Origin of the sequence: Streptomyces sp. NPDC093094 (assembly GCF_044754345.1) — a bacterium.
In the GTDB taxonomy this organism is placed as follows: Bacteria; Actinomycetota; Actinomycetes; order Streptomycetales; family Streptomycetaceae; genus Streptomyces.
Genome location: NZ_JBIVOX010000010.1, coordinates 92870 through 208212, shown reverse-complemented (window position 1 = coordinate 208212; position 115343 = coordinate 92870). Strand labels below are relative to the sequence as shown.

At 73.7% G+C, this 115343-nt stretch carries 83 protein-coding genes and 1 pseudogene (1 of these 84 cut by a window edge); 44 read left to right on the top strand and 40 right to left on the bottom strand.

Annotated features, from left to right (window positions below):
• A protein-coding gene (locus ACIQGV_RS23090; protein WP_402497132.1) for an FAD-dependent oxidoreductase crosses the window boundary here: on the top strand, positions 1–1211 show its 3' portion. The gene continues 283 nt to the left of window position 1, outside the view; the window shows 1211 of its 1494 coding nt (coding positions 284–1494); the start codon falls outside the window, past its left edge; its stop codon occupies positions 1209–1211.
• Here ACIQGV_RS23090 and ACIQGV_RS23085 read toward each other — a convergent pair.
• Positions 1195–2385, bottom strand: coding sequence for a GDSL-type esterase/lipase family protein (locus ACIQGV_RS23085; RefSeq protein ID WP_402496950.1), 1191 nt, complete (start codon positions 2383–2385; stop codon positions 1195–1197). The genes ACIQGV_RS23090 and ACIQGV_RS23085 overlap by 17 nt on opposite strands.
• A gap of 486 nt (positions 2386–2871) precedes the next feature.
• Between ACIQGV_RS23085 and ACIQGV_RS23080 the strand changes: the two genes are divergently transcribed.
• Positions 2872–3846: a glycoside hydrolase family 11 protein gene (locus ACIQGV_RS23080; RefSeq protein WP_402496948.1), complete on the top strand. Its 975-nt coding sequence runs from the start codon at positions 2872–2874 to the stop codon at positions 3844–3846.
• A 65-nt stretch (positions 3847–3911) separates the two neighbouring features.
• Here the strand turns inward: ACIQGV_RS23080 and ACIQGV_RS23075 are convergent, their stop codons facing one another.
• The 3 genes from ACIQGV_RS23075 to ACIQGV_RS23065 form a co-directional block, all read right to left on the bottom strand.
• A complete protein-coding gene (locus tag ACIQGV_RS23075) occupies positions 3912–5099 on the bottom strand; it encodes a hypothetical protein (RefSeq protein ID WP_402496947.1) in 1188 nt (395 codons plus the stop codon).
• Positions 5100–5301: 202 nt separating this feature from the next.
• Positions 5302–6384, bottom strand: coding sequence for a hypothetical protein (locus ACIQGV_RS23070; RefSeq protein WP_402496946.1), 1083 nt, complete (start codon positions 6382–6384; stop codon positions 5302–5304).
• 13 nt (positions 6385–6397) lie between these two features.
• The gene (locus tag ACIQGV_RS23065; RefSeq protein ID WP_402496945.1) at positions 6398–7417 is read right to left on the bottom strand and encodes a hypothetical protein; all 1020 of its coding nucleotides are present in this window, start codon (positions 7415–7417) and stop codon (positions 6398–6400) included.
• A gap of 138 nt (positions 7418–7555) precedes the next feature.
• Here ACIQGV_RS23065 and ACIQGV_RS23060 point away from each other — a divergent pair.
• Positions 7556–8257 (top strand): annotated as a pseudogene (locus ACIQGV_RS23060) (transposase); the annotation flags it as partial.
• Between the two features lie 445 nt (positions 8258–8702).
• On the opposite strand, the gene ACIQGV_RS23055 reads toward ACIQGV_RS23060, so the two are convergent.
• A complete protein-coding gene (locus ACIQGV_RS23055; protein ID WP_402496944.1) occupies positions 8703–9221 on the bottom strand; it encodes a bifunctional DNA primase/polymerase in 519 nt (172 codons plus the stop codon).
• An 836-nt stretch (positions 9222–10057) separates the two neighbouring features.
• Here ACIQGV_RS23055 and ACIQGV_RS23050 point away from each other — a divergent pair.
• Both ACIQGV_RS23050 and ACIQGV_RS23045 read left to right on the top strand, forming a co-directional pair.
• Positions 10058–14350 (top strand): discoidin domain-containing protein, encoded by a 4293-nt coding sequence (locus ACIQGV_RS23050; protein ID WP_402496943.1) that lies wholly within the window; start codon positions 10058–10060, stop codon positions 14348–14350.
• Positions 14351–14527: 177 nt separating this feature from the next.
• Positions 14528–16075: an MFS transporter gene (locus ACIQGV_RS23045; protein ID WP_402497130.1), complete on the top strand. Its 1548-nt coding sequence runs from the start codon at positions 14528–14530 to the stop codon at positions 16073–16075.
• Positions 16076–16096: 21 nt separating this feature from the next.
• On the opposite strand, the gene ACIQGV_RS23040 is transcribed toward ACIQGV_RS23045, so the two are convergent.
• From ACIQGV_RS23040 to ACIQGV_RS23030, 3 genes are all read right to left on the bottom strand, one after another.
• Positions 16097–18304 carry an FUSC family protein gene (locus tag ACIQGV_RS23040; RefSeq protein ID WP_402496942.1) on the bottom strand — a complete coding sequence of 736 codons (2208 nt, stop codon included), beginning with the start codon at positions 18302–18304 and terminating at the stop codon, positions 16097–16099.
• A gap of 63 nt (positions 18305–18367) precedes the next feature.
• On the bottom strand, positions 18368–18544 hold the full coding sequence (locus ACIQGV_RS23035) for a hypothetical protein (protein WP_402496941.1): 177 nt from the start codon (positions 18542–18544) through the stop codon (positions 18368–18370).
• Between the two features lie 76 nt (positions 18545–18620).
• The gene (locus ACIQGV_RS23030) at positions 18621–19463 is read right to left on the bottom strand and encodes a hypothetical protein (protein WP_402496940.1); all 843 of its coding nucleotides are present in this window, start codon (positions 19461–19463) and stop codon (positions 18621–18623) included.
• Positions 19464–19629: 166 nt separating this feature from the next.
• Here ACIQGV_RS23030 and ACIQGV_RS23025 point away from each other — a divergent pair, with 166 nt between their 5' ends.
• The 11 genes from ACIQGV_RS23025 to ACIQGV_RS22975 all read left to right on the top strand — a co-directional run bounded on the left by ACIQGV_RS23025 (position 19630) and on the right by ACIQGV_RS22975 (position 29675).
• Positions 19630–20070 carry an OsmC family protein gene (locus ACIQGV_RS23025; protein WP_402496939.1) on the top strand — a complete coding sequence of 147 codons (441 nt, stop codon included), beginning with the start codon at positions 19630–19632 and terminating at the stop codon, positions 20068–20070.
• An 861-nt stretch (positions 20071–20931) separates the two neighbouring features.
• Positions 20932–22593, top strand: a complete 1662-nt coding sequence (locus ACIQGV_RS23020; RefSeq protein WP_402496938.1) for an FAD-dependent oxidoreductase — start codon at positions 20932–20934, stop codon at positions 22591–22593.
• 163 nt (positions 22594–22756) lie between these two features.
• Complete coding sequence (locus tag ACIQGV_RS23015; RefSeq protein WP_402496937.1) at positions 22757–23389, top strand: hypothetical protein; 633 nt, start codon at positions 22757–22759, stop codon at positions 23387–23389.
• A 115-nt stretch (positions 23390–23504) separates the two neighbouring features.
• Positions 23505–24227, top strand: coding sequence for a class F sortase (locus ACIQGV_RS23010; RefSeq protein ID WP_402496936.1), 723 nt, complete (start codon positions 23505–23507; stop codon positions 24225–24227).
• Positions 24228–24372: 145 nt separating this feature from the next.
• Positions 24373–25530 (top strand): SchA/CurD-like domain-containing protein, encoded by a 1158-nt coding sequence (locus tag ACIQGV_RS23005; protein WP_402496935.1) that lies wholly within the window; start codon positions 24373–24375, stop codon positions 25528–25530.
• A 141-nt stretch (positions 25531–25671) separates the two neighbouring features.
• Complete coding sequence (locus tag ACIQGV_RS23000) at positions 25672–26061, top strand: cupin domain-containing protein (protein ID WP_402497128.1); 390 nt, start codon at positions 25672–25674, stop codon at positions 26059–26061.
• Positions 26058–27326, top strand: a complete 1269-nt coding sequence (locus ACIQGV_RS22995; protein WP_402496934.1) for a beta-ketoacyl-[acyl-carrier-protein] synthase family protein — start codon at positions 26058–26060, stop codon at positions 27324–27326. The genes ACIQGV_RS23000 and ACIQGV_RS22995 overlap by 4 nt, the downstream gene beginning before the upstream one ends.
• On the top strand, positions 27323–28585 hold the full coding sequence (locus tag ACIQGV_RS22990; protein ID WP_402496933.1) for a ketosynthase chain-length factor: 1263 nt from the start codon (positions 27323–27325) through the stop codon (positions 28583–28585). The genes ACIQGV_RS22995 and ACIQGV_RS22990 overlap by 4 nt, the downstream gene beginning before the upstream one ends.
• A complete protein-coding gene (locus tag ACIQGV_RS22985; protein WP_402496932.1) occupies positions 28582–28839 on the top strand; it encodes an acyl carrier protein in 258 nt (85 codons plus the stop codon). The genes ACIQGV_RS22990 and ACIQGV_RS22985 overlap by 4 nt, the downstream gene beginning before the upstream one ends.
• A gap of 1 nt (position 28840) precedes the next feature.
• Positions 28841–29320: an SRPBCC family protein gene (locus tag ACIQGV_RS22980; RefSeq protein ID WP_402496931.1), complete on the top strand. Its 480-nt coding sequence runs from the start codon at positions 28841–28843 to the stop codon at positions 29318–29320.
• A 22-nt stretch (positions 29321–29342) separates the two neighbouring features.
• A complete protein-coding gene (locus tag ACIQGV_RS22975; protein WP_402496930.1) occupies positions 29343–29675 on the top strand; it encodes a TcmI family type II polyketide cyclase in 333 nt (110 codons plus the stop codon).
• 282 nt (positions 29676–29957) lie between these two features.
• Here the strand turns inward: ACIQGV_RS22975 and ACIQGV_RS22970 are convergent, their stop codons facing one another.
• The 4 genes from ACIQGV_RS22970 to ACIQGV_RS22955 form a co-directional block, all read right to left on the bottom strand.
• Complete coding sequence (locus ACIQGV_RS22970; protein ID WP_402496929.1) at positions 29958–30986, bottom strand: methyltransferase; 1029 nt, start codon at positions 30984–30986, stop codon at positions 29958–29960.
• 41 nt (positions 30987–31027) lie between these two features.
• The gene (locus tag ACIQGV_RS22965) at positions 31028–32089 is read right to left on the bottom strand and encodes a nitrous oxide reductase family maturation protein NosD (RefSeq protein WP_402496928.1); all 1062 of its coding nucleotides are present in this window, start codon (positions 32087–32089) and stop codon (positions 31028–31030) included.
• An 86-nt stretch (positions 32090–32175) separates the two neighbouring features.
• The gene (locus tag ACIQGV_RS22960) at positions 32176–32655 is read right to left on the bottom strand and encodes a hypothetical protein (RefSeq protein ID WP_402496927.1); all 480 of its coding nucleotides are present in this window, start codon (positions 32653–32655) and stop codon (positions 32176–32178) included.
• Positions 32656–32950: 295 nt separating this feature from the next.
• Positions 32951–33871 carry an NADP-dependent oxidoreductase gene (locus tag ACIQGV_RS22955; protein WP_402496926.1) on the bottom strand — a complete coding sequence of 307 codons (921 nt, stop codon included), beginning with the start codon at positions 33869–33871 and terminating at the stop codon, positions 32951–32953.
• Between the two features lie 196 nt (positions 33872–34067).
• Here ACIQGV_RS22955 and ACIQGV_RS22950 point away from each other — a divergent pair, with 196 nt between their 5' ends.
• Positions 34068–37163 carry a CHAT domain-containing protein gene (locus ACIQGV_RS22950; protein WP_402496925.1) on the top strand — a complete coding sequence of 1032 codons (3096 nt, stop codon included), beginning with the start codon at positions 34068–34070 and terminating at the stop codon, positions 37161–37163.
• A 3-nt stretch (positions 37164–37166) separates the two neighbouring features.
• Here the strand turns inward: ACIQGV_RS22950 and ACIQGV_RS22945 are convergent, their stop codons facing one another.
• The 6 genes from ACIQGV_RS22945 to ACIQGV_RS22920 all read right to left on the bottom strand — a co-directional run bounded on the left by ACIQGV_RS22945 (position 37167) and on the right by ACIQGV_RS22920 (position 46937).
• Entirely contained in the window at positions 37167–38288 is a 1122-nt protein-coding gene (locus ACIQGV_RS22945; RefSeq protein WP_402496924.1) for an MBL fold metallo-hydrolase, read from the bottom strand.
• The gene (locus ACIQGV_RS22940; protein ID WP_402496923.1) at positions 38285–41371 is read right to left on the bottom strand and encodes a hypothetical protein; all 3087 of its coding nucleotides are present in this window, start codon (positions 41369–41371) and stop codon (positions 38285–38287) included. The genes ACIQGV_RS22945 and ACIQGV_RS22940 overlap by 4 nt, the downstream gene beginning before the upstream one ends.
• A gap of 217 nt (positions 41372–41588) precedes the next feature.
• A complete protein-coding gene (locus ACIQGV_RS22935) occupies positions 41589–43433 on the bottom strand; it encodes a GMC family oxidoreductase N-terminal domain-containing protein (RefSeq protein WP_402496922.1) in 1845 nt (614 codons plus the stop codon).
• Positions 43430–44863: a hypothetical protein gene (locus ACIQGV_RS22930; RefSeq protein WP_402496921.1), complete on the bottom strand. Its 1434-nt coding sequence runs from the start codon at positions 44861–44863 to the stop codon at positions 43430–43432. Before ACIQGV_RS22930 ends, ACIQGV_RS22935 begins: the two co-directional genes overlap by 4 nt.
• A complete protein-coding gene (locus tag ACIQGV_RS22925) occupies positions 44860–45546 on the bottom strand; it encodes a FadR/GntR family transcriptional regulator (protein WP_402496920.1) in 687 nt (228 codons plus the stop codon). Before ACIQGV_RS22925 ends, ACIQGV_RS22930 begins: the two co-directional genes overlap by 4 nt.
• Positions 45547–46091: 545 nt before the next feature.
• Complete coding sequence (locus ACIQGV_RS22920) at positions 46092–46937, bottom strand: GntR family transcriptional regulator (protein WP_402497126.1); 846 nt, start codon at positions 46935–46937, stop codon at positions 46092–46094.
• Positions 46938–47196: 259 nt separating this feature from the next.
• Between ACIQGV_RS22920 and ACIQGV_RS22915 the strand changes: the two genes are divergently transcribed.
• The 5 genes from ACIQGV_RS22915 (at position 47197) to ACIQGV_RS22895 (ending at position 53343) form a co-directional block, all read left to right on the top strand.
• Positions 47197–48465 (top strand): extracellular solute-binding protein, encoded by a 1269-nt coding sequence (locus ACIQGV_RS22915; RefSeq protein ID WP_402496919.1) that lies wholly within the window; start codon positions 47197–47199, stop codon positions 48463–48465.
• A 3-nt stretch (positions 48466–48468) separates the two neighbouring features.
• Positions 48469–49386, top strand: coding sequence for a carbohydrate ABC transporter permease (locus tag ACIQGV_RS22910; RefSeq protein WP_402496918.1), 918 nt, complete (start codon positions 48469–48471; stop codon positions 49384–49386).
• Complete coding sequence (locus tag ACIQGV_RS22905; protein ID WP_402496917.1) at positions 49383–50237, top strand: carbohydrate ABC transporter permease; 855 nt, start codon at positions 49383–49385, stop codon at positions 50235–50237. Before ACIQGV_RS22910 ends, ACIQGV_RS22905 begins: the two co-directional genes overlap by 4 nt.
• 86 nt (positions 50238–50323) lie before the next feature.
• Positions 50324–51907, top strand: coding sequence for a beta-N-acetylhexosaminidase (locus ACIQGV_RS22900; RefSeq protein ID WP_402496916.1), 1584 nt, complete (start codon positions 50324–50326; stop codon positions 51905–51907).
• On the top strand, positions 51904–53343 hold the full coding sequence (locus ACIQGV_RS22895; protein ID WP_402496915.1) for a cellulose binding domain-containing protein: 1440 nt from the start codon (positions 51904–51906) through the stop codon (positions 53341–53343). Before ACIQGV_RS22900 ends, ACIQGV_RS22895 begins: the two co-directional genes overlap by 4 nt.
• Before the next feature lie 339 nt (positions 53344–53682).
• Here ACIQGV_RS22895 and ACIQGV_RS22890 read toward each other — a convergent pair whose 3' ends face one another.
• Together ACIQGV_RS22890 and ACIQGV_RS22885 are read right to left on the bottom strand one after the other, a co-directional pair.
• The gene (locus ACIQGV_RS22890; protein WP_402496914.1) at positions 53683–53877 is read right to left on the bottom strand and encodes a hypothetical protein; all 195 of its coding nucleotides are present in this window, start codon (positions 53875–53877) and stop codon (positions 53683–53685) included.
• 106 nt (positions 53878–53983) lie between these two features.
• Positions 53984–55027, bottom strand: a complete 1044-nt coding sequence (locus ACIQGV_RS22885; protein WP_402496913.1) for a saccharopine dehydrogenase family protein — start codon at positions 55025–55027, stop codon at positions 53984–53986.
• A 101-nt stretch (positions 55028–55128) separates the two neighbouring features.
• On the opposite strand from ACIQGV_RS22885, the gene ACIQGV_RS22880 reads away from it, so the two are divergent.
• A complete protein-coding gene (locus ACIQGV_RS22880; protein ID WP_402496912.1) occupies positions 55129–56190 on the top strand; it encodes a helix-turn-helix domain-containing protein in 1062 nt (353 codons plus the stop codon).
• On the opposite strand, the gene katG is transcribed toward ACIQGV_RS22880, so the two are convergent.
• Positions 56159–58348 carry a catalase/peroxidase HPI gene (gene katG, locus ACIQGV_RS22875; protein ID WP_402496911.1) on the bottom strand — a complete coding sequence of 730 codons (2190 nt, stop codon included), beginning with the start codon at positions 58346–58348 and terminating at the stop codon, positions 56159–56161. The two genes, ACIQGV_RS22880 and katG, sit on opposite strands and share 32 nt — an antisense overlap.
• A 133-nt stretch (positions 58349–58481) precedes the next feature.
• On the opposite strand from katG, the gene ACIQGV_RS22870 reads away from it, so the two are divergent.
• Both ACIQGV_RS22870 and ACIQGV_RS22865 read left to right on the top strand, forming a co-directional pair.
• Positions 58482–58961: a MarR family winged helix-turn-helix transcriptional regulator gene (locus ACIQGV_RS22870; protein ID WP_402496910.1), complete on the top strand. Its 480-nt coding sequence runs from the start codon at positions 58482–58484 to the stop codon at positions 58959–58961.
• Between the two features lie 135 nt (positions 58962–59096).
• A complete protein-coding gene (locus tag ACIQGV_RS22865; protein WP_402496909.1) occupies positions 59097–61172 on the top strand; it encodes an MMPL family transporter in 2076 nt (691 codons plus the stop codon).
• Positions 61173–61178: 6 nt separating this feature from the next.
• Here the strand turns inward: ACIQGV_RS22865 and ACIQGV_RS22860 are convergent, their stop codons facing one another.
• Genes ACIQGV_RS22860 through ACIQGV_RS22845 form a run of 4 tightly spaced genes read right to left on the bottom strand, consistent with a single transcriptional unit; the run spans position 61179 to position 65975 of the window.
• A complete protein-coding gene (locus ACIQGV_RS22860) occupies positions 61179–62177 on the bottom strand; it encodes a DUF5914 domain-containing protein (RefSeq protein WP_402496908.1) in 999 nt (332 codons plus the stop codon).
• A complete protein-coding gene (locus tag ACIQGV_RS22855; protein ID WP_402496907.1) occupies positions 62174–63172 on the bottom strand; it encodes a phytoene/squalene synthase family protein in 999 nt (332 codons plus the stop codon). Before ACIQGV_RS22855 ends, ACIQGV_RS22860 begins: the two co-directional genes overlap by 4 nt.
• On the bottom strand, positions 63169–64704 hold the full coding sequence (gene crtI, locus ACIQGV_RS22850; protein WP_402496906.1) for a phytoene desaturase family protein: 1536 nt from the start codon (positions 64702–64704) through the stop codon (positions 63169–63171). Before crtI ends, ACIQGV_RS22855 begins: the two co-directional genes overlap by 4 nt.
• Positions 64701–65975, bottom strand: coding sequence for a polyprenyl synthetase family protein (locus ACIQGV_RS22845; protein WP_402496905.1), 1275 nt, complete (start codon positions 65973–65975; stop codon positions 64701–64703). Before ACIQGV_RS22845 ends, crtI begins: the two co-directional genes overlap by 4 nt.
• A gap of 233 nt (positions 65976–66208) precedes the next feature.
• Here ACIQGV_RS22845 and ACIQGV_RS22840 point away from each other — a divergent pair, with 233 nt between their 5' ends.
• From ACIQGV_RS22840 to ACIQGV_RS22820, 5 genes are all read left to right on the top strand, one after another.
• On the top strand, positions 66209–67396 hold the full coding sequence (locus tag ACIQGV_RS22840; protein ID WP_402496904.1) for a lycopene cyclase family protein: 1188 nt from the start codon (positions 66209–66211) through the stop codon (positions 67394–67396).
• 29 nt (positions 67397–67425) lie between these two features.
• Positions 67426–68145: a class I SAM-dependent methyltransferase gene (locus ACIQGV_RS22835; protein ID WP_402496903.1), complete on the top strand. Its 720-nt coding sequence runs from the start codon at positions 67426–67428 to the stop codon at positions 68143–68145.
• Positions 68142–69689 (top strand): FAD-dependent oxidoreductase, encoded by a 1548-nt coding sequence (locus tag ACIQGV_RS22830; RefSeq protein ID WP_402496902.1) that lies wholly within the window; start codon positions 68142–68144, stop codon positions 69687–69689. The genes ACIQGV_RS22835 and ACIQGV_RS22830 overlap by 4 nt, the downstream gene beginning before the upstream one ends.
• Entirely contained in the window at positions 69686–70570 is an 885-nt protein-coding gene (locus ACIQGV_RS22825) for an oxygenase MpaB family protein (RefSeq protein WP_402496901.1), read from the top strand. Before ACIQGV_RS22830 ends, ACIQGV_RS22825 begins: the two co-directional genes overlap by 4 nt.
• Positions 70571–70679: 109 nt before the next feature.
• Positions 70680–71921, top strand: coding sequence for an NAD(P)/FAD-dependent oxidoreductase (locus ACIQGV_RS22820; RefSeq protein WP_402496900.1), 1242 nt, complete (start codon positions 70680–70682; stop codon positions 71919–71921).
• A gap of 229 nt (positions 71922–72150) precedes the next feature.
• Here the strand turns inward: ACIQGV_RS22820 and ACIQGV_RS22815 are convergent, their stop codons facing one another.
• The gene (locus tag ACIQGV_RS22815) at positions 72151–72765 is read right to left on the bottom strand and encodes a sigma-70 family RNA polymerase sigma factor (protein WP_402496899.1); all 615 of its coding nucleotides are present in this window, start codon (positions 72763–72765) and stop codon (positions 72151–72153) included.
• A gap of 241 nt (positions 72766–73006) precedes the next feature.
• Here ACIQGV_RS22815 and msrA point away from each other — a divergent pair, with 241 nt between their 5' ends.
• Positions 73007–73528 carry a peptide-methionine (S)-S-oxide reductase MsrA gene (gene msrA / locus ACIQGV_RS22810; protein WP_402496898.1) on the top strand — a complete coding sequence of 174 codons (522 nt, stop codon included), beginning with the start codon at positions 73007–73009 and terminating at the stop codon, positions 73526–73528.
• Between the two features lie 45 nt (positions 73529–73573).
• Here msrA and ACIQGV_RS22805 read toward each other — a convergent pair whose 3' ends face one another.
• Positions 73574–74332 (bottom strand): DeoR/GlpR family DNA-binding transcription regulator, encoded by a 759-nt coding sequence (locus tag ACIQGV_RS22805; protein WP_402496897.1) that lies wholly within the window; start codon positions 74330–74332, stop codon positions 73574–73576.
• 49 nt (positions 74333–74381) lie between these two features.
• Here ACIQGV_RS22805 and ACIQGV_RS22800 point away from each other — a divergent pair, with 49 nt between their 5' ends.
• A complete protein-coding gene (locus ACIQGV_RS22800) occupies positions 74382–75119 on the top strand; it encodes an NUDIX domain-containing protein (protein WP_402496896.1) in 738 nt (245 codons plus the stop codon).
• Positions 75120–75141: 22 nt separating this feature from the next.
• Here the strand turns inward: ACIQGV_RS22800 and ACIQGV_RS22795 are convergent, their stop codons facing one another.
• Complete coding sequence (locus tag ACIQGV_RS22795) at positions 75142–77628, bottom strand: SpoIIE family protein phosphatase (protein ID WP_402497125.1); 2487 nt, start codon at positions 77626–77628, stop codon at positions 75142–75144.
• A gap of 124 nt (positions 77629–77752) precedes the next feature.
• The gene (locus ACIQGV_RS22790) at positions 77753–81976 is read right to left on the bottom strand and encodes a HAMP domain-containing protein (RefSeq protein ID WP_402497124.1); all 4224 of its coding nucleotides are present in this window, start codon (positions 81974–81976) and stop codon (positions 77753–77755) included.
• Positions 81977–82407: 431 nt separating this feature from the next.
• On the opposite strand from ACIQGV_RS22790, the gene ACIQGV_RS22785 reads away from it, so the two are divergent.
• A complete protein-coding gene (locus tag ACIQGV_RS22785; RefSeq protein WP_402496895.1) occupies positions 82408–83106 on the top strand; it encodes a DJ-1/PfpI family protein in 699 nt (232 codons plus the stop codon).
• An 89-nt stretch (positions 83107–83195) separates the two neighbouring features.
• On the top strand, positions 83196–83537 hold the full coding sequence (locus tag ACIQGV_RS22780) for a hypothetical protein (protein WP_402496894.1): 342 nt from the start codon (positions 83196–83198) through the stop codon (positions 83535–83537).
• A 162-nt stretch (positions 83538–83699) separates the two neighbouring features.
• On the opposite strand, the gene ACIQGV_RS22775 is transcribed toward ACIQGV_RS22780, so the two are convergent.
• Positions 83700–84389, bottom strand: coding sequence for a GAF and ANTAR domain-containing protein (locus ACIQGV_RS22775; protein WP_402496893.1), 690 nt, complete (start codon positions 84387–84389; stop codon positions 83700–83702).
• A 377-nt stretch (positions 84390–84766) separates the two neighbouring features.
• Between ACIQGV_RS22775 and ACIQGV_RS22770 the strand changes: the two genes are divergently transcribed.
• Positions 84767–85111 carry a hypothetical protein gene (locus ACIQGV_RS22770; protein WP_402496892.1) on the top strand — a complete coding sequence of 115 codons (345 nt, stop codon included), beginning with the start codon at positions 84767–84769 and terminating at the stop codon, positions 85109–85111.
• Between the two features lie 8 nt (positions 85112–85119).
• Here the strand turns inward: ACIQGV_RS22770 and ACIQGV_RS22765 are convergent, their stop codons facing one another.
• Complete coding sequence (locus ACIQGV_RS22765) at positions 85120–85698, bottom strand: RICIN domain-containing protein (protein WP_402496891.1); 579 nt, start codon at positions 85696–85698, stop codon at positions 85120–85122.
• A gap of 155 nt (positions 85699–85853) precedes the next feature.
• Between ACIQGV_RS22765 and ACIQGV_RS22760 the strand changes: the two genes are divergently transcribed.
• Positions 85854–86510 (top strand): 1,4-alpha-glucan branching protein, encoded by a 657-nt coding sequence (locus ACIQGV_RS22760; RefSeq protein WP_402496890.1) that lies wholly within the window; start codon positions 85854–85856, stop codon positions 86508–86510.
• 24 nt (positions 86511–86534) lie between these two features.
• Here the strand turns inward: ACIQGV_RS22760 and ACIQGV_RS22755 are convergent, their stop codons facing one another.
• From ACIQGV_RS22755 to ACIQGV_RS22745, 3 genes are all read right to left on the bottom strand, one after another.
• A complete protein-coding gene (locus ACIQGV_RS22755) occupies positions 86535–88013 on the bottom strand; it encodes a glutamate--cysteine ligase (RefSeq protein ID WP_402496889.1) in 1479 nt (492 codons plus the stop codon).
• Positions 88014–88127: 114 nt separating this feature from the next.
• Complete coding sequence (locus tag ACIQGV_RS22750) at positions 88128–88958, bottom strand: hypothetical protein (RefSeq protein ID WP_402496888.1); 831 nt, start codon at positions 88956–88958, stop codon at positions 88128–88130.
• Between the two features lie 479 nt (positions 88959–89437).
• Positions 89438–91135 (bottom strand): carbohydrate-binding module family 20 domain-containing protein, encoded by a 1698-nt coding sequence (locus tag ACIQGV_RS22745; protein WP_402496887.1) that lies wholly within the window; start codon positions 91133–91135, stop codon positions 89438–89440.
• 565 nt (positions 91136–91700) lie between these two features.
• Between ACIQGV_RS22745 and ACIQGV_RS22740 the strand changes: the two genes are divergently transcribed.
• Positions 91701–94673: a carbohydrate binding domain-containing protein gene (locus tag ACIQGV_RS22740; protein WP_402496886.1), complete on the top strand. Its 2973-nt coding sequence runs from the start codon at positions 91701–91703 to the stop codon at positions 94671–94673.
• Positions 94674–94706: 33 nt separating this feature from the next.
• Here ACIQGV_RS22740 and ACIQGV_RS22735 read toward each other — a convergent pair whose 3' ends face one another.
• The 4 genes from ACIQGV_RS22735 to ACIQGV_RS22720 form a co-directional block, all read right to left on the bottom strand.
• Positions 94707–94922, bottom strand: coding sequence for a hypothetical protein (locus ACIQGV_RS22735; RefSeq protein WP_402496885.1), 216 nt, complete (start codon positions 94920–94922; stop codon positions 94707–94709).
• 14 nt (positions 94923–94936) lie between these two features.
• Positions 94937–95857 carry a carbohydrate kinase family protein gene (locus ACIQGV_RS22730; protein ID WP_402496884.1) on the bottom strand — a complete coding sequence of 307 codons (921 nt, stop codon included), beginning with the start codon at positions 95855–95857 and terminating at the stop codon, positions 94937–94939.
• Between the two features lie 500 nt (positions 95858–96357).
• Entirely contained in the window at positions 96358–97431 is a 1074-nt protein-coding gene (locus tag ACIQGV_RS22725; protein WP_402496883.1) for a LacI family DNA-binding transcriptional regulator, read from the bottom strand.
• 195 nt (positions 97432–97626) lie between these two features.
• Positions 97627–99912 carry a FlgD immunoglobulin-like domain containing protein gene (locus ACIQGV_RS22720; protein WP_402496882.1) on the bottom strand — a complete coding sequence of 762 codons (2286 nt, stop codon included), beginning with the start codon at positions 99910–99912 and terminating at the stop codon, positions 97627–97629.
• A gap of 245 nt (positions 99913–100157) precedes the next feature.
• Here ACIQGV_RS22720 and ACIQGV_RS22715 point away from each other — a divergent pair, with 245 nt between their 5' ends.
• Positions 100158–100961 (top strand): aminoglycoside phosphotransferase, encoded by an 804-nt coding sequence (locus tag ACIQGV_RS22715; RefSeq protein WP_402496881.1) that lies wholly within the window; start codon positions 100158–100160, stop codon positions 100959–100961.
• Between the two features lie 100 nt (positions 100962–101061).
• Here the strand turns inward: ACIQGV_RS22715 and ACIQGV_RS22710 are convergent, their stop codons facing one another.
• Both ACIQGV_RS22710 and ACIQGV_RS22705 read right to left on the bottom strand, forming a co-directional pair.
• Positions 101062–105045 carry a CHAT domain-containing protein gene (locus ACIQGV_RS22710; protein WP_402496880.1) on the bottom strand — a complete coding sequence of 1328 codons (3984 nt, stop codon included), beginning with the start codon at positions 105043–105045 and terminating at the stop codon, positions 101062–101064.
• 110 nt (positions 105046–105155) lie between these two features.
• Positions 105156–105494, bottom strand: a complete 339-nt coding sequence (locus ACIQGV_RS22705; RefSeq protein WP_402496879.1) for an SCO0607 family lipoprotein — start codon at positions 105492–105494, stop codon at positions 105156–105158.
• Between the two features lie 424 nt (positions 105495–105918).
• On the opposite strand from ACIQGV_RS22705, the gene ACIQGV_RS22700 reads away from it, so the two are divergent.
• The 6 genes from ACIQGV_RS22700 to ACIQGV_RS22675 all read left to right on the top strand — a co-directional run bounded on the left by ACIQGV_RS22700 (position 105919) and on the right by ACIQGV_RS22675 (position 115214).
• Entirely contained in the window at positions 105919–107424 is a 1506-nt protein-coding gene (locus ACIQGV_RS22700; RefSeq protein WP_402496878.1) for a VCBS repeat-containing protein, read from the top strand.
• Between the two features lie 366 nt (positions 107425–107790).
• Positions 107791–109611, top strand: a complete 1821-nt coding sequence (locus tag ACIQGV_RS22695; RefSeq protein ID WP_402496877.1) for a glycoside hydrolase family 15 protein — start codon at positions 107791–107793, stop codon at positions 109609–109611.
• Between the two features lie 179 nt (positions 109612–109790).
• Positions 109791–112505, top strand: coding sequence for a LuxR C-terminal-related transcriptional regulator (locus ACIQGV_RS22690; protein ID WP_402496876.1), 2715 nt, complete (start codon positions 109791–109793; stop codon positions 112503–112505).
• A gap of 240 nt (positions 112506–112745) precedes the next feature.
• Positions 112746–114362, top strand: a complete 1617-nt coding sequence (locus ACIQGV_RS22685; protein WP_402496875.1) for an MFS transporter — start codon at positions 112746–112748, stop codon at positions 114360–114362.
• 37 nt (positions 114363–114399) lie between these two features.
• A complete protein-coding gene (locus tag ACIQGV_RS22680; protein ID WP_402497122.1) occupies positions 114400–114891 on the top strand; it encodes a hypothetical protein in 492 nt (163 codons plus the stop codon).
• Between the two features lie 125 nt (positions 114892–115016).
• Entirely contained in the window at positions 115017–115214 is a 198-nt protein-coding gene (locus tag ACIQGV_RS22675) for a hypothetical protein (RefSeq protein WP_402496874.1), read from the top strand.
• Positions 115215–115343 lie beyond the last annotated feature (129 nt).

The window sequence follows — 115343 nt, the reverse complement described above, 5'->3', positions numbered from 1 at the left end:
CCGTGCCGCTCGACTGCACGGCATGGGACACCGCGCACCCCTACCCGCTCGCCGTCGCCCAGGGGGAGATCGAGGAGGTGCTGGAGGAGCGGGCCGTGGCGCTGGGCGTCCGGGTGCGGCGCGACTGCCCGGTGACGGAAGTGGAGCAGTCGGACGGCGGAGTGGTCGTGACGGCCGGCGGCCGGCGGATCGAGGCCCGCCACCTGGTGGCCTGCGACGGCGGGCACAGCACGGTCAGGAAGCTGCTCGGCGTGCCGTTCCCCGGCAGGCCCGGCACCCACACGGCGGTGCTGGCCGATGTGCGGCTGTCGTCGGTCTCCGGCCTCGTGCCGAAGTCCCTCGGGGAGGTCAGCACGCTCACCCGGGAGGTCGACGGGCGCTGGGTGATGCTGGCGCCCGCCGGCGGCGACCGCTACCGGTTCACCGGCGGGGTGACCGGCAAGGAAGCCGCGGACCGGGACCGGCCGGTGACCTTCGAGGAGGTCGCCGAACTGCTGCGCGTCGTCTACGGCGAGGAGACCGTGCCGGCCGCCGTGGAGAACGCCTCACGCTTCGGTGACGCCACCCGGCAGGTCGACGACTACCGCGTGGGTGACGTCTTCTTCGCCGGCGACGCCGCCCACATCCATCCGCCCTTCGGCGGACAGGGCCTGAACCTGGGCGTGCAGGACGCCTTCAACCTGGGCTGGAAGCTGGCCGCCGTGCTGCGGGACCGGGCCCCGGCGGACCTGCTGGACACCTACCACGCCGAACGCCACCCGGTCGGCGCCGCGGTGCTGCGCAACACCCAGGCACAGCGGGTCTTCGCCGTCCCCCGCCCCGCCGCCGACATCGTCGAACTGCGCACCATATTCACCGAGTTGATGCGCCTGCCCGAGGCCAACCGGCACCTGGCGGGGCTGGTGTCCGGGCTGTCGTACGCCTACGACCTGCCCGGCGGCCGACCGTGGGCCGGCCGCCGGGTCGCGGGTGTCGACCCCGCGCTGTTCCGGTCGGGCCGGCCCGTGCTTCTCGACCTGGCCGGGATCCTGCCGCCCGAACTGGGCGCCGTACGCGCGGAACCGGTGGACGGACTGCCCGGGGCGGTCCTGGTCCGCCCGGACGGCTACGCGGCCTGGGCGGCGGACACGGAGCCCGACCTCGACGCGCTCACCGGCGGTCCGTGCGGGTCCCTTCTCGGGCAGCGGGAATCCGTCACGGCAGCGGCGTGAGATACATCCCGGACGTGCCGGTCCCGGCCGTGTTGCGGCAGGTGTGCCGGCCGCCCGGGGCCGCCGCGAAGGCGAGGGCGAGACAACGGCCCTGGGCGAGCTGGCCGTAGTGGCTGGGGTGCATGGACTCCTGGACGGGCCCCTGTGTGCTGTCGCTGTCGATCCAGCGGGCCCATTCGCTGGAGGCCGCGGACGGCGGCTGCGCCGAGGTGACCTGTCTGCTCGCCCGGGCGCACACCTCACGGCCCTGGAGCATGTCGCGCAGGTCGAGGAACTCCACGCCCTTGGCGGCGGCGACCTGCCGCAGCCGGTCCGCGAGCTGCGGGACGAGTGAGTCGCGCGCCCAGTCGGAGTCCTTGTTCCAGAACGGGCAGCCGCCCGTGGACACACGGGACCAGCCGCTCTCCGCGTAGCGGTTCTCGGCGCCGCGCGGGATGGGCGAGGGGTAGGACTGGAGGATGATCCGGTACGAACCGGAGGCGTATCCGGCCGTGCCCATCACCGCGCGGATCTCGTCGACGCTCCGGCCGACCGCGGCCATCACCGCGTCGATCCTGGAGTCCACGACGGGCTGCTGGTCGTCGTGGCAGTACGAGTACCAGACGATGTAGTCCGTCGCACAGGTCTCGATGATGTCGGCGAAACCGAGGTCGTTGCCGCCGACGGAGAGAGCGATCGCCTTCACGTCGTACGAGCCCGCGACCCCGGCGAGCCGGTCGGCCTGCGGAGCCTCGCCCTTGTACGCCTGGCCGCCCGAGGCGGAGCGCAGGACGTTCGCCGTGGTGGCGCCGGAACAGGCGAGGTTGACGAGGGCCTGGACGCCGGTCCCGCCGGCGCTCTTCACCTCGGCCGAGTCGGAGCGGTGGCAGCCGTTCGCGGCGGTGTCGCCGTACACGAGCGCCGGGTCGTAGGTGCTGCCCGTCCAGGCGCGGTCGCTCCCGTCCCGGCCGCCGGAGTTGTTCAGGCTGTTGCCGCGCCAGCGGCCGGCTTCGCCGGAGATGTAGCTGTCACCGAGGGAGACGATCGCGGTCGGTCCGTTCCCGGGGCCGGCGGAGGCGGGCGGCGCGGCGCCCAGCCCGAGGCACAGCAGGGACGCCGCGGTCACGGCGGTGACGATCCGTCCGTACGGGCGGCCCCGCGCCGCGCGGGTGCGGGGGGTGGTGGATCCGGACATGGCGAACTCCGTCGTTCGGCCACGCCAGAGCGGCGACATCCGGACGCACGGGGACATCGCTCGGTGGCGGGGTGGCAGAGGGTGAGGGTGGACGCCGCCGGCCGGTGGCAGGCAGGAATGTGGCACGCCGACCGTTGTTACCGCTAGGTAGCGGACCGCGGTTTCTCGCCATGTGACCGTTCTGTTTTCCGCGTCGAGGCAGAGCGGAATTCAGCCGCGGGGGTCGGACCGGGGGTCGCGTTTCCATTCCGACCGATGGTCGAAAGTTTCGGTCACGAAAGTGTTCGACATCAATCGATCTTACAGTGCTCGGATTTCTTTCGGAGCCTTCTGGAGCGGCATCCGATGCATTTGACGTGCATGAATGATCGAAGCGCTCTTGGAATTCCCTCTTCGAATGTTTCGAGCTTGATGGCGAAACTATTGACAGTTGACGTGCCCAGACCAACACTGACGCCGACCCTACGAGGACGTGGAGGAACGCGCATGGAACAAGCACGCGCCGGTCGAGCGAGGCTGATCATCAGCGGTCTGTGCAGCCTGCTGCTGATGGCCGTGGCGGCGTTGACGCTCCCGGGGACCGCGCACGCGGACACGGTCGTCACCAGGAACCAGACCGGGACCGACAACGGGTACTACTACTCGTTCTGGACGGACTCCCAGGGCACGGTCTCCATGAACCTGGGATCCGGCGGGAACTACAGCACGTCCTGGAGCAACACGGGCAACTTCGTCGCCGGCAAGGGCTGGAGCAACGGCGGCCGCAGGAGCGTGACGTACTCCGGGACGTTCAACCCGTCCGGCAACGCCTACCTCGCGCTGTACGGGTGGATGTCCAACCCGCTCGTGGAGTACTACATCGTCGACAACTGGGGGACCTACCGGCCCACGGGCACGTTCCTGGGCACGGTCACCAGCGACGGCGGCACCTACGACATCTACCGGACGACCCGTTACAACGCCCCCTCCGTGGAGGGCACGCGCACCTTCGACCAGTACTGGAGCGTCCGGCAGTCCAAGCGGACGGGCGGCACCATCACCACCGGCAACCACTTCGACGCCTGGGCCCGGGCCGGACTGTCCATCGGCAGCTTCAGCTACTACATGATCATGGCGACGGAGGGCTACCAGAGCAGCGGCAACTCCAGCATCACGCTGGGCGGCACCGGAGGCGGCGGGGGTGGCGGTGGCGGTGGCGGGTGCACGGCGACCTTGTCGGCGGGTCAGCAGTGGAGCGACCGTTACAACCTGAATGTGGCGGTGAGCGGTTCGAGCAACTGGACCGTGACGATGAACGTGCCGTCGCCGGCGAAGGCGCTCTCCACCTGGAACGTCAGTGCCGGTTACCCGAGCGCGCAGGTGCTGACGGCGAGGCCGAACGGCAGCGGGAACAACTGGGGCGTGACCGTCCAGCACAACGGCAACCGCACCTGGCCGACCGTCACCTGCACCACCGGCTGACCGTCGGCGAGGGGTGCCGCCGGGCTCGCCGCCCGGCGGCACCCCCCTTCGGGCCGGACCGAGGGTCAGGGCTTCTTCTTGACGTAGCCCTGCAGGGCGGCGGAGAGGGCGCCGATCCTCGCCTCACCGTCGTCGGTCACACCCGCGGACGCGTCGCTGTCGGCCGCGACCGAGAAGCTGTAGTTCAGCGGTTCCCGGTCTCCGGCGGTCAGGTTGAGATGTGGTGCGGCCTCGAACGAGGCGGTCTTCCGGTCCGCCGAGTAGGTGACCGTCAGCTCACCCGACTGACTGCCGTTCGGGTGGTGACCGAAGCCCGCCCAGCCCGTGAAGTGCCAGCCCGAGGGGGCCTTGAAGACGGCGTGCAGCGGCGCCGTCTTGACCTTGTCGTGGCCGGTCCTCGTCTGCATCAGCACCGTGATGGTGCTGTTCGGGTCCTTGGTGTCGGCGGAGGCCATGCCCGTCTGGAGAATGTGCAGCCTGGCCGGGTCGCTGGAGACGTCCGCGTCCGCCACCACCATGACGGTGAGCGGGAAGGTGATCGGCTGCGGCTTCTGGCCGTTCTGCGTGTGGATGATCTCGGCCGTCGCGTGGTGCAGGCCCGGCTTGGTGGTCTCGGGTGCGAACACCTGGAAGGTGCCGTCCAGCAGACCGTTCGGCGGCAGCGCCTGGCCGTCGAACTTCTTCGTCATGACGTGCTTGGAGTGGTCCTCCGAGGACACCAGTTCGGGCGGCAGGGTGACCGTCACCGTCACCTGGCCGCCGTCCACCGAGGCGGGGCCCCGGTTGCCCACCCGGACGCCGAGCGGTGCGTGTCCGTTGACCGGCATGCTGGGGATGCTGACCGGCTCGCCGTAGAGGTCCGCCTTGTCCGCGGTCTTCTTGGCGGTGGAGACGCGGATGACCCGGCGGACCCGGTCGGACGCGCCGCCGCTGTCGGCGATGTACAGGTGTCCGCGGTGGTCCACCAGGACGGCGATCGGGGTGTCCAGCTGGGCGGACGTCCCCTGGCCGCCGTCCCCGTCGAAGCCCTGGAGCGTGAGCTTTCCGGCCACCGTACGCATCTTGGCGTCCTTGACCCGGCGTACGCCGTGGTTGCGGGCGTCGGCGATGCAGAGCGCGTCCTCCGCGTCGAAGATGACGTCGGTCGGGTAGTTGAGCAGCGCGGACTGTGCCTGGAGGCCGTCCCCGGTGGAGCCGGCCACGCGGTTGCTGCTTCCGGCGTAGCCGTGGATGGTGCGTGTCTTGAGGTCCATGTACCGGATGCGGTGGTTCTCGCTGTCCGCGACGAACAGCCGGCCCTTGCTACTGCACGATCGTCCGGCACCGCACCCGTGCGTCGGGCACGCTCGTCGACCTGGTCGCCGCCGACTCGATGCCGTGCCCGGCCGGCGTCGCGCTCTGCCGGACGGGCCCGGGACGCGTCGCGCGCCCGGGCCCGTCCCGTATCGGTGCAGGTCAGCGGACCTGGACGGATGCGACCAGAGTGTTCAGGTCCGGCCAGAGCTTCTTGTTCGTCTCCGGCAGTACGACCCACAGCACCGAGGGGCGGACCCGCCCGGTGTCGACCACGAGGACCGCGTTCAGGTCCATCGTGGACGGCACCCCGCGTTTGTGGAAGTGGATCTCGCTGACCAGCAGCCAGGCGTCGTGTCCGTCGACCTTCAGCGGCTGCGAGGCGACGTCGACCAGGATCGCCTGGTCACGGGGGTACTCGTAGCGCCGCCGCTCGTCCATCACCGCGCCCGCCACGCCCCGCAGCTCCCCGGTGCCGCCGGCTGCGGCCATGATGTCCTCGTCGACCTGCGTGGACTTCACGAGTGCGCGCTGGCGCCCCTCCTGCTTGCGGGTGAAGCCGTCGAAGACCGGATCCAGCGTCTTGCTCCGGTCCCACGTGCCGCCCAGCTCCGCGTACTCCAGGGAGGAGTCCGTGACGGTGCCGATGACCGGCGAGCCCTCGCCCGGGTAGTCCGGCACCTTGACGGTCCCGGTGAGCCGCCGCTCCTCGGGCAGCGGGGAGGCGCCGGGGGTGAGAGTGGGCACGGGGATGCCCCGCTGCGGGGCGTCCGCGGTGCTGCCCGCGCAGGTGGCGGACGAGGAGTCCGGTGTGCTGTGCGCCTGCTGGACCACCTTGCCGCCGACCAGCACGGTGCACGTGAGAGTGCCCCCTTCCTGGTCCTCGCGGCTTCTGACGTCCAGATAGAAGTCGGCGCCCGCCGCCAGCTCGACGGTCTTGCGGTACGGCAGGATGACGACCCCGTGGGGCACGTGGCTGTTCGCCTCCCCGACGGTGAGGTCCACCGAGGGGTGGTCGCCCGTCGCGATGTAGGTGACCTCGACCCGCCGGGACTCCTTGTCCGGGGATGCCCCGTCGTCGCTCGGGTCGCCGACGGCCAGGGCCAGGCCCACCGCGCCGAGCGTGACCACCTCGAAGAGGATCACCAGGGCGCCGACCAGGTAGAACCCGCCCGGGATCCGGTCGAAGGTCTTCCTGCCGCGGCCGGAGTGGAACTCGCGTCTCGGCTGGGATGTCTGCGTCATGTCGTCCTCCCCCTCACGCCCGGCCGCTGCCGCCGGACCGGCGGTCGGCCGGCTCGTCGGCGAACCGTGTGGCCAGCAGCCCCGCCTCCCGCGCCTCGTCCAGCACCCGGTGCAGGTCCTGGAGCCGGGACCGGTCGGCGAGCCCCTCGATCTCGGCGACGGCCAGCTCGTCCCGCACCGTGTTCACCACCAGCTCGTGCATGTCCTCGCCAAGTTGCTCCAGCTCTCGTACGGCCTCCCACTCGCGGTACGCCGCGTCCGCCGCGCGGGTGTTCTCGGCGTACCGCTCCAGCGCCTCCACCCGCTCCTCCAGCGCGCTCGACGACAGCCGCAGCGCCTGCCGCTGAGTCCGCAGCACCTCCTCCACCCGCGAGCCGGAGGCGTCCCCGGCAGCGGTGCGCACCTTCCGCGCCAGCCGGGTCAGCTCGGCCAGGCGCTGGGCGATCTCGTACTGTTGGGCCGGCAGCGTCACGTCGTTGGCGATGTCGTCCAGCAGCCCGTCCCGGTCGACCTGCGACTGGAGTACCGCCGTCACGGCGGCCTGGGCGCGCTCCATCCGGCGCAGCGGCGAGTGGCCCAGCAGCTCGCGCAGGGAGTCGTCGCCGAAGTCCTCGGCCAGGTAGTAGCGGCCGTGGCGCAGCCGGGCCACCCGCTGCCGCTCGTCGGTCCCGCAGCCGAGGACGACGATCAGCAGCCAGGCCAGCAGGTGCACGCCCACGACGGTCAGGATGAACGCCTCGAACCCGAACTGGACCCCGACCCAGATCAGCCCCGCCTGCGCCGCGAGCCCGACGGCCAGGCCGGGCCACACGCCGATCAGCGCCCACAGGATCGTCACCGGCAGCAGCGCGCACACCGCGGAGGCCCCCAGGGCCGTCCAGATGTCAGCCTTGGTACGGCCGCCCAGCCCCGGCTCCCCGGGCAGCGGCAGCGTGGCTGGGAAGAGTCCGTCGGCGGACTTCTCCAGCAGCGCGCGCTCCGCGTCCTCGAGGGCCGGATCCACCACCGGCCGCAGCGCAATGTCCTGCGCCATTCAGCAACACCCCCCACAGGTTGGGGAGATCGTGACACACGCCGGAGGGGCTGCCCACGCCACCCCTGTTCCCGGCCGCCGACTGAGACGGCGCGAACCCGAAGACGAACTGTCTTCCACCCTTGCCCTGATGCCGCTGAGGCCGACGGGGTGCTCGTGCCGGCTCACTCCGAGAAGCAGGACGCCACCGCGACCTGGAAGAAGACCTTCGGACACCATCCTCTGACGGCCTTCGTCGACCACGGAAGCGGCGGGAGCGGGGAGCCGGTGGCCGCCCTGCCCAGGCCGGGCAACGCGGGCAGCAACACCGCCACCGACCACATCACCACCACCCAACTCGCCCTGGCCCGGATGCCGAAGAAGCACCGGCGCGGACGCCGGACCCTGATCCGCACCGACTCCGCAGGCGGAACCCACGAGTTCGTCGCCTGGCTCGCCCAGCGCGGCCGGTGGCTGTCGTACCCGGTCGGCATGACCATCACCGAGCAGATCCACCAGGCCGTCCTCAAGGTTCCCGCCACGGCCCGGACGGCAGCGATCGAGCCCGGCGGCGAGATCCGCGACGGCTCCTGGGCCGCCGAACTGTCCGGCGACTGCCTGAAGGGCCGGCCGAAGAGAATGCGGCTGATCGTCCGCAGGGAACGGCCCCACCCCGGTGTCCAGCTGCGGATCGCCGACGCCGATGGACTGCGGCCGACCTGCTTCGCCACCGACACCACCGTCATGCCGATCGCTGCACCGGAGCCACGACACCGCCGGCGGGCGCGGGCCGAGGACCGCATCCGGGCCGCGCGGACCACCGGCCTGCGCAACCTCCCCCTGCACGACACCGCGCAGAACCCGAACAGCCGAAACGGCCCGCCGAAAGAACCGACGGACCGTCACGAAAGATCGAGGCCAGTGCGACAAGATCATGGCCCCGAACGGGGGACCGGCTTTCCCCCGTTGCGGGGCATGGGCCGCCGCAGGCGTACCGCAGGTGCGGGCCGGAGCGTTGGCAGCGTCATGGACTGCACAGTCATCACGGGCTGCCTCGTCCTGGCGGGCGAGTGCCGACGGGAGAGGTACGGCGGGCCCGACCGGCGGGCTCCGGAGCATCCCCCTCTCTACGCCGCCCTGGTCAGGGAGTGGCAGGCGAGAGGCAGGACGGTTCCCGGCGTGCACGACGCCCTGTGGAACGCCCTCGTCAGGCCCGCCACGGTCGCCGGCAAGTCGCCTCCGCCCGCGGTCGCCGACCGGCCCGGCGGCCACGTCTGACAGCCGCCTCCGGCAGCCGCGCCGGACGTCAGTCGGCCCGGACGCCGTCGCGCGCCGCGGCGGGGGTGGGGCTGCCGCAGGTGGGGCAGCGCCGCTCCGCCTCGGCCTGGGCGGCGAGGAACGCGAGCCCGTGCTGGAGGGCCAGTTCGACGGCGGCCGGTCCGAACAGTGTGCCGAGACCGTCGGGCGGGACCAGCCAGCGCAGCCGTCCCCCAGCCTGGTACGGGGCCGGTGCGGCGACCCAGGCGCCCCGGCCCAGGTACCGGACGTCCCGGCCGATCCAGCGCCCTCCCGGGTCGGGCGGAAGGAAGAAGCCCACCCGCCGCGAGCTCGTGTCCGTGAGCACCGGCCCCGGCGGCCGGGACATGCGCAGCAGGGTGTCCAGCGTCGGCGTGCCCAGGTTCTCGGGCACGCTCAGCACGTCCCAGAACCGTCCGCAGGCCAGCATCGCGACGCCTGCCTCGGACCGCCACTGCCGCTTGCACTCCCGCGGGTCGCAGGCGGCGGCCGCCAGCCACTCCATGGCCTGCCGGGCGGGTTCTCGCATGGTTCACCTCCGGTGTCCGTCGGCCCTGGAACAGGGCGCACTTCCCCCTCGCCGCCGGGACCGCCGAACACGGGAGGTTCATGGTGGTGGATGTTTCTACTGATCGGAAGGGGTGGCGAACCGTGGCGAATGCTGCCGAAATGTTCCTTCTGAAGATTGAGGCCCCCGAGCGCCCCGAATCGGCCGGGCGGCCGTGATCCCGGACGCGTGCCGGCGCCGGTTCGGGCGGGTCTGGCACGCCGCCCGCCGCCGGGTGCGGACCGCGCTGCGACGGCACCCGCTGCGCCGGGACCCGCTCGCCTCCCTGGTGGAGACGGCGCGGAGCCTCGACTACGGGTCGGGGAGCCTGCCGAAGCCTCCCGGCGGCCTGCCGAAGCCTCGCGGTGATGCGGACGGTCCGCCCGGCGGTGAGGGCGGCGCTTCCCGCCCGCGCGGCGCCGGTTCCTGACGGCTCTTCAGGGTGTCGTGGTTCCTGGCGGTCCCTCACTGTGCAGCGGTCCCTGACGGTCCGCGCGGCGCCGGTCCCTGGCGGTCCGCGCGGCGCCGGTCCCTGACGGGCCCTCATGGCTCGCACGTCCTGTCCGGGCAGTGGCCCAGGGCTGCCCGGCCGTGCCCGCGCGGCTGCCGGAGGGGTGTCCGGGCGGGCTCCGGGGCCTGCCGCGGCACGCGGAATTCGCAAGTCATGCCGTCAGATCCGTAGACGCTTCGACAATCGTCTGGAACTCTCTGATCGTTCAACGCAAAATCCGAATGGCTGAGCGCCATTTGTGGACGAGCCCACCGAGCCGCGTCTCGCGCCCCGCCCCACGGGGCGCGAGCCCGAAAAGCGAGGACCGATGAGTAGCCGCACATGGAGATCACGGGCCCTGAGCGCCGTGATCGCGACAAGCCTGCTAGCGCTGGGAGGTCCGCTGATGGCCGCCCGCGCGGCGGGCGGACCCAACATCGCGCTGGGCGACGCCGCTTCGGCGAGCAGCGCGCAGTCCGGATACGGCGCCGTCAACATCACCGACGGCAGCCAGGGGTCGTACTGGGAGAGCGCCGGTTCGAGCCTGCCCCAGTGGGTGCAGACCGACCTCGGCAGGACCGAGCGGATCGACGAGATCGTGCTCAAGCTGCCGGCGGGCTGGGAGAGCCGCACCCAGACCCTCTCCGTCCAGGGCAGCGCCGACGGCACCAGCTTCAGCACGCTGAAGAACTCCGCCGCCTACACCTTCAGCCCCGGATCCGCGAACACCGTCACCGTCGCGTTCCCGGCGACCCTGACCCGCTACGTCCGCGTCCATGTCACCGCCAACACCGGCTGGCAGGCGGCCCAGTTGTCCGAGCTGGAGGTCCACGCCGCCGGTGACTCCTCCGTGAACCTCGCGGCCGGCCGCACCCTGACCGCCAGCAGCCACACCGAGGTGTACTCCGCCCCCAACGCCAACGACGGCAACCGGGCCAGCTACTGGGAGAGCGCCAACAACGCCCTCCCGCAGTGGCTCCAGGCCGACCTGGGCGCCTCCGTCGGCGTCAACCGCGTCGTGCTGAAGCTGCCGGCCGGCTGGGGCGCCCGCAGCCAGACCCTGAAGATCCAGGGCAGCACCGACGGAACCTCCTTCACCGACCTGTCGGCCTCCCAGGCATACGCGTTCAACGCCGCGAACGACAACACCGCGACGATCACCTTCGACTCCACCACGACGCGCCACCTCCGCGTCCTGGTCACGGCGAACACCGTCCAGCCCGCGGCCCAGATATCCGAACTCGAGGTCTACGGCCCGGCGACAGGCGACACCCAGGCCCCGACCGCGCCCGCGAACCTGGCCCACACCGAGCCCGGCACCGGCCAGATCCGCCTCACCTGGACCGCCGCGAGCGACAACACCGGCGTCACCGCGTACGACATCTACGCCAACGGGGACCTGCTCACCAGCGTCGCCGGCGACGTCACCACGTTCACCGACAACCGCCCGGCGAGCCAGACCGTGTCGTACCGCGTGCGGGCCAGGGACGCGGCCGGCAACCAGTCGGGCGACAGCAACACCGTCACCCGCGTGGGCGACGCGGGCGACACCCAGGCACCGACCGCGCCCGCCAATCTCGGCTACACGGAGCCCGGTTCGGGCCAGATCCGGCTGACCTGGACGGCCTCGACCGACAACGTCGGCGTCAGCGGATACGACATCTACGCCAACAACGTCCTGCGCGACAGCGTCGCCGGGAACGTCACCACCTTCACCGACACCCAGCCCGCGACCAGCACCGTCACCTACCGCGTGCGGGCCAGGGACGCGGCCGGCAACCAGTCGGGCGACAGCAACACCGTGACCCGCAACGGCACCGGCGGCAACGGCTCCGACCTCGCCGTCGGCAAGCCCGTCGAGGCGTCCTCCACGGTGCACACCTTCGTCGCGGCGAACGCCAACGACAACAACACCGCGACCTACTGGGAGGGCGCGGGCGGCAGCTACCCCCAGACCCTCACCGTCAAGCTGGGCGCCAACGCCGACCTGGAGCGGCTGGTCCTGAAACTCAACCCGGACCAGGCGTGGCAGGCACGTTCCCAGACCGTCGAGGTCCTCGGCCGGGAGCAGAACGCGACCGCCTTCACCAGCCTGGTGGCGGCCAGGAGCTACGACTTCAGCCCGTCGAGCGGCAACACCGTCACCGTCCCGGTCACCGCCCGGGTCGCCGACGTCCGGCTGCGTTTCACCGCCAACTCCGGCGCCCCGGCGGGCCAGCTCGCGGAGTTCCAGGTCGTCGGTGTCGCCGCACCCAACCCCGACCTCGTCGTCACCGGCCTGACCACCTCGCCCGCCTCCCCGGTCGAGTCGGACGACATCACCGTGTCGGCGACCGTCCGCAACGACGGCCCCGCCGCGGCCCCGGCGAGCAAGGTGGCGCTGCGTCTGGGCGGCACCAAGGTCGCCACCGCACAGGTCGGCGCCCTCGCGCCCGGCGCCCAGACCACGGTCACCGCCTCCCTCGGGGCCCGCGAGGCCGGTTCGTACGAACTCGGCGCGGTCGCCGACGAGGCGAACGAGGTCGTCGAGCAGAACGAGACCAACAACACCTACACCCGGCCCACCGCCCTGGTGGTCCGCCCCGTCCAGAGCGCCGACCTGGTGGCCGCCTCGGTGACCACCTCGCCCTCCAGCCCGGCCGCGGGTGACAGCGTCACCTTCCGGGTCGCGGTGAAGAACCAGGGCAACCAGCCGAGCGCCGCCGGCGCCCACGCCGTCACGCTCGCCCTCGTCGACGACCGCGGCACCACGGTCAGGACCCTCACCGGCACCCACAACGGCGTCGTCGCCGCCGGTGACACCGCCACCGTGAGCCTCGGCCCGTGGACCGCCGTCAACGGTTCCTACACCGTGCGCACGGTCATCGCCGACGACACCAACGAACTGCCGGTCAAGCGGCAGAACAACACCTCCACGCAGCCGCTGTTCGTCGGCCGCGGCGCCAACATGCCCTACGACATGTACGAGGCGGAGGACGGCACCGTCGGCGGCGGCGCGAGCGTCGTCGGCCCGAGCCGCGCCATCGGCACGATCGACGGCGAGGCGTCCGGCCGCAAGGCGGTCAACCTCGACGCGACCGGCGAGTACGTGGAGTTCACCACCCGTGCCGCCACCAACACCCTGGTCACCCGCTTCTCCGTCCCGGACGCCCCGGGCGGCGGCGGCATCGACTCCACCATCAACGTCTACGTCGACGGGGTCTTCAAGAGGGCCCTGCCGCTGACCTCGAAGTACGCCTGGCTCTACGGCGCCGAGGCGTCACCGGGCAACTCCCCGGGCGCGGGCGCCCCGCGGCACATCTACGACGAGGCGCACCTGCTGCTCGGCGAGACCGTCCCCGCGGGCAGCCGGATCCGGCTCCAGAAGGACGCCGCCAACACGGCCGCGCACTACGCGATCGACTTCGTCAACCTGGAGCGGGTCGCGCCGGTCGCCAACCCCGACCCGGCGACGTACGTCACGCCGGCCGGATTCACCCACCAGGACGTGCAGAACGCGCTCGACCGGGTCCGCATGGACACCACCGGCACGCTCGTCGGCGTCTACCTGCCCCCGGGCGACTACCAGACGTCCAGCAAGTTCCAGGTCTACGGCAAGCCGGTGCGGGTCGTCGGCGCGGGCCCCTGGTACACGCAGTTCCACGCCCCGTCCACGCAGGACAACACCGATGTCGGCTTCCGCGCGGAGGCGACGGCGAAGGGCTCGCTGTTCAAGGGCTTCGCCTACTTCGGCAACTACACCTCGCGCATCGACGGCCCGGGCAAGGTGTTCGACTTCTCCAACGTGTCGGACATCGTCATCGACGACATCTGGAACGAGCACATGGTGTGCCTGTACTGGGGCGCCAACACCGACCGGATGACCATCAAGAACTCCCGGATCCGCAACCTGTTCGCCGACGGCATCAACATGACCAACGGCTCCACGGACAACCTCGTGTCCAACAACGACGCCCGGGCCACCGGTGACGACAGCTTCGCGCTGTTCTCGGCGATCGACGCGGGCGGCGCGGACATGAAGAACAACGTCTACGAGAACCTGACCACGACCCTGACCTGGCGCGCGGCGGGCGTGGCCGTCTACGGCGGCTACAGCAACACGTTCCGCAACATCCACATCGCGGACACGCTCGTCTACTCCGGCATCACCATCTCCTCGCTGGACTTCGGCTACCCGATGAACGGCTTCGGGACCGAGCCGACGACCTTCGAGAACATCTCCATCGTCCGCGCGGGCGGCCACTTCTGGGGCAACCAGACCTTCCCCGGCATCTGGCTGTTCTCCGCCTCGAAGGTCTTCCAGGGCATCCGCGTCAACCACGTTGACATCGTCGACCCGACCTACCACGGCATCATGTTCCAGACGAAGTACACCGGCAGCCAGCCGGAGAACCCCGTCAAGGACACGATCCTGTCGGACATCTCCATCACCGGCGCCAAGAAGAGCGGTGACGCCTACGACGCCAAGTCCGGCATCGGCATCTGGGCGAACGAGATGCCCGAACCCGGGCAGGGCCCGGCCGTCGGCGAGGCGACGATCAACTGCCTGCGCACGAACGGCAACGACGAGAACATCCGCAACACCACGAGCACGTTCAAGCTCACCGTCAACCCCTGCTGAGCCCGGCCCCCTGAACAGCACGACCGGCGCCCGCCGCACCCCGCGGCGGGCGCCGCCGCTGCTGCGGGCCCGCCCGGACGGGCGCAGACTGGGAGGGTGAGTGACACACACCTCGGGCGTGGTGACACCACGCCCGCGCCCCGGTCGGCGCATCAGCAGACGCTGGCACTCGCGGCCATGATGTTCGCGGTCGCGATGACGTTCATCGACCAGACCATCGTCTCCATCGCCGCCCCGGACATCGTCCGGGAACTGAACCTGTCGGCGTCCGGCATGCAGTGGGTGATCAACGCCTATCTGCTCGCCCTGGCCGCCTTCTTCGCCGTCGGCGGCCGCCTCGCGGACCTCTACGGCCCGCGCCGGATCGTCGTCGTCGGCACCCTCGTGTTCGTCGTCTCCTCGGTGATGTGCGGCTGTGTCCCCGAGGGGGACGCCGCACAGGGCTGGCTCATCGGCTTCCGGGCCGTCCAGGGCCTCGGAGCGGCCCTGCTCTTCCCCGCCGCGCTCGCGGTGGTCGTCGCGGTGTTCCCGGCCGAGCGGCGAGGCCGCGCCCTCGCCCTGTTCTTCGGGCTGTCCGGCGCGCTGACCGCCGTCGGACCACTCCTGGGCGGCTGGCTGACCGCGGCGTGGACGTGGCGCGCGGTGTTCTGGGTCAACGTGCCCGTGGCCGTGGTGGCGCTCGCGCTGACCGCGATGGCGCACATCACCGACCGCAGACGGGCCGGCACCCTCGACGTCGTCGGCGCCGCCCTGATGGCCGTCGGCATGGGCCTGAGCGTCCTCGGCTTCCAGCAGGCGTACACCTGGGGCTGGGACAGCCCCGCCACCTGGCTCTGCGTCGCGGGCGGCCTCGCGGTCCTCGCCTTCTTCGTCCGCTACGAGCGGGGTGTCCGCCATCCCCTGATCGACCTGCGGGTCTTCCGGGACAGGGCGTTCACCGTGGACGCCGCGGTGCTGTTCTTCGCCATGCTCGCCTTCGTCCCGCTGTTCTTCTTCGCGTCCGTGTACGCCCAGGTGTCCCTCAGCGCCTCGCCCAACCAGGCCGCGCTGTTCCTGCTGTACGTCTTCGCGGGCTTCGCCATCGCCTCGCAGTGGGGCGGCCGGATCCTCGACAGACAGGGCGCGCGTCCGGCGCTGAAGACCGGTGCCGTCGTGGGCTGTGTCGGGTTCGCCCTGTGGGCGGGCAAGCTGACCGACCTGTCCATGCACGACCAGTGGCCCTACGCCGCCCTGGCCGGCGCGGGCATCGGCTTCATCCTGGCCCCCGCCTCCACGGACGCCGTGAACCGTGCCATCGGGCCCTCCTACGGAGAGGTCACGGGCATCACCCAGACCGTGCGCAACTACGCCGCGAGCGTCGGCATGGCCGTCTTCGGCACCGTCCTCACCCATGTCACACGCTCGAACGTGACGAGCACCCTGGAGTCGCAGGGCATGTCCGCCGAGCAGGCCCGGGACACGGCCCACAGCGTCAGCGGGGCCATCACGGGCAGCGGCGACGCCAGCCCGCCCACGGGCACCGGGCCCGCCGCCGACCGGATGCGGGAGATCGTCAGCGCGGTGCGCATGGACTTCGCCGAGGCGAACCAGTGGGTGTTCTACGGCATGGCCATCGCCCTGGGCATCGCCTTCCTCGTCGCCCTGCGCCACCCGGGCGGCACCGCGGTCACCTCCGCGGCCTCCACCGGGGCACAGCAGGAGCGCACCTCCGCGAAGAGCGGCTGACCGTCACCACGGCCGCCCGCCTCAGGCGGGCCTGCGGGAGGCGCTCCCGCCGGGGCCGGTGCCGGCGTCCGGTCCGGCCCCGGGCGCGGCCCCGCCACGGGAGATCCGCGTCAGATCGGCCGCCAGGGACTCCAGCCACTCGGCCACGGCGTAGTACCGCCGCGGCGCTCCCACCGGCTCGGCGCCGGACTCGGTGGACACCGGATCGATCCGCGGGACGGGCGTGGACGGTGTGTCCCCGCCGGGGTCCAGGGCCGCGGAGACCAGCAGCATCCGCCCGGCCATGCGCTCGCCGAGCGCGTCCACCGCCCGGGCCGCCGTGGCGGGCAGCACGGTGACGGGCGGAGCCAGCAGCCGCTCGGAGCCCCACAGCGTGTGGTGGCCGGCGATGAGCGTCGCCTGCCAGTCCACCGACGCCGGGACACCGCGCCGGGCGCCCGCGAAGGGTGCGGGCTCGCTCTGGAACTGCGCGTAGGCCGACTCGGCGAGGACGACCGCGTGATGCAGCGACCGGTGCCCGGGCGCGGCCGACGGCACGATCGTGGCGGCGCCTCCCGCCACCGACGAGGTCGTCGCCACGACGACCTCCGCGGCCGTGCGCAGGAGTTCGGCGGCCGCGCGGCGCATCTCGTCATGGGCCCCGCGCGGCCACGCCAGCAGCCCGAACACCGCGCCGATCGTGCTGCCGATCAGCACGTCGAGCATGCGCACCTCCGCCAGCTGCCAGGTGGACGGCGCCAGCTGCGCGAACACCAGGGCCACCAGCACGGTGAACAGCCCCTGGGCCCAGCCGACCCCCCGCACCGGCCCGACGGTGAAGGCGAACAGCATCCACAGGGGCAGCAGCACGGCGTAGACGTCCGTGTCGGTGCCCACCAGGGTCAGTGTCCCGGCGGTCAGCAGCGCCCCGGCCAGCGTGCCCGTGAGCGCGAGCCGGATGGTGTGCCGGGTCGCCTCCAGGGTGGTTCTGGTGAGGCTGAGCGTGGCCAGCATGGCCCAGAAGCCGTGCGGCAGGGTGTCGAGCCCCGCGACGAGCCGCGCGGCCGTGAGAGCCAGCGCGATCCGCACCGCGTTCTGGAAGAACACCGAGCGGCGTCCCGCGTGCCCGCGCAGCCGGTGCCACAGCAGCACCGGGGCCGGGACGGTGGCGTACCAGAAGCGCTCCGGCACCACCTCCACCTCGGCGTGCCGTCCGCGTACGGCACGGTCGGCCGCCGCCCCCGTCGCCAGCGCGGCATCCGCGATCTCCAGCACGGCCGCGTGCCCGCGCAGCACCGCAGGCGAGAACCCGGGCGCGTGCGCCGGCCCCGCGGCGGACGTCCCCGCGGACAGGGCCGACAGCGCGGCACGCGCCGAGGACAGCTTCCCGTACGGCCCCACGGGCGAGGGCCCTTCGCGCAGACATTCCGCCGTCGCCGTGGCGAGGTCCGCCACCGCACGCAGCACGGCGGCCACCTCCCGTTCCGGCCGGCGGGGAGGGGCGGGCAGCTGTGCCAGACGGTTCAGGAGCGTACGGACGGCGAGACCGGTGTGCGCGAGGGCCCGGTCCCGCACCCCGGGGCCCGCCGGACGCTCCGCCTCGGGCACCATCAGCGACCGCAGCCCCCGGCCGGTCTCCTCCGCCGCACCACGGTCCGCGGCGCCGAGGACGTACGGCGGCACGGCCAGGGCCCGCGCGCAGTGCGCCGCGGTGCGTGCGGCGCGGGCGGTCCGCTCCCGGTACGGGATCGGGGCGGGCTCGGGGAAGACCAGCGCCTCGGCGGCGATCAGCAGCACCAGCCCGGTCGTCGTACCGAGCAGCCGGTCGCCGAGCGAGCCGGGGTCGTACGGCGGGAACGACGGCAGGATGTACAGCAGCTGCAGCCCCGGCGCGACCCCCGCCGGGCGCGGGCCGCCCACGGCGGCGAAGGCCAGCGCGAAGCCGACCACCAGCATGCCGACGACGGCGCTCCAGGTGCGCACCGAGAGGTAGGTGCCGACGACCACGAGCACCCAGCAGACCGGCAGCACCCGCAGCATGACCGCGGCGCGCTCCCGTCCGGTCCCGGGGATCCGGGACAGCCCGCCGAGGGACACCGCGCCGAACAGGGCGTAGGTGGCCGCGACGGGGCTGTCGAGTCCGTAGCGGAAGAGGTAGAAGCCGATCGCGGCGGCGAGGGCCACGCGCACGGCCCGGCGGCCGGAAGCGGCGTAGGCCGCCGGGAACCACCCGGCTGGGACACCCCTCACCCCTTCAGGATCACCCACACCACGGACCCGCGCTCCTCGGGCGGGTCCGTGGCCGGCCTCGCGTCAGCGCCTGCGGCGCCTCGCCGGCAGGCCGCCGCCGACGCCCGCCACGTGCAGGGCCAGCAGGGCCAGCCCCAGCAGCATGACGTTGGTCGAGGTGAAGACGTCGTTGGTCGAGATCTCGGCGGCGTTGATGAGAAAAGCGATGAAAAGAAGAACCCCCGCGACGATCGCCAGCACGATGTGCCTCCTCCGGTTCGAACGGCTGTCTGCAGGCCGTATGCCCCGGGCGGAGCGGCGGACACGGGGGTGGATCTCAGTCCCCCGTGGGGGAGGCCGCGGGGGAACGGCCCGCCAGGACGTCGTTCAGCCGGTCGGTGCCCTGCTCCAGGGCCGTCTCCATGGAGTCCTCCTCGCCGCCGTCCAGGCCGCCGGCGATGACGGTGACGGCGTTGTCGCCGACCCGCACGACACCGACGTTCAGGGTGAGGGTGGCGGGGTTCCCTCCGCTCTCGCCCTCGACCGTCACCTGGAGCGCCTCGTGGGCGTCGCCCTTGTCGGGCAGGTCCGTCTCGATGACCTCCACGACCCGGTCGCCCCCGCCGGAGCCGGTCACCGTGAACCGGTCGCACTTGTCCGGCAGCGACCCCAGCCACTTCATCGAGGAGTCCAGGCTGCTCCTGCCGTACGAGGCGACCTGGTAGTACAGCCGCGAGTCGTCCATCTCGAAGCCGGTCACCGCGGACGCGCCGGAGGGCTTGCCGAGCAGGTTCTCGTCGTAGAGGCCGTCGAGCAGTTTCTGGCAGTCGGCGGCGTCCGACTTCCCGCTGATGAAATCGTCGACGTCGACCGAGCCGATCAGCATGCTGTCGTGCCAGTCCTGGGCGTCCTTCACCTGCGTCCAGTCGTCCTCGATGTCCGCCTCGGTGATCAGCGCCGTCTCCGCGCCCTTCTGGGTGAGGACGGCGGGGGCCGTGGTGGTGGCGCGGGCGGCCGGTGCGGCGGCCCGTGACGTGCCCGCGCTCGCGCCCGGCGAGGCGCCGGTGTCGGAGGCGCCGGTGTCGTCGTCGCCGTCCGAGCAGGCCCCGGTGGCCAGAAGGGCGCCCAGCGCCAGGGCGGCGGCGACGGCACGGGCGGGTCGGGACGGGCGACGCGTCATGGCAGGGTCCTCCTGTACGCACACGGACGATGTCTCCACCGCACCACCGGCCAGGACCCGCCACCAGCGCTCACGCCCGGACGGGTGAGCGGGCGGCCGGGCCGCAGAGCCGCCGCGGTCATCCGCCCGGCGGACGGGCGGACCCGCAGGGAGTTACGGTCTCGGCATGACCGACGACACCCTGCGCTCCGTCACCGTGGAGCGCACCAGCACCGGCCGCTTCCTCGCGACGAACGCGCGCGGCGGAACCCTCTCCTTCGGCAGCGTCTCCGACCCCGACACGGACACCGGGTTCACCCCGGTCGAGCTGCTGCTCGCCGCGCTCGCCGGCTGCACGGCGGTGGACGTGGACGTCGCCACCAGCCGTCACGCCGAGCCGGACCGGTTCACCGTGGAGGTGAGCGGCCACAAGATCAGCGACGAGCTCGGCAACCGGCTCACCGATCTCCGGGTCACCTTCTCGGTGTCCTTCCCGGACGGTGAGGGAGCCGACCGCGCCCGGGCGATCCTGCCGAGAGCGGTCAGGACCTCGCACGACAAGCTCTGCACGGTCAGCCGGACCGTCGAGACCGGCACCCCCGTCACCGCGACGGTCGAGGAGGCATGACACCCGGCCCCGGAGAACGAGGGGACGACCGGTTCCTCCTCGCGGATCGACGCGCTGATCGCCGACTCCGCCGGCCCCGGACGGCACGCCGCCCTCCGGTCCGGTGCGCCGGGCCGGCCGATCGCCGGCCGTACGGACTCCCGGGCGCGGCGGGAGCGCCAGGACGGTCCGGGCCCGGACTTCCGGCGGACGGGCGGACGGGGCCGGCGGGCGGACCCGGTCCGGGCGGGAACCGTGAGCACGTCGGCGTCGGCGGGGCCGCCCCGGCCCAGGAGCAGTGGTGTGCCGAGGCCCTCGGCGGGTGCGGACCGAAGGAGCGCGCGGAGGGCTGCCCCCCGGTGACGGCCGGCCCCGGGGGCAACGAGTTCCGCGTCGTCCCCGGGGGCCCTTCGGGGCCGGCGGCGAGGGGCGTGCCGACTGCCTGCGCCGGCCGCCCGGAGCGGGGAGGGCTCCGTCACGGCCGCGCCCGCCCGGGTGCGCCGGGTTCGCCTCCGGGGCCGCACATCTGACGGAGCGGCGGAGGAGCGGGCTCCTGACGCCGGACGGCGGCCCGGTCACCGCGCCGCCGTCCGCGGCGTCCCGTCCGGCCGCCCGCGGTGATGCTCTGCCCGCCAACACCGGCCCCCGCAGGGGCACTTCGTCTCCGAGAACCGTGCGGGAGGGGCCCGGGCGCGAGGATCCGGCCAGGAGTCCTCGGGGGTTCCGCGGGGGGCGGGCCGGCCGTGACCGCCGTGCCGCCGACACGGCGAATCCAGCGGGTTAAGCGGGTGAAGCCGCAGGCGGCGACGCCCTCGCGGGGCATGGATGTGGTCCGGCCGGACCCGGCCGCCCATCCGTCACATGACCCGCTGGAGGCGAGTGATGAGCACAACATCCGATCGAACCGACCATACAGTGCATCGAGTCCCGGTACTCATCGTGGGCGGTTCCCTGGTCGGTCTGTCGACCTCGCTGTTCCTGGGCCGCCTGGGAGTGCGTCACACCCTGGTGGAGCGGCACGCCGCCACCTCCATCCACCCCCGCGGCCGCGGCAACAACGTCCGGACGATGGAGCTGTTCCGGACGGCAGGCGTCGAGCAGGGCATCCGCGAAGCCGCCGCCACCCTCGCCGACAACCACGGCATCCTGCAGACGCCCACCCTCGTCGGCGACGCCGGCGAGTGGCTGTTCCGGGAGATCGACCCGGGCGGCGGGCTGGCCCGCTTCAGCCCGAGCTCCTGGTGCCTGTGCAGCCAGAACGACCTCGAACCGGTCCTGCTCGACCACGCCGCGGGGCTCGGCGGCGACCTGCGCTACGCCACCGAACTGATGTCGTTCGACACCGACCCCGACGGCGTCACCGCGATCGTCAAGAGCCGGGAGACCGGCGAGCACACCACCATCCGCGCGGACTACCTGGTCGCGGCCGACGGCCCCCGCAGCCCCGTGCGCGAGCAGCTCGGCATCGGGCAGAGCGGACCCGGCGACCTGTTCCACAACATCAGCATCACCTTCCGCTCCCGCCGGCTCGCCGACGTGGTCGGGGACCGCCGCTTCATCGTCTGCTACCTGACCGGCGAGGAGGCAGACGGCGCGCTGCTGCCCGTGGACAACCGGGAGAACTGGGTGTTCCACGCCCCCTGGCACCCCGAACACGGTGAAACGGTCGAGGAGTTCACCGACGAGCGGTGCATCACCCACATCCGACGGGCGATCGGCGACCCGGACCTCGACATCGAGATCACGGGCAGGGCGTCCTGGCACGCCGCCCAGCGTGTCGCCACGAGCTACTCCTCCGGGCGGGTGTTCCTGGCCGGGGACTCGGCCCACGAGATGTCGCCCACCGGGGCCTTCGGTTCCAACACGGGCATCCAGGACGCCCACAACCTCGCCTGGAAGCTGGCCGCCGTGCTCGGCGGCTGGGCCGGTGAGGGACTGCTGGACAGCTACGACGCCGAGCGCCGCCCGGTGGCGGAGGCGACCAGCGCCCGCGCGGCCGCACGCTCGGTCGAGCACAGCCACCCCGGTTTCGCCCCGCCCCCCGGCGCCGGGGGAGGAGGCGGCCCCCAGCGCGGCATCCTCAACGTGGCCCTCGGCTACCGCTATCCGCAGGGCGCCGTCGCGGGAGCCGACCCCGCGACCCCAATCGTCCCGGACGGGCTGGACCTGAGCGGCCAACCCGGAAGCAGGGCACCGCACTTGTGGCTGCGGCAGAAGGGGGAGCGGATCTCCTCCCTCGACCTCTACGAGCGGTCCCTCGTCCTCCTCAGCGACGCGGGCGACCCGGGCGGCTGGCACGCCGGAGCCGTGCGTCTCGCCGAGGAGATGTCCGTACCGCTGGCGTCCTACCGCGTCGGCACCGGGCCGGACGCCGAGCTGACGCCCGAGGAGGGCACGGACTGGGCCGAGCGCCACGGCGTCGGCGCCGGTGGAGCGGTGCTCGTGCGTCCCGACGGGTTCGTCGCCTGGCGCTCCCCGGGACCGGTCCCTGACGCCGTGTCGGAACTGCGCCGCGCCCTGACCGAGGTGCTGTCCGGAGCCTGACGGTCTGACGGCCCGACAGGAGATTTCCGACGGGCCGTCACCCGGCTGAGCGTCCCGAGTGGCGGCCGCCGCGATCTCGGCTGACGGTGGATCACGTCGGGGCGGGATCCACCTCGGCTGATACAGCGTCAGCCGACCCCGCCCCCGGCAGAAGGGTTGTCAGATGCGTTCTGCACGCACGCTGCTCGTCACCGCGGCGGCCTCCGCCGTTCTCGCGCTCGGCGCCCCCGGTGCCTACGCGGTCGGCAGCGACCACGAGGACTCCGGGTGGAGCAAGGAGCACAGCAAGGAGCAGGAGGCCGGCACGGAGACGGCCAAGGAGGCCGGCAAGGAGCACGGCAAGGAGGGCTGGGGCCACGGCAAGGAGGACTGGGACCACCCGCGCGGCGGCATGCACACCGGCGGCGGCGCCCTCACCGCGGTGAAGCCCGCCCAGGACGGCCGTGAGGAGTCGTCCGGCAGCGCCAAGCAGGAAGGCGGCTGGAGCGGCAAGCAGGAGGAGAGCAGCAAGCAGGAGGAGTCCGGCGGCTGGAGCGGCAAGCAGGAGGAGAGCAGCAAGCAGGAGGAGTCCGGCGGCTGGAGCGGCAAGCAGGAGGAGTCCGGCGGCTGGAGCGGGAAGAAGGAGGAGGAAGGCGGCTGGAGCGGCAAGCACGAGAAGCCGAGCGGCGGCATCCACACCGGCGGCGGCGGTCTGGCCGACCCGTCGGTGACCGCGGGCGGCCTGGCCGTCGTCGCGCTCGCCGGTGCCGGTCTGTACACCGTGCGCCGTAGGAAGACAGCCGGAAGCGTGGCCTGATCATGCCCGCCGCGATAGCCGCTGGGGCCGCCACGCCTCCTCCGCGTGGCGGCCCGGCCGCTTTTCGCCGGTGCCCGTCCCCTCCGCTGCCGTGTCCAGGTGAGGTGGTACCCCGATGGCAGCTCGACCCGTTTCCCACGCCGACGGCGACTCGGCCGAGGCGAAGCCGGGATCCCGCGCCGGCCTGCTGGTGATGTCCGCCGTGGGCCTCACCGTGCTGGCCATGACGCTGATCGGCGGCAACGACGGGCCGACCGGCAGTGCCGGCCCGCCGTCCCTGCCGCTGCCCCCGGTCGCCGTGTCGGTGGCCCCTCCCGCCCCGGTGGTGCCGTCCTCCCCGCAGGCCGTGCCGTCCGCGCCCGCGCTGAAGCCGACGGGCAGGCATCTGCCCCGTTCCCGGCCCGTGCGCCTGCGCATCCCGAGGATCTCGGTCGACGCCCCCTTCACCGACCTGGCCATCGGCCCCACCGGACAGCTCCAGCCCCCGCCCGCCGCCGACACCAACCTCGTCGGCTGGCACGCCAAGGGCGCCTCGCCGGGCGAGACGGGCACCTCGATCATCGCCGGACACGTCGACACGAAGACGTCCGCCGCCGTGTTCGTCAACCTGGGCCAGCTTCGCAAGGGCAACGTCTTCTATGTGGACCGGGCCGACGGCCGCCGGGCGACCTTCGTGGTCGACAGCGTGGAGACCTTCGACAAGGCCCGCTTCCCCGACGAGCGCGTCTACGCCGACACCGGACGGGCGCAGGTCCGGCTGATCACCTGTGCGGGTGACTACGACCGCAAGGCGAAGGACTACACCGACAACCTGGTGGTATTCGCCCATCTCAGGTGAGTCCGTCCCCCGCCTGCCACACACTCTCACCCTCGCAGTGCACACAAGTCGCGCTCTTTCGGGGCCGGGCACAGGATCGAGGAACGCCGTCGTCGGAACTCCGCGGCGGCGTTCGCCTCTGCCCTCCCCGAAGGAGAAGTACCGGATGACCACTACGTCCGAACGTGTTGCGGATTCCCGGACGCGACAGGTGTCGCAGCGGATCTCCCAGTCGGTGTTCGACGGATCCCGGCTGCGTGTCGTGCTTCTGGTCGACGTCCACGACGGAGCCCAGCAGCAGTTCCTGGAGGCGTACGAGCAGCTGTGCAACCAGGTCGCCTCCGTCCCCGGACATGTCAGCGACCAGCTCTGCCAGTCCATCGAGAACCCCTCCCAGTGGCTCATCACCAGCGAATGGGAGAGCGCCCCGCCGTTCCTCACCTGGGTCAACAGCGAGGAACACGTGCGGATGGTGCAGCCGCTGCACAGCTGCGTCCGCGACACCAGGTCGCTGCGCTTCCACGTCGTCCGCGAGACCGGCGGACCCGCGGTGGAGGCCGACGCCGGCAGCCGCCGCCTCCAGACCGCGCCCAGGATCGGCGACGGCGTGATCCGTCACGCGCTCACCTTCACGGTCAAGCCCGGCAGCGAGCAGACCGTCGCCGGCATCCTCGCCGACTACGCGTCACCCGAACCGAAGGTCGACGACACCACGGCGCTGATCCGCACCTCCCTGTTCATGCACGGCAACCGGGTCGTACGGGCCATCGAGGTGCGGGGCGACCTGCTCGCCGCACTGCGCCACGTCGCCCGGCAGCCGGAGGTGCGCGCCGTCGAGGAGGCCATCAACCCGTACCTGGAACAGGACCGGGACCTCAACGACGGCGACTCCGCACGGGTCTTCTTCACCCGGGCGGCCCTGCCGGCCGTGCACCATGTGACGGCCGGCCAGGAGAGTCCGGTCACCGAGCGGCACGCGCTGTACTACCCCGCCCGGGACGGCCGCGGCATGCGTCTGGCGGAACTGCTGGCCGAGCAGGACGCGGCGGCCGCGGACGACACCGGAAACCCCGTGCTGCGCAGCACGATCTTCCAGCGCGACGACGTCGTCGTACGGCTGGTCGACCTGCGCGGCGGATCCGACGCCGACCCCGCCTCGGTGCTCGGCCTCGGCGACCGTGCCCGGACGGCCGAGCTGCCGGAGCTCATCGACACCGCCGCGCTCGGCGCGGACGCGTCCGTGCTGCGGGAAGGCGCCTCGGCCCGCCTCCTCACGCTCGCCCGTATGGACCTCATCACCGACCGCCGCGCGCCCGGCGTCTGACGCGCCGACGCCGGAGCCCCGGCGACCGCCCCCTGTAGTTGCCGTACACCATCGGAGGACGTCGTGACCCAATCCACCATCCGGCCCGTCGATCTCAGCGAGATCGAGCCCAACACCCGGCGCGGCGGTGACCTGCGCGCCATGCTCACCCCCGCCACGGTCGGTTCCACCAGCGGTTTCATGGGCGTGGCCATCGTGCAGCCCGGCGACCGCATCGGAGAGCACTACCACCCGTACTCCGAGGAGTTCGTCTACGTCGTGTGCGGGGAACTGGAGGTGGACCTGGACGGCGAGCCCCACCCGCTGCGGCCCGAGCAGGCCCTGCTGATCCCCGCCCACATGCGGCACCGCTTCCGCAACGTGGGGAACGTGGAGGCCCGCCTGGTCTTCCACCTGGGTCCGCTCGCCCCCAGCCCGCCGCTCGGCCACGTCGACACCGAGGACGAGTCCGCCGTCCCGGTCCTCGCCGGAGAGGGCGTCGGCGCGGGAGTGGCCCACCTCGCGCCCGGCCGACGAGAAGTGCGGTCATGACCAGGCGCGTCGCGGTCACCGGCATAGGCGTCGTCGCCCCGGGCGGCATCGGTGTACCGGCGTTCTGGCAGCTCCTCGCGGACGGGCGCACGGCGACGCGGGGCATCACCTTCTTCGACCCGGCCGGACTGCGGTCGCGGATCGCCGCCGAGTGCGACTTCGACCCGGGCGCCCATGGCCTCGGGCCGGAGGAGACCGAGCGGTGCGACCGGTACATCCAGTTCGCTCTGGTGGCCGGCGAGGAAGCGGTCCGTGACTCCGGCCTCGACCTCGCCCGGGAGAACCCGTGGCGGGTAGCCGTCAGCCTGGGCACCGCGGTCGGCGGCACCACCCGGCTGGAGCACGACTACGTCCTGGTGAGCCGTCGAGGGCAGCGCTGGGACGTGGACCACCGGCAGGCGGACCCGCATCTGCACCGCGCGTTCACCCCGAGCACGCTGGCCGCCACGGTGGCCGAGCGGTTCGAGGCGCGCGGGCCGGTGCAGACCGTCTCCACCGGCTGCACCTCCGGCCTCGACGCCGTGGGGTACGCCTTCCACACGATCGAGGAGGGCCGGGCCGACATCTGCATAGCGGGCGCGTCGGACTCCCCGATCTCCCCGATCACCATGGCCTGCTTCGACGCGATCAAGGCCACCTCCCCGAACAACGACGACCCCGCCCACGCCTCACGGCCCTTCGACGCCGACCGGAACGGGTTCGTCATGGGCGAGGGCGGCGCGGTGCTCGTCCTGGAGGAGCTCGAACACGCGCGGGCCCGCGGAGCGCACGTCTACTGCGAGCTCTCCGGGTACGCCACGTTCGGCAACGCCTACCACATGACGGGCCTGACCAGAGAGGGCCTGGAGATGGCCCGGGCCATCGAGCACGCCCTCGACCACGCCCGGATCGACCCCACCGCGATCGACTACGTCAACGCGCACGGGTCGGGCACCCAGCAGAACGACCGGCACGAGACCGCCGCGGTGAAGCGGGTGCTGGGCGAGCACGCCTACGCCACGCCGATGAGTTCCATCAAGTCCATGGTGGGCCACTCGCTCGGCGCGATCGGGTCGATCGAACTGGTCGCCTGTGTGCTGGCCCTGGCCCACCAGACGGTACCGCCCACCGCGAACTACGAGACCCCGGACCCGGAGTGCGACCTGGACTACGTCCCGAAGGTCGCCCGCGAGCGGAAGCTGAGCAGCGTGCTCTCCGTGGGCAGCGGGTTCGGCGGCTTCCAGTCCGCGGTGGTCCTGACCCGGCCGGAGGAGACGACACGATGAACGCAGCGCGCCCCCGGCGCGCGGCCGTCACCGGCATCGGTGTGGTCGCGCCCAACGGAACGAACACCGAGACGTTCTGGAAGTCCCTCAAGGAGGGCATCAGCGCCCTCGGCCCGGTCACCCGCGAGGGGTGCGAGCACCTGCCGCTGCGGGTGGCCGGGGAGGTCCCGGAGTTCGACGCGTCGGACGGGATCGAGGAGCGCTACCTCGTCCAGACCGACCGGTTCACCCACTTCGCGATGGCCGCCGCCGACCAGGCGCTGGACGACGCACGCCTCGGCCGCAGCGACAGCGAGGCCGACCCGTTCTCCGTCGGCGTGGTCACCGCGGCCGGCTCCGGCGGCGGCGAGTTCGGACAGCGCGAGCTCCAGCAGCTGTGGGGCAAGGGCAGCCGCTACGTCGGCCCCTACCAGTCCATCGCCTGGTTCTACGCCGCCAGCACCGGCCAGATCTCCATCCGCCGTGGCTTCAAGGGCCCCTGCGGTGTGGTCGCCTCCGACGAGGCCGGCGGCCTGGACGCCCTCGCCCATGCGGCACGGGCCGTCCTGCGCGGCACCGATGTGCTGGTGGCCGGGTCCACCGAGGCGCCGCTCGCGCCCTACTCGGTGGTCTGCCAGCTCGGCTACGACGAGCTGAGCACCGTCGGGGAACCCGACCGGGCCTACCGGCCCTTCACCGACGCCGCCTGCGGGTTCGTCCCCGCGGAGGGCGGCGCCATGCTCGTCGTCGAGGACGAGGCCGCGGCTCGCGAGCGCGGCGTGCCGGTCCGGGCGTACCTCGCCGGCCACGCGGCCACGTTCACCGGTGCCTCCCGCTGGGCGGACTCCCGCGAGGGACTCGCACAGGCGATCCGGGGCGCGCTGGACGAGGCGGGCTGCGCCCCCGAGGAGGTCGACGTGGTCTTCGCGGACGCCCTCGGGGTGCCCGAGGCGGACCGGGCCGAGGCACTGGCGATCGCCGACGCCCTCGGCCCGCACGGCAGGCGCGTGCCCGTCACGGCCCCCAAGACCGGGATCGGCCGCGGCTGGGGTGCCGCGCCCGTGCTGGACACCGCCGCGGCGGTCCTCGCGATGGAGGACGGCCTGATCCCGCCGACGCCCCATGTCTTCGACGTCTGCCACGACCTGGACCTCGTGACCGGCCGGGCGCGCGTGGCCGAGACGGGCACCGCCCTGGTCCTCAGCCGCGGACTCATGGGATCGAACTCGGCGCTGCTGCTGCGGCGCCGGTGGCACAGCAAGAAGGAGAGGAACGTATGAGTGACCGCATCACCCTGGAAGAGCTCGCCGAACTCATGAAGAAGGCGGCCGGGATCACCGTGCCCCCGGCGGAGCTCCAGGAGCGCATCGACTCCGGCTTCGACACCTTCGGCGTCGACTCGCTCGGCCTGCTCGGCATCGTCGGTGAACTGGAGAACCGCTACGGCTCGCCGATGCCCCCGGACGCGGAGCGCTCCAAGACGCCCCGCCAGTTCCTGGACCTGGTCAACAGCGCACTTCCGGCAGGAGCCTGACATGGCGGGACACACCCAGAACGAGATCACCATCGCCGCACCGGTCGACCTGGTGTGGGACATCACCAACGACCTGGAGAACTGGCCCCGGCTGTTCAGCGAGTACGCCTCCGTCGACATCCTCTCCCGGGAGGAGAACCGGACCACGTTCCGGCTGACCATGCACCCCGACGAGAACGGCACCGTCTGGAGCTGGGTCTCGGAACGGGAGACCGACCGCGCCGGCCTGTCCGTGAAGGCGCACCGGGTCGAGACCGGCCCCTTCGCCTACATGAACATCCGGTGGCAGTACGAGAAGACGCCGCAGGGCACGCGGATGGTGTGGACGCAGGACTTCGAGATGAAGCCCGACGCGCCGGTCGACGACGACTGGATGACGGACAACATCAACCGCAACTCCAAGGTGCAGATGGCCCTGATCCGCGACCGTGTCGAGAAGGCCGCCGCCGAACAGGGCGTCACGCCGGGCCTGACCGACTGAATCCGTGACGGAGGACAGCCCCATGCACCAGGCCCTGATCGTCGCCCGGATGGCCCCGGGCTCCGCCCAGGACATCGCGAAGATCTTCGACGAGTCCGACCGGGGGGAGCTGCCGCACCTCGTGGGCGTCTCCCGGCGCAGCCTCTTCCAGTTCGGTGATGTGTACCTGCACCTCATCGAGTCCGAGAGGGACCCGGGCCCCGCCATCGCCAAGGTGGCCGGGCACCCCGAGTTCCAGCTCGTCAGCGAGCGGCTCTCGGCGTACGTCAGCGCGTACGACCCCGAGACCTGGCGTTCCCCGAAGGACGCCATGGCGCAGCGCTTCTACCTGTGGGAGCGCCACCCGGCGGGCTGAGCACGCCCGACCCCACCGGGGGGCGGGGGGGCGGGGGGGGGGGGGGGGCGGCGCGGGGGGGGGGGGGGGGCGGGGCGGCGGGGGGGGGGGGGGGGGGGGGGGGGGGGGGGGGGGGGCGCCGGGGCGGCCCCCCCCCGCGCGGGGGGGGGCCGCGGCGGGGGCCGGGGGGGGGGGGGGGTTTTTGGGGCCGCCCCCCGGGGGGGGGGGGGCCCGCCCCCCCCCCCGGGGGGCGGGGCCCGCGGGGGGGGGGCCCCGGCGACCGGGGTGTGCGGGGCCGGCGGATCAGCCGGGGACGTGGCAGTCGAAGGCGTGCAGGTAGGGGTTGACCGGCTGGACGTCGTCGACGACGAGGCCCGCGGCGGTCAGCCGGTCCAGCATGCTCTGCGTGGTGTGCTTGGCACCGCCGACGTTGAGGAGCAGCAGCAGGTCCATCGCGGTGCTGAACCGCATCGACGGGGTGTCGTCGACGAGGTTCTCGATCGCCACGACCCGCGCCCCGGGCCCGCCGGCGGCGATGACGTTGGCCAGCGTCCTGGCCGTGCTGTCGTCGTCCCACTCCAGGATGTTCTTGATGACGTAGACGTCGGCCTGCACGGGGACGGCCGCGCGGACGTCACCGGGGACGACACGGACCCGGTCGGCGAGGTCGCCACCGTCCCGCAGCCGCGGCACGGCGTTCTCGACCACGCGCGGCAGGTCGAGGAGCGCGCCCCGCATCGTGGGGTACTTGTCCAGCAGGCTCGCCACCACGTGCCCCTGGCCGCCGCCGATGTCCGCGACCGAGGTGCTGCCCGTGAGGTCGAGGAGCGCCGCGACGTCCCGCGCCGACTGCTCGCTGGACCTGGTCATCGCCCGGTTGAAGACCGCGGCCGACTCGGGCACGTCCTCGTTGAGATAGGTGAAGAACTCCTTGCCGTACAGGTCCTCCACGACGTTGTCGCCGGTGCGCACCGCCTCGTCGAGCCGGGGCCAGGCGTCCCAGGTCCACGGTTCGGTGCACCACAGGGTGATGTCGCGCAGGCTGTTCGGGTCGTCCTCGCGCAGCAGCCGGGACATCTCGGTGTGGGCGATCCTCCCGTCCGGCTGCTCGGCGAAGACGCCGTGGCAGGACAGGGCCCGCAGCAGCCGGAGCAGCGGCCGGGGCTCGGTCTTCACCGCGGCGGCGAGGTCCTCCGGCGTCATGGGCTCCTCGCCGAGGGCGTCGGGGACACCGAGCCGGGCGCAGGCGCGCAGTGCGGCGGCGCACGCCGCGCCGAACACCAGCTCCCTGAGCCGCATGGGCGGTGGCGGGGCGCTCTGAACGGTTGTCATGTGCCGAGTTCCTTCCTCTTCCGGTCCCCGGGCGGCCGTGGTCAGCACAGGCCCTCGGGCTGCGACGCCCGGCAGTTGTTGTGCTCGAAGATGTTGGTCGTCGCCGCCGGGTCGGTGTTGACGAGGTCGGCGGGGGAGTTGCCGTCCAGGACGTTGCCGCTGATCCGGTTCCGCTCGTTGGCCGAGCCCACGAAGCTCTTGAACAGGACGATGCCGCCCGACAGGGAGGAGGTGCCGGCGTTGTCCCGGACCAGGTTCCGTGTGACCAGGGTTTCCTCGGCACCGGTCACGACGATGCCGGAGCCCTGGAGGGCCTCCAGCCGCGCGGTCTTCGGGCAGGACTTGTTGTTGGCGACGACGAGGTTGCCGGCCACGGTCAGGGCGCCGGCCTTCGGCGTGTTCTCGTCCCCGACGACGAACACGCCGGCGCAGTTGCCGGTGATCTGGTTGCCCGCGACGACGAGGTTGCGCAGCCGCCGGACGGTGACACCGATCCGGTTGCCCTCCATGCGGTTGTGCGCGACCACGGCTCCCTGGCTGTCCGAGGCGCCGTCCTCGCGCGCGACGGCGTTGGCGAGGAACAGGCCCGCGTCACCGTTGTTCCGGACGGTGTTGCGCCGGAACTCCCCGCGGACGGAGTGCTCCTGGGCGATGCCCCACACGCCGTTCTCGGTCGCGGTGACCTTCCGTACGTTCAGCCGGTCCGTCTCCGTGGCGAACAGGCCCGACCTGGTGAAGCCGGTCACCGTCAGGGAGGCCACGGTGACGTTCTCGACGCTGCGGTCGGCGGTGCCCGTCACACAGATGCCGTTGCCGCTCTGGGCACAGGTGCCCGCGGCCTTCTCGGCGGCCGGGCGGATCACGGTGCGGCTGCCCAGGCCCCTCAGTGTCACCCCGGAGGTGCTGATCTCGACGCTCTCGTGGTAGGTGCCGGAGAGCAGCTGGACGGTGTCGCCGGCCACGGCCGCGTCCACCGCCTTCTGGATCGACTGGCCCGGCAGGACCACATGGACCCTGGGGACGGCGGCCGGGGGAGCGGCTCCGATCCCGGCGCCCATGAGCGCCGCGGCGCACGCCAGGTATGCGATATGACATTTCTTCATACTTCACACGATATGCGGCAGATCCGGGCGGACCGGTCGACTAGGCCACCCGGTGGCGTGTCACGGCTTTGCGGCGGAGGCGGCGGTCACGGCCGGCCGGGGGACCGGCCCGCGCCGCACCGGATCCACCAGCCCTCCAGGACCTGCTGGACCGGGACCTCCCGCAGACCGGGGTGCTCGACGGTCCGGGCGGCGGCACGGGGGCGGGTCACGGTGGCTCCGTGCGTGGTGCGTGCGGCGGCGGACCCCTCGGTGCGGGACTCCGGCGCGCGTACCACGGCCACCATGTCCTGGCCGCCGTGCCCCTGCGTGACCCTCTCGTCGTACAGGGCGCGGCAGACGTCGAGGAGCGGTGACGGGGCCGCAGCCTGTACCGCGAAGTCGCGGGCGGGCGGCTCGGGCGCCTTCGTCCGGGAGACCGCGCCGGCCAGGGTGACCAGGGTGAGGTTCACCGAGGACTTCATCAACGGCGCGCCCGGGACCGCGCCGCAGCCGAACGGTCCGTGGCGCAGGGGCGCGAGCAGGGGACGTACCGAGTCCCCGGCCTCCGGAGCGCCCGTAGGCATCCCCGCCGGGCGGCCCTGCTCCGCCGGGACGCGGGGGCCGGAGACCGGGGCCTCGGCGTACCGGCCGCCTCCGGCGGGGCGGAAGGACAGACGTACAGGCGGACGGGGTCCGCCCGGCGCAGCGCAGCCGGGCGACAGGCGTCCGCCGGAAAGGACCGCAGCCGCCGAGGCCGCCGGTCGCGCACGGCGCACGACACGTGCGCAACGACCGCAACGACCGCAACGACCGCGACGACCGCGACGACCGCGACGACCGCGACGACGTGGTGCGGCCGGGCGCGCGGGGGTCACCCGGTCAGGGGACGATCACCAGCTTGCCTCGGGTGCGGCCGGTGCGGCTCGCGTCGAACGCCGCGGCCGTGTCGTCCAGCGCGAAGGTGGCGGCGACCTCCACCGTCAGGGCGCCGCGGTCGACCGCGGCGGCCAGCTCCGCCAGCTTCGCGCCGTCCGGGCGCACCCAGATCCACGATCCGCCGTGCTCCTGCACCGAGGGGTCCGCGACGGAGGCGTGACGGCCGCCGGGCGCCAGCACGGCCAGCGTCACCTCCAGCTGCCCGCCGACGAAGTCGGCCACGGCGGACACCCCGTCGGGGGCCAGCTCCCGCACCCGCTCCGCGAGCCCGTCGCCGTGCGCGACCGGCTCCGCGCCCAGCTCCCGCAGGAAGCCGTGATTGCGTGCCGACGCCGTGCCGATCACCCGGGCACCCCGCTCCACGGCGAGTTGCACTCCCAGACTTCCCACCCCGCCCGACGCCCCGTGCACCAGCAGGGTGTCGCCCTTGCCGGCGCCCAGCCGGTCCAGCGTGCGCAGCGCGGTCAGACCGGCCAGCGGCAGCCCCGCGGCCTGGGCCCAGTCCAGCCCGGCCGGCTTGCGCGCCACCGCCACCGCGTCGACCGCCACGTACTGCGCGAAGGTGCCCGCGTGCACCGCGTCCTTGCGGGCGTACGCCATCACCTCGTCACCGGCGGCGAACTCGGGGACGTCCGGCCCGTTGCCGACGACCACACCGGCCACGTCCCAGCCGGGGATCACCGGGAACACCGTGTCCATCAGGCCGTCCAGCCCACCCGCCATGACCTTCCAGTCCACCGGGTTGACCCCGGCCGCCCGGACCTCGACGAGCACCTGTCCGGGGGCGACCTTGGGGTCGGGCACCTCGCCGATCCGCAGGCGGGAGTTGTCGGGGGCGTAGGCGTCGTACGTGACCGCGCGCATACGGGGGACCTCCTGGAACCACCGTCACATGAAAGGGACGATCGAGTACATCACGCGGAGGATCACCGTGCGGGAAAGCCCACGCCGGTCGAGCCGGGACGGCCCGCGGCACGGAGCCCGGACCGGAAGGCCGCCGCGGGGTCCTCATCAGCCGTTTCCCGGGACGCAACGGATCAACTCCCCCTATTCTCACCGGATGAGCTCGCACGACGGCCCCACGCTCGCGGACCTGGGCCGAGGACTGACCGCAGCCGATCCCTCCACCGACGCCTGGACCCGGGCCGCCCTGGTGTACGTGACACGCCTGCACGAGGGCGACCTGGAGGAGTCCGTCGTGCCGCGCCACGGCGAACTGCGCGACGACGGCATAAGAGTGGCGGGCACCCTCCTGGACGGCCGGGAACTGCCGCCCGAGGACCGCGCCGCGGTGGCCGACTTCCGCGCGCACGCGCTCGTCGAACGGTTCCGTGAACAGGGCCTGTACGCCGACCTGGAGGCGGCGTTGCAGGTCAGAAGGACGGAGGCCGCCCACCGGGACTCCCCGTGGGCCTGCGAGGCACAGATCAACCTCGCCGCCGCCCTGCTGGTGTCCTGGGACCACACGGAACGCCAGGACCATCTGGAGGCCGCCGGGGCCGCGCTGCGGGCGGCCCGGGACCTCGCCAGGACCCCGGAGCAGCGGGCCGCCGTGCACGGCGGGCTCGGCAACGTCCACAGCAGCCTCTACGACCTGCACCGCCGCCCCGCCGACCTGGGGGCGGCCGTCGAGGCGTTCGGCGCCGCCGCGGACTCGCCCGACCCCGGCCTCGCCCACCAGGCGCAGGCGTCGCTGGCCTCCTCGCTGCTGGAACGCTTCCACTCCCCCTCCGGCGACGCACAGGACCTGGCGGAGGCCGAACGGTTCGTCAGGTCGTCCCTGGCCGCCGACCCCGCCTCCCTGCACCGCCGCCATGTGCTGGCCAGGATCCTGCGCGACCGTCACGAGCACGACGGCGACGGACCGAGCCTCGAAGAGGCATGGCGGCTGATCGCCCGGATCCTGGACGAGGTCCCCCGGGGCGCACCCGGACGCGGCGAGTACGTCGCCACCGCGTCCGCCGTCTCCTTCACCCGCCACCTCGTCCACCACGACCGGACCGTGCTCACGGAGGCCCTCGACCTCGTCGAGGAGGCCCTGCGGCACCCGGAGACGGGCCCGCAGGGACGCGCCGTGCTGGCGAACCAGGCATGTCTGCTGCTCACCGAGCGCTTCACCCTGGACGGCACCCGGGCGGACATCGACCGCGCCGTCGAGCTGGCCCTCGGCAGCCTGCGGGGCACGCAGCTGCGCCGCGACATCGAACTGGTCCTGCGCACCAACTGCGCCGGGGCCCTGCACCGCCGCTACGAGACGTACGGGACACGCCGTGACCTGATGCAGGGCATCAACCTCGTCCGGTGGGTCACCGGACACGCCTCCCACGCCTACGAGAAGGCCGCGGCACTCCACACCCTCGCCCTGCTGCTGGGCGACAAGGCCCAGCTCTCCCAGGACCCGGCCCACTTCGACGACGCCCTCGCACGGACGGAGGAGGCGCTGGCACTGACGCCCGGGTCCTCCGCCGAGCGGGCGGCCACCCTCGTCAACCAGGCCGGCCTGCTCGCCGACCGGGCCCGGGCGGCCGGTGAGCCGGCCCCCGTCGACCGGCTGATCGAGATCCTGGAGGAGGCGCGGGCGGCGTCGTCCGGGAACTCCGCCGTCGGTGCCCGCGCCGCCCATCTCCTCGGCTGCCACCTGGCGGAGCGCTCCGGACTCCACGCCCCGGCCGCCCCGGCTCCCACCGGGCGGACCCTCACCGAGCGGGAGGCGGCCGACCTCGTCCGGGCCACCGAGGCGTGGCAGGAGGCGATCGCGCTGGAGGAGCCCTTCCTCAGCATCGAGGCGGGCCAGCGGATCGGCAACGCGGCCTGCGCCCTGGAGCGCTGGGAGGCGGCCGTCATCGGCTACGGGGCCGCCCTCGACGCCGCGGACGAGCTCGCGGCCCGGCGCACCCGGGACGCCGACCGGGAACTGGCCCGGTTCCAGGTCCAGGGCGTCGCCGCGGCCGCCGCCTACGCCGCCGTCCGGGCCGAGGCCGCGGGCGACGCCGTGGTCTGCCTCGAACAGGGGGCGGCGACCCTGCTCGCCCGCTCGCTCGGACGATCGCCCGAACGGCCCGGGGTCGACGACGTCCTCACGGCCGCGCGGACTCTCGGCGGACCGCTCGTCTACTGGGCGGCCACCCTCGCCGGCGGGATCGCCGTCGTCGTCCACCCCGGCGGGACGGCGACCGCACACCTCCTCGACGGCCTCACCACCACCGAGGTCGACGCACGGCTGGCGGCGCTGGAGGCCGCCTTCGGGGAGCAGGACGGCGCCGACGTCCTCGGCACCTGGAGCGCGGCCGTGCGGGAACTGCTGGACTGGGTGTGGGAGACGGCCGTGGCCCCCGTCGCGGACGAGATCGACGGCAGCGCCGTGACCGGCCTGGTGCCCGTCGGCCGCCTCGCCTCGCTGCCGCTGGCCGCGGCGGCTCCCGAGGGCGGCAGACCGCTGCTGGCGCGCACCGTCCCCCGGCTGCTGCCGGGCAGCGCGGCCGTCCGGGCCGCCCCGCCCTGGCCCGGTTCCCCGCTCGTCGTCCTCGCCTGCGACCCCGGACAGGGGACCACCGCGCTTCCGTACGCCGAGGCCGAGACGGACGAAGTGGCCGGATGCTACGCGCGCGTACGCCGGTTCGGCACACGGCGGGCCTCTCCCCGGGCGCCGGCCGCCGGGGCGGGACGGGTCCTGCGCACACCGGGGGCGACGACCGGCTCCCCGGCCGCGGCGCGGCCCGGTGAGGCGCAGCGGTGGATCGAGGCGCTGAGCGGCGCCGACGTCGCCCATGTGGTGTGCCACTACGACCTCGACGCGGACCGGCCCCTGCGTTCCGTCCTGCGGCTGGGCGGAGGCATCGAGGTGGGGGAGCTGCTGGAGCACCGCCTGCCGGACGCGCCGCATCTCGTGCTCAGCGCCTGCGACACGGCGCTGTCCGGTGTCCGCCTGCCGGACGAGGTGATCGGGCTGGGCACCGTCCTGCTGGCCTGCGGAGCCCGGTCCGTCGTCGCGTCGCTGTGGCCCCTCGACGACGAACTCGCGAAGATGTTCATGGGCCGCTATCACCGGCTGCTCTCCGCCGGTGTGGAACCGGCCCGCGCGCTCGCCGCCGCGCAGCGCGCCGCGGCCGTGGACCAGCCGTCGGTGGTGTGGCCCGCCCTCGTCCACATGGGCTGAGGCTCACACCGGGACGGGCGCCCTGGTCACCGTGCCGCCCGGTCCGACCACCAGCGCGATGCCGTGCTCACCCGGCCGCGGATACACGGCGCGGTATCCCAGCCGCAGCGCGAGACGGGGATCGGCGTACCGCGCGGTGCTGGGGACACGGTGGTTGAACCAGAACGTCGGCCGGGACGAGGCGAGGATCAGCCGGGCCATCGCCCGCAGGCTCGGATGCCTGCCCTCGCCCGGCCGGTAGGGGGCCTCGGTGCGCCCCACCGGCCGGCCGCCGTCGGTCGACAGCAGCCACTGCTCGCAGCCGAGCCCGTCGAGCAGCGCGTCGCTGACGTTGTACGGGCTGCCGTGGTGGGGGACCGTGCACAGGTCCACCGTGCGGTCAGGCAGCCGCGCCAGGGACGCGGTGAGGACCTCCGCGTGGGCGTCCGCCGCGAACAGCACCCGGGTGCCGTCGGCGGCGTGTTCGGCGAGCAGGGCGATGCTGGAGCCGTTGAACGCGCTGCGGTCCCTGGTGTAGGCGGCGGCCAGCCGCCGCCAGGGGACGGCGGGTCCGCGCCGCGGGCCACCGAGCAGATCCGCCGGCGGCGGCTGCGCGGGCACGGCGCGTGCGGCGAGCCTGCGGTCCCACTCCTCGCGCAGCTTCCGCAGCTCCTCCCACGTCGGCGACAGCAGCGTCAGCCGGAGACCGCCGAGGTCGCGGCTCGGCAGCTCGGCCCCGGGGCCCTCGGGGACGACGACCGGCGCGCCTCCGAATCGGCGGTTCCACGGGGTGCCGGTCGACGTCAGCAGCTCCGTGAGCCGGTGCGCCAGGGCGGGGCCGAGCCGGTCCGGAGGCTGGAGGTGGTGATGGCCGTTGAACCAGAAGTCGTGGGTCCAAAAGCCCTCCGGCGGCGCCGCCAGCAGCTCCACCAGACCGCCGATGTGGTCGTCGTCGATGTGCGTGCCCACGACGAGCTCGAACTCCCGCTCCGGCACCGGCTGCCGCTCCAGGCGCCGCGCGAGGCTCTCCCGTCCGGCCGCCCGGGTGCCTCCGTCGATCAGCAGGCGCCGCCGGACGGGGCCGTCGTCCCACTCCACCCAGAAGCAGTCGCCCTCGCGGGCCGGCAGGGCCTCCACCGTGATCACCGGACCTCCTCCCGCGGAGGAACCCGCAGCTCCCAGTCCGTGTCCCCGAACCCGATCAGCGCCAGCACACAGGCCGCGCCCTCGACGATCAGCGCCCGCCGCGCGTGCAGCAGCGCCTCGCCCAGGGACGCTCCGCCCGGCTCGGCCGCCCTGGCTCTGAACTCGCGCAGCAGGCGCACTCCGACGGGCACGACATGCCGTGCGAGCACGGGAGCCAGTGTGCCCACCACGCCCGGAGCCCCGTCGCCCAGCAGCATCGCGGAGGCGTCGGAGAGCAGGCGGTCGGTGCCGGCGGTGCTGCACCCCAGCAGGAACACCACCGGCTGGGGGCCGTCCTCGGTGAACAGGAACTCCATCCCGTCCATGACGCGCCGGGTGTCGTCCTCGCCGAGGCTCAGTACGCCGTACTCGCTGCTGTCCTCGTCGGAGTGGGGGTAGAGCAGCACGATCCCCGGTGGTGTCCGGCGGTCGCGCAACTTCTGCACGAGGTCCTTGAGGGCGGCCCAGTCGGTCGCGAGGTTCGGCTCGCCGATCGCCTCGGCGGTCAGGGCCGCGGTGGCTTCCGTCCATGCCTTCTCGTCGTTGTGGTCGGCGCGTTCGGAGGCGGCGGCGCACACCGGGTCGAGGACGCAGGAGTGCCGTTGCGCGTCCGGGCTCTCGGCGACGGCGTAGCCGGGGTCCGTGTCGCGCAGCCGGACATGCCGCTCGACCACCTTGGACGTGCCCCAGAACCCGAACGGACACACGACGGCCCTGTTCCCCCGCTCCGGGCACTCCTCGCAGTCGGGACGGTCCACCAGGCCGGGGGCGTGCGCGCACAGCGTCAGTGCGGCGTCGGGGTCCAGGGCCCGGTCGTAGATCAGCTCCAGCGGCAGCACGATGCCGGGGCGCGCGGTGTAGACGGAGACGCTGCGGGCGTTCCGCAGCCGGCGCAGCAGCGGGTCGTTGTCCCAGTCGGACCTGATGAACAGGCTCTTGCGCAGCGCGCGGCCGCAGCGGGCCAGTTCGACGAGGGTGTCGGTGAAACCCCGGCTCCCGTACGGGCCCACGGAGTCCGGGGAGAGGGCCATCCTGGTGAGGGCGCCGAGGAGCTGGTCCATGCTGGTGCCGAGGTTCACCGGCTGGCCGATGCGCAGTTCGTCGTCGGCCTGGGCGGCGAGCAGCGGCACTCCGGACGCGGTGCGGTTCACGACGAGCACCGCGTCGTGCGCCCGCATCAGGTCCAGTCCGTCGGTGGGGGCACGCAGCACCGACTCGGTGCGGAACACCGGCGGTTCGGGGGCGCCGACCCGGCCGGTCAGGACGCCCGACTGGAGGAACCGGCCCCGGCACGTCACCACGACCCTGATCTCGACGGCCGACCCCGGGGGGCCCGCGCGGAAGCCGAACACGGTGGAGGTGCTGTCGCCGTCCCCGGGCAGCTCGATCTCGGCCCGGTGTGCCGCCCGGTCCCGCGGTGTCACGGGCGTCAGTTCGGTCGCCAGGACGGTGAGCCGGTGGGTGGCTCCCGGCGGCAGGGCCTCCGACGGGAACCGCTCCGGTTGCGGGCCGGTGCCGCCCTCCCCGGTGATCCGGACGCGGAGCCGGAACTCCCGGTGGGGAGCGATGCGTTCGAGGGGCGTGACGCCGTCCCGTCCGACGGGCTCGGCGCGCAGGAACCGTGAGGGGACGTGCCGTGCCCTGCGGGCCGCCTCCCGCAGCCGCTCCGCCGTCCGCCGGGTCACGGCGACGGCGTCACGGCCGGGAGCCGCCCGCAGGGCGCGGCCCAGCCGCTGCTCCTCGCCGGGCGGCAGCATGCCGGGAGCCAGGGAGGCCAGCAGGGGGCGGACGCGCATGCCGTCGAGGAAGCGCGGATCGGCCGCGATCAGGGGTGGTGGCGCCCCGCAGGCCCGGGCCGCCTGCCACAGCGCCGTGTCCAGCGGCTCGTCCAGTGCCAGCCGCCCGAGCAGGACGCTCAGCCAGCGCTCCGGCGAGAGCCCGGGGTGAGCCACCGCCGACAGGGCGGACCGATGGCGGGCGCCCTGGTCCCGCAGGATCCGGGCGGCGTGGCGCGGGTCCGCCGAGGACACGACGCCGATCACCGCCGTCGCCCCGGCCGGCTCGTCCTCGCCGTCCGCGCCGTCCGCGCCGTCCCCGTCCGGGGCGTTCGGGCCGGGCAGCAGCAGGAGCGAGGTGCGGTTCCAGCGCCCGGACGGGGTCACCAGGGTGGTGAGGCCGGCCTCCTCACGGGCTGCCGTGAGCAGCCGTTGGCGCAGCCCCTCCCCGACGGGCTCCCGCGCATGTGTGCCCAGGACCGGCACGACGGGGCCGGGAGCCACCGTCAGCCGCAGCGGCCAGCTCCAGCGCGCGATCCGCTCCGGCTCGGCCATACGGGCCCCGTGCACGACGGAGAGCACGGCGGTCCCGCCGGACAGCTCCCCGGCGAGCGACGCCTCCCGGCCGGGCCCGTCCGTCACCAGCAGCCGGACGCCGTCCCGGCCGGAACCCGCGGCGATCTGCCACATGTCCGCCAGCGAGGCCACGTCCTCGGTGTGCCTGCGGAGCCAGGCCAGGGGGTCGGCCCAGGCCAGCAGCGGGGGGACCCGGCCGTCCAGCACACCGGGCCGGGCCCGCAGAAGGTCCTCCGCCCGGTCCATGAAGGCCGCGCCGTCGAGCGCGAGCGCGGCCGCCAGCCCGGCGGCCACCAGCGTGTCCGTGATCTGCCGGTCCCCGGCGTCGGAACCCAGCAGCCGGGCGGCCTCGCGCCGGGCCCGGCCGGGTGCCTCGTCCTCGGCGCGGGCGGCCCTCAGCAGATCCTGCGCGACCTCCGACCAGGACGGGCCGGCGCGTTCCGGGCCGCCCGCCGGCCCGGAGAGGTCCGTCTCGAACCACGGCGCCAGGAACGCGCGGACGCCCGGGTAACCGTCGACCAGCCGGAGCAGCCGCCCTGCCGTCGCGGCGCGCTCGCCGTCGTTCCCGGCGGCCGCCGTCGCCTCGACGAGTTCGAGCAGACGCGGGCGCAGTTCCGGCCAGTCGTCCCCGGTCAGGGCGGGCAGCTCGCCCCACAGCCGGGCCAGCGCGGCGGCGGCGTGACGGTCGCTCATCCGGCCGCCCCCGCGCACAGCGCGCCGCCGGAACCGCCGTACGCCCTTCGCGCCGACCGGGCCACGGCGCACGACCGGGTCGACGCGCACGCGGAACCGCGGGGGTGCCGCCCGGCGACCCCGCCCGGTAAGAGGTCCGCCCGGTGGGGTGACTCCACACTGCCGACGTGCATGCGTGCACAGTAGTGGTCCCCGAGGCGGCAGGCACACACACCGGTCAGCGGCGCAGATGCGCCTCCGTGACGGCCGACGCCGCGGCCATGACGCTCACCTGCGGATTGACCTCGGGACAGGAAGGCAGGACGGAGGCGTCGGCGATCAGGACGCCGTGCACACCGCGCAGTCGCCCGTCGGGCCCGGCCGGACAGCGCTGCGCGTCGGCACCCGCGGCGACGGTTCCGGTGGGATGGTAGGCGGACAGATGGAGTTCGTGCGCGCCGGTGCGGTCGAGCAGGTCCCGCAGTTCCCGCGGGCCGCGTACCCGGGGCGTGGCGGGGACACCGGTCAGCACCTCCTCGGCGCCGGCCGCGAAGAGCAGTTCGCCCATCGCCCGCACGGCCCGCACCAGCCGTCCGGCGTCGCGGCGGTGGAGGTCGTACCGGATCAGCGTGCGGTCGCGGCCGAGGACCCGCCCGGAGGGCAGGTCGGCGACCATCGCGCCGAGGGTGGCGAGCCGGTGGGCGTCCTCCAGTTCGCGGCGCAGCCCGGTGCCCAGGCCGGGCAGGACGAAGGTGCCCATCCCGGGCGGGGTGGCGGTGGCCTCGACGAGGACGCCGTGACGGCGGTGGTGCTCCTCCACACCGACGCTCTGCAGCACCCCCTCCCAGGCGGTGACCGGTTCGGCGAAGCGTCCCGCGAGGGTGGTGGCGGGATGGACGCTCAGATTGCGGCCCAGCCAGGGGTGGCGGCCCAGGCCCGAGCGCCGCAGCAGCGGAGGCGACTGCAGGGCACCGGCGGCGACGACGACCAGCGGGGCGAGGATCTCGAAGCTGCCCGCGGGGTGACGGACCCGCACCCCGGCCGCGCGGGGCCCGCCCGGACGGTCGGGGTCGACGAGGACGGCCTGCGCCCTCGCCCCGGTGACGATCCGGGCTCCGGCCGCGCACGCGTCGGGCAGCACGGACACCTGCACGCTCTGCTTGGCACCCGAGGGACAGCCCACCACACACTCGCAGGAGCCCCGGCAGCCGGGCGCGTTGCGGCGCAGCGGAGCGGCGACCCAGCCGAGGGCACGGGCGCCGTCGAGCGCGATCCGGCCGTTGGCGCCGAGGACGTCCAGCGGCTGCCGGGCCACCCCCAGAGTGCGCTCGGCCTCGTCCAGGTGGCGGCCGAAGTCCTCCGCGGGCGCGAACCCGAACTCACCGCTCCAGCGGTCCAGGACATGGTCCGGGGTGCGGTAGCAGGTCCCGGAGTTGACCAGCGTGGTGCCGCCGACGGCACGGCCGGTCGGCAGCAGCACCGGGGCCCGGCCCAGGGCGACGGTGGCGCCGCCGTCCCGGTACAGGCCGGTGAACCGCTCCAGCGGGGTGCGCCGCCGGAAGCTCTCGGTGTCGTGATGGTGCCCCTCTTCGAGGACGACGACGTCGAGCCCGGCCCGTGCCAGCGCCCGGGCGGCCGTGGCGCCGCCCGCTCCGGAGCCGACGACGACGGCGTCCGCCGTGCTGCGGGCCGGCCACGCCGCGGCGGGCGTGCAGTCGAGCGGCGGGTCGGGGCGGAGCGGGGCGCCGCGCACCGGGGGAGCGGTGTGGAGCATCCGCTCGGTTCCGGCCGCCAGCAGGACCGGCACCTTGAGCAGCTCCAGCAGCCGCAGCGACGACGGCCGCGCGGCGAGCGAGTCGAGCACCGTCTGCCGCTCGCCCGGGGTGAGCGCCGTCAGCGAACGCCCGGTGCGTGCCCGCGCGTACGCGTCCACGCCCCGGGCCGCCGCCGTGAACGCGGCGCGCATGGCGGGCGGCAGGGAGGCGAGCACCGTCTCCAGCCGCGCGGGCACGCCCGCCGTCCACCCGGCGGTGCCGTCGTCGGCGACGAGGGCGGCGACCAGACCGGTCAGGGCCGCGCTCACCGGGTGCCCACCTCGGCGTGCGCGGTGCCGTCGAGCGTCCACCGGGCCTCGGTGCGCCAGCCGCCCGGCCGCCGCCGCTCCAGCAGCACCCGCGCGTCGGCGCGTTCGCTGTTGCGGCACACCGACGGGGAGCCGTCCGGGTCGGCGTAGTCGAGCGTCAGGGTGCGCTCCGGGGGCTGGGTGACCTCCACCCGGATCCGGTGCAGCCCGCTGCGCCCCGTGACCGTCCACACGGGCAGTCCGATGCGGGCGCGGAAGCGCCCGAGGCCGGCCCAGCCGGCGGCGGCCCGCTCCGGGCGGCGCGGCCAGGTGCGCCCGGCGCGGCGCAGCCGCAGGAAGACGAGCGGAGGGAGCCGTCGCAGCACCGGCCTCGTGGACACGGCGGCGACGATCTCCAGTACGTCCCCGCCGCCGAGGTCGGCGTGCAGCCAGGCCCAGCGGCGGGCGTTGCCGTGACCGTAGATGCGGGCGGAGGCGCCGGGGGCGCCGGTCAGACGCAGGGTCGTGCCGTCGTGGGTGAAGGTCCCGTCGTAGCGGGCGCGGGCGGCGGGCAGGATCTGCGCGGCGGGCAGCAGCGGCCGGCGCCAGGACCAGCGGGGGAAGGTGAACAGCGGCTCGTCCGCGGGCTGTTCGGCCAGATCCCACCGCCAGGCGCCGTCCTGTGCGGAGCCGGTCAGCCGGCCCGGCCGTACGCGGACGCCGTCCGCGCTGAAGCCGCTCTCGCCGGCCGGCCACGGGGCGGGTCCGAAGCGGGTGTGCCGTACGGGCCCCTCCTTCGGGAACAGCGCCGCCCAGCCGTGCGCGTACGGTTCGGATCCGTCGGCGGGCGCCGTGAGTTCATGGTGCAGCCACACCCCGCTGCCGGTCTCCGGGTCGGTGAGGGTGGTGTACCAGACCTCCGTACGGCCGGCCTCGCCGCGCCAGCGCGGCCCGGTGAACGCGGAAGCGGCCTCACGGCGCGGGAGACGCCAGCTCGCCAGGAACGGCAGCGTCTGCGCCGCGAGGGGGAAGCGCAGCACTCCGGCGCCGATCCGTGTGCCGTCCTCGTAGAGCGTGTAAGGCAGCACGGTCATCGAGGTCAGGGGCCGTCGCGGGGTCACGGACTTCCAGCCGTCGAGGGCGAGGCGGCGGCCGTCGGCGGTGAAGGCGAGGCGGTAGCGGATACGCCGCCGGGCCAGCGGGGAGATCTCCATCCCGCCCTCGACCGCGGCGTTCCCGGTGAGGCCGTCGATCCGGATCCGGCCGGTGGCCCGGGCCTCGGTGGTGCGGGCCGGGCGCAGCACACGGTCCGCGGTGACCCGCAGCTCCAGGCGCACCTGACGGGCGCGGCCGTCGCCCTCGTCCAGGCGGAGCGTGCCGAGCATCGTCTCGGCGAAGACCGTGCCCCGGCGGGCGCGGCCGGTGTCCGCGCCTCCGTGCGCGGCGCTCACCGGAGCCCCTCCAGCATGATCCGCTCGGTGGTGGCCAGATACTCCTCGGCCGCCGTCCGCGCCGCGGCCGGGTCCGCGGCGAGGACCGCCTCGACGACCGGTGCGAGCCGCTCGTGGGCGGACCCGGCGTCGGTGAACGGGCCGACGAGCGAGGCGCGGACCGGGAGATAGGCGTTGAAGAGGGTGTTGGTGAGAAGGACGTAGACCCGGTTGCCGGTCGCGCGGGCCAGAGCCCGGTGCACCTCCACGTCGGCCAGCTGCACGGCGTCACCGTCCGGTGCCTCGTCCACCGCCGCGAGCAGGCTCCGCAGCCCGGCCCGCTGGCCGGCGGTCGCCCGCAGTGCGGCGCGCTCGGCGATCAACGCGCCGATGTGGCGCCGCACTTCGAAGATCTCGCCGATCCAGTCGGGGCTGTGCCGCACCAGCATGGGCAGCAGATCGGCCCCGCCGAGGCGCAGATAGTCCCGCACCCGGGTGCCCACGCCGTGCCGTGTCTCCAGCAGACCGGCCTGCGCCAGACGCCCGAAGGCGTGCTTGAGCGTGGTCCGGGTGACGCCGTAGCCGTCGGCGAGCGTGCGCTCCGGCGGCAGCAGACTCCCCGCCGGATGACGCCCGTCGAGGATGTCCTCGCGGAGGCGGCCCTCCAGCACGTCGACGAGGGTTTCGCGCGGAAGTGTCTCCATACCGTCCTCCGGTGGCTCAGTGGATGAGCCACTCAACCAGCGGCCTGACCCGGCGTCAATGACTTCAACCGGCTTGAAGGCGGCCGGTGTTCGCGTTCGGCGGGTCGTGGCGGCAGTGTGCGGGGTACCCGGGCCCCTGCCGGGGGGGGGAGGGAGGGAGGGAGGGAGGGAGCGGGCCGGCCTCGCGCCGGCGTTCCGTGTGCCGCCGGCCCCGGTGATCCGGTTCGGCGACGGCGGTACGGGACGGGGTGCGGCCCTGCCGGGCGCCCTGGTGGCGGCACCGTTCGGACCGTGGCTCGTTCCGTACCGCGCGGCCGCCTCATGGAACGGGCACGGGCACGGGAGCGGGAGCGGGGTCCAGGTCCCGGGCGTGGCCCGAGGGGCGTCGCCGCCGGGCCGCCCCGCCGCGGGAGCGGACCGGCGGGCGGCCGAAGGGGCGGACCGGCGGAGGTCCGGTGCGCCGGAGGAGCAGGCCGGCGGCGGACCGGCGGAGGTCCGGTGCGCCGGAGGAGCAGGCCGGCGGCGGACCGGCGGACCCCGGTTCGTCACATGCCGTGCTGGACCACTCCGCGGGTGGAGAAGGTGACGGGGTCGCCGCCGGTGAAGTCGCCCGGCGGGATGCCCGGGTGGTGGCCCTCCCGGGGGCCGGGGGCCTCCGCCCGGGGGCCGAGCGCGAGGCGGGACACGATGCGGTAGCGATCGCCGCGGTAGAGCGAGTGCACGTACTCCACCGGCCGGTCGCGGGTGTCGGTGGTGAGCCGTTCGAAGAGCAGGGCGGGGGACAGCTCGGGGACGTCGAGCAGATCGGCCTCGGCCCGGGTGACCACCGTGGGCTCGATCGACTGCACCGCCTCGCTGACCTGGACGCCGTGCCGGTCGCGCAGGTGCTCGTACAGATCGCCCTGCTCCAGTTCCTCACTGGTCAGGTCGGGCACCAGGTCCGCCCGCACATGGAGGTGCTCGATGGCCATGGGCGAGCCGTCCACCAGCCGCAGCCGGGCGACGTAACGGATCTCCGCCGCCGGTGAGATGCGCAGCTTGCGCCCGACCCGGGCGCCCGCCGGCAGGGTGCGCAGCTCCAGCAGCCTGCTGGTCCACACCCCGCCGGCCTGCGGCAGGCTGAACGCGTTCCGGTCGGAGATCAGCTCCTGGGTGATCTTCTCCGCGGCCACGAACATGCCCCGGCCGTGCTCGCGGACCAGCAGTCCCGCGACGACGAGTTCGTCGACCGCCGCCCGCAACGTGGGCCGGGACACCCCGAGTTCGGCGCACAGGGCGCGCTCGGAGGGAATGGCGTCGCCGGGACGCCGCGCCTCGATCAGTTCGAGGATCGCGTCACGGACCCGCTCCCGCTTGAGCATCGCGCCGGAGGCGGCGGCATCGATCTCCATCCAGGGCCCTCGTTCGTCGTCGGGACGTTCACTGGTCATGGTAACTGGTCTGCTGGTCAGGTCGCCTCGATCGCCCCGGTCGCGGCCGATCCGGCCGCGTCCTCCCGTCCGGTGGCTCAATTGACCGTTGCGCAGGAGGGGTTGACGACGTCATTGGTCCATGCCACCTTCGTCCCGCGCCAACTGGTAAACCCTCGACGGGCAACTGGTCAAGTCGGGGGCTCTCGTCTCCCCTGCCCAGGCTCTCCAGAGGTGAACCGTGAACCACCGCTCCTTCGCCCTGCTCGGCGCGCTGCTGCTGAGCACCGGGCTCGTGGCCTGTTCCTCGTCCGACGACCCGTCCGACGGCACCGCGGGCGGCCGCACCGCCCTGGACGTCTGGCTCATGCGCGACAGCGTCTCGGCCGCCTTCCAGGAGGAGTTCGAGAAGGGCTTCGAGCAGGACCACCCCGGGATCGACGTACGCGTCCAGATCCAGGAGTGGGACGGCATCGGCGAGAAGGTCACCGCGGCCCTCGCCAGCAACGACGCCCCCGACGTCATCGAGGTCGGAAACACCCAGGTCGCCCAGTACGCCCAGAGCGGCGGCCTCACCGACTTCACCGGCCGGGTCGACGAACTGGACGGCGCCCACTGGCTGAAGGGCCTCGCGGAGCCCGGGATGTACGAGGGGAAGCAGTACGGCATCCCCTACTACGCCGCCAACCGGGTCGTCGTCTACCGCACCGACCTGTTCCGCGAGGCGGGCGTCGACCCCGCGGGCATCAAGACCCGCGAACAGTGGATCGCCGCCACCGAGAAGCTCGACCGCGGGGGCGACCAGGGCATCTACCTCCCCGGCCAGAACTGGTACGCGCTCGCCGGCTTCGTCTGGGACGAGGGAGGCGACCTCGCCGTCCGGTCGGGCGACGGCTGGAAGGGCGGCCTGGACAGCCCCGAGGCGCTGCGGGCCATGGCCTTCTACCGCCGGCTCCAGGCCCTCGGCAAGGGCCCCAAGGACTCCGACGAGGCGCAGCCCCCACAGGCCGAGGTGATGGCCAAGGGGCGGATCGCCCAGATCATCGCCACCCCCGGCGGCGCCAACGTGGTCACGCAGAACAACCCCGAACTGAAGGGGAAGCTGGGCTTCTTCCCGATCCCCGGCAAGACCGCCGGCACCCCCGGCGCGGTCTTCACCGGCGGCTCCGACCTCGTCGTGCCGGTCGTGGCGGCGCACCAGGAGGAGGCGTTCACCTTCATCCGGGAACTGACCGGCGACACCTGGCAGAAGCGGCTCGCCCTCGCGATGAGCTACGTGCCGAACCGGACCACCCTCGCCGGCGCCGTCGCCTCCGACCCCGGCGCCGCCACGATGGCCGTCGGCGCCGCCAACGGACACGCCACACCCAACACGCCCCAGTGGGCGGCCGTCGAGGCCAGGAACCCGATCAAGGACTACATGACCGCCGTGCTCACCGGCCGCGACCCGCGCTCCGCCGCGGCCGAGGCGTCGAAGACCATCACCACCACCCTGAACAGCGGTTCCTGAACCATGCCGCCGACTCCGCCCCCGCGCCGCGCAGGCAGCGCCCTGTGGCCGTACCTGATGGTCGCGCCGGCGGTCCTGGGCATGCTCTACCTGCTGGTCTACCCGCTCGCCCGGGCCGTGATCATCTCGTTCCAGGACTTCCGGCTGCGCCAGCTCGTCCTGGGCGACGCCGAGTTCGTCGGGCTGCGCAACTACCGGACCCTGCTGGCGGACCCCCGGTTCTGGGAGGTCGTGCGCCGCACGTTCGTCTTCATGGCGGTCAACACCGTCGCCATCATGGTCCTGTCCACGCTGTGCGCCCTGATGATCGAACGGCTCGGAGCGGTCGGCCGGACCGTCGTCCTCTCCTCGCTGGTGCTGGTCTGGGCGGTGCCGGTGGTGGCCGCCACGACCGTCTTCCAGTGGCTGTTCCACTCGGAGTTCGGCATCGTCAACGAGACCCTCACCGGGCTCGGCCTCACCTCCTTCGACGGCTACGCCTGGTTCGCGCACGAACGCGCCGCCTTCGCCATCGTCGTGGTCCTCGTCGTCTGGCAGTCCGTGCCGTTCGCCGCGATCACGCTGTACTCGGCCCTCACCACCGTCCCGCGCGAACTCCACGAATCCGCGCGGATCGACGGCGCCGGAGCCGCCCGCGTCTTCCGCTCCGTGACCTTCCCGCTGGTCCGGCCGATCTTCATGCTGATCCTGTGCCTCGAAGTCATCTGGACCTTCAAGGCGTTCGTGCAGATCTGGGTGATGACCCGCGGCGGTCCCGGCGACGCCACCACCATCCTGCCCGTCTACGCCGTGCAGACCGCGCTCGCCGGCCAGCGCTACGACCTCGGCTCGGCGGCCTCGATGCTCACCGTCCTGCTGATGAGCGGGGTGCTCGTCCTCTACTTCCGCCGGCTCTTCCGTCAGGAGGGGGAGCACCTGTGACCACGACCCGCAGACCCGCCGTGCGCCGCGCCCTGCGCCGGCTCCCGCTGCACACCGCCGCGACCGTGACCGTGGCGCTCTGTCTGTTCCCCGTGTACTGGATGGTCACGACGGCGTTCAAGCCGTCCCGGGACATCCAGTCCTACGACCCCCGGCTCGTCCCGGACACATGGACCCTCGACCACTTCCGGCGGGCCGTCGACGCCGACGGCTTCGCCCTGTTCTGGCGCAACAGCGCCCTGGTCACCCTCGGCGCGGTCCTTCTCGCGCTGGTCGTCGCGCTCGGCGCCGCCTACGCCGTGGCGCGGCTGCGGTGGCGCGGGCGGCGGCAGTTCATGCTCGCGGTGTTCATCGCGCAGATGGCGCCCTGGGAGTCGCTGGTCATCCCCGTCTACATCATCTCCCGCGACACCGGCATGCTGGACCGGCTGCCGACCCTCACCCTCGTCTACTTCATGATCACGCTGCCGTTCACCGTGGTGGTGCTGCGGGGCTTCATCGCCGGCATCCCGCCCGAGCTGGAGGAGGCCGCGCAGGTCGACGGCTGCACCCGCACGGGCGCGTTCCGCAGGGTCGCCTTCCCGCTGCTGGCACCCGGGCTGATGGCGACCTCGCTGTTCGGGTTCATCACCGCCTGGAACGAGTTCACCTACGCCAACTTCCTGATCATCAAGCAGCAGGACAGCCGCACCCTGCCCGTCTGGCTGTCCTCCTTCCAGTCCACCTTCGGCACCGACTGGGGCGCGACGATGGCCGCCGCCACGCTCTTCGCCCTGCCCGCGCTGATCGTCTTCCTCGTTCTCCAGCGCCATGTGACCTCGGGCCTGGCGTCCGGGGCGGTGAAGGGCTGACCCGCCGGCCCCGGCCGGAACCACCCGTCCCCGACCGCTCCGAGTCACTCGTCCCGCAATCCCGTCGACCACCGGAGACACGCCCCGTGGACCTGCCACGCCCCGAACTCGCCCTCGTTCCCCGACCCCGCAGGCTCTCGCCGCGCCCGGGCCGGTTCCGGCTCGACGCCGGGACCCGGCTGCGCGTCACTCCCGGCGCCGAACCGGCCGCGGCCCTGCTCCGCGGCTACGCGGAGGCGGCCACGGGGCTGCGGCTGAGGCACTCCGAGGACGGAGCGTTCGTCCTCGCCGTCGATCCCGCGCTCACCGGCCTGGGGGAGGAGGGGTACGGACTGACCGTCGGCCCCCAGGGCGCGGTGCTGCGGGCCGCCCGCCCGGCCGGCCTGCTGCGCGGCGTGCAGACCGTGCGCCAGCTCCTGCCGCCGCGGCCGCCCTCGGACCCACGGCAGGCGGGGCTGCCCGGGGTGGAGATCACCGACGTGCCGCTGCACCCCTGGCGCGGCGCGATGCTCGACGTGGCCCGCCACTTCCAGCCGGTGTCCTTCCTGCGGCGGTACGTCGACCTGCTGGCCCTGCACAAGCTCAACACGTTCCATCTGCACCTCACCGACGACCAGGGCTGGCGGATGCCCGTCGCCGCCCACCCCCGGCTCACCCGGGTCGGTGGCACCCGGGCGCAGTCGATGGCCGGCCCGGCGGGCGGCGACCGGTTCGACGGCCGCCCGCACAGCGGCTCGTACACCCGGACCGAACTCGCCGGCCTGGTGGCGTACGCGGCCGCGCGCGGGGTGACGGTGCTGCCGGAGATCGGGGTGCCGGGGCACGTACGGGCGGCCCTCGCCGCGTATCCCGAACTGGGGAACGACCCCGGACGGCGTCTCGACGTGTGGACCCGGTGGGGCGTGTGCCAGAACGTGCTCGGCGTCGGCGACCACGTCCTGGACTTCTTCCGTACGGTCCTGGACGAGGTGATGGACGTCTTCCCCTCCCCGTACGTCCACATCGGCGGCGACGAGTGCCCCACCACCGAGTGGGAGAACAGCCCCGCGGCGGTGGACCGCGCCCGGCGGGAGGGCCTGGCCGGGCCCCGCGAACTGCACGGCTGGTTCCTGGCGCGCGTCGCGGACCATCTGGTCCGGGCGGGCCGCAGGCCGGTCGTCTGGGCCGAGGACCGGACCGCGCTGCCCGAGGCGGCCACGGTGATGAGCTGGCGCACCCCGGAGCACGCCTGGGCAGCCGCGCGCCGCGGACACGACGTGATCCACGCCGACCACCGGTCCACCTACCTCGACCACGCCCGCAGCAGCGGTCCGCACGAGCCGCCCGCGCAGCCGGGCCCCGTCGTGGACCTGCGCACCGTCCACCGGGTGGACCTGGCACCTCCGGCCGCAGAACCCGCCCTCGCGGCACGGGTCCTCGGCGTGCAGGGGCAGCTGTGGACCGAGTTCGTCGAGACACCCGAGCACATCGAGTACCTCAGCTTCCCCCGTCTGTGCGCGCTGGCCGAGCGGGGCTGGGACGCCACCCCCGACTGGCCGGACTTCCGGGCCCGGCTGGACGGACACCTCCTGCGGCTGGACGCGCTCGGTGTTCCGCACGCCCGCCTCGGCAGCCCTCGCCCCCCTTGCTCTCCCGCGGGAAGCGGGAGCCCACGAAAGGAACACGGATGAACCACCGCCCCACCGGCCGCGGCACCCGCGCGGCCCTCGCCCTGACCGCCCTCGTGGGCAGCGCGGCCCTGGCCGCCCTGCCCGTCACCACCGCCTCCGCCTCGGATCCGGCCGCCGCCGGCGGGGTGGCCGTCCAGTACCGCACCAGCGCCACCGGGGCGAGCGCCGACCAGAGCGAACCCTGGCTGAAGGTGCGCAACACCGGCTCCGCCGCCGTCCAGCTCCAGCAGGTCAAGGTCCGCTACTACTTCAAGGCGGACGCGCCCGGAGCCACCTACCGCTTCGCCTGTTCCTGGGCGGTGAGGGGCTGCTCGGCCGTCACCGGCACCTTCGGCACGCTCGCCCGGCCGACCGCCACCGCCGACCGCTACCTGGAGATCGGCTTCACCTCCGCGGCCGGCACCCTTGCGCCCGGCGCCGACACGGGCGACATGCAGCTGCGCTTCCACCGGTCCAGCTGGCAGCCGCTGATCCAGAGCGACGACTACTCCTTCGACGGGACCCGCACCTCCTACGCCGACTTCACCAAGGTGACCGCGCAGCTCGCCGGCACCACCGTGTGGGGCACGGCCCCCGAGGGCAACGACCCCACGGATCCCACCGACCCGCCGACCGACCCGCCGGGCGGCGGACAGACCCTGTTCGACGACTTCAGCTACACCTCGCACACGGACCCGGCCCTCGCGGCCCACGGCTGGAACGTCCGCTCCAACTCCGGCGGTCCCGGCGTGCCCGGCGCCACCTGGGACCCGTCCAAGGTCACCTTCGCCGCCCAGAACGGCAGCACGGTGATGAACCTGGAGACCTCCACCGCGGGCACCGGCGCGTCCACCCGGCACACCGAAGTCCTCACCAGGGCGACGAAGTTCAGGAACGGCACGTACGCGGCCCGGGTCAGGTTCTCCGACGCGCCGAAGTCCGGCCCCGACGGCGACCGCCTCGTCCAGACGTTCTTCACCATCAACGACCTCAAGGCCCCGATGGCCGACGACTACGCCGAGTACGACTTCGAGTACCTGCCCAACGGAGGCTGGGGCGAGCCGGCGAACATCCTGTACACGACCTCCTGGGAGACGTACAACCCCGACCCCTGGCAGGCGGTCAACCAGCACAGCGAGAGCCGGCGGAGCTTCGCGGGCTGGCACGACCTGGTGGTGACCATCGACGACAGCGCCATCACCTACTACGTCGACGGCCAGCTCTTCGGCACGCACGGAGCCGCCTACCTGCCGGAACGGCCGATGTCGATCAACTTCAACCAGTGGCTGATCGACCTCGACGGCCAGACGTCGACGACCCCGCGCGCGTACGACCAGCAGGTCGACTACGTCCTCCACGTCAAGGACCAGGTCCTCACCCCGGCCCAGGTGGCCGCGAAGGTCTCCGCCTACCGTGCCGCGGGCACCGCGTTCACGGACCAGGTGCCGGGCTCGTGAGTGTCCGTCCGGGGCGCCGAAGGCCCGTCGCGTCCTGCGCGGCCGATCCGTTCGGCCAGGGCGACGACGACGCCGCAGGGGCCCCGGACGCGGCACGGCCGGCGGACGTCCTCGCACCGGTCGACCACGCCGACGAGTCCACCGCCGCGGGCGCGCAGCCGGGCGGCGGTGTCGTCCACGGCGGACATGACGCGCCGGATGCCCAGCGCGTCGGCCGGGGCGTCCTCGGGCTCGGCCCGGACGGCCTGCGGGGCGAGACGCGCTCCCGCGGACGGACCACGTCCGCGTCGAGGTCGTCGGCGACCTCGACGCGGCGATCCGGAACGGTCCGCAGAGCCCTCAGGCCGCGTCCGCGTGGCGCCCGGCCGGGCGTCGGCCGAACGTCGGCCGTCCCTCCCCGCGTACGAGCCGCAGATGGCGGGCCCGGGCATGGCGGCCCCCGCGCCGCCGGACGTACAGCCCGTCCTCCATGCGGTCCATCCCGTACAGCAGCAGTCCCAGCACGGGCAGCAGCAGCACCGCGACGATGATCACGTCAGGTCCCTCCTCGGCGTCGGCACCCCCGCCGGGTGCCCGCCCGGGGCGGGGAACCCCCGCCGCCGTGTGAAGGTCTTGTGACCACCTCCCCCGGGCGGCCCGGTCAGCCCCGGGCGTCCAGCGGCATGTCCACGGTGAGGTGCGCGGAGAGCGCGCGCAGGAAGTCCGGGGCGTCGAAGGCCGCGCCGGCGGAGAGGACACCGGTGGCGCGGGTGCGGCCGGTCAGGACACGGTCCACGGCCTCCACCGCCAGCGGCGCGCTGATGGCGTAGATGTCCTGGCCTGAGGCGACCGCGCGGCGCTCGGCCCCGCCGGAGCGGACGGCGACGTCGACGACGAACGTCTGCGCGGAGCGCCCGCGCCCGTCGACGGCGGCCGGTCCCGTCGCGCCGGGAGCGGCCAGGTCCGCCGCCGCCCGGGCGGTCATGTAGGTGCGCACGTCCGGAACGGCCAGATGGCTGGGGACGGTGACGACGTCGGCCATGGTGAACTCCCCGATGACGCTCTGCGGGCCGAGCGGGGCCGGGAAGGACCACTCCTGCGTGGTCAGGGCGTCGTCGTGGTACTCCAGCCGTCCGCCGCGGAAGCGGACATGGCGCCCGTCCCGCCGCTCCCGCGACACCGCGCCCGCGGCGAGCGTGCCGGCGGTCGGGTGCCAGCTGCTCAGGCCGTACGCGATGTGCACCTCGTCCGCGGCCGTCCAGTCGCCCATCGCGGCGGTGACCAGCAGATCGCCGAGGCCGCCGAAGAACGCCATCGCCGGGACCACCACGGCGCCCGCGGCGCGGGCGAACCCGTCGAACCGGGCGAACGTGTCGCGGTTCGCCTCGATCTCCGCCGCCACGTCCACGTACGGCACCTGTGCCCTCAGCGCCGCCTCCACCACCGGAGCGGCGGTCTCGGCGAACGGCCCGGCGCAGTTGATCACGGCGGCCGCACCGTGCAGGGCGCGGTCCAGCGCGGCCGGGTCGCCGGCCGATGCCTGCCGCGTCTCCAGCCCGGGATGCGCCTGCGCCAGCGCCCGCAGCCTGTCCTCGTCACGGCCGACGAGCAGCGGGACGTACCCGCGCTCGCGCAGCTCCGCGACGACGAACCGCCCGGTGTGCCCGTAGGCGCCGAACACTGCCACCCGACGACCCGATCCCATGACTGCTCCCGTGTGCTCGATGCGTTCCGACAGGAAGATCCTGTCCTGTCCGCGCGGAACTGCCCAGCGTCCGGAACGACATGACCCGTACAATTCCCGACATGACTTCTGCCTGGACGGCTTCGGCCCGGCGCTCGGTCGCGGTCGCCGCCACCGACGGGATGCTCCACTTCGAACTGGCTCTCGCCTACGAGGTGTTCGGCTCCGCCCCGGCCGCACTGCCCGGCCCCTGGTACGACGTCAGCGTGTGCGGCACGCACCCCGTCAGGGTGGGCCGGTTCCTGCTGGAGCCGGACCGCGGCCTCGACGGGCTGGCGGACGCGGGCACCGTGATCGTCCCCGCGCTGGCGGACCTCGACGCGGACCCGCCGGCCGATCTCGTCGAGGCGGTGCGCGCCGCCCACGCGTCGGGCGCGCGGGTGGTGTCCCTGTGCACGGGGGTGTTCGTGCTGGCCGCCGCCGGACTGCTGGACGGGCTGCGCGCCACCACGCACTGGGCCCACACCGGCGAACTGGCCGCCCGCCACCCGCGGGTGGAGGTCGACCCGGACGTGCTCTACGTCGACAACGGCAGCGTCCTCACGTCCGCGGGCAAGGCCGCGGCGATGGATCTGTGTCTGCACCTGGTCCGCCAGGACCACGGCTCGGCGGTCGCGAACATCGTGGCCCGCCGGCTGGTCGTGCCGCCCCACCGGGCGGGCGGACAGGCCCAGTTCGTCACCACGCCGGTGCCCGAGCGGGACGGTCACCCCCTGGCCGAGCTGCTGCCCTGGGTGATGCGGCGGCTGGACCGGCCGCTCACCGTGGAGGACCTGGCACGCCGGGCGAACATGAGCTCACGGCATCTCGGCCGCCACTTCCGCGCGGTGACCGGCACGACCCCGCTGCAATGGCTGCTGACGCAGCGGATCCGGCGCGCGCAGGAGCTGCTGGAGACCAGCGACGACAGCGTGGACGCCATCGCCGCGGCGACGGGCATGGGCACGGCGACGACCCTGCGGCGCCACTTCCACCGCACCGTCGGCGTGCCGCCGGACACCTACCGCCGTACGTTCCGGGGACAGCCCGCGCTCCCCGGTGCGCAGCCGTCCCGGCCGGCCGGCGATCGGCCGGCCGGCCGGGACAGGAGGGTCAGCGCAGGTCGAACCGGTCCAGGTTCATGACCTTGTCCCACGCCTTCACGAAATCGCGGACGAACTTCTCGCCGCCGTCCTGGGCCGCGTACACCTCCGACAGGGCGCGGAGCTGGGAGTTCGCCCCGAAGACGATGTCGGCGGCGGTGGCGGTCCACTTCACCTCGCCGGTGGCGCGGTCCCGGCCCTCGAAGACGTTCTCGTCCGAGGCCGACGCCTTCCACTCCGTTCCCATGTCGAGGAGGTTGACGAAGAAGTCGTTGGTCAGCGACCCCGGCCGGCCGGTGAGCACGCCGTGCGGGGAGTGCCGGAAGCCGGTGTCCAGCGCCCGCATGCCGCCGACCAGGGCCGTCATCTCGGGCGCGGTGAGGCCGAGAAGGTTGGCGCGGTCCAGCAGAAGGGTCTCCGGCGACAGCTTCTCGCCCGCCCTGAGGTAGTTGCGGAAGCCGTCGGCCCGGGGTTCGAGCACGGCGAACGACTCCGTGTCGGTCTGCTCCTGCGAGGCGTCGGTGCGCCCCGGCGCGAACGGGACCGTGAGGTCGTGCCCGGCGTTCCTCGCGGCCTGCTCCACGGCCGCGCAGCCGCCCAGGACGATCAGGTCGGCGAGGGAGATCTTCCTGCCGCCGCTCTGCGAGCCGTCGAAGTCCTGCCGGACCCGCTCCAGGGCCGCCACGGTCCCGGAGATCTCCGGCAGGTCGTTGGCCTCCCAGTCCTTCTGCGGCGAGAGCCGGATCCGGGCGCCGTTGGCGCCGCCGCGCTTGTCGGTGCCGCGGAAGCTCGCCGCGGCCGCCCACGCGGTGGTGACCAGGTCGGACAGGGACGGCCCGGCGGCGAGGACCGCGCTCTTCAGGGCGGCGACGTCGGCGTCCGTGACCAGGTCGTGGTCGGCCTCGGGGACGGGGTCCTGCCACAGCTGCGGCTCGGCGACCCAGGGGCCGAGATAGCGCGAGACGGGGCCCATGTCACGGTGCAGCAGCTTGTACCAGGCTTTGGCGAACGCGAGCGCCAGTTCGTCCGGGTTCTCGTGGAACCGCTTGGAGATCGGCCCGTAGACCGGGTCGAGCTTCAGGGAGAGGTCCGTCGTCAGCATCATGGGGGCGTGCCGCTTCGACGGATCGTGCGCGTCGGGCACCGTGCCCTGGGCCGAGGGATCCGTGGGGGTCCACTGCTTCGCGCCGGCGGGGCTGGTCGTCAGCTCCCAGTCGTAGCGGAAGAGGTTGTCCAGGTATCCGTTGTCCCAGCGGGTGGGCTCGTTGGTCCAGGCGCCCTCCAGGCCGCTGGTGATCGCGTGGGCGCCCGTGCCGCTGCCGTGGGTGTTGTGCCAGCCGAGGCCCTGCTGCTCCAGGGGGGCGGCCTCGGGCTCCGGGCCGACGTAGGAGGGGTCGACCGCGCCGTGGCACTTGCCGAAGGTGTGGCCGCCGATGATGAGGGCGACCGTCTCCTCGTCGTTCATCGCCATCCGGGCGAACGTCTCGCGGATGTCCCGGGCCGCGGCCAGCGGGTCCGGGTTGCCGTTGGGTCCCTCCGGATTGACGTAGATCAGACCCATCTGCACGGCGCCGAAAGGACCGGTGAGTTCGCGGTCGCCGCGGTAGCGCTCGTCGCCGAGCCAGGTGTCCTCCGGACCCCAGAAGATCTCCTCGGGTTCCCAGATGTCCTCGCGGCCGAAGCCGAACCCGAACGTCCGGAAGCCCATCGACTCCATGGCGCAGTTCCCGGCGAAGACCAGCAGATCGGCCCAGGAGATCTTCCGGCCGTACTTCTGCTTGACCGGCCAGAGCAGCCGGCGCGCCTTGTCCAGGCTCGCGTTGTCCGGCCAGCTGTTGAGCGGGGCGAAGCGCTGGGCGCCGGACCCGCCGCCGCCGCGCCCGTCGGCGATGCGGTACGTCCCGGCCGCGTGCCAGCTCATACGGATGAACAGCGGACCGTAGTGGCCGTAGTCGGCGGGCCACCAGTCCTGGGACGTCGTCATCACCGCGAAGACGTCATGTTTGAGCGCCTCGACGTCGAGGGTCGCGAACTCCTGCGCGTAGTCGTAGTCCTCGTCCATGGGATCGGACCGGGACGAGTGCTGATGGAGAACCTGGAGGTCCAGCTGGTTCGGCCACCAGTCGCGATTGGTGCGGGGCCGGGTCGACGTGGGGGTCGGGGAGGGGATTGCTGGGTTCTCGCTTTCGCTGCCGGACACGGCCGCCCTTCTTTCCTGTCTCCGTTTGTTCCTTTTGTCGCTGTTGGTATGGTCGCTCACCCTGGACCGTGCCGCTACGAGAACACGCAGGACGCGGGCCGGGCGGGACCCGCGGGCCGTATACGCTGACCGGATGGCCAGGAGACAGGAGAACGGGGCCGGTGGCGCGCCGGGGGATCCGCACAGTTTCGCCGTCGCCCTGCGGCGGACGATCGGCGAGGTCAACCGGCTGGTGCACGGCTTCGCCGTCGCCCAGGGCCTGCACCCCACCGACGTCCAGGCGCTGTCGTTCGTGCTGGACAGCCCCGAGCCCCCGACGCCGGGCCTGCTGCGCGAGCATCTCGGGCTGACCTCGGGCGCCGTGACGGCCTGCCTGGACCGGCTCGAACGCGCCGGGCACATCCGGCGCACCCGTGAGAGCGCCGACCGCCGCGTCGTCCACGTCCACTACGCCGAGGGTGCCCGTGCCGCCGCGCGCACCTACTTCATGCCGCTCGCGCAGGCGGAGGCGCAGGCCCGGGTCCGCTTCAGCGAGGACGAGCTGGCCGTGGTCCTGCGCTATCTGGACGCCCTGAACGCGGAACTGGGCGAACTGCGCGTACCGCGCCGGTAGGCCGGGTCCGCCGGGACGGACGCCGTCGGCGCATCCGCGGAGCCCCCTCCTTCGGAAGCGGGAGTGCCATGCTTCAATATCTCTCAATCATTGAGATTGTTCATCGTTGAGAGATTCTCGGATTCTGGAGTGCTCATGTCCCGACGCCTGCGGTGGGCCGGCCGGCTGCTGCCCCTGCTCGTGCTCGTCGCCTGGCTGGCCGTCGGCGGGGGCCTCGGCCCGTTCGCGGGCAGGCTCGGCGAGGTGGCGACCAACGACCAGGCCGCGTTCCTGCCGCGCAGCGCCGAGTCGACCCGGGTGATCGAGGCCCAGAAGGCGTTCCGGCAGGAGGAGTCCCTGCCCGCCCTGGTCGTCTGGACCGACACCGGCGGCGGCCGTGTCGCGACCGCGCGGCAGGCCGAGGCGACCCGTGCCCTGGCCGGCCTGAAGGGCGGGCCCGGAGTCCTCGGCGCCCCCTCCCCGGCGCTGCCCTCCGACGACGGTCTGGCCCTGCGCGCGGTCGTCCAGCTGCGGCCGGACCTCGGGGACGAACTGCCCGCCGCGCTCCAGGCCGTCGAGGCGGCCGCCTCCACCGTCCCGGGGACGACCGTGTGGCTCGCCGGCCCCGCCGCCACCCAGGCCGACCTCGCCGACGCCTTCGCCGGGATCGACGGACTCCTGCTGGGCGTCGCCCTCGCGACCGTCCTGGTCATCCTGCTGCTGGTGTACCGCAGCGTGCTGCTGCCGCTGATGATCATCATCGGTGCCGTGTTCTCGCTCGCGCTGGCCTGCGCGGTGGTCTACGTGCTCGCCGACCACGACATCGTCCGGGTGGACGGCCAGGTGCAGGGCATCCTGTCCATCCTGGTCATCGGCGCCGCCACCGACTACGCGCTGCTGCTCGCCGCCCGCTACCGCGAGGAGCTGGGCGCCCGCGAAGGCGACCGCGTCACCGCCATGCGCGCCGCCCTGCGGCAGTCCGTCGGACCCGTCACGGCCAGTGCCGCCACCGTGGCCCTCGGCCTGCTGGCGCTGCTGCTCAGCGACCTCACCAACAACCGGGCCCTGGGCCCGGTCGGCGCGATCGGCATCGCCTGCGCCGTGCTGAGCGCCCTGACCTTCCTGCCCGCCGTGCTGCTCCTCCTCGGCCGTGCCGCCTACTGGCCGGCGAGGCCCGGTCCCGCGCAGGCCGACGGACACACGCTCTGGCGCCGGGTCGCCGCCCTCGTCGACCGGGCGCCCCGCAAGGTGTGGGCCGGCACCCTCGCCGCCCTGCTCGCCTGCGCCGCGTTCTGGCCCGCCCTGGAGTCCAGGGGCGTTCCCCTCGACGAGATCTTCGTCAACGACGCCCCCTCCGTGGCGGCCCAGAAGACACTCGGGCGGCACTTTCCCGGCGGCGCCGGGAACCCGGCCGTCGTGATCGCGGACGCGGCCTCGGCCGAAGAGGTCCGCTCCGCCGCGGAGAAGGTCGACGGGGTCGACTCCGCCGCCCTGTTCACGGCCCCTGGCCGCCCCGGAGAGAGCGGACCCCTGGTCGCCGGCGGACGCGTCCGCGTCGACGTCACCCTGACCGACGCCGCCGACACGGACGCGGCCAAGGACACCGTCGCCCGGCTGCGTGCGGCACTGCACGCGCTGCCGGACGCGGACGCCCTGGTCGGCGGCTCCACCGCCCAGCAGTACGACACCCAGCGCACCGCCGCGCGCGACCGGAACCTCATCGTGCCCGTCGTCCTGGCGATCATCCTGGTCATCCTCGTCGGCCTGCTGCGCTCGCTGCTGCTGCCGGTGCTCCTCGTCGCCACGGTCGCGCTGAACTTCCTCGCCACCCTGGGCGTCTCGGCGCTGGTGTTCGACCATGTCCTCGGCTTCGGCGGGACCGACTCCTCCGTCCCGCTCTACGGCTTCGTGTTCCTGGTGGCGCTGGGCGTGGACTACAACATCTTCCTGATGTCCCGGGTCCGCGAGGAGGCCCTCGTGCACGGCACCCGCGAGGGCGTCCGCCGCGGACTCGTCGCCACCGGCGGAGTCATCACCTCGGCGGGTGTCGTCCTCGCCGCCACCTTCGCGGCCCTCGGCGTCATCCCGCTCGCCTTCCTGGTGCAGATCGCCTTCATCGTCGCCTTCGGCGTCCTGCTCGACACCCTCGTCGTCCGCTCGCTGCTGGTGCCGGCCCTGGTCCGCGACATCGGCCGCAGGGTCTGGTGGCCGGGCGCGCTCAGCCGCCGGTAGGGCTCCTCAGCCGGGGAACCGGCCCGTGGAACGCAGCTGCCAGCGGCGTTCGGCGTAGGCGAGGTCGTCCCGCCACAACCGGGCCGACGCGGCACGCATCAGCGGGCGCACGAGCGGGGCCGCCCGGCGCGCGAGGGCGAAGCCCCGGCGGCCGGAGGCCGCCACCACGGCCTCGACGACCGCCGTGCGCGGGCGGCCCCGCCCGTCGGGGCCCAGGGGAGTGGCATGGGTCTCCACGACGGAGCCCGTGCCCTCCCCCTCGCTGATGCGCATGACGACGGTGCGCGGCCCGGGAGCGGTGAACACCGCCCGGACCGGCACGACCAGCCGCCCGGCGACCTTGAAGGAGACGTCGACGGTGAAGCTGTCGCCGGCCTCGTCCGGCGAGCCGACGACCGTGAGGTCGACGAACGAGTACGGGTGGAACCACGCCCCGTGCCAGGGATCGAGCCGGTTGGCCACCACGTCCTCGGGCTCACAGGTCCCGGTGACCCGGTGGACGGCCGTCAGCCCGCGCGCGGCGGCCGGACGGTCCGGTACGACGGGCGCGTCCAGGGGCGGCTCCCCGCCGGCCTCGTCCAGCCGCACCCACAGCAGGACCCCGTCGTCGTGGGCCGGCAGCGGGTACCAGCCCGCGAAGGGCGTGCCGTCCAGCGCCAGCCCGTGCCAGTGGCACACCAGCGTGCCGCAGCGGACCGGGCTGTCCGCCAGCGGCGCCCCCAGATGCGGGCAGACGCCGGGCCCGGCCAGCGGACGGCCGTCCGGCCCCCGCCACACCACCACCTCCCGCCCGGCCACGGTCAGTGCCAGGGGCCGGTCACGGCGCAGCGCCCCGGAGGCGCCCACCACGTACCAGTTCCCCGACGGCCGGGCCTGCGCCCGTTTCAGTGCGTCCGCGATCACCGCGGGCCTGGCCTCCCGCCAGGCGGGCCGCTGCCGGTGCCACGGAACGGCCCGGCGGCGCAGGGACAGGGGAAGACGGCGCTCGGCCGGGACGCGGTTCACGCGGCCTCCTCGGAGACGGGTCGGCTCGGGTTCGCCGGAGGCGGGCCGCTCGCGCGCCGGCTCCGGTGGCGCAGCCGTGCGGCGACGACCCGCGCGAGCCCGTCGGCCGCCACCACGGCCCGCTCCCTGCGCGGGACCACCGCACGGCGGTGCAGCACCGACCAGCCCTCGCGGGCGACGGCGTCCAGGATGCCGCCGTAGAGCACGGCCGCGGTGCGGATGCACGGCCGGGACACGGGATCGAGCATCCCGATGCCCGGCTCGGCCTCCCGGTAGACAGCCCTGGTCAGCGCCTCGAACTCGCGCAGGGCGGCGGTGATCCTGGGGTCGTGGCGGCCCGTGTCCCGGCTCCACCGCAGAAGCGCGCGGTCGACGCCGTGACCGGCGAGCAGATCGGCCGGCAGGTACACCCGGCCGCGGTCGAGGTCCTCGCCCACGTCGCGCAGGAAGTTGCTGAGCTGGAAGGCCACGCCGAGCGAGGCCGCGTACGGCGCCGCCTCCTCGCGCGGCACCACCGTGCCCAGCACCGGCAGCATCTGCAGGCCGATCACCGCGGCCGAGCCGTGCATGTAGGCGCGCAGATCGGCGTAGGCGGGGTAGTCCGTCACCACCAGGTCGGACCGCATCGCCGTCATGAAGTCGCGGAAGTGCGCGTGCTCGATGGAGTAGCGGCGTGCCGTGTCGGCGACGGCCAGCACCACGGGTTCGTCGGTGCGTTCTCCGCGCAGGCCCCGCTCCAGCCGCCGCTGCAGGACGGCCAGTTCCGCGGCCCGCCGGGCGTCGCCCGGGTCCGGGCCGAACGAGTCGACGATGTCGTCGGCCCACCGCGCGAACCCGTACAGCGCGTGCACGGCGGGCCGGCGCTCGGCCGGCAGCAGCCGGGTGGCGAGGAAGTAGGTCCTGCCGTGCGCGGAGTTGAGGGCACGGCAGTGGCGGTACGCCGCCCGCAGCACCGGGTCGGTGACGCCCGCCGCGTCGAGCTCGCGCCCGGTCATCCGGCACTCTCCCCGGCTCGGGCGGGAGTGGCACGGGCGGACCCGCGCCGGGCCCCGCCGGTGATCCGGGCCGCCGCCAGCTTGCCCGAGACCAGCGCGGTCGGCACCCCGACCCCCGGTGTCGTGCCGCAGCCCGCGAGGACGGCGTTCTCCGTGCCCCGGACCAGGTTGCGGGGCCGGAACGGGCCGGTCTGCGCGAGGGTGTGCGCCGCCGAGAAGGGGGTGCCCGCCGCGTGCCCCTGGCCGTGCCAGTGCGCCGGGGTGACGAGGCACTCCTCCTCGACGGCGGCCCCGAAGCCGTCGAGGCCGCGCCGCTCCAGTTCGCGCAGCAGCCCGTCCCGGTAACGCGGGCCGAGGTCCGCCCAGGCGGCGGCACCGGGCCCGATGTCGGTGTTGGGGCAGGGCGCGAGGACGTAGTGCAGATGACGGCCGGGCGGGGCGAGGGCCGGGTCGGTGGCCGTGGGACGGGTGATGAGGAGGGAGGGATCGCTCATCAGCCGCCCGTCGCGGGTGAGTTCGTCGAAGGTGGTCCGCCAGGCGGCCCCGAACGACAGCGTGTGATGGGCGAGCTGCGGCCAGGTCCGGGTCGTGCCCGCGTGCAGCACGACCGCCGACGGCGCGTGCCGCAGCCGCACCGGCCTGCGGGGCCGGCGGCCGAGGAGCCGGTAGGCCACGGGCAGGTCGGGGGTGAGCACCACCGCGTCGCAGGGGACGCGGTCCTGCGCGGTGACGACGGCGGTGATCCGCTCGCCCGACCGCTCCAGCCGGGTCACCTCCTGCCCGAACCGCAGCACGGCACCCGCCTCGGCGGCGGCGTCCGCCATGGCCTGCGGCAGGGCGTGCATGCCGCCGCGCGGGAAGTGCACGCCGGCGACCGTGTCCATGTAGGCGATGACCGCGTAGGCGGCCAGCGCCCGGGCCGGCGGCACACCCGCGTACAGGGACTGGAAGGAGAAGACGCGCCGCAGCCGCTCGTCCCGCAGGAACCGGCCGATGCGGCGGTCCAGCCGGCCGAAGCCGCCGAGCGCCGCGAGCCGGGCGAGGTCGCCGGTCAGCAGGTCCAGCGGCGAGTCGAAGTTGGCGTCGATGAAGTGCCGCATCTGGGCCCGGTAGAGCCGCTCCAGCCATGCGCGCAGCCGCAGATAGCCCGCGGCCTCACCGGGGCCGGCGAACCGCTCCACCTCCGCGGCCATCGCGTCGCCGTCGGTGTGCACGTCGAGCGTGCTGCCGTCGGCGAAGCAGGCCCGGTAGGCCGGGTGCAGCGGGACCAGGTCCACCCGCCGGTACAGGCTGTCGCCCACGGCCGCGAACGCCTCGTCGGCCAGGCCGGGCATCGTCAGCACGGTGGGCCCGGTGTCGAGCCGGTACCCGCCGAGCTCGGTACGCCCGGCCCTGCCGCCGGGCAGGGCGTCGCGCTCGACGACGGTCACCCGGCGTCCGGCGCCCAGCAGATGCAGCGCCGCGGACAGCCCGGCGAGCCCCGCCCCCACCACCACGACGTGGTCGCTCCGGCCGGCCGTCACCCGTGTCACCGCCGCACCTCCCGTACCTCCGGACCGCAGGACTCTTCCGCCGGGGCGGCCGTGCCCGCCGCCGCGGTCAGCAGCCGGCGCAGGCGGCCCCCGGCGTCCGGGTCCAGCGGGGCGCCGTCGACATGGCGCAGCCCCTGCGCGGTCAGCCGGCCGATCCTGGTCTCCACCGTGGCCCGCGCGCCCGTGCGCACCAGGACCTCCCGCACGTCGTCCAGGCCCTCAGGGGTCAGCTCCCCGTCGCCGAGGGCCCCCTCCAGCACGGCCAGGGCCACACGGTCGGAGGCGGCCTCGGCCCGCGCCAGCGCGACGGCGACCAGGTAGGTCGGCTTGCCCTCACGGATGTCCCCGCCGACGGCCTTGCCGGTGCGGCGCGGATCACCGAAGACGTCGTCCAGGTCGTCCCGCAGCTGGAACGCCAGGCCCGCGCAGCGCCCCGCCGAGCACAGCGCCGCCGTGGTGACGGCGTCCGCGCCCGCCACGGCGGCACCCAGCGCCAGAGGCCGTTCCACCGAGTACAGCGCGCTCTTGAGACAGGCCGAGCGCAGCGCCCGGGGCAGGGAGCGCTCCGCGGTGATCTGCCCCTGGAGGTCGAGGTACTGTCCGGCCACCATCTCCGTGCGCATGTCGCTCCACAGACGGCGCACCACGGTCGCCGTCCAGGGCGCGAGCGCGGTCTCGGCGACCAGGTCGTCCGCCCAGGCGAGCGCCAGGTCCCCGGCGAGGATCGCGGCGGCCTCCCCGAACCGCGCGACGCGCGCCGGTGAGGCGGCACCGGCGTAGCGCTCGCGCACGCCGGTGTGGAAGGCCGGGCGGCCGCGCCGCAGCGTCGAGCCGTCCATCACGTCGTCGTGGACGAGGGCACAGGTCTGCAGCAGTTCCAGCGCCGCCCCTATCCGCAGCGCCGCGTCGGCGGACGTCCCGTCGGCACCGCCGCAGGCACGCATCGACCACCAGACCAGCTGCGAGCGGGTGCGCTTGCCGCCCGCCCGGGTGAAGTGCCCGACCGGCCCGGCCAGTTCCCGCACGAACCGGGGGTCCATGAGGCGGGCACGGGCGAGACGCTCGGCGAGCACGTCGTCGAGGACCCGGCCGACCGCGGCGGGCACGTCCGCGTCGGCGGCGGCCACGTCCGTGACCGCCGCAGGGGCCCCGCGGGCCCCGGCGGACATCCCGTCGGCGGCCGTCGGTCCGGACGGCCCCGGCGGCGGGACCGGGCGCGGCACGGGCGGCGGCGCGGCCGCGAGGTGGTCCTCCGCCTGGGTGGGGCGCATCCCGGTTCCTCTCGTCGTGGGGTGGCTCGCTCCGTCGAAGAGGTGCTTCGACGGTTCCGCCTCCGACGGATGCGGTACAGGGCCGGGTACCCGGGGACCGGACACTTCCCCGCCCGGCCGGCGTCCGGCCGGAACCGCATCCGGCGACGCCCCCGGACGGGAACAGGAACACGTCCGCGCACGCGTGGACAGGAACACGTGCGCGCCCGCGGACGTGGAACGGAGGGAGCCCTGTGATCGAGACGGACGTGGCTGTCGTGGGAGCGGGTGCCGCCGGGCTGTCCCTGGCACACCGGCTGAGCGGGCATGTGCCGGGGGCCCGGAACCCGGCCGTGGTCCTGGTGGACGCGCCCCCGGGCCCGCTGCGGCCCCCGCCGCGCACCTGGTGCTTCTGGGGGTCCGGCCGCGGCCGCTTCGACGCGGCGGTCCGCTCCGACTGGCGGCGCCTGCGGGTACGGCCGCCCGCCGGCCCCGCGGCCGAGGACGACATCTCGCCCCTGCGGTACAAGATGATCCGCTCCGACGACTTCGAGTTCCTCGTCGCCCGGGACCTGGCGGCGAGCCCCCACGTGCGGCGCCTGGAGGCGACCGTGGAGACCGTGGAGGAGATCCCCGGCGGGGCCCGCGTCCGGATGACCGCACCCGACGGCGGAACCCGCGTCCTGGGCGCGCGCTGGGTGTTCGACTCCCGGCCCCTGGGCAGCCTCCCGGCCGCGCGCACGACTCTCCTCCAGCACTTCCACGGCTGGTTCGTGCGCACCTCGCGCCCCGTCTTCGACCCCGGCACCGCCGACCTGATGGACTTCCGCACGCCGCAGCCCCCCGACGGGCTGTCGTTCGGCTACGTCCTGCCCACCGGTTCGCACGAGGCGCTCGTGGAGTACACGGAGTTCTCGCCGCGGGTGCGCACCGCGAGCGGCTACGAGGCGGCGGTGCGCCACTACGTCGACGACGTGCTGAGGCTCGGCGACACCGAGATCGTCACGACCGAGACCGGCGTCATCCCGATGACGGACGCCCCGATGCCGCGCCGGGTCGGCGCGTCCGTCTTCCGGATCGGCGCCGCCGGCGGCGCCACCCGCCCGTCCACCGGCTACACCTTCGCCGGACTGCAACGCCAGACCCGGGCGGTCGCCGCCGCGCTGCGGCAGGGCCGCACCCCCGTGCCGCCGGCCGCCCACCCGGCCCGCGCCCGCGCCATGGACGCCGTACTGCTGCGCGCCCTGGCCAGCGGCAGGGTCGACGGCCCCGCCCTGTTCTCCCGGCTGTTCGCCCGGGTCCCCATGCGGCGGCTGCTGCTCTTCCTCGACGGGCGCACCGGCCTGGCCGAGGACCTCGCGATCGGTCTGCACACACCGGTCGGCCCGATGCTGCGCACCGCCGCCGAGCTTCCCCGCCTGCCCCGCCGCCCGTTCGGCTGACCCGCCCGCCCCCGGCTCCTGGAGATCGCATGACCCTGCTGCGCGACGAGGATCTCGCCGCCGCGTTCGACCACGCGTCCCGCAGTTACGACGCGCTGGTCGCCGCCAATCCCGGCTACCACGCCCATCTGCGGCGCTCCGTGCGCCGCCTCGGCCTGCCCGGACAGGGGGAGGGACTGCGGCTGCTGGACCTCGGCTGCGGCACCGGCGCCTCCACGGCCGCGCTGCGCTCCGTCCTCCCGGCGGCCGGCATCACGGCCGTGGACGCCTCCGCCGGCATGCTCGCCCGGGCCGCGGCGAAACCCTGGGCGCGCGGGGTGACCTTCGTGCACGCGCCCGCCGAGCGGCTCGCGGCCGCCGGCGTGGACGGACCGTTCGACGCCGTCCTCGCCGCCTACCTCTTCCGCAACGTCACCGACCCGGACACCGTCCTCGCCACCGTCCGCGACGTGCTCCGGCCGGGCGGCCGGCTCGCGGTGCACGAGTACGCCCTCAGCGGCCGCCGCGCCGACCGGGCGGTGTGGACGCTGGTGTGCCGGGGGATCGTCCAGCCCGTCGCCGCGCTCCTCGGGGACGGCCCGCTGTACCGGCATCTGTGGCGCAGCGTCGTCGCCTTCGACACCGCCGACCGGTTCGGCGCCCGGCTCCGCGCGGCCGGTTTCGACCGGGTCCGCGCCCTGCCCCTGCCCGGCTGGCAGACCGGCATCACCCACACCTTCGTGGCCCGGCGGCCGGAGACCGGCCGATGACCGCCCCCGCGCGCCGCGGCCGGGACCGGCGCGCCCGTGTGCTGCCGGCCCGCCCGGGAGCCCGGACCGCCGAGGGCCGGCCCGCGGTCGCGGTGGCCGGCGGCGGGATCGCCGGGCTGGCCGCGGCCACCGCACTGGCCGAGCGGGGCGTGGCCGTGACCCTGTACGAGCGCGAGACGTACGTCGGGGGCCGCGTGGGCGGCCGGCCCACCCGGCTGCGGGACGGCTCCACGGTGACCATGGGCCGGGGGTTCCACGCGTTCTTCCGGCAGTACTACAACCTCCGCGGCCTGCTGCGCCGCACCGATCCCGCCCTGGCCCGGCTGACCACCCTGCCCGACTACCCGCTGCTGCACGCCGACGGTCTGCGGGACGGCTTCCGGCACGTCCCGCGCACCCCGCCGTGGAGCGCCCTGGGTTTCGTCGCGCTCAGCCGCTCCTTCCGGCTGCGGGACCTGCCCGCCATGGACCCGGTCGCGGCGCTGCCGCTGCTCGACGTCCGTGTGCCCGAGGTGTACGACCGTCTCGACGGCGTCAGCGCCCACGACTTCCTCGACGCGGTCGGCTTTCCGGCGCGGGCCCGCCATCTGGCGTTCGAGGTGTTCTCCCGGAGCTTCTTCGCCGACCCGCGGGAGCTGTCGGCGGCGGAGATGGCGCTGATGTTCCACATCTACTTCCTCGGCTCGGCCGAGGGCCTGCTGTTCGACGTGCCCGTCGCGCCGTTCCCGGACGCGCTGTGGGAGCCGCTGACGGACTATCTGCGGCGGCACGGCGCCGAGGTCCGCACCGGCACGCCCGTCGAGCACGTCGCCCCGGCGCGGGACGGCGGCTTCGAGGTCGCCTGCGACGGCGACGAGCGGTGGTACGACGCCGTGGTCCTGGCCCTCGACACCGCCGGGCTGCGTTCCCTCGTGGCCCGCTCGGAGGGCCTCGGCGACCCGCCGTGGCGTGAGCGCGTGGCCCGTCTGCGCACGGCTCCGCCCTTCCTGGTCACCCGGCTGTGGCTGGACCGGCCCGTCGCCGCGGACCGGCCGGGCTTCCTGGGCACCAGCGGATTCGGCGGCCTCGACAACATCAGCGTGCCGGACCGCCACGAGGACGAGTCGGCCCGCTGGGCGGCCCGCACCGGCGGATCCGTCGTGGAGCTCCACGCCTACGCGGTCGGGCCGCGGGCCTCTCGCGACGTGGAGGAGAAGCGCCTGATCGAGCAGTTGCACCAGGTCTACCCGGAGACCCGTACGGCCGGAGTCGTCGACGTCCGCCACGAGTGGCGCGAGGACTGCCCGCTGTTCCCGGTGGGCGGCTACCACGACCGGCCCACCGTCCGCACCCCGCACCCCGCCCTGGTGGTGGCCGGGGACCTGGTGCGCACCGACCTGCCCGTGGCGCTGATGGAGCGCGCGGCGACGACCGGATTCCTCGCCGCCGACGCGCTGCTGGACCGATGGGGGGTGCGTGGGCAGACACTGTGGACGGTGCCGGACCGCGGCCGCAGCCCCCTGCTGCGACGACTGGCCGCGCGCCGGAAGGGCTTCGCGCGATGAGACTGCTGCCGGACCTCGGACCCGTGCGTGACCGGGTCGGCGGGGCGATCTTCTCCCGGGTGGCGGGACCCGAGGGCCCGCGGAACCGGGCCAGGATCCACGGCACGCCGGGACCGCGCTGGTTCGGCCCCGACCGGCCCGTCCGGCGGGTGCACGGCGACGTGTCGATGTTCACCGGGGGACTGGCCGCCCTGCTGCTCCAGTCGCTGCACCCGCTGGCGATGGCCGCCGTCGCCGGGCACTCCGGATTCCGCGGCGATCCCTGGGGACGGCTCCAGCGCACCAGCACCTTCCTCGCGGTCACCACGTACGGCACCGCCGACAGTGCCCAGGACGCCTGCGACAGGGTCCGTGCCGTCCACGACAGGGTGAACGGCACGGCATCCGACGGACGGCCCTACCGGGCGGCGGACCCGGATCTGCTGTGCTGGGTGCACATCGCCGAGGTCGACTGCTTCCTGCGCGCCCACCAGCGCTACGGCGCCGACCCGCTGGACGCCGCGGGCTGCGACGGGTACGTCGCCGACATGGCCCGTATCGCCACGGCCCTCGGCGTGCCCGACCCGCCGACGGACCGGGCCTCGCTCGCCGCCCGCCTCGCCGCCTACCGCGGCGAACTGCGGGCCACGCCCGAGGCGGTCGACACCGCGCGCTTCCTCCTGCTGCGGCCGCCGATCCCGCTGCTCGCCCGCCCACCGTACGCGGTCGTCGCCGCCAACGCCGTGTCGATGCTGCCCGGTTGGGCCTCGCGCGAGCTGCGCCTGCCCCGGATACCCGTGGCCGAGGAGCTGTGCGTACGGCCGCTCGGCACGGCGGTGACCGCCGGGATCCGCTGGGCGATGACGCCGGCCCGCGACAGGGCGCGGGCCGGGCAGGTCTGACCGGCCGGCCCGCGGCGGGTGCCGCATCCGGGGGTGTGCCGCATCCGGGGAGGGGGGAACCGGGGAACCGGGACAGAGGCGGCGGCCGAGACACGGGAGAGGTGGTCATGTGTCCGCGACCCGGGACGTGACGGACGTACTGGTGGTCGGGGCCGGCGCGGCCGGCCTCGCCTGTGCCCGCGACCTGCTGGCGGCGGGTGCCGTCGTACGGGTCGTGGAGGCCGGCGACGAGGTCGGCGGCCGGATGCGTTCCGACCGGGTCGACGGGTTCGTGGTGGACCGCGGCTTCCAGGTCTTCAACACGTCGTATCCGCAGGTCCGGCGCCGGCTGACGCTGCGCGACCTGAGGCTGCGGCCCTTCACGCCCGGTGTCCTCGTGCACGGACCGTCGGGCAGGCTCCGCTTCAGCGACCCCACGAGGCGCCCGCGCACGCTGCCGGACCTGCTGCCGGGCCGCCTCGCGGGCGCCCGTGACCTGGCCGCCCTCGGCGTGCTGTCCGCCCGGGACATGCTGGCCCCGCCCCGCCGGATCAAACGCCGCGCGGACACCACCACCCGCACCGCGCTGGCCGACGCCGGGGTCTCCGACGTGCTCGTCGAGCGGTTCTTCCGCCCGTTCCTGTCGGGAGTCTTCCTGGAGGACGACCTGGCCACCTCCGGCCGGGTCTTCCACCTGGTGTGGCGCAGCATGCTGCGCGGCACGCTCTGTCTGCCCGCGGAAGGGATCGGCGCGGTCCCGCGCGCCCTCGCGGCGGCCCTGCCCCGGGGGACCGTGCGGCTGGAGACCCCGGTGGAGCGGCTGACCGACGACGGCGCCCTGACGGCCGACGGCCGGGAGATCCCCGCCCGTGCCGTGGTCGTGGCGACCGGGCCCGGATCTGTCGCCGCCCTGCTCCCGCAGGTCGGCCTGCCCGCCTACCGGGTCGTGACCACGTACCACCACGTCGCCCCGCGCTCCCCGCTGGGCGAGCCGACCCTGCTGGTGGACACCCGGCGCCGCTTCCTCAACACCTGCGTCCTGAGCGACGTCGTGCCGGCCCATGCACCGCCCGGGCACGCGCTGATCGCCACATCGGTCCTGGGGCACGACGCCGAGGGCCGCGAGAGCGGGGTGCGCGCCGCGCTCGCGGAGGCGTACGGCACCGGCACGGACGGCTGGGACCTGCTGACCGTCCGCACGGTCGGGGACGCGCTGCCCGCCATGGCGCCGCCGCAGCCGCTCAGCCGCACCGCGCGGGTCGCGCCGGGCCGGTACGTCTGCGGCGACCACCGGGCCACCGGCTCCGTCCAGGGCGCGCTGGCCTCGGGTGCGCGAGCGGCCCGCGAGGTGCTGACCGACCTGCGGCGGTAGCCGGGGCGCGGCCGGGAGGCGCGGCCCGGGCGGGCCGCCGGACAGCCGGTGACACACGGCCGCCGTGCCCCGCGCCGTCCCGGGCGGCGGGCCCGGTGTCCGTGCCGTCCTGGGTGGGGGGTCCGGTGTCCGTGCCGTCCTGGGTGGGGGGTCCGGTGTACGGGTCGTTTCGGGTGGGGGGTCCGGTGCTCGTGCCGTCCTGGGTGGGGGGTCCGGTGTACGGGTCGTCTCAGGCGGCCGGTCCGGCGACCGTGCCGTCGAGGGTGTGGCTGAGCCGGAGCAGCCCCCTGCGGGCATGGCTCTTGACCGTCCCGAGGGGCCAGCCGGTGACCTGCGAGATCTGCGTCTGGGTGAGGTCGCCGTAGAAGGCGAGGCCGAGGACCCTGCGCTGGGCGGCGGGCAGCGCCGCGAGCGCCTGGGTGACGAGGACCCGGTCGAGGACCGCGGTGGGCTCGGGCGTGTCGTGCGGGGTGCCCGTCAGCAGGGTGGACCCGGCGGCGGCGACCAGTTCTCCGCGCCGGGTCCGGGCCGAGAGCGCGTCGGCGACCTTGCGCCGGGTGATGCCCACCAGCCACGCGGACAGGGCGCCGCGCCGCGGGTCGAAGCCGCCGCGGCCGTTCCAGGCGGCGAGGAAGACGTTCTGGGTGACGTCCTCCGCCTCTCCCGCGTCCCCCAGCGCACGGCGGGCGAGCGAGTGGACCAGTGCCCCGCAGCTCCGGTAGACGTCGGTCAGCGCTCCCTCGTCGCCCTGGGCGAAGCGCGCCGCCGTCTCGTCGGTGACGCGGGGCTCCGCAGCCGCTTGCACCCTCGCGGTCCCGGTGCGGACTGTCTGCGTTGCGGTCATGCCGACCACTCCCGGTTCGAGCGACCTGCCCCCGCACGGCGTGCGGGCCGGCGACGGCCCACCTGGCGGCACCGTCCTCCACACCGTCCTCAGAAACGATGCGGCCGGACAACTTGCATCGTCAGTGCATCGTTTTGCGGGACGGCCGCTCGGCGCCGGGAACAACCGGGCGCCCGTCTACGCTACGAGCACAGAAGGGCACGTCGAACCGACCGCCGCCCCTGACCCGTTGGAGAGTGACATGACGGACCGGACCGAGAAGGCCGTGCTGGCAGGAGGCTGTTTCTGGGGAATGCAGGACCTCGTCCGCAGGCAGCCCGGAGTGGTGGCGACCCGGGTCGGCTACACCGGCGGTGACACGCCGAACGCCACCTACCGCAACCACGGCGACCACGCCGAGGCCATCGAGGTGCTCTACGACCCCGGCGTCACCAGCTACCGCGATCTGCTGGAGTTCTTCTTCCAGATCCACGACCCCAGCACCAGGGACCGCCAGGGCAACGACCTCGGCCGCAGCTACCGGTCCGCGGTCTACTTCACCGACGACGAGCAGCGCCGTGAGGCGCTGGAGACCATCGCCGACGTCGACGCCAGCGGGCTGTGGCCCGGCAAGGTGGTCACCGAGGTGGAGCCGCTGGGCGACTTCTGGCAGGCGGAGCCCGAGCACCAGGACTATCTGCTGCGCTATCCCGACGGCTACACCTGCCACTTCCCCCGCCCCGGCTGGAAGCTGCCGCGCCGCGCCGCGCGCACCGCCGACTGATCGGTCCGGGGCCCCGCGGGTACAGGGCGCCCGGACCCGCCCGGCTCAGCGGGAGTGCAGGACCTCCACGCCGAGCGCCTTCACCTGCCCGACGACCGGGTGGCCGGGGCCGGCGTCGGTGACGAGTCCGCTGATGTCCTCCCAGGGCAGGACGCGGAAGCGTGAGGCGGCGCCGATCTTCTCGGACGAGGCGAGGACGTAGGTCTCGGCGGCCCGCGCGGCCAGGGCCCGCTTCATCGCGGCCTCCTCGGCGTCGCCGGTGGTCAGCCCCGCCTCGGGGTGGACCCCGGTGACGCCGAGCAGACAGATGTCGGCCGACACGTTCTGCGCGGCCTCCACCGCGGCGGCACCGCAGGCGACCGCCGAGTGCTTGAAGATGCGGCCGCCGAGCAGGAAGACCTCGACCCGGGCGTGGTCGAGCAGCGCGGCCGCGATGGTCGGACTGTGGGTGATCACGGTGCAGGCCAGGTCCGCCGGGAGCCGCTGGGCGACGGCGAGGGCGGTGGTCCCGCCGTCCAGGATGAGGGCGCTGTCCGGCCGTACCAGAGCCGCCGCCACCGTGGCGACCTTCCGCTTGCCGTCGGGGGTGACGGTCTTGCGGGAGGCGTAGTCCGCCACCGCCGGGGAGACCGGCAGCGCACCGCCGTAGACACGGTGACAGAGTCCCTCCGCGGCCAGGTCGCGCAGGTCGCGCCGCACACTGTCCTCGGATATGCCCAGGTCGGCGGCGACATCCTTGGCGACGATCTTGCCCTCGCGGGCGAGAAGGGCCAGCAGATGGTCACGCCGTTCGGCAGCCAGCATTCGCACTCTCTCCTGTTCTTGCACGTTTCTGCATGTATCGTAGCGCGCCATGACCGACAAGCCGATCAGGACCCCCGTGACCCGGGCGCAGCGCCCCGCCGGAGACCGCGCGGACGGGCGCCCCGGCATCGACATCCCGGACCACCGCGGCCGCACCGGACTCGACCGGGCCGGACGCGGCCTGGACCGCAACCCCCGGGTCGTGGTCCGCGACGTGGAACTGACCTCCGAGGGCTGGCACGTCCTGCGCCGCACCACCTTCGACTACCGGCGCCGCGACGGACGCTGGGTCACCCAGCAGCGCGAGACGTACGACCGGGGCGACGGCGCGGTCGTCCTGCCCTACGACACCGAGCGCCGGGTCGTGCTGCTGACCCGGCAGTTCCGCTACCCCGCCTACGTCAACGGCCACCCGGACGGCATGCTCGTCGAGGCGGCCGCCGGACTGCTCGACGAGACCGACCCGCAGGCCGCCGTCCGGCGCGAGGCCGAGGAGGAGCTGGGCGTCACCCTCGGCCCGCTCACCCATGTCGCCGACGCCTACATGAGCCCCGGCTCGGTCACCGAACGCCTCCACTTCTACGCGGCCCCCTACACCCCGGCCGACCGCACCGCCGCCGGCGGCGGGCTGGAGGAGGAGGGCGAGGACATCGACGTGCTCGAACTGCCCTTCGGCGACGCCCTCGCCATGGTCCGCGACGGACGCATCACCGACGGCAAGACCGTCATGCTGCTGCAGTGGGCCGCCCTGGACGGACCGTTCGCCGCCGCGCCCGGCCGGCACTGACCGGGCGCGCCCGCGGGCGTCCTCAGCCCAGCCGGATGCCCACGATGCAGGTGTCGTCGTCCGTGTCCGACCTGCTGTACGTCAGCAGCCGGTCCAGCTGCTTGTCCAGGGCGCCGGAGGCCGCGCGGGCCGCGGTCAGCAGATGCTTCAGCGACTCCTCCACCGAGCGGTCACGCCGCTCGATCAGCCCGTCCGTGTACATCAGCAGGGTGTCGTCGGGGACGAGCTGCATCTCGGCCTCCTCGTAGACGGCCTCCGGGACGGCGCCCAGCAGCAGCCCCTTGGTCAGCGGCAGCGCGCTCGACCGGCCGTCGCGGACCAGGACGGGCGGGAGATGACCCGCCCGCGCCCAGCGCAGCGTGCGGCGGTCACGGTCGTACAGACCGCACACCGCCGTGGCGGTGATCGCGCCCGTCAGGTTGTGGGCGACCATGTTGAGCCACGACAGCAGCTGTCCCGGCCCGGCCCCGGTCACGGCCAGCCCGCGCAGCGCGTTGCGCAGCACGACCATGCTGGTCGCGGCCTCTATGCCGTGCCCGGCCACGTCGCCCACGCACAGCAGCACCAGCCCGGACGGCAGCACGACGGCGTCGTACCAGTCGCCGCCCACCAGCTGCTCCTCCTCCGCGGGGCGGTAGCGCACGGCCACCTGGAGGTCCTCGACCCGCAAGGGGACCTGCGTGGGCGGCATGATCGCGTGCTGCAACTGGAGCGCCAGCCTGTTGCGTTCGCTGGCCTGCTGCGCGGTGTGGGCCAGCTGGTCCCGCGTGGCGGCCAGTGCCACCTCGGTCCAGTGCTGGGCGGAGATGTCCTGATAGGCGCCGCGCACACTGAGCAGCCTGCCGTCACTGTCCAGGACGGGCTCGGCGACGACCCGGATGTGCCGGGTCACCCCGTCCGGCCGCTGGAGCCGGAAGGCCGCCGACGCGGGCCTGCGCCGGTGCAGCACGGTGCGCAGGAACCGCCCGATGGTGACGAAGTCGTCCGCGTGGGCATGGGTGCCCAGCTCCTCCAGCGGTACCGGGACGCTCGAGCGGGGCTTCCCGTACAGGTCGAACAGCTGCCCGTTCCAGGTGATCTCCCCGGTGAGCAGGTTCTCCTCGAAGCCGCCGATCCTGCCGAGCCGCTGGGCGTGCTGGAGCAGACTCGCCAGCCGCGCCGTCTCGTCCTCGATGCGCCAGATGAGCAGCACCGCGTTGCCGTGCCGGCTGATGCCGATGTCGGCGATCGTGGACAGCGGCACCTGGTCGACGAGCGCGGTCAGGCCGGCGCGCTGCGCCCGGAACGGCTCGCCGGTGGCGTAGACCCGCTCGACGTTCTGCAGCAGCCCGCCCTCCCCGGCGGCCATCGGGTACGCCTCCAGCAGCAGCGCCCCGTTGACGACCGCGCGGGGCCGCCCGGCCGGGTCCTGGAAGCTGTGGTTGACGTGCTGGATGCGGAAGTCCGCCAGCTCGCCCGAGGCGTCCAGATGGGGGACCAGGACCACCGCCGGGTCGTGCAGCGCGTCGGCCAGGTCCATCAGCTCGGCGGCGTCGGGCAGCACCCGCGGCCCCTGGGCGGAGTCCTGCGGCGGCACATACGTCTCCAGCGTGTGCGCGCACAGTTCGGCCAGGGCCTCCACCTGCCGGACCACCTGGGGCGGCTGCGGCTCCAGCGGGGCCGGCCAGACGATCTCCAGCACGCCGTGGATCCGGCCGCCGGTGCCCGCCGGCACGGCGACCCGGCCGCCCCGCGGATGCTGGTGCCGGCCCACGCTGGGCAGACCGGTGTCGGCGAGGGAGGCCATCCACTGGCCGGAGCGCTCGGTCAGACCGCGCCGGGCCACCGTCGCCACGTCCGGCGGGACGTAGCGCCAGCGGGCGGCCTCGGCGGGGGAGAAGCCCGCGTGGCCCGCCAGGGTCAGCGAGCCGTCGGCGCCCGCCGACCAGATCGCCACGGCCACCGCGCCGAGCGGACGCAGCGCCTGTTCCAGCAGGGCGCCGGCGACGGCCTGGGTGTCGTCCGCGGCCAGCGCGCCGCTCTCCGCCGCGCGCAGCCGCACCGAGGCGTGCCCCTGCGGCCCCCCGTCCGGCGCGGCGTCCGCGGTCCGTACGGCTGCGGTGGCCGTCAGGAACGCGTCCGTCACCTCCGAGACACGGTCGCGGGCGGCCTGGTTGATGACGTCGACCGCGAACTCCAGCGGCGTCACCTGCGCCTGCCCGGCCAGCTCGGTGAGCTGCCGCGCGGCCTGCGCGGGGCCGTAGCCGAGGCGTTCCACCAGGATGCCCTTGGCCAGCTCGATCAGAGCCCGCCCCTCCGCCTCCGCCTGGGCCGCCCGCACGGCACGGCTCAGCCGGTCGACGGTGGCGGCCAGCCTGCCCACGGGGGACGTGGGGGAGGCGCCGGCCGGCTCGGCGGGCGGCCCGCCGCCGACGCTCTCCGGCTCCGCGCCCGGGATCCCGGCGGCCGGCTCCTGCGCGGGCACCGGCACCGTCCGGGGGCGGGACGTGCTCTCCCCGTCGGCGGGCATGCTCGGACGGTCGAAGGCGCTCAACGTGCGACCCCTCCTCGGCTGCGGGGCGATGCGGTGCGCGGCGCGGGGCGGCGTGCCGCCGCCCGCACCGGCCGCGGGACGGGTGTCCGGGGCCGGATCCTCATGCCGGCAGCCAGCGCCGTACGCAGGCCATGAGGTCGCCGGTGTCGACGGGCTTGGTGACGTAGTCGCTGGCGCCCGAGGCGAGCGACTTGTCCCGGTCGCCCGGCATCGCCTTCGCCGTGACGGCGATGATGGGCAGCTCCGCGTACCGCGGCATTCTGCGGATCGCGGCGGTCGCGGTGTAGCCGTCCATCTCCGGCATCATCACATCCATCAGCACGAGCGCGATGTCCTGGTTGTTCACCAGCGTCTCGATGCCCTTGCGGCCGTTGTCCGCGTGCAGCACCCGGAACCCGTGCAGCTCCAGGATCCCGCTCAGCGCGAAGAGATTGCGCGCGTCGTCGTCGACGACGAGGACGGTACGGCCGGACAGCGACGCGTCGAGCGGATGATGCAGCGCCGGCTGCGGTTCCTCCGGCCGCACCAGCGACAGCACGTCCCCGGGCTCCTCGGCCGACAGATGCAGCGCGATGCGCTCGCGCAGCTCGTCCAGGCTGGACAGGAACTCCAGCGCGCCGGCCTCCGCCCGCGGCCGCAGACTCTCGTGCAGCTGCACCTCCGCCGGGTGCGCGCTGTGCACCAGCACCGGCACGGTCGACAGCGCCGAGTCGCCCTGCAGCGCCTGGAGGAACCGGGACGCCTCGCCGTCCGCGCCCAGCTCCACCACGACGCAGTGACACGGCTCCGCCGCCAGCGCCCCCGCAGCCTCCTGCGCGCCGGACGCCGTGATGAGGTCGACCTGGACACCGGAGACCCCGGAGTCGTCGTGGCCCTGCGTCAGGTCCGCCACCACGCTCTCCGCGACGAGGGTCAGCAGACCGCGCGGGCGCTCCTCGACGACGAGCAGACGCCGCGGACGCCGCCGGGACCCCGAGACCGGCTCGGGCAGCGCGGCCGGTTCGGCGGGCGCGTCGAGCATGTTCCCCGCCGGGAGTTCCTGAGCGGTACGGCCGCGCCGCACCAGCTCCGCGAAGTCGGGCCGGGCCACCGGCAGGAACAGCGTGAACGTGCTGCCCTGGCCCAGCGCGCTGTCGACGGTGACGACACCGCCGAGCAGGGTGGCGATCTCCCGCGTGATGGACAGCCCCAGCCCCGTGCCGCCGTACTTGCGGCTGGTGGTGCCGTCGGCCTGCTGGAACGCGCCGAAGATGGTCTCCAGATGCTGCGGCGGGATACCGACGCCGGTGTCCTTCACCCGGAACGCGACGACGGTTCCGCCCCGTACGACATCGGCGGGCACCTCGTCGTCGACGGCGGGCTCGACGGACAGCTCCACACTGCCGGACTCGGTGAACTTCACCGCGTTGGACAGCAGATTGCGCAGCACCTGCCGCAGCCGCGAGTCGTCGGTGAGCAGGTCCGCCGGCGCGCCCGCCGCGGTGGTCACCGTGAACTCCAGGCTCTTCTGGGTCGTCATGGGCCGGAACGTGGCCTCGACGTACTCGATGAGCTGGCGCAGCTCCACCCGCTCCGGGGTGACGTCCATCTTGCCCGCCTCGACCTTCGACAGATCGAGGATGTCGTTGATCAGCTGGAGCAGGTCCGAGCCCGCGGAATGGATGATCTGCGCGTACTCCACCTGCTTGGGGGTGAGGTTGCGCGAGGGGTTCTGGGCCAGCAACTGGGCCAGGATGAGAAGGCTGTTGAGCGGGGTGCGCAGCTCGTGGCTCATGTTCGCCAGGAACTCCGACTTGTACTTCGAGGCCAGCGACAGCTGCTGCGCGCGGGTCTCCAGCTCCTGCCGGGCCTGCTCGATCTGGAGGTTCTTCGCCTCGATGTCGCGGTTCTGCGTGGCCAGCAGGGACGCCTTGTCCTCCAGTTCGGCGTTGGAGCGCTGGAGTTCCTCCTGCTGCACCTGCAACTCGGCGGAGCGCTCCTGGAGTTCTCCGGTCAGCCGCTGCGACTCGACCAGCAGTTCGTCGGTGCGGGCGTTGGCGACGATGGTGTTGACGTTGACCCCGATGGTCTCCATCACCTGGTCCAGGAAGTCCCGGTGGATCTGGGTGAACGCCGTCACCGACGCCAGCTCGATGACCCCGAGGACCTGTCCCTCCACCACGATGGGCAGCAGCACCAGCGTGGTGGGCACGACCTCGCCGAGCCCGGAGGAGATGGTCACGTAGTCCGCCGGCAGCGTGTCGATCGTGATGGCACGCCGGCTGCGGGCGGCCTGGCCCACCAGGGTCCGGCCGAAGGCGATACGGGTGGGCCGCGCGTTGTCCGAGGGGTAGCCGTAGGAGCCGACGAGCCGCAGCTCGGGACCCTGGTCGCCGTCCTCGGCGAGATAGAAGGCGCCGTACTGCGCCGACACCAGGGGAGCCAGCTCGTCCATGATCAGTTCGGCGACGACGGGCAGGTCGCGGTGGCCCTGCATGAGGCTGGAGATCCGGGCCAGGTTCGTCTTGAGCCAGTCCTGTTCCTGGTTGGCCCGGGTCGTCTCGCGCAGGGACTCCACCATCGAGTTGATGTTGTCCTTCAGCTCGGCGACCTCGCCGGACGCCTCCACGTTGATCGAGCGGGTCAGATCGCCCTCGGCGACCGCGCTCGTGACCTCGGCGATCGCACGGACCTGCCGGGTCAGGTTGCCGGCCAGTTCGTTGACGTTCTCCGTCAGACGCTTCCAGGTGCCGGAGACACCCTCGACCTCGGCCTGTCCGCCGAGGCGTCCTTCGGTGCCGACCTCGCGGGCGACGCGGGTGACCTCGTCGGCGAAGGCGGAGAGCTGGTCGACCATCGTGTTGATCGTCGTCTTGAGTTCGAGGATCTCGCCGCGCGCGTCGACGTCGATCTTCTTCGACAGGTCGCCCCTCGCCACGGCGGTCGTCACCAGCGCGATGTTGCGCACCTGGCCGGTGAGGTTGTTGGCCATGGAGTTGACGTTGTCGGTGAGGTCCTTCCAGGTCCCCGCCACGTTGGGCACATGGGCCTGTCCGCCGAGGCGTCCTTCGGTGCCGACCTCGCGGGCGACACGGGTGACCTCGTCGGCGAAGGCCGACAGGGTGTCCACCATCGTGTTGATGACGTCGGCCAGCGCGGCGACCTCGCCCTTGGCCTCGACGGTGATCCGCTGCGAGAGGTCGCCGCGGGCGACGGTGGTGGCGACCTGGGCGATGGACCGCACCTGGTGGGTCAGGTTCGACGCCATCACGTTGACGTTGTCGGTGAGGTCCTTCCAGGTCCCCGACACCCCGCGCACCTGAGCCTGTCCGCCGAGGCGTCCTTCGGTGCCGACCTCGCGGGCGACGCGGGTGACCTCGTCGGCGAAGGCGGAGAGCTGGTCGACCATCGTGTTGATGGTGTCCTTGAGTTCGAGGATCTCGCCGCGGGCGTCGACGGTGATCTTCTGGGAGAGGTCGCCCTGCGCCACGGCGGTCGCCACCAGCGCGATGTTGCGCACCTGGCCGGTGAGATTGCCCGCCATGAAGTTCACGGAGTCGGTCAGATCGCGCCAGGTGCCCTTGACGCCCTTCACGTCGGCCTGTCCGCCGAGGCGTCCTTCGGTGCCGACCTCGCGGGCGACGCGGGTGACCTCGTCGGCGAAGGCGGAGAGCTGGTCGACCATCGTGTTGATCGTGCTCTTGAGTTCGAGGATCTCGCCGCGGGCGTCGACGGTGATCTTCTGGGAGAGGTCGCCCTGCGCCACGGCCGTGGTCACCTGGGCGATGGAACGGACCTGGCCGGTGAGGTTGCCCGCCATGTGGTTGACCGAGTCGGTCAGGTCCCGCCACACGCCGGCGACCCCCGGCACCTGCGCCTGTCCGCCGAGGCGTCCTTCGCTGCCGACCTCGCGGGCGACACGTGTGACCTCGCCGGCGAAGGCGGAGAGCTGGTCGACCATCGTGTTGACGGTCTCCTTCAGCTGGAGGATCTCGCCCCGCGCGGGCACGTCGATCTTCTGCGACAGATCGCCCTTGGCCACCGCCGTGGCGACCTGGGCGATGTCACGCACCTGGGTGGTGAGGTTGCCCGCCATCGCGTTGACGGAGTCCGTCAGATCGGCCCAGGTGCCCGACACGCCCGGGACCTGCGCCTGTCCGCCGAGCGTTCCCTCGGTGCCCACCTCACGGGCGACACGGGTGACTTCGGAGGTGAACACCGACAACTGGTCCACCATGCCGTTGAACACCTTGGCGATGTCGCCCATCAGCCCGTCGCCGTCGTCCGGCAGACGGGTGCCGAAGTCCCCGTCCCGTACGGCGGTCAGGCCCGCCAGCAGCTGCATGAGCTCCTGGTCGCCCGGTGCCGGCTCGATGACTCCGGCGCTGTTGTTCGTCACGCGCACCCCTAGCTCCGCTCCCCTGGAGTCCCCGGAGCCGGGGACCCGGAACCGTGCCGGGCCCCCCGGTCCCGGCACGTCGTGCCTGTATTCCCCGCAGTTCGCGGATCCACGCGATGAGAAATACGCAGCAGGCTAACCCACCGGTACGGCGCGGAACAAAGCCGTGGCGGCGGGTTCGCCGGCTGCCGGTTCCCGATCGCTCCGAGTGCCCCGGGCCGACGGACGGAACCAGCCAGAAAGCCCTTCCTCCGCCCATGGCGAGTTTCCGTCGGAAGGTGTCGTTCCCGCCACTGGGAGGGGCGCCGGAGGCCGCCTAGCGTCGGTGACGTGCCGGTCCGGTCCCGGTCCGGTCTCCCGTCGGCCCGAGGAGTTCCATGCACGTCCAGATCGTCCTGTTCGACGGCTTCGACCCGCTCGACGTGATCGCCCCCTACGAGGTCCTGTACGCGGGCGGCATCGCCTCCGGCGGCGTGGTCGGTGTCGAACTGGTCTCCGCGGAGGGCCCCCGCGAGGTCGTCGGCGGCACCGGCGGGCTGGCCCTGCGCGCCACGGCCGCCCTGGACCCCGAGCGCGCGGGCTGCGTCCTGGTGCCCGGCGCCTCGGGCCGGATCGGCGTACCGGGCGAGGAGCCGGACGGGGACGCCGAGGACGCGGCGACGGCCGCCGACGGCCCGGACCAGCCGATCCCCGTCCTGCTCGGCCGCACCCTGAGCACCGGACTGCCCGCGCTGCTGAAGCGGGCGATGGAGCACCCCGACGTCCTGGTCGCCACGGTGTGCGGCGGTTCGGTGGTGCTGGCCATGGCGGGACTCCTGGAGGGGCGCCACGTCACCACCCATCACCTGGGCCTGGACCTCCTGGACGCCACGGGCGCCCACGCCGTGGACGCCCGTGTCGTGGACGACGGCGACCTCGTCACCGGGTCCTCGGTCACCTCCGGGCTCGACCTCGGCCTGTATCTGCTGGAACGCGAGGTGGGCCCCCGCGTCGCGCACGCGGTCGGGGAACTGTTCGCCCATGAGCGCCGGGGCGTCGTCTGGCGTGCCCAGGGGCCTGCACCCCTGCCGTTCTGAGGCCCACGCCCGCGCCGCCGGCCGGGCCCGTCGCACACCCCGCACCTCTCTTGCACACCGCCCCCGTACCCGTGAGGAAGAAACACACCATGCAGTCCGTCGAAGGCATCTGGGACCTGACCCTGTCCACCCCCATCGGCCGCGTCGAGGCCGTCGTCGAACTCACCGACCGGGACGGCACCCTGACCGGGACGGCCCGCGGCGCCGGTGAGGAGGTTCCCCTCACCGAGGTCGTCCTCGACGGCGACCGGCTGACCTGGAAGCAGTCCGTCCGCAAGCCGATGCGGCTCGACCTGGCGTTCGCCGTGACCGTCGACGGCACCACGCTCACCGGCACGTCCAGGGCGGGCCGCCTCCCCGCCTCCAAGGTCACCGGGGAACGCCGTCCGGACCGGGCGGCCCGTGGCGCCGTACGCGGGGAGACCCGCTAGGGACCGCCGTCGTTCGCCGTTCCCCGGGAGGGGAGTGAAAGTCCCGGCGCGGGGGACTTGGCCCTCAGGCCGGGGCTCGGCGACTTTCCCTGGGGGCCGTCCCCGGCCAGGCTCCTCTGGTTCGGACCAGGTGCCGGAGGAGCCGTGCACGACCGGGCCGCGTCACTCCAGACCGCCCCGCTCGCAGATCTGCCGGGCGACCTCGCGGAGTTTGACGTTGTTCTCCTGCGAGTAGCGGCGCAGCACGTCGAACGCCTGGTCCTCGGTGAGGTGATGGCTGCCCATGAGGATGCCCATGGCCTCCCCGATCACATGGCGGGTGGCGATGGCGTTCTCCAGCTGGGCATGGCTGCGGGCGCTGGAGAAGGCCACCGCGGCGTGGGAGGCCAGCAGCCAGCCGGCCAGCTCGCTGGCCTGGGTGAAGGCCCCGGACCTGCGGGAGTAGAAGTTGAGCGCACCCAGCTCCTCCTCCTCGGTGTACAGCAGGAACCCCATCATGCTGCCGATCCCCAGCTTCTGGGCCTGAGGCACGAAGGAGGGCCAGCGGGGCTGGAACTCGGTGAGGTCATGGATGCGGAAGACACGTTCGCCGCCTCTGGTGCGGGCCGCGTCGAAACACGGCCCCTCGTTCAGCCGTGCCTGCAGCGCGTCGCTGTCGATCACCAGCTGCTCGCTGGGCGCCAGCGACTGCACCGTGCTGTCGTGCAGCACCAGGATCCCGGACGCGTCACACCCCTCCACCAGCTCGACGGCCGAGCCGGTGATCCGTCCCAGGGTGGAGTCGACCGACTCCTGGGCCAGCAGCTCCCGGGCCATCGCCGCCATGTCCTGTGCGAAGCGACCCCAGTCCATACACTGCGCCACCTTTCCGTACGACCCCGCGGAATCGTCTCTCCAGCATCTCACCGCGATGCCGGGCTGGCGGCGGCTGCACCGTTTCCCTTTTCCGGCGCAGTCCGCCGGGCAGGGCGTCCGGGGGCGCCTGCGCCGGGTGGCACGCGCAGGACTCCTCGTCCCTCGCCCGCCGCTCCTCCCGGCCGGGTACGGCCGGGCACGGCCGCCGGCACGATCCGGCGTGCCACGGGGCCGGGTACGGCGGCCAGGAAGGCACGGCGGCCAGGAAGGCACGGCGGCCGGACCCCGGCGGCGGTCCGGCTCGTCCGGCCGTGAGTGCCTCGTCCGGCAGACCCGGACGGCGCCGGAAGGCACCCCGGCCCCCCTCGCACCTCGTGACACCGCCGCGCGTCGCCGAGTGGGTCCTGCGGCTGGAGGCACGGGCCCGTGCGCTGACGCCGGGCGCGGGGGGCCGCTTCCTCGGCGTCGGGTGCGAGGTGCTGCGCGTCCACGCCGACGAACACGTCGTCGTCCCCGGCACCCGTCACATCGGCCCCGGCAGACGGAACCCGCTCGTCTGCGGCTTCCGCCACCACCACGGCCTCGCGCCCGAGGCCGGGCACGGCTTCCGCTCGCAGACGGCGGGGCGCCCGGCCGCCCCGGCCGGGACCCGAGGCATGCCCCGCGGACACACGACACCGGCCGGGGCCCCTCGGGGACCCCGGCCGGCGGGCCGGTGACGGCGTGCCTAGAAGCCCGCCGGGTAGTTGAAGTACCGGTCGAAGCGCGGCGTCCACACGTCCGGCCACGGCACGCCGGTGCTGCCGCAGGACCCCAGCACGACCTGGCTGCGCCGGCCGGTGTCGATCAGGCACTGCCCGGTGGAGACCTCCACCATCTCCCAGTGGTTGGAGCCGCGGTCCTTCCAGCGCAGGGTCAGGCAGTCGTAGCCGTTCGCCTGGACGACCCCGGCGCCGGGTGCCTTGCTCGAGTTCGGGGTGCCCAGGCACATGGCGCCGCCGTAGGTCGCGATGTAGAAGTTCTCCCCGCCCGCCGGGTAGAACGCGAAGCGCTGGTGGTGCCGGCCCTTGCAGTCGTACGTCTGGATGACCGCGCCGACGCTCGTCGACTCACCGCGGATGTCCAGGCAGGCCCAGCTGTAGGAGGCCCTGATCTCGTGGATCGCCGCGTTGTACGGGGTCGAGGTGTAGCGCACATTGGGGTTGGTGTCGGCGTGCGCGGCGGCCGGCACCAGCAGCGTGAGGAGCGCGACCAGCGAGGCCACGAAACCGTGTCTGCACATCCGGCGGAAGGTGCTGTGCGCCATGTTTCCTCCTGTAGGGGAACGACCTTGACGCACGGAACCTAACGAGGCGGCCCCGGCCGCCGGCAGCCGCCCTTTCGGGGGGCTTGCGGCCGGCCGCCGCGCTGTCCCCCAGAATGTGAGGCGCCCGCACCGACCCGCAGGAAGGGACCCACGGCATGGCTGTCGTCCACCGCACCGTCCTCACACCGAGCAAGCTGGAACTGCTCACCTCCTGGCTGCCGGCCCGGCCCTGGTACCGCGGAGGGGCCCGGCCCGAGCTCGCCAAGGCCGGCGGCTTCCGGCTGGACGACCCGCAGGGGGAGGTCGGGATCGAGTTCATGGTCGTCCACGACACCGCGGGCCCCCGCCCGGTCACCTACCTCGTTCCCCTCACCTACCGCGGAGCCCCGCTCGACGGGGCCGGGCACGCGCTCGTCGGCACCATGGAGCACGGCGTGCTCGGGCGGCGCTGGGCCTACGACGGCTGTCACGACCCCGTGCTCGTCGCGCAGTTGACCGCCCTGTTCGAGGGACGTGCCGAGGCTCAGGACCAGAACGTCAGTGACGCCCCCGACCGCGAGGTCCGCGCCTCCCGCACCGGCGGGGACCCGCTGCCCGCGGACCTCGCCGCGGGCGACGACCGCGAGGGCACCGCCCTGACCGCGCCGGACGGCACGGCCCTGCGGCTGCACCGGGTCCTGGAGCCCGCCCCGGACAGCGGGTTCCTCCCTCCCGAGGGCACGGCCGGCCAGGTCACCGGCGCCTGGCGGACCCCGGACGGCACCCGGGTCCACGGCGTGTTCGCCGTCCTGCTCCCCGGCCCGACGGGGTGACCGCCGCACACGGGTGACGGCACGTCAGTCGACGGGCCAGGTGTGCACGGGCGCGTTGAGGTGCATGTAGTCGATGTACATCGCCGTCATGCGCCGCAGCGCCTCGTGCCGGCTGCAGTGGTCGTGGTCCTCGATGTGATGAACCATCTCCCTTTGCCACACGGCCCCGTTGCGCGCCGTCACGCACCGCTGCTCGATGATGCCGAGCAGCGGCTCCCGCCAGGCGGCGTCCATGCCGGAGTGCTCCAGTCCCCGGTGCGCCAGCGGCAGCAGCCGCCGCAGGACGAGTTCGGGAACCGGGACCTCGCCCGCCCCGGGCCAGTACAGGTTCGCCTCCATGCCCTGGCGGGCCGCCGCGTGCAGATTGTCCTCGGCGACGGCGAAGGACATCCGCGACCACACCGGGCGGTCCTGCTCCACGAGCGCCCGGGTGAGCCCGTAGTAGAACGCGCCGTTGGCGAGGGTGTCCGCGACGGTGGGACCGGCGGGCAGGACCCGGTTCTCCACCCGCACGTGCGGCCGGTCGTGGGCGACGGCGTAGACGGGGCGGTTCCAGCGGTAGATGGTGCCGTTGTGCAGGGTGAGCTCGGACAGCTCCGGGATGCCGCCCTGGTTGAGGGTCTCCAGCGGGTCCTGCTCGTCGCTCAGGGGCAGCAGCGCGGGGAAGTAGCGCAGGTTCTCCTCGAACAGGTCGAAGACGCTGTTGATCCAGTGCTCGCCGAACCACACCCGCGGCCGCACCCCCTGCACCTTGATCTCCTGCGGGCGGGTGTCGGTGGCCTGCTCGAACAGCGGGACACGGGTCTCGTCCCACAGTTCCCTGCCGAACAGGAACGGACAGTTGGCCGCCAGCGCGACCTGTACGCCCGCGATGGCCTGCGCCGCGTTCCAGTAACCGGCGAACTCGCCGGGGGAGACCTGGAGGTGGAACTGCGTGCTGGTGCACGCCGCCTCCGGGGTGATCGTGTCCGCGTAGGTCCGCAGCCGGTCCGCGCCGCTCACCTCGATCAGCAGGTCCTCGCCCCGGGCCGCGAAGATCTGGTCGTTGAGCAGCCGGTAGCGGGGGTTGTCCGACAGCGCCGCCTCGCCCACGTCCTCCTGCCGCAGGGTCGGCAGGATGCCCACCATGACCAGATGGACGCCGACCGAACCGGCACGCTCCTCGGCATGGTTGAGCGCGGAGCGGATCTCGGACTCCCAGGAGTCCGGGCCCCCGGCCGTCAGCCCGCGGGGCGGGACGTTGATCTCCAGATTGAACCGGCCCAGTTCGGTGGACCACGCGGGGTCCGCGATGCTTTCGAGCACATCGAGGTTGCGCATGGCCGGCTCCGCCGAGCCGTCGACCAGATTCAGTTCGATCTCCAGCCCCACCTGGGGCCGCTCGGTCTCGAACCGTGCCTCGCGCAGCATCTGCGCGAAGGCGTCGAGACACGCCTGCATCTTGACCCGGTACCGGCGGCGGTCCTCACGAGTGAAGACCATCGCCGGAACGTCTCGTCCCATCGGTCCTCCCGGTCGTCCTGCCAGGACCCCCGTATCTCCCAGGGTGGCACCACCCGATGACTCCGACCACGTCACGGTGTGTCGCGCCCCGGTCGCACACGGCGGCGGACGGGTCTACGGCGCCCGCTGCTCCGCCTCGCCGAAGCGGGCCAGCGTGAGCGCGCCCGCGATCGACAGGGCGAAACCGGCCGCCGCGACCGGCGCGAGACCGTGCCGCGTGGTGTCGCCCAGCCAGACGACCCCGAAGACGGCGGGGCCGACGCTCTGGCCGATGACCATGGCGGCGGTGGCGGCGGTGACGGCACCCGACTGCAGGGCCTGGATCAGCAGCAGATAGCCAGAGATCCCGGAGACGACCACGGCGTACGCGGCCGGGTCGGCGAGGACACCGGGCACGGCCAGGCCCGGCAGCAGGCGGGCGGCGATCGCCACCAGACCGAAACTGAGTCCCGCCATGCCGCCCAGCACCGCGGCCCGGTGGCGCACGCCGCCGAAGCGGGCGCTCACCAGCCGCCCCAGCACCGCAAGGGCGACCGATCCGGCCAGCACCGCCAGCCGCATGGTGCTGTCGCCGTCCCCGCCCCGCTCACGGCCGGCCGCGACCGCCATCAGCGCGAGCCCGCAGCACACCGCGCCCACCGCGGTCCACTCCACCCGCCGCAGCCGCACCCGCAGCATGCCCGCCGCGGCGACCGCGGTCACCGCGAGGGACCCGGCGACCGCCGCCTCCACCAGGAAGAGCGGCACCGAACGCAGCGACAGCAGCTCGCATCCGAAGCCCAGCGTGTCGAGGACGATCCCGACGAGGAACGGCCACTGCCAGGTGGCCCGTACCGCCGCGCCCGGCCCGCCGGCGGCCACGGACCGGGCGCCGAGCGCCTGGAAGACCGTCGCCGTTCCCATCAGGACGGACGCGCACAGTGCGAGGATCAGGCCGAGTGCCATGCCCGCACGCTAGTCGGCCGCGAGCGTTCCGGCGGGAAGGCGCGGGGCCCGCCCGCCGGGATGCCGGCCTCGGCACCCCGAGCTGCACCCCTGTGGCCGCCGGCAGCGCGCCGCTCGCCCTGCGCCGGGTGGCGACGAGCCGGCCGCTCAGCGCCTGGGCGACCCGGTCACGCTCACGCGGGTCGACGGTGAACGCCGGGAGCCCGGCGTCGGGCGTCGCGGCCACCGCGGGCGCGGCAGGACGGCAGGCGCCGGCACGGCCGGCCCGGGAGCGAGGCTCCGGGCGGTCGTACGCCGGAGCGGGGGGTGAGGCGACAGGGCCTTTCTTCTGAACGGTTGTACGCCTGAACGGTTGCACGTGGGACCGCCGCCCGCGGGGGCGCGGGCGGCGTCGGGCGGTGCGTGGTCACCCCGCCCGCGGCCGTCATGGCGGCCGCGGGCGGGGGTGTCTTCGGGGGTGCGGCCCCGGTGGGCCCGGCTCAGCCGCGCCAGGTGTCGTTCACCGTGATCCTTCCGCCGGCCGGGACGGTCGCGGTGCGGTTGCCGCCGCTCTCCCAGGTCACGTTGCCGGAGGCGTCCTTGCGGACGTACTTGTACTCGAAGGACGTTCCGGCGGGCAGGTCGAGGCCGAGCTTCCACACGGGGTAGCTCGCCGGGTCCAGCTTCAGCGCGTTCGCCGGGTTCCAGTTGCCGAGCGCGGCCTGGTTGCCGGTGACGTAGATGTTCTGTCCCCAGGTGGTGGTGGCGTTGACGTTGAACGACACACCGGCCGGGTCGACGGGGTCGCCGCCGCCGTCGCCGCACTCCTTCGCCCCGGTGTGCAGGGCGAGGGCGCTCTGGGAGCCGAGCGTCGCGGTGAACTGCCCGGCGCCGTCGACGGTGACGGGCTTGTCGCTCTGCACGTCGCAGTAGGTGCCGGCGGGCAGGGACGTCCGGTAGGTGCGGGTCAGCGGGGACGACTCGTGGTTGATCGCCACATAGGCCCTGTCGCCGCGGCCGAACGCGATGGCGTTGCCGCCGTTGTCCCACCAGTTCGTCACCGCGCTGTCCCCGGCGGTGTTGCGGAGTCCGACCATGCCGGCGATCTCGCGCCAGGCGTGCTGGCACTTCCATCCCTCGGTGTAGCAGGCGTTCACCTGGCCGCTGTTGGGCGGGCCGTCGTCGTGTCCGCTGAACTCGTACCCGGAGTGCACGTCGGGCGAGCCGTAGGGCCAGGCCAGCATGAAGACGTGCGCCAGCGTGTAGTTCGCCCCGTCCTTGTAGGTGAGCGTGGCGCCGGTGCGTTCGGTGTCGTGGTTGGCGACGAACACCGCGGAGCCGGCACTGGGCATGTGGCCCCAGCCCTCGCCGAAGTTCTTCAGATACGCCAGCTTCTCGCCGGTGAAGGCCCGCTTGAGGTCGCGGCCGTAGGCGAACTCCTGGACGTCGCCGGTGGCCGTGTACGGGCCGGGCTGGACCGCCTCTCCGGCGGCGCCGATGGTCTCCTGCTTCCAGTAGACACCGGGGTCGGTGAGCCTGCTCTTGATGTCGACGAGGTCCGCCGGGGCGATGTGCTTGGCCGCGTCGATGCGGAAGCCGTCTGCTCCCAGCGAGAGCAGGTCGTTCAGATAGCCGGCGATCTTCCCGCGGACGTAGTCCTCGCCGGTGTCCAGGTCGGGGAGTCCGCCCAGCTCGCAGTGCTGCACGTTCCAGGCGTCCTGGTAGTTGTTGATCGGGGTGGTGCAGTCGTCCAGGTCGGACGAGGAGTACAGACCGGGGTAGTTGTACTTGGAGAAGCCGGAACCGCCGGACCCGGTGCCCGAGGTGTTCGCCATGTGGTTGATGACCGCGTCGACGACGACCTTGACGCCGGCGGCGTGGCAGGTGTCCACCATCGACTTGAAGGCGGTGCGGTCGCCCAGCCTGGTGTCGATCTTGTAGCTGACGGGCTGGTAGGCGGTCCACCAGGGGGTGCCCTGGATCCGCTCCTGCGGCGGCGACACCTGGACGTAGCCGTAGCCGTCGGGCCCCAGCCGGTCCGTGCACGCCTTGGCGACCGAGCTGAACTTCCATTCGAACATCACGGCCGTGACGTCCTTGTCCCCGGGGGGTGCGGCCTGTGCGGTGCCTGGCACCGTGACGGCCGCAGCGGCTCCCGCGACAAGTGCGAGTGCAGCGGCCACGGTTCTCCTGGCCATGGTTCCTCCTGATCCACGTAGCGGGGAATGCGGATGGATGGCCTCACGCAGCAACGCGCCATGCTCAGAAGCCCTGTTGATGGTTCTTGCTGAAACACGCCGGAACAACTTGCGGTCGAGAAGTTACGAGCTGTGCCGGCGCTGGTCAACCCTTCAAGCAACACCTGTCCGGCTCCTGTGAAAGCCCAAGCCCGGCCGTTCGCCGAAGAGTTGGTGACTGAAAACCCTTTCGCAATGATTGCAACGGTGTTACGTTCACCCACGCTTCCGGCCCGGTGGACCGGTGGGGCGCGACCGCTGTCGCCCCCTCACGCGCCCGGGCCCCCGGGCCGGTTGCTCCAGCTCCACACGCCTCTCCGACGGATCGAGCGGTGCCTGCGCACCCTCTTTCCGCCGATGTCATGCGCAGGTAATCTCTGGAAGCGCTTGCATGGAGTTTCCGGAAATTGCGAGCCCATGACGCACCGGAAGGCGGGAGTGCATCGAGGTCTCGCGGCGCGTCCGGATCTGCGATGTGCGTCCACACGGAGCCACCGTTCTCCTCCCCATCCCCTCGGAGACGCACATGAGACGCCACAGACCACCTGTCCGCGGCTGGACCGCGGGCGCCCTGGCCGGAGGGCTCCTCGCCCTCGCGGCCGTCACCGGCCCCCCGGCCGCGCTCCGGGCCGAGCCGACGGCCTCCGCCGCCGCGAACACGGCGACGGTCTACTACTCGACGAAGACCCGCAACTGGTCCTCCACCTACCTCCACTACGCCCCGACCGGCGGGTCGTGGACCACCGTGCCCGGCACCCTGATGCAGGCCGCCTGCACGGACTGGGTGAAGCTCACCGTCGACCTGGGCCCGGCCACCGGTCTGCAGGCCACCTTCAACAACGGCTCGGGCACCTGGGACAACAACGCGGGGCAGAACTACGCACTGGGCACCGGTGACATCACCGTCAAGGACGGCGTGGTGGCCCACAGCGACCCGTGCGCCGACTCCGGCACCGGTACCCCGCGCTCGGCCACCGTGTACTACAGCTCCCAGTCGCTCGGCTGGACCACGGTGAACATCCACCACCAGCCCGCCGGCGGCTCCTGGACCACCGTCCCCGGCGTGGGCATGGAAGCGGCCTGCACCGGCTGGTGGAAGCGGACCGTCGACCTCGGCACCGCGACCTCCCTCAAAGCCGCCTTCAACAACGGCAACGGCATCTGGGACAACAACAACAGCGCCGACTACACCATCCCGTACGGCACCAGCACGGTGAAGAACAACACCGTCACCGCGGACGCCGCCGACCCCTGCGCGGCACAGGAACCCGACACCCAGGCACCCACCGTGCCGTCCGGTGTCACGGCCTCGGCCACCGGCACCTCGGCCGTCGTGTCGTGGCAGCCGTCCACCGACGACAGGGGAGTGACCGGCTACCAGGTGACACGCGCGGGCGGCACCAAGGGCTCGACGGTCACCGACGTCACCTCCACCGTGTTCTCCGACACCGGCCTGGAGGCGGACACCGCCTACACCTACACGGTGCGGGCCGTCGACGCGGCCGGGAACCTCTCCGCCGCCTCCGCCGCCGCCCGTGTCACGACCGGGAGCGCCCCGGCCGATCCCCCCACCGGCACCCCGCTCGGCACGGACCCGCGCAAGGACCCCATCTACTTCGTGCTCACCGCACGGTTCAACGACGGCGAACCGTCCAACAACCGCGGCGGCAGCCAGCACGTCAAGTCCGGCAACGCCGCCAACGACGACCCCATGTTCCGCGGCGACTTCAAGGGCCTGGTCGACAGGCTCGACTACATCAAGGGCCTCGGCTTCTCCGCCGTGTGGATCACCCCGGTCGTGCTGAACCGCTCCGACTACGACTACCACGGCTACCACGGCTACGACTTCTACAAGGTCGACGCCCGCCTGGAGTCGGCCGGCGCGTCCTACCAGGACCTGATCGACGCGGCCCACGCCAAGGGCATGAAGATCTACCAGGACGTGGTCTACAACCACTCCTCCCGCTGGGGCGCCAAGGGGCTGTACACCCCGACGGTGTACGGCGTGCGCGACAGCCAGTGGAGCTGGTACTACGACGCGAAGAACGAGGGCTTCGAGTACGACGGCCTCACCGTGGACCCGCAGTCGGGCAAGTCGTACTACAACGGTGACCTGTGGTCGACCGCCGAGCCGACCGGCAACACCTGCCTGAACTGGGGCAAGCCCACCGGGGGCAAGAGCGCCGAGGGCTACACGGTCTACAACTGCCAGTGGCCCAGCCCGACTTCGGGCATGTTCCCCAAGGCGTACTACCACCAGTGCTGGATCGGCAACTGGGAGGGCGAGGACTCCCGCTCCTGCTGGCTGCACGAGGACCTCGCCGACTTCGACACCGAGTCGGCGCCCGTGCAGAACTACCTGATCGGCGCGTACGACAAGTACATCGACATGGGGGTCGACGGCTTCCGGGTCGACACCGCCGTGCACATCCCCCGGGTCACCTGGAACCGGCGCTTCCTGCCCGCCATCCACGACCGGGTCGCCCAGCGGTTCGGTGCCGCGGCCGCCGACAACTTCTTCGTCTTCGGCGAGGTCGCCGCGTTCGTGAACGACAAGTGGAACCGGGGTTCCCCCAACCACTCCGCGCAGTTCTACACCTGGAAGGAACGCCGCGAGTACAGCGCCGACGACACCACCGCCGCGCGTGAGCAGTACGACTACGAGCAGCAGCAGGGCACCGGCAACCAGCCCACCTCCACCAACGCCTTCCTGAACGGCAACACCTACCACACGCCCGACCGCAGCAGGTTCTCCGGCATGAACATCATCGACATGCGCATGCACATGAACTTCGGTGACGCGCAGAACGCCTACAGCAACGGCAAGGACTCCGACGACAGCGTCAACGACGCCACCTACAACGTCGTCTACGTCGACAGCCACGACTACGGCCCCAACAAGAGCAGCAACCGCTACGCCGGAGGCACCGACGCCTGGGCCGAGAACATGTCACTGATGTGGACCTTCCGCGGCATCCCCACGCTCTACTACGGCTCGGAGATCGAGTTCCAGAAGGGCGCGAAGATCGACTGCGGGCCCACCTGCCCGCTCGCCACGACCGGCCGCGCCTACTTCGGCGACCACCTCCGGGGCAGCCTGTCGGTGTCGGACTTCTCCAAGGTCGACTCCGCCTCCGGCCAGGTGGCGACCACGCTGAGCCGGCCCCTGGTCAAGCATCTCCAGCGGCTGAACCAGATCCGCCGGGCGATCCCGGCGCTCCAGACGGGCCAGTACTCCACCGACGGGATCTCCGGCGGCATGGCCTTCAAACGGCGCTACACCGGCGGCGGCACGGACAGCTTCGCCCTCGTCACCGTCTCGGGCGGCGCCACCTACACCGGCATCCCGAACGGCACCTACCGCGACGCGGTCACGGGAGACGTGAGGACCGTGACGAACGGCACCCTCTCCGTCGCCGCGCCCGGCCAGGGCAACCTGCGGGTGTACGTCCTGGGCGGCCCCGGCAAGATCGGCGCCGACGGCCCCTATCTGAAGTGAGGTGACAGGGCCGCACCAGGCCCCGCGGCGCGGTCAGCCCGCCTCCGCGAGGGCGTGCGCCGACAGGCGCGCGCCCTCGCGCACTCCGCGCACGGGCGTGTCCCGGGCAGCCGGCAGCCGGCTGCCCGGGCCGCTGCGGCCCGGTGCCGCGTACGCACGGCACAGGTGCCGCACGAGCGGGGACGGCCCGCCGCGCATCAGCCGGTGGCCGACGCCGCCGCACCCGGAGCAGAAGGCGATGGCGTGCACCCGGGGGATCCCTCTCACCCGGCCGGTACGGCGCGGGCGAGCGCGGCGCGCAGACCGGGCAGATCGATGAACTCGGTGTGGGTGCCGGCGCTCGCGCAGGCGAACGCGCCGGAGACGGAACCGGCCAGCACACAGTCCTCCAGCCGCCGGCCCTCCATCAGCGCGTGCAGGAAGGCGGTGACGAACGCGTCGCCCGCGCCGTTGCTGTCGACGACCGGCCGCTCCGGGCGCACCGCGGGGAAGTGCCGTGACTTCTCCTCGCCCCGGACCAGCAGATGACAGCCCGCCGCACCGGCGGTGGCCACCACGAACCGGGCCCGGCCCTCGTCGACCACACGGTGCAGGACCTCCTCCAGCCGGTCGCCGAGGTTCGCCGCGCTCAGGAACACGTAGTCGGAGGAGAGCGCGTAGGTCAGGTGGTGGGGGTCGGCACCGTCCCAGTCGTGCAGATCCGTGGAGCTGGTGACGCCCAGCCGCTCGATGTCCTCGTACATGTCCCGGTTCACGCCGGTGATCGACAGATGGACGTGCCCGGCCCGCTCCAGGAACGGCAGATGGAACTCCCGGGGCAGCCGCAGGTCGGCCGGGTGACGGGAGTCGTAGAAGGAGAACCGGCGGCCCTGCGCGTCGACCAGGTTGATGCCGCGCGGGGTGCCGTGCGGGGACACCAGGTGACTGAAGTCCAGCCCCCGTTCGGCGTACGCCGCGAGGACCGCGTGCCCCTGGGCGTCGTCGCCGAGGTAGTCGATGAACTTGGTGGCGAGTCCCAGGGAGTGGAAGCCGAGCGCCACCCCGTTGCCGGTGTGTGCGACGTAGTCGTACACCGGAGGCACGTGCAGGGAGTCGCCCGGCGGGACCTCCAGCTTCTCGACGCGGACGACGGTGTCCACTCCGGCGCCGCCGACCACCAGGACGTCGTAGGGGTGCGTGCTCATGGGTGTGTTCCTTCCGTTGCGGGTGCGGTGCGCGGGACCTGCTGGACCTGTCCGTTCTCCAGGACCACCGCGGAGTCGACGTCGCCGCCGGGATCGGTCAGGACGGCGACCGGTCCCTCGGCGGACACCCGGCGTCCGTGCTCGGCCTCCTCGGACGCGCCGGGCGCCGGGTCTCTCTCCGGTTGCCGGGCTTGCCGGACCCCTGTCACTGCGGCTCCCAGGTATGCGGACGGATGCCCTGCGGCGGACTGAAACGCCTTGCGGGGCACGGCCGTCGGCGGTGCGAGAGGTGAGTCAAACACCCCGGCGAGAGGCTTCGCAAGTATTCTGAAACTTTCAGGAACGCTTTGCGGCCCGTGGTCCACTCCGCTTGAGCCGGTACGCTCTTCCGGCCGTACCGCGCCTCTTGACGGAGGAGAGGCCGTGACACCGCATCACCCGCAGACGGCCCCGCCACCGCGGAGGCCCGGGCGAAGACGCCGGTGCCGGCGGGCCGGCCGTCACTCCTGGGGCGCGGTCCGTTTCCCGGACGCGGGTCGGCCCTTGGGTGCGGGTCGGTCCTTGGGTGCGGCGGACGTCGAACCGCGCACCACCAGCTCCGGCATGATGACGAACTCCGTGTGCGGGGCGGAGGTCCCGCACAGCTCCTCCATCAGCGCCTCGACCGCCACCTGTCCCATCGCCCGCACCGGTTGCCGGATCGTGGTCAGCGGCGGATCGGTGAAGGCGACGAGCGGCGAGTCGTCGAACCCGACCACCGAGACGTCCTCGGGAACCGCCAGCCCCCGCTGCCGTGCGCAGCGGATCGCGCCGAGGGCCATCATGTCGCTGGCGCACACCAGCGCCGTGCATCCCCGGTCGAGCAGCGCCGCCGCCGCGGCCTGGCCGCCCTCCAGCGTGAACAGGGAGTGCCGGACCAGCCGTTGCGACTCCGGCGGCGGCAGTCCGAGCCGCTCCTGCACGGCCTTCTGGAACCCCTCGGCCTTGCGCTGCACGGGAACGTAACGGGCGGGCCCCAGCGCCAGCCCGATCCTGACGTGCCCGAGCGCCGTCAGATGGGTCACGGCCAGCGCCATGGCGGCACGGTCGTCGCAGGAGACGAACGGGGCGCTGACGGCGGGGGAGTAGCCGTTGACGAGCACGAACGGCACGCCCTGCTCGCGCAGCCGGTCGTAGCGGCCGGTGTCCGCGGTCGTGTCTGCGTGCAGTCCGGACATGAAGATCATCCCGGACACCCCCCGCTCCACCAGCAGTTCGGTGAGCTCGTCCTCCGTCGATCCGCCCGGACTCTGGGTCGCGAGCACCGGGGTGCAGCCGAGGCGGGTCAGTGCCTGCCCGACTACCTGGGCCATCGCCGGGAAGATCGGGTTGTCGAGTTCGGGCGTGATGAGCCCGACGAGGTTCGTGGCGCGCGGCCGCAGCCGGGAGGGCCGTTCGTAGCCGAGGGCGTCGAGCGCGGCGAACACCGACGCGCGGGTGTCCGAGGCGACCCCACGCGTCCCGTTGATCACGCGGCTGACCGTGGCCTTGCTGACCCCCGCCGCGGCTGCGATGTCGGCAAGTCGCGCGCTCATGGCTGTGGACTGTACCTGTTGGGCCGTGGTCTTGCCCACAGCGCACCGGCCGGGCCGGGCACCCGGCCGGACACCGCGCCGACGTGCTCGCGGGGAGCAACCGCACGGGCCCAGGGGAGACATGAGAGGCATCACGGGACCGGCCCCTTCCCCCGGGGCGGACCCGGGGGAAGGGGCCGGTCGTCCACCGCCGGCTCAGCCGGTGACCTTCACGACGCCCGAGGCCGTCACGTCCGGGCCCGAGCCGTCGGCGGGGGCGGCGGACAGCCGCCAGGTGTAGCCGCCCGTCGCCACCGGGGCGCCCGACGCGCCGGTGCCGTCCCAGGCGACGCGGACCGCACTGCGCGTGCCCTCGCCCGTCCAGGTGCGGACGACCTCTCCGGTCGCCCGGTGGACGAGGGTGACCTGCCAGGACGCCACGGGCCTGGAGAGCCACCACGCGGCCGCCCATGTGCCGGCCGCGGTCCGGGGCGCGGCCGTACGGGCGACGCGCAGCGGCGAGACCGCCCGCTGCGGCGCCGTGACATGGACCGTGTCGTCCGTGTCGGCCCAGACGACCTTGCCCGCGCCCTCGTCGAGCGTCCAGGTCGTACCGCGCCCGTCGCCGTCCGCGGGCTGCTTCACGCCCGTGACGGTGCCCAGGTCCGATGTCGTGCCGTCCGGGCCGAGGGCGGTCAGCCGCAGCTCTCCGGACGCCTCGCGGTGCGCCAGGAACCGGTCGCCCAGCAGGACGCCCGACGCGGGGGCGGGGTAGGTGTGCCCGGTCGCCAGGTCGCGCACGCCCGCCGCGTCCCGCGAGGCGCAGCTCCAGTACAGCAGGGTGCCGCTGTGCTGGAGCTCGTCGGGCACGCAGGAGACGCCGAGGTCGGTGACGCTCTTGAGCCGGCCGGTGAGCAGATTGACCGTCCTCACCGTGCCGGGGACGTCGGACGCCGGCTTGAGGAGGAACTTCTGGTCCAGCACGGCGGCCTGCGCCCGCTGCTCGCGCACGACGAGGTCGCGGGCGGTGTCGACGACGTACTGCCGTCCTCCCGCCTCGTAGAGCACGAACTCCGGTGCCGTGTCGAGGATGCGGCCGTTCGTGCCCGGCAGCGTGAGACGGTCCGCCGGGTGCTCGGGGTCGTCCCCGGTCACCAGCACGTCGGCGCCCGTGCCGGGATCGGCGACCAGCCGGGCCAGGCCCTCGTCGGTGCCCTCGGCGAAGCGGCCCGCCTCCAGGCCGGGGAAGTCGGCGAGCGCCGGACCGTCGGCCGGGTCGAGGCCCGTGCCGAGGTCCTTGCCGTGCAGGGTCCGCCTGCCGTCGAGGGAGTTGACGTACCGCAGCCGCCCCCGGTCGAGGCTGAGCGCCTGGACGGCGCCGTCGGCCGTCTTCACCCGCGGCACCTCACGCAGCGTCAGATCGGAGACGAGGTCCAGACCGTTCACGCCGAAGTGGTGCACGGCCCGTTCGCCGTCCGCGTCCTTGCCGAGCACGACCAGCGAGCCGTCGCCCTCGGAGCGCAGGAACGCCTGCTCGACGTCGCTCAGCAGGATCCGCTCCTGCTCCGCCCCGGCGAACGGGGTGAGATGCAGCGGGCCGCCGTCGCCCTCGTACCACAGGACGTTGTCGCCCACCACGAAGGAGGTCACCCGGCTGTCCGGGGACTGCGTGGCGAGCGGCACGACCCGCGGGGCGGCCGTGCTGCCGACGGGCCGCACCCGCACGCCCGGCTCGGCGCCGCGCTCGAACCAGCTGACCGTGGTCTGCGTGATCCGGAAGCTGCTCGCCTCGCCGGTCACGGGCAGCGGCACGACCCTGCCGTTGTACGCGGTGAGGACGCCGTAGCCCGGCGTGCCGGCGGCGGTGCGGTAGCCGATCACGTGCTGGTTGGTGTACGCGCCGAGCAGTACGGGCTCGGCGCCGGTGGTGGCGCCGGCGGGCAGCTGTACGACCGGGTCGGCGGACGGGTCCCCGCCGCGGGCCACACGGAGCTGGTAGGTGCCGTCGCCCTGGTCGACGGTGGCCAGCACCCACCCGTTGGCGACACGCGGGTTGAGGTATCCGGCGGGCACGTGGACGGTGCTGGTGTTGCGCGGGTCCTCGACCCCGATCCGCACGAGGTCCGTGCCGCCGTCCTCGCGCCGCTCGGTGTACATGACCCGGTTGAACTCGTCGTGGGTGCGGACGATCGCGTCCTGCGGTACGCCGTCCAGCTCGGGGACGGGCTTGGTGGTGCGGTTGTACGTCGTCGTCCAGAGGTACTCGCCGCCCTCGCGGTGCAGCACACCCTGGCCGCCGGTCGACAGCACGGTCTCGGTGCCCTCTCCGTAGGCGTCGGGCGCGGGGACGAGGATCTCGCCCGCGGCCGCCGCGTACGCGGCGGCCGGCAGCGCCGCCGTCACGCCCAGGGCGAGGACGGTGGCCATGGCCGCGGCGGTGGCTGTGCCGGTGGTGCGGCGGACGAGTCGGGTACGGCTGTTCGTGTGCAGGTGATGAGACACCTGACCCCCTTGTTGTTAACAGTCGACACATGGTTTTCGCTGTGAACACGGTTAACAGTACTTGGTTGTGGGGGAGTTGTGTGCGCAACGCGTTTCACCCGTGCCACAGGAACGTCACAGCACCCACTCGAACGACTGCCCGCAGCACACCAGTTGACGTGCTCCGGAGCGGACAGCGGTTAGGTTCTCGCCGGGCGGACCGGTCGGTCCGTCACCGCGACCCAAGGAACGCAGAAGAACCGATCATGCCCATCGCCCGTCGTCCCTTCCTCTCGCTTCCCCTGGCCGTGCAGCACGCGGTGCGTGAACACACGGGGCCGATCCACTCCGCGCGTACGGTCAGAGGGGGCAGCAACTGCAACGTCGCCGCCTGCCTCGACACCGACCGGGGGAGGATCTTCGTCAAGGGCCTCTACGAGAACCATCCCCAGGCCGCGACACTGCGGCGCGAGGCGGACATCAACCGCCATCTGCCGCAGGCGTGTCCCCGGCTCGTGTGGCAGGTGCGGGCCAAGGGCTGGGAGCTGCTGGGCTACCAGTACCTCGCCGGACGCCACGCCGACTACCGCCCCGGCTCCCCGGACCTGCACCTCGTGCGGGCCGCTCTGCACGAGGTGCAGTGCCTCGCCGTCCCCGACAGCGTCCCCACCCTGCCCGCCCAGCGGCGCTGGGCCGACTACGCCCCTCCCGGCACGGTCGAGCTCTTCGCGGGGGACGCCCTGCTGCACACGGACCTCGCCCCGGACAACGTCCTGGTCGGTGAACGGGCGCACCTGGTCGACTGGGCCTGGCCGACCAGAGGGGCGGCGTGGATCGACCCCGCGATCCTGGCCATGCGGCTGCTGGCCGCCGGGCACACCCCGCAGGAGGCCGACGCCGTCGCCGACACCTTCCCCTCGTGGAAGGGCGCCGGCATCGACGCCAAGGCGGCCTTCGCGGCGGCCAACGCGCGCCTGTGGGCGGAGCTGGCCGACGACGAACCGGCCCTGTGGAAGTACCGGATGGCCCGCAGCACGACCCTGTTCGCGGCCTACCTCACCGGGGCCTGAGACCGAAGGGGACGCCCGGGGCGGACAGCCGCGGATCTCCCGAGGGGGTGGTCCGAGGCGCCGTCACAGCCCCGGCCGGGCCCCGCGGACGGCACGGCGGTCACGCCCCGGCGTGCACATGGGCGGCCCACAGCAGGGGGCTGCGCCGCCGGTTCCGCCCCGCGGCGAGATCCCGGCCGTCGCGGGCGTCGCGCACCGCCCGGTGGAGGGCGCGGGCGGCCCGCCGGGGATCCAGGGCGGCGGTGTCCGTCCCCGGGCCGTCGTGGCGCAGACCGTCGTAGAAGCGGCGCGCGACGGTGAGCGCGACGCCGTCCGAGATCTGCCACAGCGTGCCGACGACATGGGGGAACCCGGCGAGCTGGAAGGCGGAGGAGAGATGGATCGCCTCGTCCAGCAGCTCGACGGTGTCGGTGGCGGCGGTGTGACAGGCGGACAGGTAGGCCAGCCGGGCCCGGTCGAGGACCAGGGGCGCCAGGCCGACCACGGTCAGCGGGTCGGTGTCGTGGTCGTGCAGCAGCAGACGGCTTCGGGACGGGTCCACCGGATCGCTCGCGCCGTGGCACGCGAAGTGCGCGATCGTGCTCTCGGGCAGCAGCCTGAGCACGTTGGCCTTCGTCGGCAGGGAGTCGGCGTCCGCCTCGGCGCCCGGGTCCGGTTCCCGCAGCAGCAGGGGATCGGGGAGCAGCGCCCGCAGCTCGTCGGCTTCCTGCTCCACCGCGTCCAGCCGGCCGCCGCCGGGCAGGCCGGGCGTCGTCGGCATGGCCACGAGGAGGCTGCGGCCGGCTCCGGCGGACGCCCGGTCGCGCTCCCGGGCGTGGCGCAGCGCCTGCACGGTGGGGGTGTACGAGGAGACGGCCCGGTCCAGCACGGTACGGGGAGGAGTCCGGCCCGCGGGGTCGTTGTGGTGGCCCGCGGCGTGCAGCGGCAGGAGTCCCAGCAGCCCGCCGGACGCCCACCAGATCCGCGGCAGGTTCTCCGCGTCGTCGCCCCTGCCGCCGTCCCCGTCGCCGTGGTCCCCGTCGCCGTGGCCGCCGTGATCGCCGTCGCCGTCGTCGGCCCCGTCGCCGGTTCCCGCTCCCGTGAGGGGGCCGCCGTGCCCGAGAGCGTCGAGGACGGGACCGGCGGCGGTGTCCCACAGCCACTCCAGCACGGTCAGCAGCCTGATCTGGGCCAGCGTCCTCTCGCGGCGCGTGGCGCCGGACACGGCGAGGGCCTGGGCCCGCCGGAAGGCGACGAGCTGGGTGACGAGACCCTCGACGGTGAGGCCGGGCAGATGCAGGGCGGTGATGCCGTCATGGCGCAGCAGCAGGGCGTCGCTGCGCCGGCGGCTGACGTTGAACACCACCACGGGCCCTTCGGCGGCCTGGGCGAGGAGGTCGCCGGTCGAGGGCGGCAGCGCGAACGAGGCGAACCCGTCGAGCGCGCGGATCTCGGCGAGGACGCCGGCCAGTTCGGCGGCGGCGTCACGCAGATGCCGTGCCGGAAGGTCCCCCGGCGGCAGGGCCGCCCCGCCCGGGGAGCCCGCCCCGGCACCCGGCGGCGCGTCGAGGACCTCCCGCAGCTCCGTGAAGCGCCGCGCCAGTCCGGGATGCCGTTCGGCGAGGTCGGTGAGGTCGCTCCGGGTGTGCAGCTGCCGGCTGAGCAGGACCGCCCGGCCGGCCTCCAGCACGCTCAGGGCCCGCTGCGCCCGCTCGTCCGCGGTCCCGCCCTCCGCGGCGAGCACCAGGGACGCCGCGTCGCTGGACAGTCCGGCGAACTCCCCGATCGCCCGCTGCTGGTCACCGCGCTCCAGGTGACGCGGCGCCACCTGCGGCAGCAGCAGGACGGACTCCTCCGCCGTCCGGGCCGCCTCGTCCGTCCGCCCGGACGCCGCCAGCAGGTCCGCCGCCGCCGCTCCCGCCCGGATCCGCAGCGAGGGCGGCGCCGACCCGAGCCGTGCGGCCTCCGCGTAGGCGGCCGCCGCATGGTCCGCGGCAGAGGGGTTCCGGTCCCTCTCGCCGCGCCGGCGGAGCGCGTTGCCGAGGTTGAACAGGGCGGTGGCGCGGTCCGGGTGACGGTCCGGCGCGGCGGCGACGGCCTCCCGGCCGACGGCGACGGCGGCCTCCAGGTCCTCGGCCGCGCCGGTCCGGTCGAACCGTGTCCGCAGGGCGTTGCCGAGGTTGGACAGCCGTACGGCCCGCTGGGAATGTCCCGGCGGGCCGGTCTCGGCCGCTTCCCGCAGCCGGTCGACGGCGCTGTCCAGGTCCGCGCTCGCGCCGCTGAGGCTGTGCCTCCGCAGCAGCGCATCGCCGAGCGTGGCCAGGAAGTCGGGGCGGTCGACGTGGTCGGCCGGTGCGGTGGCGACCGCCTCCCGCCCCAGGGCGATGGCGGCGTCGAGATCCGCCTCGGTGCCGTCGCGCCGGTGACGGCTCAGCAGCGGGTTGGCGAGGTTCGCCAGGAACGCCGCCCGGTCGGCCCGGTCGGCGGCGGCGGACACGGCCTGCCGGCCCACGGTGATCGCGGCCTCCAGGTCCGCCCGCGCACCGGTCCGCTGGAAGCGGGAGTGCAGGGCGTTGCAGAGGTTGGACAACCGCCCGGCCAGCAGGCCGTGGTCGGCGGGAGTGGCGGCCACCGCACGCTGCAGATGCTCGACGCAGGCGTCCAGGTCCGCTTCCGCCCCGGTGCGGATGAACCGTGCCCGCAGCACGCTCGCGAGGTTGGACAGCAGCGACGGCAGGAGGGGGTGGTCGTCCGGGGTGGCGGCGAGGGCCTCCTGGGCGACGGCGACGGCGGCGTCCAGGTCCGCCGCCGTGCCGTGCTGCCGGTATCTGCTCGTCAGGGCGCTCGCGAGATTGCCGAGCAGGCCCGCACGGGCCGGACTGCCGGCGGGTGTGACCGCCACCGCCTCCTCGTGCGCGGCGACGGCGGCGTCCAGGTCGGCCTCGGAGCCGGACCGTCTGTGGCGGGCCAGCAGGGCGTTCCCGAGGTTGGTCAGTGTCGGCGCGCGGTCGGGGTGGGAGGGGGGAGACGCGGCGACGCCCTGGCGGAGACGGCCGACCGCCGCGTCGAGGTCGGCCGCGGAGCCCGTCCGCCGTGCCCTGCTCAGCAGGGCGGTGCCGAGGTTGACCAGGACCACCCGCGCGGACTCACCGACCGGGTCGGCGGCCAGGGCCTGCCGCAGCAGCTCGACACCGGAGTCCGCGTCGCGCGGCGCACCCGTCCGCTCGAACCGCCGTACCAGCGCCGCGCCCGCGTTGGCCAGGACCCTCGCACGCTCGGGGTGGTCCTGCGCGGTGACGGCCACCGCCTCCCGGAAGTGCTCCACGGCGGCGTCCAGATCGGCCGGTGAGCCGGTCCGCTCGAAACGGGCCTGAAGGGCGTTGGCCAGGTCGGAGAGAAGCAGGCCGCGTCCCGGGTCGCCGGCGGGCAGGGCGGCCGCGGCCTGCCCGAAGTGGTCGGCGGCGGCCGCCAGATCGGCCTCCGAGCCCGTCGCCCGCCCCCTGCGCAGCAGCGCGTGCGCCAGGCCGGACAGGATCTGCGGGCCGTGCGGGTACCGCGGCGTCAGCGCGGCGACCGCCTCCCGCTGCACCGCGACGGCGGTGTCCAGATCGGCGGGCGAACCGGTGAGTTCGGACCGGCGTACGAGCGCGAGGCCCAGGTTGAACAGGTGGGCCGCGCGGTCGGGACGGCCGTGCTCGGTGCAGTCGGCGATGCGCTGCCAGACGCCCACGGCGAGGGACAGCGCGACCGGATCCGCGGCGTGTTCCGCGCCGCCGAGGAGCCGGACGGCCAGCGGGACCGCGGCGTCGGCGAGCAGCGGCAGCAGCGGCTCGGGGAGTTCGTCCACGCCGGCGGCGAAGCACGGCGTCAGGGCCGACACGGCGGCCCGCAGGGCCACCCGGGCCTCCTCGTCGGCCAGCGCCCGGCTGCGGTACCAGTGGAACCAGCCGAGTGCGAACCCCGCCTCCAGGTCGTGGTCCCCGCCGGCCGCGGCGAGCCGCCCGGCCTCGTCGAGCGCGGCCCGCCCGGTCACCGCCGACAGATCCTGTGCGTCGTGCACCTGCCGCAGACGGGCCCGGACCGCATCCAGCCAGACATCACGCACCGTGTCTCCCCCTCACCGGCATTTCGTGATGGTAGCGACATCCGGGGGAAGCACGGGGCAATTCGCTTGACCGGCAGGGCTGTTGAGGCACCGGAGCCGGTGCCGGGGCGCTACCGGGCCGGCGAGTCGACGATGTTGCCGTCCTCGTCGAGCGTGTGGTCCTGCCAGTAGACGTACCACTTGTCGTCGACGTCCTGCGGCACCTTGCCCTCGGGGTACCGCGTCCAGCCCGGGGCCGGTTCCTTCCCGTCCTGGACGCAGTCCGATCCGCTGTTGTTCACCGCGAGGACGGGGTAGTGGCCGTCGCTGCACACGGCCTCCCGGTACTCCAGACCGGAGCATCCGGTGAGGGCCAGGAGCGCGGCCGTGCCGGCGAGGGCGGCCCCGGCGACGCGGAGCCGGGTCGGAAGGGCGGTGCTGGTGCGGCGGGTTCCGGCGGATGCGGACACGATCGTCTCCTGTGGTCGACTGCCCTCGGCTGCTGTTCGGGCTGCCCCCACTCTCGCCGCCGGGTGATCGCCCGCGCCTGAGTGCGCGTACTCATACAGGGCCCGTGCCGGTGCTCAACGCGCGGTGTGCGCCGGTGCGTCGGCGATCTGCTCGCGGAGCGCGGCGACGCCGGGCCGGCACCCGGTCCGACCGGCCGCCCGGCCGCCCGGGGCCGGGCAGGACCGTCGTGCCCGCCCGGCGGGAAGCGCCGTGCCCGCCCGGCGGGAAGCGCCGGGACGCGGACCCGCGGCTCCGCCCACCGGGTCACAACCTTTTGGCGCGGCCGTATGTCACCTCTGTGTCGAACCGGTCGATTCGAGGTGTCCCGGGGCCGACGCTCTCGGGTTCGCGGCCGGGCCGCGCCTCGGGGAAGGGGACAGGCAGATGGGCAGAGGGAGAGCGGCCGCCGTGCTCGTGGCCGTGGGGGTGATCGGGGGGACGCTGGTGCCGGCCGGCCCCGCGGGAGCCGTGCACGGGGCGACACCGGGTGACTTCAACGGCGACGGCTACCGCGATCTGGTGCTGCCGGCGCCCGGCGCGGACGTCGCGGGCCAGCAGTACGCGGGAGCCGTCACGGTGGTGTACGGCTCGGCCTCCGGGCCGAGGCCGGACCGGTACCAGACGATCACCCAGGACTCGCCCGGTGTGCCGGGCACACCCGAGGGCTGGGACCGTTTCGGCGCCTCCACCGCCACGGCCGACCTGAACGGTGACGGGTACGCCGACCTGGTCGTCGGCACGCCCTACGAGGATTCCGCGCAGGACGACAACCGCGGCGTGGTGACGGTGCTGTGGGGCGGCAGGAGCGGGCTGAGAGGCGGCACCAACCTGCCCTCGCCGCCCCTCCACTCCCTCCACCACGGCGTCGACCTGGTGGTGCGGAGCGCCGGACCGGGCCTCAGGACGCACCTCGTGATCGGCGGCCTCACGGGCACGGCCGCCTTCAAGGGGCCGATCGGCCGCGACGGCACCTACGGGTGGGGCGCGTACGCGGCGGACGCGGGCCCCCTGGAGTCCGTGGCGCTCGGTGACATGAACCGCGACGGAACAGTCGAGCAGGTGAGTCTGACCTACCGTACGGCCGCCCTGACCGGCGGACGGATCCAGATCGACCCCTCGGGCCGTGGCACCGGCCGGCCGGAGCCGCTCCGGCACGGCAACGGGCTCATCGCCGCGACCGGCGACGTCGACGGCGACGGCTACCCCGACCTCGTCGTCGGCGACCCCGAGGACCCGCGCACCCCCGGCGTGGACGGCGAGACGGGCGGACGCGTGCTGGTCTGGCGCGGTTCGGCGCGCGGCATCGCGGCGGACGCCGAGCCCGAGCAGATCACCCAGGACACCGCGGGCGTGCCCGGCACGAGCGAGAGCGGCGACGCCTTCGGCGCGGGCCTGACGGTGGCCGACCTCAACAGGGACGGTCTCGCGGACATCGTGGTCGGCGTGCCGTTCGAGGACGTGGGCACCGTGTCCGGCGCGGGCGCGGTCACGGTGGTCCCCGGCCGCCGCTCGGGCGCCCTCGGCCCCGGCGGTTACTCCTTCAGCCAGAACACCGCCGGTGTCCCCAGCAGTGCCGAGGAGTCCGACTCCTTCGGTGCCACCGTCTCGGTCGGGGACATGGACAAGGACGGCCGGCCGGACCTGATCGTCGGCTCGCCCACCGAGAACCTGGCCACCGGAGCCGTGTTCGTGCTGCCCGGCGGACCGTCGCGTCCGACCGGCGCGGGCAGTCGTGCCTTCACCGCGGACATGTTCGGCTTCGACCAACGTGAGAGCATCCGCCTCGGCGGCTACGGACTCATCGGGGTCATGATGCGGGACCCGGAGATCGACCACGGCGACGGCGCCACCGCCGCGACCGCTCCTCGGCGGGAGAGGACGGCCGGCTGACCCTCGTACGGCCCGTCACCGGCGGCCGCCCCCACGGGCCCGCCCGTCACGGCCGGGAGAGACGCCCGGCGCACGTACGCCGCCGCTCCGGCGGGTCTCGGGGCCGTGGGGCCGCGTCCGCGGGGGCCGGAGCCGGTCCCGGCCCCGGAGGGCGTCGCCGCGCGTGGCGGCACGGGCGCAGAGGTCCGGGCCGAGGACGCGCTGCTCCCCTCGCCGGGGGACCGCGCCGCGGCGACGGGGGCAACTCACCCGTGGCGGGGGAGGCCGCGGCCCGGGCGGCTCGCCAAGGTGATACCGCGTCGGTGCGCGACACGGCCCGGGACGTTCGAGGACCGGGGCGCGCCGAACGGAAGGGAGCACCGGCCCATGCGACGTTATCCCCCGATCGCGGACCACGGGATGGTCGGAGATCTGCAGACCGCCGCACTGGTGTCCAGCCACGGCACGGTCGACTGGCTGTGCGCGCCGAGATTCGACTCCCCGAGCGTCTTCGCCTCGCTCCTCGACCACGAGCGCGGCGGACATTTCAGCCTCTTCGCCGACACCCCGCGTCCTCCCGCGCAGCTGTACCTCCAGGACACCGCCGTGCTCGTGACCCGGTTCATGTCCGAGGACGGGGTGGGGGAGGTGCTGGACTTCATGCCGGTGGACCGCCCCGAGACGCCGGCGCCGCGCCACCGGCTGGTCCGGATCCTGCGGGTGACCCGCGGCCGGGTCGCGTTCCGCCTCGAATGCCGGCCCCGGTTCGACTACGGCCGCGCCGCGCACCGGCTGGACCTGGGCGAGGACACGGCACGTTTCGACGCCCCCGGCGCCCGGCTCGTGCTCCAGGCGGCCGGCCCCGTGACCTGGCGCCGGGACGGTGAGGACGTCCTCGGCGACGTGGTCCTGGACGAGGGGGAGTACGGCGCGGTCGTCATGACGGTGGGTGATCCGTCCGACGAGGCCCTGGCGCCGGTCACCGCGGCGGGGGTGAGGGCGCTGTTCGAGACGACCCGCGACTTCTGGCACTCCTGGGTGCAGCGCAGCCGCTACCGCGGACGCTGGCAGGACATGGTCAACAGGTCGGCCATCACCCTCAAGCTGCTCACCTACGCGCCCACCGGAGCACCGGTCGCGGCCGCCACCATGGGACTGCCCGAGCAGATCGGAGGCGGCCGCAACTGGGACTACCGCTACACCTGGGTGCGCGACGGCTCCATGTCGGTCGGGGCCCTGCTCGGACTCGGCTACGTCGAGGAGGCCCAGGCGTTCCGCCGCTGGCTCGGCGAGCGGCTCAGGACGCAGCACACCGTGAGCGGCGAGCCGCTGCAGATCATGTACCGCGTCGACGGCGACCCCGAGCTGTCCGAGGAGGTCCTGGACCACTGGGAGGGCTACCGGGGATCGGCGCCCGTCCGCGTGGGCAACGGCGCCGCCGGCCAGCTCCAGCTCGACATCTACGGCGAGGCCATGCTGGCACTGTCGGAGGGCGTGCAGGCACTCGGCGAGGTGCCGCCGTACGACGGCTGGAAGGCGGTGTCCGGGGTGCTGGACTGGCTGGCCAAGTCCTGGGACCGGCCGGACGAGGGCATCTGGGAGACCCGGGGCGGCCAGAAGGACTTCACCTACAGCCGGCTGATGTGCTGGGCCGCCTTCGACCGGGGCGTCCGCATGGCCCGCGACCACGCCCGGCCGGCCGACGTGGCCGGATGGAGCCAGGCCCGCGACGACATCTTCGCCCAGGTGATGGAGCGCGGCTGGAGCACCCGGCGCCAGGCGTTCGTCCAGCAGTACGAGGACACCACGCTGGACGCGTCCCTGCTGCTCATGCCCTCGGTGGGGTTCCTGTCGGCGCGGGACCCGCGCTGGCTCTCCACCCTGGAGGCGATGGAGCAGGAACTGGTCTCGGACAGTCTCGTCTACCGCTACGACCCGGCGGCGTCGCCCGACGGGCTGCGCGGCAGCGAGGGCACGTTCTCCCTGTGCACCTTCTACTACGTGGAGGCGCTGGCCCGGTCAGGGCGGGTCGGGCCGGCGAGGTACGCCTTCGACAAGATGCTCACCTACGCCAACCACGCGGGCCTGTTCGCCGAGGAGATCGGTCCCACCGGTGAGCAGCTCGGGAACTTCCCCCAGGCGTTCACCCATCTCGCGCTGATCACCGCCGCGCTCTCCCTCGACGACGCGATGGACGCGGCCGGCTGACCCCGCCCCTGTGACGCGCCCGCGTCCCGGCGGGCCCGCTCCTCGCGCGAGCCCGTCTCTGCGGCGCTCCCGCCCCGCAGGTCCCCGGCCGGGGCCGTCCGACCCCGGTCGAGGGACTTATAGGGCATTTCGGGCGTGCGGCCGCGGGCGGATGCTGTGATTCTGGTGGTGCGGCATCCATGTCCGTGCACACAGGGGCGGTGAGCGTCGTGTCAGGCAGTGGCGATACGTCAGGCAGTGACGACACCTCGCAGGGGCCGGACGTCCCGTCCCTCGATCCGCTGGGTGACCCGTTCCTGCGGACACGGTTCGCCGTGCCGGCCACACCCGTCACGTTCCTGCGGCGCGAACGCCTGGTCAAGCATCTCGACCAGGCACTGCTGACACCTCTGACGATGGTCAACGGATCCGCCGGCGCGGGCAAGACGCTGCTGGTCGCCGACTGGGTCGCGGGCCTCGGGCAGCAGGTCACCTGGTTCACCCTCGACACCGCCGTCCAGGGACCCGGCATGTTCTGGGCCCATCTGCTCCAGGCACTGCGCGTCGGCGGTGTGCCGCTGTCCGGCGAGGTCGGCATCCCCGTGGACGCCGGTGCCGTGAACCACACCCTGCTGGCCCGCCTCGCCGCGGAACTGAGCGGCGGCGACGAGAGCGTCACGGTCGTGCTCGACGAGTTCGACCGCGTCACCTCCCCGGACATCGCGGAGCAGCTGGAGTTCGTGCTCCGGCACGCGGGGCCGGCCCTGCACCTGGTCCTCGTCACCCGTACGGAGCCACTGCTGCCGCTGCACCGGTACCGGGCGGCCGGGGAGATGACCGAGATCCGGGACGCCGAGCTGGCCTTCACCCCCGAGGAGGCCGTCGCGCTGCTGGAGATGCACAGCCTGCGCCTGTCCGTCGACGCCGCGCGCCCCCTGGTGGACCGCACCCGGGGCTGGGCGGCGGGCCTGCGGCTGTGCGCCCTGGCCGCGCAGCAGAGTCCGGACCCGGAGATCTACCTGAAGGAGTTCGAGGCCGGCCACAGCACGGTCGCCGACTTCCTGCTCGCCGAGGTGCTCACCCGTCAGCCGGAGCCCACGCAGGACCTCCTGCTGCGGGTCAGCGTCCTCGAACGCTTCTGCGCCGAGCTGGCGGACACGCTCACCGGAAGGACCGACGCCGGGCCGCTGCTCGCCGGACTGCACCGGGAGAACGCCTTCGTGGAGGACCTCGGCCACAGCTGGTACCGCCTCCACCCGCTGTTCCGGGAGATACTCCGGGCCCACCTCGGGGAGCGCTCGCCGGGCCTGGAACAGGAACTGCACCGACGGGCCGCGCACTGGCTGCGGCGGTCCGGGGCGTTCCCGGAGATGCTGGTCCACGGCGCCGCCGCCGAGGACTGGGAGTTCACCGCCGGCGCCCTGGTCGACGACCTGGCGATCGGGCAGCTCTTCACCGGACTGTGCTCCGACGACCTGGCCGACCTGTTCGACGGCATGGGTCCCGGCACGACGAGCCCCGCGACCCACCTGGTGCGCGCGGCCCGCGACCTGTCCCGGCACGACGTCGGCACCGGCCTCGCCCATCTCCGGCGGGCCCGCCGGCAGCTCACCGCCGACGACACCGGCACCGGGGCGGCCCGGCTCAGCTGCGCCCTGCTGGAGGCCGTGGCCGCCCGGCTGACCGGGTCCCCCTCCCGGGCCGAGGAGGCCGCGCGGTCGGCCCAGGAGTTCCAGCGAGAGGTTCCCGCCCATCTGCTGGACCAGCACCCGGAGCTGCCCGCCCTGCTGCTGACCCATGTGGGCTCGGCACGGCTGTGGGCGGGCCGTTTCGAGGAGGCGCGTGCCGCCCTGGAGGCGGTCACCGGCGGCCCGGGCGGTGCCTCCACGGCGGTCCCCCGGGAGCAGTCGCTGGGCCATCTGGCGCTGATCGACTGTCTCGACGGCTGGCCGAGCCGGGCGGAGCGCACCGCCCACGCGGCGGTGACCGAGTCGGAACGGTTCGGCCTGTCCCACGACTGCGGTCCCGGACTGGGCCTGCTGGTGCTGGCGGCGGTCGCCGTGGACCGCAACGAACTGAGCCGGGCGCAGGCCCTGCTCGACCAGACGGCCGGTGCCTCGGCGTGGGACCCGGTGACGGCGGCCGGCCGCTCCCTCGTGACGGCCCGGCTGCTGCTCGCCCGGGGCGACGCCCGCGCCGCGCTGGCCGCCGCGGATCCCGGCGTCGACGCCGACGTCGCCTCGCCCTGGGTCCAGGCCCAGACCGCCCTGATCGCCTCGGCCGCGCATCTGGCCGAAGGGCGCCCGGAGCAGGCCGTGGAGGTGCTGCGGGAGAGGGCCGCCGACGAGCCGGCGTGTGCCGTGGGCGCCGCCCGGGCCCACCTCGCGGCGGGCCGCCGTACGGAGGCCGTCCGGGTGCTCGACGCCGTCGCCGCCGAAGGGCCCGCCGCCGGGCCGGCGGTGCATGTCCGTGCCACCCTGCTGAGGGCCCAGGCGGCCCACGCGGCGGGAGAGCCGGCGGCCGCCCGGCGGCTGCTGACCGAGGCGCTGCTCGAAGCACGGCGCGAGAAGCTCCGCCGTCCCTTCTTCGAGGCCGGACCGTGGCTGTGGACGTTCCTGACGGCGGCCTCGCTCGGGCATCTGGCCGCCGGCTGGCTCACCCCGGACCCCGCCGCGGACGGCGGCACCTCCCGCGCGCCGGCCGAGTCCGCGCCGGCCCTGGTGGAGCAGCTGAGCGGACGGGAACAGGACGTGCTGGAACGGCTCGCCCAGACGATGTCGACCGAGGACATCGCCGCGGACCTGTACGTGTCGGTGAACACGGTGAAGACCCACCTCAAGAGCATCTACCGGAAGCTGGGCGTGAACCGGCGCAACGACGCGGTACGCCGGGCCCGCGAGCTGCGTCTGCTGTGACCGGGCGTCTGCTGTGACCGGGCGTCTGCTGTGACCGGGCGTCCGCTGTGACCGGGCGTCCGCTGTGACGGGGTGTGCGCCGCGACGCGCTCGTGCCGCCGTGACCGCGCCGGCCGCCGTCTCCCCCCTGACGGGTGAGGTGCCCGGCCGCCGTTTCGGGTGCGATGGGGGCGGCGGACCTGCCGGCCGCCGTCCGGCCGCCGTCGACGCGGCCCGGGCCGACTCGGCGAGGTGGACAGCATGAGGCGCTGGGGAGCTCTGGCCGTTCTCGGGACGGCGCAGTTCCTGATGGTCCTGGACACCGCGGTCATGAACGTCTCGATCAGCCAGCTGGTCGAGGACTTCGACACCGAGGTCACCGCCATCCAGGCGGTCATCACCCTCTACGCCCTCGTCATGGCCGCCTTCATGGTCACCGGCGGGCGGGTCGGGGACATGGTGGGACGGCGCCGCATGTTCCTGATCGGCATGGTGGTCTACGGCACCGGCTCGGCGCTCACCGCGTGCGCTCCGACCCTGTGGATGCTGGCCCTGGGCTGGTCGGTCGTCGAGGGACTCGGCGCCGCCCTGGTGCTGCCGGCCATGGCGGCACTCGTCGCGGAGTCCTACCGCGGCCAGGACCGTGCCCTCGCCTACGGCGTCATCGGCGGCCTCGCCGGCGCGGGGATCGCGGTCGGCCCGCTGCTCGGCGGCTGGGTCACGACCTATCTCACCTGGCGCCTGGTCTTCGCCGGCGAGGTGGTCGTCGTCATCGCCGTCCTGCTGGCCCGCAAGGCGATCACGGAGAGCCCGCGCAGCGGCCCGCGCCCCCGGCTGGACGTCCTGGGCGCCGTCCTCTCGGCGCTCGGCCTCGGCCTGTGCGTCCTCGGCGTCCTGCAGAGCGGCACCTGGGGCTGGGTGCAGCCCCGCAACGCCCCCTTCACCGTCCTCGGCTTCGCCCCGACGCTGTTCGTCATCGGGGCGGGGGTGGCGGTGCTCGCGTGGTTCTCCCACCGCCAGCGGCGGCGGGAGGCAGCCGGAACCGACCCGCTGGTGCACATGTCCCTGCTGGACCGGCCCCCGCTGCGCTCCGCCCTGATGACGCTGGTGAGCCAGAACCTCATCCTGCTGGGGCTGTTCTTCACCATCCCGCTGTACCTCCAGGTGGTCCAGGGCTTCGACGCCTTCGAGACGGGGCTGCGTCTGCTCCCGGTCTCGGTGGCGATGCTCCTGGCCTCCGCGGTCGGCTCCCGGCTGGGGCGGATGGCGGGACCGCGCCGGGTCGTCCGGGCCGCCCTGCTGCTGCTGGCGGTGGCCATCGTGTGGCTGCTCGCCACCATCGACCCGGTCATCGACGACGCCCAGTTCGCCGGAGCCATGGCCGTGCTGGGCCTGGGCATGGGCCTGCTCGCCTCCCAGCTGGGCAACATCGTCCAGTCCAGCGTCCACGAGGAGGAGCGCAGCGAGGCCGGGGGCCTTCAGTTCACGGCCCAGAACCTCGGCTCCTCCCTGGGGACCGCCCTCATCGGATCGCTGCTCATCGGTGCCCTGGCACACGCCTTCACCGCGAAGATCGAGGACGATCCGCGGCTGTCGGACGAAGCTCTCCGGCAGACCGGTGTGGCGCTCGAAGCCGGTATCACCTTCGTCCCCACCGACCAGGTCCGCACGGCCGCCGAACGCGCCGGACTGCCCCCCGCCGAGGCCGACGCCCTCACCGACTCCTATGCCGAGGCCCAGCTCGACGGGCTGAAGGCGGCGATCCTCGCCGCCGGGGGCATCACCCTCGCGAGCCTCCTGGTCACCCCCAACCTGCCGACGGGGCGCGAGAAGCGCTCCGGCCGGCCGGAGACCGAGGCCCGCCGTGCCGCGCGCTGACCCCGGCAGGACCGACGCGCCGGACACCGGTTCCCCCGTGCCGCGCACGGCCGGGAGCCGTTCCCACGCCGACTACACGGGCGGTGTCTACGGCTCCATGCTCGCCGCCGGCGTGGTGATCGGCGCGGGCACGCTGGGCGACTTCCCCCGCGTGGAACTCGTCCTGCTGCTGCTCCTCACCGGTGTGGTCTTCTGGGTGGCGCATGTGCACGCCCAGCTGTTCGGCGCCCGCCTGGCGCAGCAGTCCCTGGACCGGCGGACCGTGCTGCGGGTGTGCCGGGAGGAGTGGCCGCTGGTGGACGCGGCGGTCCCGCCCGCCGTGGCCGTGGCCGTCAGCCCCCTGCTGGGCCTGGACGTCCAGGGCGCCGTGTGGCTGGCCGTGTCCGTCGCCGTGGCCGGACAGGTGGGCTGGTCGCTCGCCGCGGCACGACGGGCCGGGGCCTCGCCGGGGCAGATGACCCTCACCGCGGCGGTCAACCTGTTCCTCGGCCTGCTGATCATCGGCTTCAAGCTCGTCGTCACGCACTGACCCGCGAGCGCCCGGCCGGACGCCAGGTCACCTGCGCAGGGTGAGGTACGGCGACCTGGCGAGGCGGACCCTGGAGGAACAGAGCACAGCAGGTCAGGCATCCACGGTCGGCGGGAGAACCGCTCATGCGCTACGAGATCCGCGTCGAGGGGCACGTGTCGGAGACGCTGGCCAGGGTCTTCCCGGAGCTGGAGCACGTCGTGATGTCCGGTCAGACGGTGCTGTACGGGCCCGTGGTCGACGATGCCCATCTGTACGGTCTGCTGGCCCGCTTCCGGTCCCTGGGCCTGCGGGTCGTGGAGATGCGGCAGCTGCCCGAGTGACACCGCCGGGACCGGGGGCGGGGGGGGGGGGGGGGGGGGGGGCGCGCCGCCCCCCCCCCCCCCGCGGGGGGGGGGGGGGGGGGGGGGGCGGGGGGGCCGCCGCCCCCCCCCCCCCCGGGGGGGGGCCCG

Coding starts and splice junctions, on each gene's coding strand:
- ACIQGV_RS23085 (WP_402496950.1), bottom strand. CDS start 2,385: ATGTCCGGATCCACCACCCCCCGCACCCGCGCGGCGCGGGGCCGCCCG.
- ACIQGV_RS23080 (WP_402496948.1), top strand. CDS start 2,872: ATGGAACAAGCACGCGCCGGTCGAGCGAGGCTGATCATCAGCGGTCTG.
- ACIQGV_RS23075 (WP_402496947.1), bottom strand. CDS start 5,099: ATGGACCTCAAGACACGCACCATCCACGGCTACGCCGGAAGCAGCAAC.
- ACIQGV_RS23070 (WP_402496946.1), bottom strand. CDS start 6,384: ATGACGCAGACATCCCAGCCGAGACGCGAGTTCCACTCCGGCCGCGGC.
- ACIQGV_RS23065 (WP_402496945.1), bottom strand. CDS start 7,417: ATGGCGCAGGACATTGCGCTGCGGCCGGTGGTGGATCCGGCCCTCGAG.
- ACIQGV_RS23055 (WP_402496944.1), bottom strand. CDS start 9,221: ATGCGAGAACCCGCCCGGCAGGCCATGGAGTGGCTGGCGGCCGCCGCC.
- ACIQGV_RS23050 (WP_402496943.1), top strand. CDS start 10,058: ATGAGTAGCCGCACATGGAGATCACGGGCCCTGAGCGCCGTGATCGCG.
- ACIQGV_RS23045 (WP_402497130.1), top strand. CDS start 14,528: ATGATGTTCGCGGTCGCGATGACGTTCATCGACCAGACCATCGTCTCC.
- ACIQGV_RS23030 (WP_402496940.1), bottom strand. CDS start 19,463: ATGACGCGTCGCCCGTCCCGACCCGCCCGTGCCGTCGCCGCCGCCCTG.
- ACIQGV_RS23025 (WP_402496939.1), top strand. CDS start 19,630: ATGACCGACGACACCCTGCGCTCCGTCACCGTGGAGCGCACCAGCACC.
- ACIQGV_RS23020 (WP_402496938.1), top strand. CDS start 20,932: ATGAGCACAACATCCGATCGAACCGACCATACAGTGCATCGAGTCCCG.
- ACIQGV_RS23015 (WP_402496937.1), top strand. CDS start 22,757: ATGCGTTCTGCACGCACGCTGCTCGTCACCGCGGCGGCCTCCGCCGTT.
- ACIQGV_RS23010 (WP_402496936.1), top strand. CDS start 23,505: ATGGCAGCTCGACCCGTTTCCCACGCCGACGGCGACTCGGCCGAGGCG.
- ACIQGV_RS23005 (WP_402496935.1), top strand. CDS start 24,373: ATGACCACTACGTCCGAACGTGTTGCGGATTCCCGGACGCGACAGGTG.
- ACIQGV_RS23000 (WP_402497128.1), top strand. CDS start 25,672: ATGCTCACCCCCGCCACGGTCGGTTCCACCAGCGGTTTCATGGGCGTG.
- ACIQGV_RS22995 (WP_402496934.1), top strand. CDS start 26,058: ATGACCAGGCGCGTCGCGGTCACCGGCATAGGCGTCGTCGCCCCGGGC.
- ACIQGV_RS22990 (WP_402496933.1), top strand. CDS start 27,323: ATGAACGCAGCGCGCCCCCGGCGCGCGGCCGTCACCGGCATCGGTGTG.
- ACIQGV_RS22985 (WP_402496932.1), top strand. CDS start 28,582: ATGAGTGACCGCATCACCCTGGAAGAGCTCGCCGAACTCATGAAGAAG.
- ACIQGV_RS22980 (WP_402496931.1), top strand. CDS start 28,841: ATGGCGGGACACACCCAGAACGAGATCACCATCGCCGCACCGGTCGAC.
- ACIQGV_RS22975 (WP_402496930.1), top strand. CDS start 29,343: ATGCACCAGGCCCTGATCGTCGCCCGGATGGCCCCGGGCTCCGCCCAG.
- ACIQGV_RS22970 (WP_402496929.1), bottom strand. CDS start 30,986: ATGACAACCGTTCAGAGCGCCCCGCCACCGCCCATGCGGCTCAGGGAG.
- ACIQGV_RS22965 (WP_402496928.1), bottom strand. CDS start 32,089: ATGAAGAAATGTCATATCGCATACCTGGCGTGCGCCGCGGCGCTCATG.
- ACIQGV_RS22960 (WP_402496927.1), bottom strand. CDS start 32,655: ATGCCTACGGGCGCTCCGGAGGCCGGGGACTCGGTACGTCCCCTGCTC.
- ACIQGV_RS22955 (WP_402496926.1), bottom strand. CDS start 33,871: ATGCGCGCGGTCACGTACGACGCCTACGCCCCCGACAACTCCCGCCTG.
- ACIQGV_RS22950 (WP_402496925.1), top strand. CDS start 34,068: ATGAGCTCGCACGACGGCCCCACGCTCGCGGACCTGGGCCGAGGACTG.
- ACIQGV_RS22940 (WP_402496923.1), bottom strand. CDS start 41,371: ATGAGCGACCGTCACGCCGCCGCCGCGCTGGCCCGGCTGTGGGGCGAG.
- ACIQGV_RS22925 (WP_402496920.1), bottom strand. CDS start 45,546: ATGGAGACACTTCCGCGCGAAACCCTCGTCGACGTGCTGGAGGGCCGC.
- ACIQGV_RS22920 (WP_402497126.1), bottom strand. CDS start 46,937: ATGGAGATCGATGCCGCCGCCTCCGGCGCGATGCTCAAGCGGGAGCGG.
- ACIQGV_RS22910 (WP_402496918.1), top strand. CDS start 48,469: ATGCCGCCGACTCCGCCCCCGCGCCGCGCAGGCAGCGCCCTGTGGCCG.
- ACIQGV_RS22895 (WP_402496915.1), top strand. CDS start 51,904: ATGAACCACCGCCCCACCGGCCGCGGCACCCGCGCGGCCCTCGCCCTG.
- ACIQGV_RS22885 (WP_402496913.1), bottom strand. CDS start 55,027: ATGGGATCGGGTCGTCGGGTGGCAGTGTTCGGCGCCTACGGGCACACC.
- ACIQGV_RS22880 (WP_402496912.1), top strand. CDS start 55,129: ATGACTTCTGCCTGGACGGCTTCGGCCCGGCGCTCGGTCGCGGTCGCC.
- ACIQGV_RS22870 (WP_402496910.1), top strand. CDS start 58,482: ATGGCCAGGAGACAGGAGAACGGGGCCGGTGGCGCGCCGGGGGATCCG.
- ACIQGV_RS22865 (WP_402496909.1), top strand. CDS start 59,097: ATGTCCCGACGCCTGCGGTGGGCCGGCCGGCTGCTGCCCCTGCTCGTG.
- ACIQGV_RS22855 (WP_402496907.1), bottom strand. CDS start 63,172: ATGACCGGGCGCGAGCTCGACGCGGCGGGCGTCACCGACCCGGTGCTG.
- ACIQGV_RS22845 (WP_402496905.1), bottom strand. CDS start 65,975: ATGCGCCCCACCCAGGCGGAGGACCACCTCGCGGCCGCGCCGCCGCCC.
- ACIQGV_RS22835 (WP_402496903.1), top strand. CDS start 67,426: ATGACCCTGCTGCGCGACGAGGATCTCGCCGCCGCGTTCGACCACGCG.
- ACIQGV_RS22830 (WP_402496902.1), top strand. CDS start 68,142: ATGACCGCCCCCGCGCGCCGCGGCCGGGACCGGCGCGCCCGTGTGCTG.
- ACIQGV_RS22825 (WP_402496901.1), top strand. CDS start 69,686: ATGAGACTGCTGCCGGACCTCGGACCCGTGCGTGACCGGGTCGGCGGG.
- ACIQGV_RS22815 (WP_402496899.1), bottom strand. CDS start 72,765: ATGACCGCAACGCAGACAGTCCGCACCGGGACCGCGAGGGTGCAAGCG.
- msrA (WP_402496898.1), top strand. CDS start 73,007: ATGACGGACCGGACCGAGAAGGCCGTGCTGGCAGGAGGCTGTTTCTGG.
- ACIQGV_RS22805 (WP_402496897.1), bottom strand. CDS start 74,332: ATGCTGGCTGCCGAACGGCGTGACCATCTGCTGGCCCTTCTCGCCCGC.
- ACIQGV_RS22800 (WP_402496896.1), top strand. CDS start 74,382: ATGACCGACAAGCCGATCAGGACCCCCGTGACCCGGGCGCAGCGCCCC.
- ACIQGV_RS22795 (WP_402497125.1), bottom strand. CDS start 77,628: ATGCCCGCCGACGGGGAGAGCACGTCCCGCCCCCGGACGGTGCCGGTG.
- ACIQGV_RS22790 (WP_402497124.1), bottom strand. CDS start 81,976: ATGCAGCTGCTGGCGGGCCTGACCGCCGTACGGGACGGGGACTTCGGC.
- ACIQGV_RS22785 (WP_402496895.1), top strand. CDS start 82,408: ATGCACGTCCAGATCGTCCTGTTCGACGGCTTCGACCCGCTCGACGTG.
- ACIQGV_RS22780 (WP_402496894.1), top strand. CDS start 83,196: ATGCAGTCCGTCGAAGGCATCTGGGACCTGACCCTGTCCACCCCCATC.
- ACIQGV_RS22775 (WP_402496893.1), bottom strand. CDS start 84,389: ATGGACTGGGGTCGCTTCGCACAGGACATGGCGGCGATGGCCCGGGAG.
- ACIQGV_RS22765 (WP_402496891.1), bottom strand. CDS start 85,698: ATGGCGCACAGCACCTTCCGCCGGATGTGCAGACACGGTTTCGTGGCC.
- ACIQGV_RS22760 (WP_402496890.1), top strand. CDS start 85,854: ATGGCTGTCGTCCACCGCACCGTCCTCACACCGAGCAAGCTGGAACTG.
- ACIQGV_RS22755 (WP_402496889.1), bottom strand. CDS start 88,013: ATGGGACGAGACGTTCCGGCGATGGTCTTCACTCGTGAGGACCGCCGC.
- ACIQGV_RS22750 (WP_402496888.1), bottom strand. CDS start 88,958: ATGGCACTCGGCCTGATCCTCGCACTGTGCGCGTCCGTCCTGATGGGA.
- ACIQGV_RS22745 (WP_402496887.1), bottom strand. CDS start 91,135: ATGGCCAGGAGAACCGTGGCCGCTGCACTCGCACTTGTCGCGGGAGCC.
- ACIQGV_RS22740 (WP_402496886.1), top strand. CDS start 91,701: ATGAGACGCCACAGACCACCTGTCCGCGGCTGGACCGCGGGCGCCCTG.
- ACIQGV_RS22730 (WP_402496884.1), bottom strand. CDS start 95,857: ATGAGCACGCACCCCTACGACGTCCTGGTGGTCGGCGGCGCCGGAGTG.
- ACIQGV_RS22725 (WP_402496883.1), bottom strand. CDS start 97,431: ATGAGCGCGCGACTTGCCGACATCGCAGCCGCGGCGGGGGTCAGCAAG.
- ACIQGV_RS22715 (WP_402496881.1), top strand. CDS start 100,158: ATGCCCATCGCCCGTCGTCCCTTCCTCTCGCTTCCCCTGGCCGTGCAG.
- ACIQGV_RS22700 (WP_402496878.1), top strand. CDS start 105,919: ATGGGCAGAGGGAGAGCGGCCGCCGTGCTCGTGGCCGTGGGGGTGATC.
- ACIQGV_RS22695 (WP_402496877.1), top strand. CDS start 107,791: ATGCGACGTTATCCCCCGATCGCGGACCACGGGATGGTCGGAGATCTG.
- ACIQGV_RS22690 (WP_402496876.1), top strand. CDS start 109,791: ATGTCCGTGCACACAGGGGCGGTGAGCGTCGTGTCAGGCAGTGGCGAT.
- ACIQGV_RS22685 (WP_402496875.1), top strand. CDS start 112,746: ATGAGGCGCTGGGGAGCTCTGGCCGTTCTCGGGACGGCGCAGTTCCTG.
- ACIQGV_RS22675 (WP_402496874.1), top strand. CDS start 115,017: ATGCGCTACGAGATCCGCGTCGAGGGGCACGTGTCGGAGACGCTGGCC.